The organism is Shewanella sp. BJSY2023SW005, from assembly GCF_047314585.1.
GTDB lineage: Bacteria > Pseudomonadota > Gammaproteobacteria > Enterobacterales > Shewanellaceae > Shewanella > Shewanella algae.
In genome coordinates this window covers 1-115,343 of record NZ_JBKORJ010000024.1, presented here as the reverse complement: position 1 = coordinate 115,343, position 115,343 = coordinate 1, and the positions used below count along the sequence as shown (strand labels likewise).

The 115,343-nt window shown below is 51.6% G+C and carries 97 protein-coding genes, 1 tRNA gene and 1 pseudogene (1 of these 99 running past the window's edge); 47 read left to right on the top strand and 52 right to left on the bottom strand.

Translation table 11 applies throughout. The features are described 5' to 3' along the window. From ACMHXI_RS07125 to ACMHXI_RS07070, 12 genes are all read left to right on the top strand, one after another. A protein-coding gene (locus ACMHXI_RS07125; protein ID WP_413734518.1) for a UvrD-helicase domain-containing protein crosses the window boundary here: on the top strand, positions 1 to 80 show its final stretch. Its footprint begins 1,726 nt before the window's first position; 80 of the gene's 1,806 nt are visible here — the last part of the coding sequence; the start codon falls outside the window, past its left edge; its stop codon occupies positions 78 to 80. 268 nt (positions 81 to 348) lie between these two features. Then, positions 349 to 1,134, top strand: coding sequence for a vWA domain-containing protein (locus tag ACMHXI_RS07120; RefSeq protein WP_413734516.1), 786 nt, complete (start codon positions 349 to 351; stop codon positions 1,132 to 1,134). Positions 1,135 to 1,143: 9 nt separating this feature from the next. Further along, complete coding sequence (locus ACMHXI_RS07115; RefSeq protein WP_413734514.1) at positions 1,144 to 2,715, top strand: hypothetical protein; 1,572 nt, start codon at positions 1,144 to 1,146, stop codon at positions 2,713 to 2,715. 2 nt (positions 2,716 to 2,717) lie between these two features. Continuing rightward, positions 2,718 to 4,859, top strand: a complete 2,142-nt coding sequence (locus tag ACMHXI_RS07110) for an AAA family ATPase (protein WP_413734512.1) — start codon at positions 2,718 to 2,720, stop codon at positions 4,857 to 4,859. Between the two features lies 1 nt (position 4,860). Further along, positions 4,861 to 6,591 (top strand): Card1-like endonuclease domain-containing protein, encoded by a 1,731-nt coding sequence (locus tag ACMHXI_RS07105; protein WP_413734510.1) that lies wholly within the window; start codon positions 4,861 to 4,863, stop codon positions 6,589 to 6,591. A gap of 1 nt (position 6,592) precedes the next feature. After that, positions 6,593 to 7,174 (top strand): hypothetical protein, encoded by a 582-nt coding sequence (locus tag ACMHXI_RS07100; RefSeq protein ID WP_413734508.1) that lies wholly within the window; start codon positions 6,593 to 6,595, stop codon positions 7,172 to 7,174. Next, positions 7,167 to 7,895, top strand: a complete 729-nt coding sequence (locus tag ACMHXI_RS07095) for a PP2C family serine/threonine-protein phosphatase (protein WP_413734506.1) — start codon at positions 7,167 to 7,169, stop codon at positions 7,893 to 7,895. The genes ACMHXI_RS07100 and ACMHXI_RS07095 overlap by 8 nt, the downstream gene beginning before the upstream one ends. Further along, the gene (locus tag ACMHXI_RS07090; RefSeq protein WP_413734504.1) at positions 7,892 to 9,388 is read left to right on the top strand and encodes a protein kinase domain-containing protein; all 1,497 of its coding nucleotides are present in this window, start codon (positions 7,892 to 7,894) and stop codon (positions 9,386 to 9,388) included. Before ACMHXI_RS07095 ends, ACMHXI_RS07090 begins: the two co-directional genes overlap by 4 nt. After that, a complete protein-coding gene (locus ACMHXI_RS07085; RefSeq protein WP_413734502.1) occupies positions 9,385 to 12,846 on the top strand; it encodes a DEAD/DEAH box helicase in 3,462 nt (1,153 codons plus the stop codon). Before ACMHXI_RS07090 ends, ACMHXI_RS07085 begins: the two co-directional genes overlap by 4 nt. Further along, complete coding sequence (locus ACMHXI_RS07080; RefSeq protein WP_413734500.1) at positions 12,843 to 14,987, top strand: hypothetical protein; 2,145 nt, start codon at positions 12,843 to 12,845, stop codon at positions 14,985 to 14,987. The genes ACMHXI_RS07085 and ACMHXI_RS07080 overlap by 4 nt, the downstream gene beginning before the upstream one ends. Next, positions 14,987 to 17,479: a chromosome partitioning protein ParA gene (locus ACMHXI_RS07075; protein WP_413734499.1), complete on the top strand. Its 2,493-nt coding sequence runs from the start codon at positions 14,987 to 14,989 to the stop codon at positions 17,477 to 17,479. Before ACMHXI_RS07080 ends, ACMHXI_RS07075 begins: the two co-directional genes overlap by 1 nt. Positions 17,480 to 17,482: 3 nt before the next feature. Next, the gene (locus tag ACMHXI_RS07070; RefSeq protein ID WP_413734497.1) at positions 17,483 to 21,622 is read left to right on the top strand and encodes a DUF2357 domain-containing protein; all 4,140 of its coding nucleotides are present in this window, start codon (positions 17,483 to 17,485) and stop codon (positions 21,620 to 21,622) included. A 166-nt stretch (positions 21,623 to 21,788) separates the two neighbouring features. Here ACMHXI_RS07070 and ACMHXI_RS07065 read toward each other — a convergent pair whose 3' ends face one another. After that, complete coding sequence (locus tag ACMHXI_RS07065; RefSeq protein WP_413734495.1) at positions 21,789 to 22,010, bottom strand: helix-turn-helix domain-containing protein; 222 nt, start codon at positions 22,008 to 22,010, stop codon at positions 21,789 to 21,791. Between the two features lie 145 nt (positions 22,011 to 22,155). On the opposite strand from ACMHXI_RS07065, the gene ACMHXI_RS07060 reads away from it, so the two are divergent. The 3 genes from ACMHXI_RS07060 to ACMHXI_RS07050 are packed head-to-tail and all read left to right on the top strand — an operon-like array spanning position 22,156 to position 24,422. After that, on the top strand, positions 22,156 to 22,368 hold the full coding sequence (locus ACMHXI_RS07060; RefSeq protein WP_413734493.1) for a hypothetical protein: 213 nt from the start codon (positions 22,156 to 22,158) through the stop codon (positions 22,366 to 22,368). Between the two features lie 9 nt (positions 22,369 to 22,377). Then, positions 22,378 to 23,556: an Arm DNA-binding domain-containing protein gene (locus ACMHXI_RS07055; RefSeq protein ID WP_413734491.1), complete on the top strand. Its 1,179-nt coding sequence runs from the start codon at positions 22,378 to 22,380 to the stop codon at positions 23,554 to 23,556. After that, a complete protein-coding gene (locus ACMHXI_RS07050) occupies positions 23,553 to 24,422 on the top strand; it encodes an HD domain-containing protein (RefSeq protein ID WP_413734489.1) in 870 nt (289 codons plus the stop codon). Before ACMHXI_RS07055 ends, ACMHXI_RS07050 begins: the two co-directional genes overlap by 4 nt. Here ACMHXI_RS07050 and ACMHXI_RS07045 read toward each other — a convergent pair. From ACMHXI_RS07045 to ACMHXI_RS07030, 4 genes are all read right to left on the bottom strand, one after another. After that, positions 24,368 to 27,508, bottom strand: coding sequence for a site-specific integrase (locus tag ACMHXI_RS07045; RefSeq protein ID WP_413734487.1), 3,141 nt, complete (start codon positions 27,506 to 27,508; stop codon positions 24,368 to 24,370). The genes ACMHXI_RS07050 and ACMHXI_RS07045 overlap by 55 nt on opposite strands. Then, a complete protein-coding gene (locus ACMHXI_RS07040; RefSeq protein ID WP_413734485.1) occupies positions 27,493 to 28,431 on the bottom strand; it encodes a hypothetical protein in 939 nt (312 codons plus the stop codon). Before ACMHXI_RS07040 ends, ACMHXI_RS07045 begins: the two co-directional genes overlap by 16 nt. 177 nt (positions 28,432 to 28,608) lie before the next feature. After that, positions 28,609 to 29,766 carry a hypothetical protein gene (locus tag ACMHXI_RS07035; RefSeq protein ID WP_413734483.1) on the bottom strand — a complete coding sequence of 386 codons (1,158 nt, stop codon included), beginning with the start codon at positions 29,764 to 29,766 and terminating at the stop codon, positions 28,609 to 28,611. Next, positions 29,763 to 30,380, bottom strand: coding sequence for a hypothetical protein (locus tag ACMHXI_RS07030; RefSeq protein WP_413734481.1), 618 nt, complete (start codon positions 30,378 to 30,380; stop codon positions 29,763 to 29,765). The genes ACMHXI_RS07035 and ACMHXI_RS07030 overlap by 4 nt, the downstream gene beginning before the upstream one ends. 522 nt (positions 30,381 to 30,902) lie before the next feature. Here ACMHXI_RS07030 and ACMHXI_RS07025 point away from each other — a divergent pair. After that, the gene (locus tag ACMHXI_RS07025; protein ID WP_025010846.1) at positions 30,903 to 31,157 is read left to right on the top strand and encodes a YkgJ family cysteine cluster protein; all 255 of its coding nucleotides are present in this window, start codon (positions 30,903 to 30,905) and stop codon (positions 31,155 to 31,157) included. Between the two features lie 9 nt (positions 31,158 to 31,166). Then, entirely contained in the window at positions 31,167 to 31,619 is a 453-nt protein-coding gene (locus ACMHXI_RS07020; RefSeq protein ID WP_025010845.1) for an Rrf2 family transcriptional regulator, read from the top strand. Here the strand turns inward: ACMHXI_RS07020 and ACMHXI_RS07015 are convergent, their stop codons facing one another. The 4 genes from ACMHXI_RS07015 to gpmM are packed head-to-tail and all read right to left on the bottom strand — an operon-like array spanning position 31,620 to position 36,310. Beyond that, entirely contained in the window at positions 31,620 to 32,369 is a 750-nt protein-coding gene (locus ACMHXI_RS07015) for a divergent polysaccharide deacetylase family protein (RefSeq protein WP_144225345.1), read from the bottom strand. It abuts the gene before it with no gap. Between the two features lie 14 nt (positions 32,370 to 32,383). Continuing rightward, positions 32,384 to 33,589 carry a S41 family peptidase gene (locus tag ACMHXI_RS07010; protein ID WP_062793566.1) on the bottom strand — a complete coding sequence of 402 codons (1,206 nt, stop codon included), beginning with the start codon at positions 33,587 to 33,589 and terminating at the stop codon, positions 32,384 to 32,386. 32 nt (positions 33,590 to 33,621) lie between these two features. Continuing rightward, positions 33,622 to 34,758 (bottom strand): murein hydrolase activator EnvC family protein, encoded by a 1,137-nt coding sequence (locus ACMHXI_RS07005; RefSeq protein ID WP_093981664.1) that lies wholly within the window; start codon positions 34,756 to 34,758, stop codon positions 33,622 to 33,624. Positions 34,759 to 34,768: 10 nt separating this feature from the next. After that, positions 34,769 to 36,310, bottom strand: a complete 1,542-nt coding sequence (gene gpmM, locus ACMHXI_RS07000; RefSeq protein WP_101058651.1) for a 2,3-bisphosphoglycerate-independent phosphoglycerate mutase — start codon at positions 36,308 to 36,310, stop codon at positions 34,769 to 34,771. Positions 36,311 to 36,538: 228 nt separating this feature from the next. Between gpmM and ACMHXI_RS06995 the strand changes: the two genes are divergently transcribed. From ACMHXI_RS06995 to ACMHXI_RS06980, 4 genes are all read left to right on the top strand, one after another. Next, positions 36,539 to 36,973, top strand: coding sequence for a rhodanese-like domain-containing protein (locus ACMHXI_RS06995; protein WP_025888165.1), 435 nt, complete (start codon positions 36,539 to 36,541; stop codon positions 36,971 to 36,973). Positions 36,974 to 37,179: 206 nt separating this feature from the next. Then, positions 37,180 to 37,665 (top strand): protein-export chaperone SecB, encoded by a 486-nt coding sequence (gene secB, locus ACMHXI_RS06990; RefSeq protein ID WP_025010842.1) that lies wholly within the window; start codon positions 37,180 to 37,182, stop codon positions 37,663 to 37,665. Between the two features lie 7 nt (positions 37,666 to 37,672). Continuing rightward, positions 37,673 to 38,689 carry an NAD(P)H-dependent glycerol-3-phosphate dehydrogenase gene (gene gpsA, locus ACMHXI_RS06985; RefSeq protein ID WP_071237641.1) on the top strand — a complete coding sequence of 339 codons (1,017 nt, stop codon included), beginning with the start codon at positions 37,673 to 37,675 and terminating at the stop codon, positions 38,687 to 38,689. Between the two features lie 78 nt (positions 38,690 to 38,767). After that, complete coding sequence (locus ACMHXI_RS06980; protein ID WP_144225347.1) at positions 38,768 to 39,958, top strand: NAD(P)/FAD-dependent oxidoreductase; 1,191 nt, start codon at positions 38,768 to 38,770, stop codon at positions 39,956 to 39,958. Positions 39,959 to 40,025: 67 nt separating this feature from the next. On the opposite strand, the gene ACMHXI_RS06975 is transcribed toward ACMHXI_RS06980, so the two are convergent. The 6 genes from ACMHXI_RS06975 to ACMHXI_RS06950 form a co-directional block, all read right to left on the bottom strand. Continuing rightward, complete coding sequence (locus ACMHXI_RS06975) at positions 40,026 to 43,169, bottom strand: efflux RND transporter permease subunit (protein WP_115389551.1); 3,144 nt, start codon at positions 43,167 to 43,169, stop codon at positions 40,026 to 40,028. 8 nt (positions 43,170 to 43,177) lie between these two features. Further along, positions 43,178 to 44,659 carry an efflux RND transporter periplasmic adaptor subunit gene (locus tag ACMHXI_RS06970; protein ID WP_413734541.1) on the bottom strand — a complete coding sequence of 494 codons (1,482 nt, stop codon included), beginning with the start codon at positions 44,657 to 44,659 and terminating at the stop codon, positions 43,178 to 43,180. 197 nt (positions 44,660 to 44,856) lie between these two features. Then, a complete protein-coding gene (locus tag ACMHXI_RS06965; RefSeq protein ID WP_208184334.1) occupies positions 44,857 to 45,177 on the bottom strand; it encodes a heavy metal-binding domain-containing protein in 321 nt (106 codons plus the stop codon). A 115-nt stretch (positions 45,178 to 45,292) separates the two neighbouring features. After that, positions 45,293 to 45,631 (bottom strand): hypothetical protein, encoded by a 339-nt coding sequence (locus ACMHXI_RS06960; RefSeq protein WP_234522240.1) that lies wholly within the window; start codon positions 45,629 to 45,631, stop codon positions 45,293 to 45,295. A gap of 248 nt (positions 45,632 to 45,879) precedes the next feature. Then, the gene (locus ACMHXI_RS06955) at positions 45,880 to 46,335 is read right to left on the bottom strand and encodes a DUF2057 family protein (protein WP_025010836.1); all 456 of its coding nucleotides are present in this window, start codon (positions 46,333 to 46,335) and stop codon (positions 45,880 to 45,882) included. Positions 46,336 to 46,403: 68 nt separating this feature from the next. Next, positions 46,404 to 46,772: a hypothetical protein gene (locus ACMHXI_RS06950; RefSeq protein ID WP_144225167.1), complete on the bottom strand. Its 369-nt coding sequence runs from the start codon at positions 46,770 to 46,772 to the stop codon at positions 46,404 to 46,406. A 384-nt stretch (positions 46,773 to 47,156) separates the two neighbouring features. Between ACMHXI_RS06950 and ACMHXI_RS06945 the strand changes: the two genes are divergently transcribed. Further along, positions 47,157 to 47,720 carry a NapC/NirT family cytochrome c gene (locus tag ACMHXI_RS06945; RefSeq protein WP_025010834.1) on the top strand — a complete coding sequence of 188 codons (564 nt, stop codon included), beginning with the start codon at positions 47,157 to 47,159 and terminating at the stop codon, positions 47,718 to 47,720. Between the two features lie 274 nt (positions 47,721 to 47,994). Here ACMHXI_RS06945 and ACMHXI_RS06940 read toward each other — a convergent pair whose 3' ends face one another. Further along, positions 47,995 to 50,145 carry a TonB-dependent receptor gene (locus ACMHXI_RS06940; RefSeq protein ID WP_208184335.1) on the bottom strand — a complete coding sequence of 717 codons (2,151 nt, stop codon included), beginning with the start codon at positions 50,143 to 50,145 and terminating at the stop codon, positions 47,995 to 47,997. 319 nt (positions 50,146 to 50,464) lie between these two features. On the opposite strand from ACMHXI_RS06940, the gene ACMHXI_RS06935 reads away from it, so the two are divergent. Next, complete coding sequence (locus tag ACMHXI_RS06935) at positions 50,465 to 52,807, top strand: Tex family protein (protein ID WP_115389555.1); 2,343 nt, start codon at positions 50,465 to 50,467, stop codon at positions 52,805 to 52,807. A gap of 336 nt (positions 52,808 to 53,143) precedes the next feature. After that, on the top strand, positions 53,144 to 55,144 hold the full coding sequence (locus ACMHXI_RS06930) for an LTA synthase family protein (RefSeq protein WP_096142395.1): 2,001 nt from the start codon (positions 53,144 to 53,146) through the stop codon (positions 55,142 to 55,144). Here ACMHXI_RS06930 and ACMHXI_RS06925 read toward each other — a convergent pair. Both ACMHXI_RS06925 and bioH read right to left on the bottom strand, forming a co-directional pair. Beyond that, the gene (locus tag ACMHXI_RS06925) at positions 55,096 to 55,599 is read right to left on the bottom strand and encodes a hypothetical protein (protein WP_044733444.1); all 504 of its coding nucleotides are present in this window, start codon (positions 55,597 to 55,599) and stop codon (positions 55,096 to 55,098) included. The genes ACMHXI_RS06930 and ACMHXI_RS06925 overlap by 49 nt on opposite strands. 38 nt (positions 55,600 to 55,637) lie before the next feature. Next, a complete protein-coding gene (gene bioH, locus ACMHXI_RS06920) occupies positions 55,638 to 56,417 on the bottom strand; it encodes a pimeloyl-ACP methyl ester esterase BioH (protein ID WP_186265203.1) in 780 nt (259 codons plus the stop codon). A gap of 226 nt (positions 56,418 to 56,643) precedes the next feature. Between bioH and ACMHXI_RS06915 the strand changes: the two genes are divergently transcribed. Continuing rightward, positions 56,644 to 57,180: a ComF family protein gene (locus ACMHXI_RS06915; protein WP_240539432.1), complete on the top strand. Its 537-nt coding sequence runs from the start codon at positions 56,644 to 56,646 to the stop codon at positions 57,178 to 57,180. A gap of 195 nt (positions 57,181 to 57,375) precedes the next feature. Further along, positions 57,376 to 57,954 (top strand): Fe-S biogenesis protein NfuA, encoded by a 579-nt coding sequence (gene nfuA, locus ACMHXI_RS06910; protein ID WP_028780834.1) that lies wholly within the window; start codon positions 57,376 to 57,378, stop codon positions 57,952 to 57,954. A gap of 56 nt (positions 57,955 to 58,010) precedes the next feature. Here nfuA and ACMHXI_RS06905 read toward each other — a convergent pair whose 3' ends face one another. Continuing rightward, positions 58,011 to 59,351, bottom strand: a complete 1,341-nt coding sequence (locus ACMHXI_RS06905) for an MATE family efflux transporter (RefSeq protein ID WP_186265207.1) — start codon at positions 59,349 to 59,351, stop codon at positions 58,011 to 58,013. Between the two features lie 19 nt (positions 59,352 to 59,370). Here ACMHXI_RS06905 and ACMHXI_RS06900 point away from each other — a divergent pair, with 19 nt between their 5' ends. Beyond that, positions 59,371 to 60,426, top strand: coding sequence for a polysaccharide deacetylase family protein (locus ACMHXI_RS06900; protein ID WP_144220688.1), 1,056 nt, complete (start codon positions 59,371 to 59,373; stop codon positions 60,424 to 60,426). Here ACMHXI_RS06900 and ACMHXI_RS06895 read toward each other — a convergent pair. The 12 genes from ACMHXI_RS06895 to ACMHXI_RS06840 form a co-directional block, all read right to left on the bottom strand. Then, a complete protein-coding gene (locus ACMHXI_RS06895) occupies positions 60,416 to 61,435 on the bottom strand; it encodes a protein-glutamate methylesterase/protein-glutamine glutaminase (RefSeq protein WP_096142400.1) in 1,020 nt (339 codons plus the stop codon). The genes ACMHXI_RS06900 and ACMHXI_RS06895 overlap by 11 nt on opposite strands. A 2-nt stretch (positions 61,436 to 61,437) precedes the next feature. Continuing rightward, positions 61,438 to 62,310: a CheR family methyltransferase gene (locus ACMHXI_RS06890; RefSeq protein WP_306440268.1), complete on the bottom strand. Its 873-nt coding sequence runs from the start codon at positions 62,308 to 62,310 to the stop codon at positions 61,438 to 61,440. 10 nt (positions 62,311 to 62,320) lie between these two features. Then, positions 62,321 to 64,906, bottom strand: coding sequence for a methyl-accepting chemotaxis protein (locus ACMHXI_RS06885; protein WP_186265209.1), 2,586 nt, complete (start codon positions 64,904 to 64,906; stop codon positions 62,321 to 62,323). An 18-nt stretch (positions 64,907 to 64,924) separates the two neighbouring features. Continuing rightward, positions 64,925 to 65,476, bottom strand: coding sequence for a chemotaxis protein CheW (locus ACMHXI_RS06880; protein ID WP_096142402.1), 552 nt, complete (start codon positions 65,474 to 65,476; stop codon positions 64,925 to 64,927). A gap of 12 nt (positions 65,477 to 65,488) precedes the next feature. Further along, a complete protein-coding gene (locus ACMHXI_RS06875) occupies positions 65,489 to 67,579 on the bottom strand; it encodes a chemotaxis protein CheA (RefSeq protein WP_096142403.1) in 2,091 nt (696 codons plus the stop codon). A 21-nt stretch (positions 67,580 to 67,600) separates the two neighbouring features. Continuing rightward, the gene (locus tag ACMHXI_RS06870) at positions 67,601 to 67,963 is read right to left on the bottom strand and encodes a response regulator (protein WP_025010825.1); all 363 of its coding nucleotides are present in this window, start codon (positions 67,961 to 67,963) and stop codon (positions 67,601 to 67,603) included. Further along, positions 67,941 to 68,258, bottom strand: a complete 318-nt coding sequence (locus tag ACMHXI_RS06865; protein WP_025010824.1) for an STAS domain-containing protein — start codon at positions 68,256 to 68,258, stop codon at positions 67,941 to 67,943. The genes ACMHXI_RS06870 and ACMHXI_RS06865 overlap by 23 nt, the downstream gene beginning before the upstream one ends. Positions 68,259 to 68,363: 105 nt before the next feature. After that, the gene (locus ACMHXI_RS06860; protein WP_144128657.1) at positions 68,364 to 69,011 is read right to left on the bottom strand and encodes an SCO family protein; all 648 of its coding nucleotides are present in this window, start codon (positions 69,009 to 69,011) and stop codon (positions 68,364 to 68,366) included. 3 nt (positions 69,012 to 69,014) lie between these two features. Next, the gene (cyoE, locus tag ACMHXI_RS06855; protein WP_144160201.1) at positions 69,015 to 69,920 is read right to left on the bottom strand and encodes a heme o synthase; all 906 of its coding nucleotides are present in this window, start codon (positions 69,918 to 69,920) and stop codon (positions 69,015 to 69,017) included. Positions 69,921 to 69,933: 13 nt separating this feature from the next. Continuing rightward, entirely contained in the window at positions 69,934 to 70,917 is a 984-nt protein-coding gene (locus ACMHXI_RS06850) for a COX15/CtaA family protein (RefSeq protein WP_413734469.1), read from the bottom strand. After that, entirely contained in the window at positions 70,917 to 71,459 is a 543-nt protein-coding gene (locus tag ACMHXI_RS06845) for a hypothetical protein (RefSeq protein ID WP_025010821.1), read from the bottom strand. The genes ACMHXI_RS06850 and ACMHXI_RS06845 overlap by 1 nt, the downstream gene beginning before the upstream one ends. A 60-nt stretch (positions 71,460 to 71,519) precedes the next feature. Further along, complete coding sequence (locus ACMHXI_RS06840; protein WP_208124026.1) at positions 71,520 to 72,266, bottom strand: SURF1 family protein; 747 nt, start codon at positions 72,264 to 72,266, stop codon at positions 71,520 to 71,522. On the opposite strand from ACMHXI_RS06840, the gene ACMHXI_RS06835 reads away from it, so the two are divergent. Beyond that, entirely contained in the window at positions 72,238 to 72,456 is a 219-nt protein-coding gene (locus ACMHXI_RS06835) for a DUF2909 family protein (protein WP_025010819.1), read from the top strand. The genes ACMHXI_RS06840 and ACMHXI_RS06835 overlap by 29 nt on opposite strands. Here the strand turns inward: ACMHXI_RS06835 and ACMHXI_RS06830 are convergent. The 6 genes and pseudogenes from ACMHXI_RS06830 to lexA all read right to left on the bottom strand — a co-directional run bounded on the left by ACMHXI_RS06830 (position 72,453) and on the right by lexA (position 78,204). Next, positions 72,453 to 73,328 (bottom strand): cytochrome c oxidase subunit 3, encoded by an 876-nt coding sequence (locus ACMHXI_RS06830; protein ID WP_025010818.1) that lies wholly within the window; start codon positions 73,326 to 73,328, stop codon positions 72,453 to 72,455. The two genes, ACMHXI_RS06835 and ACMHXI_RS06830, sit on opposite strands and share 4 nt — an antisense overlap. Next, positions 73,325 to 73,888, bottom strand: a complete 564-nt coding sequence (locus tag ACMHXI_RS06825; protein ID WP_025010817.1) for a cytochrome c oxidase assembly protein — start codon at positions 73,886 to 73,888, stop codon at positions 73,325 to 73,327. Before ACMHXI_RS06825 ends, ACMHXI_RS06830 begins: the two co-directional genes overlap by 4 nt. Before the next feature lies 1 nt (position 73,889). Beyond that, positions 73,890 to 75,500 (bottom strand): cytochrome c oxidase subunit I, encoded by a 1,611-nt coding sequence (gene ctaD, locus ACMHXI_RS06820; RefSeq protein ID WP_025010816.1) that lies wholly within the window; start codon positions 75,498 to 75,500, stop codon positions 73,890 to 73,892. Positions 75,501 to 75,518: 18 nt separating this feature from the next. Beyond that, positions 75,519 to 76,640, bottom strand: a pseudogene (gene coxB, locus ACMHXI_RS06815) (cytochrome c oxidase subunit II); the annotation flags it as partial. 455 nt (positions 76,641 to 77,095) lie between these two features. Next, positions 77,096 to 77,587 (bottom strand): cell division inhibitor SulA, encoded by a 492-nt coding sequence (locus tag ACMHXI_RS06810; protein ID WP_025888195.1) that lies wholly within the window; start codon positions 77,585 to 77,587, stop codon positions 77,096 to 77,098. Beyond that, positions 77,584 to 78,204: a transcriptional repressor LexA gene (lexA, locus tag ACMHXI_RS06805; RefSeq protein WP_025010814.1), complete on the bottom strand. Its 621-nt coding sequence runs from the start codon at positions 78,202 to 78,204 to the stop codon at positions 77,584 to 77,586. The genes ACMHXI_RS06810 and lexA overlap by 4 nt, the downstream gene beginning before the upstream one ends. 266 nt (positions 78,205 to 78,470) lie before the next feature. Here lexA and plsB point away from each other — a divergent pair, with 266 nt between their 5' ends. The 6 genes from plsB to ACMHXI_RS06775 all read left to right on the top strand — a co-directional run bounded on the left by plsB (position 78,471) and on the right by ACMHXI_RS06775 (position 86,836). Then, positions 78,471 to 80,897 carry a glycerol-3-phosphate 1-O-acyltransferase PlsB gene (gene plsB / locus ACMHXI_RS06800; RefSeq protein WP_413734465.1) on the top strand — a complete coding sequence of 809 codons (2,427 nt, stop codon included), beginning with the start codon at positions 78,471 to 78,473 and terminating at the stop codon, positions 80,895 to 80,897. Then, positions 80,897 to 82,144: a tryptophan permease gene (mtr, locus tag ACMHXI_RS06795; RefSeq protein WP_028780849.1), complete on the top strand. Its 1,248-nt coding sequence runs from the start codon at positions 80,897 to 80,899 to the stop codon at positions 82,142 to 82,144. Before plsB ends, mtr begins: the two co-directional genes overlap by 1 nt. A gap of 98 nt (positions 82,145 to 82,242) precedes the next feature. Beyond that, positions 82,243 to 82,316, top strand: a tRNA-Gly gene (locus tag ACMHXI_RS06790). 166 nt (positions 82,317 to 82,482) lie between these two features. Beyond that, positions 82,483 to 84,555, top strand: coding sequence for a TonB-dependent siderophore receptor (locus ACMHXI_RS06785; RefSeq protein WP_123115448.1), 2,073 nt, complete (start codon positions 82,483 to 82,485; stop codon positions 84,553 to 84,555). 15 nt (positions 84,556 to 84,570) lie between these two features. Further along, positions 84,571 to 85,647, top strand: coding sequence for a PepSY-associated TM helix domain-containing protein (locus ACMHXI_RS06780; RefSeq protein ID WP_208171807.1), 1,077 nt, complete (start codon positions 84,571 to 84,573; stop codon positions 85,645 to 85,647). Positions 85,648 to 86,038: 391 nt separating this feature from the next. Further along, positions 86,039 to 86,836, top strand: a complete 798-nt coding sequence (locus ACMHXI_RS06775) for a VOC family protein (RefSeq protein ID WP_208193838.1) — start codon at positions 86,039 to 86,041, stop codon at positions 86,834 to 86,836. Between the two features lie 4 nt (positions 86,837 to 86,840). On the opposite strand, the gene ACMHXI_RS06770 is transcribed toward ACMHXI_RS06775, so the two are convergent. Then, positions 86,841 to 87,815 carry a ribonuclease T2 family protein gene (locus ACMHXI_RS06770; protein ID WP_208193839.1) on the bottom strand — a complete coding sequence of 325 codons (975 nt, stop codon included), beginning with the start codon at positions 87,813 to 87,815 and terminating at the stop codon, positions 86,841 to 86,843. A 286-nt stretch (positions 87,816 to 88,101) separates the two neighbouring features. On the opposite strand from ACMHXI_RS06770, the gene ACMHXI_RS06765 reads away from it, so the two are divergent. Further along, complete coding sequence (locus tag ACMHXI_RS06765; RefSeq protein WP_028780853.1) at positions 88,102 to 88,341, top strand: hypothetical protein; 240 nt, start codon at positions 88,102 to 88,104, stop codon at positions 88,339 to 88,341. Positions 88,342 to 88,380: 39 nt separating this feature from the next. Here ACMHXI_RS06765 and ACMHXI_RS06760 read toward each other — a convergent pair whose 3' ends face one another. The 4 genes from ACMHXI_RS06760 to ACMHXI_RS06745 form a co-directional block, all read right to left on the bottom strand. Further along, the gene (locus ACMHXI_RS06760) at positions 88,381 to 88,611 is read right to left on the bottom strand and encodes a TM2 domain-containing protein (RefSeq protein ID WP_025010807.1); all 231 of its coding nucleotides are present in this window, start codon (positions 88,609 to 88,611) and stop codon (positions 88,381 to 88,383) included. Between the two features lie 9 nt (positions 88,612 to 88,620). Further along, the gene (locus tag ACMHXI_RS06755; protein WP_025888205.1) at positions 88,621 to 88,926 is read right to left on the bottom strand and encodes an NINE protein; all 306 of its coding nucleotides are present in this window, start codon (positions 88,924 to 88,926) and stop codon (positions 88,621 to 88,623) included. A gap of 129 nt (positions 88,927 to 89,055) precedes the next feature. Further along, positions 89,056 to 89,550 carry a transcription elongation factor GreB gene (gene greB, locus ACMHXI_RS06750; RefSeq protein WP_025888206.1) on the bottom strand — a complete coding sequence of 165 codons (495 nt, stop codon included), beginning with the start codon at positions 89,548 to 89,550 and terminating at the stop codon, positions 89,056 to 89,058. 126 nt (positions 89,551 to 89,676) lie between these two features. Next, positions 89,677 to 90,462 (bottom strand): TOBE domain-containing protein, encoded by a 786-nt coding sequence (locus ACMHXI_RS06745; protein WP_096142411.1) that lies wholly within the window; start codon positions 90,460 to 90,462, stop codon positions 89,677 to 89,679. 159 nt (positions 90,463 to 90,621) lie between these two features. Between ACMHXI_RS06745 and modA the strand changes: the two genes are divergently transcribed. The 6 genes from modA to ACMHXI_RS06715 all read left to right on the top strand — a co-directional run bounded on the left by modA (position 90,622) and on the right by ACMHXI_RS06715 (position 97,370). Next, positions 90,622 to 91,389: a molybdate ABC transporter substrate-binding protein gene (gene modA, locus ACMHXI_RS06740; RefSeq protein WP_044733426.1), complete on the top strand. Its 768-nt coding sequence runs from the start codon at positions 90,622 to 90,624 to the stop codon at positions 91,387 to 91,389. A gap of 16 nt (positions 91,390 to 91,405) precedes the next feature. Beyond that, positions 91,406 to 92,098: a molybdate ABC transporter permease subunit gene (gene modB, locus ACMHXI_RS06735; protein WP_044733466.1), complete on the top strand. Its 693-nt coding sequence runs from the start codon at positions 91,406 to 91,408 to the stop codon at positions 92,096 to 92,098. Continuing rightward, positions 92,092 to 93,180, top strand: coding sequence for a molybdenum ABC transporter ATP-binding protein ModC (gene modC / locus ACMHXI_RS06730; protein WP_025010804.1), 1,089 nt, complete (start codon positions 92,092 to 92,094; stop codon positions 93,178 to 93,180). Before modB ends, modC begins: the two co-directional genes overlap by 7 nt. Before the next feature lie 135 nt (positions 93,181 to 93,315). Then, entirely contained in the window at positions 93,316 to 94,041 is a 726-nt protein-coding gene (gene ompR / locus ACMHXI_RS06725; RefSeq protein ID WP_025010803.1) for a two-component system response regulator OmpR, read from the top strand. Continuing rightward, positions 94,038 to 95,354 carry a two-component system sensor histidine kinase EnvZ gene (gene envZ / locus ACMHXI_RS06720; RefSeq protein ID WP_044733425.1) on the top strand — a complete coding sequence of 439 codons (1,317 nt, stop codon included), beginning with the start codon at positions 94,038 to 94,040 and terminating at the stop codon, positions 95,352 to 95,354. Before ompR ends, envZ begins: the two co-directional genes overlap by 4 nt. 90 nt (positions 95,355 to 95,444) lie before the next feature. Then, positions 95,445 to 97,370: a methyl-accepting chemotaxis protein gene (locus ACMHXI_RS06715; RefSeq protein ID WP_109248095.1), complete on the top strand. Its 1,926-nt coding sequence runs from the start codon at positions 95,445 to 95,447 to the stop codon at positions 97,368 to 97,370. Positions 97,371 to 97,377: 7 nt separating this feature from the next. Here the strand turns inward: ACMHXI_RS06715 and ACMHXI_RS06710 are convergent, their stop codons facing one another. The 4 genes from ACMHXI_RS06710 to ACMHXI_RS06695 form a co-directional block, all read right to left on the bottom strand. Continuing rightward, the gene (locus ACMHXI_RS06710; protein WP_144128665.1) at positions 97,378 to 97,851 is read right to left on the bottom strand and encodes a peroxiredoxin; all 474 of its coding nucleotides are present in this window, start codon (positions 97,849 to 97,851) and stop codon (positions 97,378 to 97,380) included. A gap of 81 nt (positions 97,852 to 97,932) precedes the next feature. Continuing rightward, complete coding sequence (locus tag ACMHXI_RS06705) at positions 97,933 to 98,460, bottom strand: DUF2937 family protein (RefSeq protein ID WP_413734458.1); 528 nt, start codon at positions 98,458 to 98,460, stop codon at positions 97,933 to 97,935. 211 nt (positions 98,461 to 98,671) lie between these two features. Then, complete coding sequence (locus ACMHXI_RS06700) at positions 98,672 to 100,417, bottom strand: ankyrin repeat domain-containing protein (protein WP_413734456.1); 1,746 nt, start codon at positions 100,415 to 100,417, stop codon at positions 98,672 to 98,674. Positions 100,418 to 100,594: 177 nt separating this feature from the next. After that, positions 100,595 to 101,353, bottom strand: a complete 759-nt coding sequence (locus tag ACMHXI_RS06695; RefSeq protein ID WP_037437101.1) for a class I SAM-dependent methyltransferase — start codon at positions 101,351 to 101,353, stop codon at positions 100,595 to 100,597. A 131-nt stretch (positions 101,354 to 101,484) separates the two neighbouring features. Between ACMHXI_RS06695 and ACMHXI_RS06690 the strand changes: the two genes are divergently transcribed. Next, positions 101,485 to 102,342, top strand: a complete 858-nt coding sequence (locus tag ACMHXI_RS06690) for a 23S rRNA (adenine(2030)-N(6))-methyltransferase RlmJ (protein WP_025010798.1) — start codon at positions 101,485 to 101,487, stop codon at positions 102,340 to 102,342. A 147-nt stretch (positions 102,343 to 102,489) separates the two neighbouring features. Here the strand turns inward: ACMHXI_RS06690 and ACMHXI_RS06685 are convergent, their stop codons facing one another. From ACMHXI_RS06685 to ACMHXI_RS06670, 4 genes are all read right to left on the bottom strand, one after another. Further along, positions 102,490 to 102,921, bottom strand: a complete 432-nt coding sequence (locus tag ACMHXI_RS06685; RefSeq protein WP_144191615.1) for a hypothetical protein — start codon at positions 102,919 to 102,921, stop codon at positions 102,490 to 102,492. A gap of 25 nt (positions 102,922 to 102,946) precedes the next feature. Beyond that, positions 102,947 to 103,594 carry a lytic transglycosylase domain-containing protein gene (locus ACMHXI_RS06680; protein ID WP_081782944.1) on the bottom strand — a complete coding sequence of 216 codons (648 nt, stop codon included), beginning with the start codon at positions 103,592 to 103,594 and terminating at the stop codon, positions 102,947 to 102,949. 197 nt (positions 103,595 to 103,791) lie between these two features. Next, complete coding sequence (locus ACMHXI_RS06675) at positions 103,792 to 104,826, bottom strand: DUF3137 domain-containing protein (RefSeq protein WP_045283957.1); 1,035 nt, start codon at positions 104,824 to 104,826, stop codon at positions 103,792 to 103,794. A 21-nt stretch (positions 104,827 to 104,847) separates the two neighbouring features. Next, positions 104,848 to 105,417, bottom strand: a complete 570-nt coding sequence (locus ACMHXI_RS06670) for a LemA family protein (protein ID WP_071237277.1) — start codon at positions 105,415 to 105,417, stop codon at positions 104,848 to 104,850. A 629-nt stretch (positions 105,418 to 106,046) separates the two neighbouring features. Here ACMHXI_RS06670 and ACMHXI_RS06665 point away from each other — a divergent pair. Continuing rightward, positions 106,047 to 107,645 (top strand): AbgT family transporter, encoded by a 1,599-nt coding sequence (locus ACMHXI_RS06665; protein WP_037467409.1) that lies wholly within the window; start codon positions 106,047 to 106,049, stop codon positions 107,643 to 107,645. 109 nt (positions 107,646 to 107,754) lie between these two features. Here the strand turns inward: ACMHXI_RS06665 and ACMHXI_RS06660 are convergent, their stop codons facing one another. After that, the gene (locus ACMHXI_RS06660) at positions 107,755 to 108,726 is read right to left on the bottom strand and encodes a GlxA family transcriptional regulator (protein WP_071237278.1); all 972 of its coding nucleotides are present in this window, start codon (positions 108,724 to 108,726) and stop codon (positions 107,755 to 107,757) included. A 222-nt stretch (positions 108,727 to 108,948) separates the two neighbouring features. On the opposite strand from ACMHXI_RS06660, the gene ACMHXI_RS06655 reads away from it, so the two are divergent. From ACMHXI_RS06655 to ACMHXI_RS06645, 3 genes are all read left to right on the top strand, one after another. After that, the gene (locus ACMHXI_RS06655; RefSeq protein WP_071237279.1) at positions 108,949 to 109,812 is read left to right on the top strand and encodes a DJ-1/PfpI family protein; all 864 of its coding nucleotides are present in this window, start codon (positions 108,949 to 108,951) and stop codon (positions 109,810 to 109,812) included. Positions 109,813 to 109,952: 140 nt separating this feature from the next. Then, a complete protein-coding gene (locus tag ACMHXI_RS06650; protein WP_139190658.1) occupies positions 109,953 to 110,357 on the top strand; it encodes a hypothetical protein in 405 nt (134 codons plus the stop codon). A 41-nt stretch (positions 110,358 to 110,398) separates the two neighbouring features. Continuing rightward, positions 110,399 to 111,310: a cation diffusion facilitator family transporter gene (locus ACMHXI_RS06645; protein WP_025010789.1), complete on the top strand. Its 912-nt coding sequence runs from the start codon at positions 110,399 to 110,401 to the stop codon at positions 111,308 to 111,310. A 21-nt stretch (positions 111,311 to 111,331) separates the two neighbouring features. On the opposite strand, the gene hmpA is transcribed toward ACMHXI_RS06645, so the two are convergent. Next, positions 111,332 to 112,522, bottom strand: a complete 1,191-nt coding sequence (hmpA, locus tag ACMHXI_RS06640) for an NO-inducible flavohemoprotein (RefSeq protein ID WP_144438550.1) — start codon at positions 112,520 to 112,522, stop codon at positions 111,332 to 111,334. A 402-nt stretch (positions 112,523 to 112,924) separates the two neighbouring features. Between hmpA and ACMHXI_RS06635 the strand changes: the two genes are divergently transcribed. Further along, positions 112,925 to 115,111: an OsmC domain/YcaO domain-containing protein gene (locus tag ACMHXI_RS06635; protein ID WP_144438549.1), complete on the top strand. Its 2,187-nt coding sequence runs from the start codon at positions 112,925 to 112,927 to the stop codon at positions 115,109 to 115,111. Positions 115,112 to 115,343: the final 232 nt, after the last annotated feature.

The following is a 115,343-nucleotide window of genomic DNA, read 5'->3' as shown; positions in this document are numbered from 1 at the left end:
TGGTATCAAGTGCGCCGCAACTGAGAGACTTCGGCCAACGCTGGCCGGTATTCGAATCGCTCGAGAGCGTCATGGCATGAACCGCCTGATGGACGAGAAATGCAACGTTGCTGAAGGATTGTATGTAAATATAGTTACACATTAGTAAGTTAATTTACAGGAGCAATGTGATTCATTGACGTGACAAATCTTTAAGTCATTGAAGTCTATTGGATAAAACTTTGGCATTGCTTGTGCAATTCACTAGACAATTCGTTCTATTGTATTGCACTTGTATAAAGCAGTTACTAAAGAGCAAATCAGTTTTACTGAACTGAAGATTATTGGCTTAACACTTCAGGTATAAAGATGAGTGACAAAAGCCTTCACGCAATGGAATTGAAATTGAGAAACAATACAGGAGTATTACTGATGTTTGACCCCAAAAAATTCACCACCACAGCAGCCAAACCACTTCCAGTCGTCTTACTTCTGGATGTTAGCTCCAGTATGTCCGGAGATAAAATCGAGAACCTTAACAAGGCCGTCAAGGATATGCTGGACACCTTTGCGCAGGAAGAGAAGATGGAGACTGAGATACTTGTTTCTGTCATCACATTTGGTAATCAAGTAGAGCTGCATGTTCCCTACACCAAGGCTTCACAGGTGCAGTGGCAAGGTTTGCAGGCAAACGGTATGACCCCGATGGGAACCGCCCTCAAAATGGCCAAGGCCATGATTGAGGACAAAAGTACAACATTGGGAAAATTTCGTATTCCACAAGTCATTCTCATATCTGATGGACAACCAAACGATGAATGGGAAAGCCCGTTGGAAAATTTTATCAAGGAAGGACGTTCATCCAAGTGTTTTTGTTGGGGAATGGGAATTGGTAAAGATGCTGACATTTCAGTATTAGAGAAATTTATATCGCAAACACCTTACATAGCTAATGATACCAAAAATCGTGTTTTTAAGGCGAGTGAAGCAAGAGAGATTCATAAATTTTTCCGGCTATTAACTATGCAGGTTTTGAGCCGTTCACGATCGGAAAATCCGAATGTTATACCAGCTTCCATTGAGCTGGATAAAAATACGAAATCAAATATTGCAGCGTCGGCCACTGCTGAGAACGATGAACAAGGTTATTGGTAGGAGAGCAAAATGGATAGGAATCAGGATAATTTGGATTTACCAGCACTGATAGCGAATGGCGCATCTCATGGTGAAGCTCAGGCAGATGCTTTAGCTGAACAGATAAAGGTTACGCCGGAGGGTGCAAAAAAAGCTCGTGGAGTTATAAGTTCATTTGTTCGCTCCTACAGAGATAAATCTCCTGAACTATCCAATAAGGCTTGGCTTTGTCTTGAGTTCGCTAAATATCCAGATATTTGGCAGACGGAAGAAGAGATCGAACAAACCGCTGGCGAGATTGTTGAGGAGGTGGCGGTTTTCAAGTCTTCTCAGCGAGAGTTGACGGAACACCACAGTAAAGGATTAAGCACTAACAACTGGTTGGCTGGGAAAATTGAGCAAGGTGCAACTGCAGGTGGTGTTACTAACTTCGGAGCTTACGCTACGAAAATTGATACAGCCATTGAGACGGCAAACAAAGCAAACATTGATTTGCTTTACCGAAATGATGGCCAGTTGAATCAGCAGCTTAATCTGGATGGTTTTATTGCTGAACAACACCATGTTGATACCTTCAATCTCGATGCGGTAGCTAAAGGCAGTGAATACCGTGCCGAAGTATTACAACCCAAACCCGGCCAGACATATGGCAAAAATTCAGTTGATATTGTGATTAAGGATGGTGAAGGAAAAATTGTACGTCGCTATCAGGCTAAGTATGGGGCCGATGCGGATGCGACAGACACCTTGCTTAAAAAAGGCGATTACCGAGGGCAGCGCAAGTTAGTGCCTGAAGGGCAGTCTGAAGATATTTCTGGAAGCACTGAAACAATCGAAATTGATGGTGTCGAATCTAAGCCGCTTTCTAAACAGAAGGCCAAAGAGAGGCAACGCAGGGCCCAAGAAGAAGCTGAAGCCAAACAATATGATTGGAATGAGACAAGCCGGATAGAAATTGCAGAAAATATAGGGAGAAAAGCTGGTGCTGCGGCTCTTTTGTCTGTCGGATTTCAAGGAGCTCGCATTCTTGGCCGGAGGATCTGGAATGGAGTAACAGGGAAAGACAATAAAAGTGTTGAAGAAGACCTCCAGGAGTTTGTGCGGAGCTCCCTAAAATCGGCAGCAACCTCGGGAATAACCGTTGCTGTTACTGGTGCAGTTACCGTAGCAGTAAAAAGTGGCTGGTTGGGTAATGTCTTAAAAAACACACCCGCTGGAAGAATTGCCAATGCTGTTTGTATCGGTATCGAAAATACGAAGATTCTCTACAAATTCTCAACGGGAGAAATTACCGGTGCAGAAGCACTCGATCAGGCTGGCAGTGCCACATGCAGCCTTGTGGGAGGACTTGCTGGTGGAACCAAGGGAGCTAGCATAGGTGCTGCGCTGGGAACAGTTCTAGGACCAGTTGGTACAGCTATTGGTGGTGTTGTCGGTGGTGTAGTCGGTGGAATTGCAGGAAGTACCGTTGGTGAAGCTATATATGAAGGTGGAAAGAAGATTGTATCTACAGTCGTTAATTCCGTTAAATCGCTTTCTTCAGCAATAAGTAGTGGTGCTTCATCGTTCTGTAGTGGCGTAGCCTCTCTATTTGGATTTTAAATATGGATATTAAGGGAATTGTTGAGGCCATTCGTTCCGGTGTGTCAGGAATTCAGATATTGGGCCAGGACTTTAGTCGAATCGATGAAGAAATCGAAGCTGTTGCCACCCAACTGAACTTCAAAGTAAAGGAATGGAACCTAGGATATGGTTGGGTTGATTTCAAGACAAAAAGGGCTCTGAAACCGGAGCAAGAGGCATTACTGTATCAGGATCTTAAAGCAATCGCTGATGACGATCCGACGGGTAAGATTTATGTCATACAGAACGGCTATTCCGTATTGAAAGATGACATTAGAGCCATTGCTAGATTGCACCAGGAACTGTTAAGGATCAAGCGTCACTTTAAAGGGCAGGCTGCGATCTTTTTAGTGTCTAAAAATAGTATAGAATTTCCAGAGCTTGTGGATCTTTTGCTCCCTTTCTCTTGCTCTCCTCTTTCGTTAGAACAGGTTGATGAAATTCTTCACACTCTCTTGCACGAGTGTTCTATCTCTGTTAGTACCGCAGTGCGTAATTCTCTTAAATCCATATTTTCAGGTATGGAGCGCGAAATGGTGTTTCAAATATTCGAAACGCTAAAAAATAAATATGAGAGCTCATTTTCCCAGGAATCTGTGGGTGATGCTTTGGCCCTGAAAAAGAGAGAGTTATCTCGCTCAGGCTTATTGGAGCTGGTCGATAGTAAAATAGATATTGGCCACATAGGCGGGTTGGAGCGGCTCAAAAGTTGGTTACGTAACAAGAAACACATCATTGATGATTTAACGAAAGCCCAGAGCTTGGGTATCTCGCCCCCAAAAGGTGTGCTTTTAGCCGGTATGCCTGGATGTGGAAAATCTATGACTGCAAAAGCGGTTTCTTCATTATTCAATGTTCCTCTTTTTCGCTTAGACATCGGTTCTTTGATGGGTAAATTTGTGGGCGAGAGTGAAGCCAATATGAAGGCCGCCTTAAAGGTCGCAGAACAAGCGAGCCCTTGTGTTTTATGGATCGATGAACTTGAAAAAGCCTTTTCAGGAATTAATGGAACAGGGGGAAGCACCGAAATAACAACCCGTCTCTTTGGTTATTTTCTAACTTGGATGCAAGAGAAGCCTGGAGCTGTATTTGTTGTAGCAACAGCAAATGACATTTCCAATATCCCACCAGAGCTATTGAGACGAGGACGGTTTGATGAAATTTTTTATGTTGATTTACCTGGTGAACGTGAACGGAAGCAGATTTTCACCGTTAAAACAAATCAACTGACCAATCCCACTAAAGGACTCGACCTTGCAGAGTTGGCAATCCTGACTAAAGGCTTCTCAGGAGCAGATATTGAATGTGTGATCAATGATGCATTAGAGAGTATGTTCCGTAGTAATGAGTCTGTTCTAACTCAAGCGCTAATTAAGAAGCACATTGATCTAATTACACCAATAAGTATTGTTCTTAAAGAGAAAATCTCGATATACCAAGCTTTGTTTGAGAAATTTAGTCTCAAAGCCGCCTCCCTTGCAGACGAAGACCTTGATAGGATTGATGCACTAAGTGATAGCAGTGCTCTGTCGGATAGAGAAAATGCTGCATCAAATGAGTTTATCTCATCTGAAAAGCTCATAGAATTAGTTAAAGATCAAAGCCCATTAGTTCGTCAAGCAGCCTTAAAAAATCCTCAATGTCCATATGCAGCCTTGCAACAAGTGGTAAATCAATATAGAAAGTTTGATTTCAACAAACCCGGCTCATGGAGTGACAACGAAGTAACAAAAAAAGAGCTCGAGCTGGCATTGCTGCATCCCAATATGAGTGGAAAGCTCATTCTCGATCTCTATGCAAAGAAGTTGATGGATGTTCAAAAGATTTTATCACTGACTCATAAGCTTTCTTTTGAAGAACGAAAAACAATATTTGATACGGCAATAATAAAATTGCCCAGGTCTATTACCACAGGTACGGTGCAGAATATTTCATGCCGTACAGGCAATATCGTTAACTATAACGACATTATTATTGAAATAGATAATGAGGAAGGTAACACCCAAAAAGTCTGTGCCAATGTTGATGGTTTTGTTGCTAAGGTATGCGTCAAGATTGGTGAAACAATAAATGCAGGTGAACAGATAGCTCAAATGCTCGTACCAAAAGTCAAGGGAGTATAAATTGAAGAAATATTTAATGACATGGTACGGAATGACTGATTTCAGGGCCTCACTTGGACTGGAACAGACAACCGGCCCTGTTCTGGGTGCTTTGCTGGCGGAAGACTACACCGATGTGATCATTCTCGGTTTTACACGCCCGGATAGAACCGAAAACAAAGCTGATAAATTTCAGCAAAAAATTACAGGTGTCGAAGGCTCTGATCCGAATGCTGCAAGACAGTTTATCGATCTGTTTTCAAATACAGAGGATGCGCACCATCATTTCAATGAATGGCTAAAGAAACAGCTTAGGGGTGCCGGTAAAAAGGTCGATGTGCGTTTTCACCCTGTGGAACTGATGCATCTCAATGACACAGAAGGTATCTATGAGGCTGCGACCCAATCACTGAATGCGGTTGCCGCATCTGAAGGTGAAAAGCTCGTTACGCTCTACCTGAGTCCGGGGACTCCGGTTATGGCTTTCGTCTGGGCTTTTGTGGCCCTGAGGCACCCGACGCTAAAAAAACGCCTTATCGTATCTTCTCACCCAGGAAGGCCTCCAGAAAGAATCGTCTTGCCCAACGAGTGGCTGGAATGGCACGGAAGACAGGTTCGAACAACCAATACGGAATCTGATAAGTATGATGCCATTTTTCACCTGTTCGGCGAACAGCGGATGCCGAACCTGCTTGGCGTGATCCAGTTTTCAAGCCGGAAGCATATCTTTGTGAATTCCGCACAGTTCCCTGCCGATGTCATGAAACAGTTTCTTGGAGAAGCTGAATACGGTGAAATTGCGGTGGACCCGTATGACCCTGAAAATGTCCGATCCACGGTTTTGGAACTGATCGCGAAAATGCCTGCCGATGCGAAGATCGGCTTCAACTTAACGGGCGGAACCAAGTTGATGTATGCAGGGGCGCTTGCCGCCTGTCGTAAGGTAAATGCAACGCCATTTTATTTCGATTTTTCAAAGAAACAGGTTATCAATCTTAATAGTTTCACTAAAACTGAGATTGTTTCAGTAGATTCGGTTGAAACATTTCTGAAGTTGAACGGTGATGGATTAACAGTATCGAAGCCTGGTCTTACAGAACAAAAACTTTCTCGAGAAATTATCAATGCTTCTCAGATAATCTGGGAAAATCGTAACTTGATCGCGTCTAAGTATCGTGAGTTAAAAAGTTATATTTTTGATGAATCATTCAAGAGTTGGGGGGATGATTTCTACGCTGAACTGACAATTGATAAACAAGCAAAGCTAACAATTGGCGGTAAGTCATTTGTGTTTGATGAATTCCCTGATTTTCTTGAGTTTCTGCTTGGTAAGTGGCTAGAGGTGTATATTTTTAGTGTGTTACTTCCTTTAAAGGAATCTGCTGTTCTAAAAGATTTACGCCTTGGGTTAGAGGTGTCTGTTGTGGACGTCGACTCCAACGATAACTTTAAGTATTACCATGATGGGTTTAAAGAAAATATCGGTTATCAAGAGTTTGATGTTATTTGTACCGATGGATATCGCTTATTCATTATTGAATGTAAAAGTGGAAAGGTTGAAGCGAACCATGTTTTGAAGTTGAGTGAAACTGCCAAACATTTTGGTGGTGTGAAAGGGCAAGGAATAATGATTTCGTCTTTTCGCCCCCCGCATCCTGTGATAAAGCAAAAATCAGATGACCTTATAAATTTGGAATGGTTTTTTGGTTGTGGTGCCTCTGAGCATTTGCTAAATTTTTTCGGGAAAATTTGAGATGGAACTTTTTATTTTTGTAGATGTTTCCGGCAGTATGAATGAAATGGGCAAAATCCATCTTCAGCGGAATCTGTGCCGATATGCGGCTCAGTTAAGGCTCATAGATCAGGAAAAATACTCGGGCTTAGGCATCCGCTTTTATCAATGGGCGCAGAATGTTTCTGAGGTCGTTTTGCAAAGCGACGGGGATATCCCTGCCTTAAACGCTGAAGGCTCATCGAACCTATGTGTTATCTCCGATTTTCTTTCCCAGCATCTGAATAATACCGGAAGGTCGATGCTTCTTATTCTGTCTGACGGCAATTTCCCCAATTCAGACATCGTAAGCTTTCAGAACCAACTGGGCTCATTCACCGACCTGATCATCCGGACAGTTGCAGTCGGCGCTGATGCCGACCTGTTGAAGTTGAAGAAAATCTCCACAAACAACACAGTTTACCTTTCGGAGAATATCGCTTCAGCGATTGACAGCACAATCTTTGGTTCTGATGAGCTGTTGACCGCGCCAGCATCCACAGCCCAGATTCTGCAATCCGCAACGGCTGAAATAGAAGAGCCAGAGGAGGATTGGGATGCTTGATCAACTCTGGAACAGCTGGGGTGCCTCAGTAATCGGCCCCCTACATGTTAAAGCCGAGATTCCCAATCAGGATTCTTGGATGGCACGCCGGTATAAATGGGGAAATGTCGTTGTTGTATCGGACGGCCTGGGCAGCAAGGCACATTCAGATCACGGTTCAAAAGCTGCCTGTCTTGCTGTGTTTGAGGCAGCCAAGAGCTACCAGAATACCCCTGATGCCAATATTGTTGATATTTTAGGGCTAATTCATGCCAACTGGCTTGTGAAAATAGCCCCGCACTCTTCAACAGATTGTTCGGCCACATGCCTTTTCGGCATTCAGAACGAAGGGATTATCACTCTTGGCCGCCTTGGTGACGGAATGATTGCCGCCATTGGAGAAACTGGCGAAAACCACCTTATTCTCAGTGATAACAAACTGGATTCTTTCTCTAACTACACAAACTGCCTTCAGCAGGAGTTTAAGCCAGAACAGTGGGAAACCGCGACGATTGAAAGCGCGGCATGCAATGCAGTTGTGCTATGCACGGATGGCATATCCGATGACCTGTTACCTGAAAAACAGATGGTTTTTGCACAGGAGCTTTACTCCACCTATGCAGACCTGGAGTCGGAGGAAAGAAAGAGGGATCTTAAGCGTTGGCTCAATGAATGGCCGGTTCCGGGACATTCCGATGACAAGACGATTGCCTGTCTGTTTAAGAAAGGAGGTTCAAAATGAGCCAAAGGTTCAATGAGTATGTGGATGAATATCAGAATGTACACATTCAGGACAAGGTGCTCGGTCAAGGTGGCCAAGGGGTCGTTTTCCGTACCAAGGACCCTGATGTGGCGATTAAGCTTGTTATAGATGAAGGCGGAACTCCGGTCACCGATGAGGAGTCGGTGGAACGGTACTCAAAGCGCTTTAAGCGCGTCCGGCTCCTGCCTCTGCCAGAAAACCTGAATATATCTGTACCGGCAGCTCTGCTTCAAAACAAAGCAGGTTATGTGATGCAGCTTTTGAGTGAAATGGTTCCGTTCAGTCATTTCTGGCTCGATGGCAAGTCTGCAGAAAATATTGGCCCAGACGATATCCCTGCATGGCTTTCGGCAATGCCGGAGAACGAAGCTAAAAAGATTGTTCATTATTATAGAACCGGAGGGCTCAGACGCAGGCTTCATGCGCTCTACAAATGCGCATCATTGCTGGCACGTCTTCACGGTAACGGCATGGTCTATGGCGATATTTCCCCCAACAATATCTTTATTTCAGAAGGGCTTGATGATTCAGCAGTCTGGCTGATTGATGCCGATAACATCCGATTTGAAATCACCGTAGGAGGAAGTGTTGTTTACACGCCCAAATACGGTGCCCCTGAGCTGGTGCAGGGTAAAGACGGTGGAAGACCTTCAAGCGATTGTCATGCGTTCGCGGTCGTGGCTTTCTACCTTCTTTCCCTGATTCACCCTTTTGTAGGGAAAAAGGTGGATAGAACGGATGAAGGTGACTGGGCTGATGAGGAAAATGATGAAGAGGATGTTGAAGATAAAGCCTATGCAGGGCTGTTCCCTTGGGTTGATGACCAAGATGATGATTCAAACTCTTCCGACAGCGGTCTGCCCAGATCCCTTCTCCTTACAGAGAAACTGACCACTTTATTTGAGAGCACATTCGGCTCAGGCAGGACAACACCATATCTTCGGCCGACCATTTATCACTGGCCTGAAGTTCTCGCTCAGGCAGCAGATATGACCGTCACGTGCTCGTGCTGCTCGATGAACTATTACTATGATTTCATTCACCCGGAAACAGAGGATCACAATTGCCCTTACTGTAAAACGCAGAGGCCGCAGGTGCTCATTCTTGAGTCTTACCGATGGAATGGTGCAGATAAGTCCTTACAATCGCCATCCTGGAGGTATGTGCGAGAGATCTCGCAGGGGGAAGAACTCACAGTGCCGAGACGAGTCTTTGATGAGTTTACAATGCTTGATTCGGATACTGCAGAGGTGCTCATCTCTCCAAGCAATAAAGGAATTCTGATTAAAAAGTCAGATCATGGGAAAGCTGATTTGTCCGTTGCTGCTGACAGTCCCCCGCGAAGTGGTTTTCAGAAGCTCTATTCACAGATGAAAATAGACCGGGTAACGCCGGATGTTCAGTTCTGGATGTTCGCACATTTGAATAGCCCTCGGTTGGTTAAATGCATGATCAGCGGAGGTGGCAAATGAGACTGAAAGATATAAATGCCGAAATCACCTTTGAATTATGGTTGAAACCGGAGCTGACCGGAGAGACTCCAAACATTGGTATTGGATATATCGCACCCAACAATAACGGGCAGGCATACAGATTAAGAGTCGATGGCCAGCAGTGGAGCGTGCAGCTTCGTGATCCCTCGGCAGAAAAGGATCTGAATTTTCATCTGAAAAGAGGTTGTGCGCATCTAGCAGAGGTGATGCAGGTCGCCAAGGACGGCAGTGCGCTTGTTAAAATCATCTTTTTCAATGGTGAAATCGTTGAAATTGGCGATGTGGAGATCGGCATTGATGAACGCATAGAATCAACGGCTAAAAGAAATGGCATTCGCTTCAATGGAGCTGAAGAGCTGGGGAGTGTATTAAACGACAAATGCAAAATCAGCGTTGGCGATGAAGATTTCTTTCTGCTTATGAGCGGCCCATCCGCCAAGGCTGACTTTGAAGCGGATATTCCAGAGGATGAAGACTCGCCCGATTCCCAAGCCGTTGTGCAGGAGAAGTACCGGGAATTCTCTATCTATGGTGAGAGAGTTCGTATCCCGGTTGAAAGGCGTAATGTCGATAAGTCAAAGGACATCTATTTTGCGACTAAAGCGCTCTTTAAGGATCAGCAGAAGAGTGAAGGAGCATTGCGTCTGGCAAGGGGGGCGGTCCAGTTTTCTGACTACAGCAAAACAGGTCGCATTCGGGCTTTAGCCGCTGGAGCGATGAGTCAACTTACCAAAGAGACCGGGAGTTACTTAAAACAATGGGACGAATACGGTGCAATTGAAGGTGAAATGCTGCTGGCCCGGGCCAAAGTTGTTGGCAGAATCGACTATCATGGCACTGAGCAGACAACAAAAGGTGTTAAGTTCTTTGTGTCGTCTATTCCGGATCAACTTACCGAAAGCGATGAGATAGAGATCACCTCCGAGGAGCCTTTATACCTCAAGAATCCTGATCTTACATGGGAAGCCTACAGCAAGGCTCTGGAAGAAGAATATAAATCAAAGAATGTCGTTGGTAATAATAAAGTTGCTAAAGAAAAAAGTACTGCGTTAACGCCCGTAGAGCTTGACGTAGAAAGGGAAAATAGCCAACCAAGCGCGAATAATTCGAAAAATATAGAATCGATATTCGCAAAGATTATCAATCTCTCTAACAGAAGTATCGAATTAGACCTGCCATCGATTCCGGCTGGTCAGATGTTTTTGATTCTGTCTATCAATGGAAACAAGATTCAGATTGAAAGACGAATTCGGGCACGTTCAGCCATTCTGGAAGGACGCTGTGCTAACCCGCTTCTCGGCCTGCTGATTGAAGAAGGTGGAACGCTCCCGGACATACAGCGAGTCACCAAACTAAAGCCTTTAACGTCCTTTGTGAAAGAGAAAATTTTCAAGCATGATCCAACTCCTAAACAGATAGAGGCCATCGATGTCGCATTAAACACCCCGGACATCGCTCTTATTCAGGGGCCGCCTGGAACAGGAAAAACAACGGTTGTTACAGCAATTCTTGAACGGCTCAACGAGGAATATGACAAAACCAAGTCGATAAGAGGTCAGATACTTGTCACCGGTTTTCAGCATGATGCCGTTGAGAATATCGTTGCGAGGCTGAGTGTTAATGCCCTTCCGGCAGTTAAGTTCGGCAGAAGGTCCGGTGATTCGGAATTTACGGAAGATGCCGTCACTGGAAAAATTAACAAATGGTGCGCCAATGTCGCCGAGAATATTCGAGACAAGAATCCTCAAATTGCTCAGACTGAGGATCAGGTAAGACTGGCAGAGCTGTTTGTCGCATATTCATTGTGTCCCTCTAAGAACAACACAGTCAGTTTAATGAAGCGTATTCTGGATTTGCCCAGAGACGTGATTTCTGAGGATATCACCAGTGAGGCTGAAGAAATCATCAATTCCCTGCAAACGGAACTGAAGCCGAATGATCCTTCCACCTTGCGGCTCGTTAGAGCCCTGCGTGTCAGTGATACAGCCTTTGAAGACGACGGTGCCGCAAGAGCGGTCGATTTGCTGGATAAGATCGAAGACGAACCGGCTAATCCAGATTTAAGCGTTCTTGAAAAAGCGGCTCGTTGGCGCAGCGGTAAGTCGCTGAGTTTTCTTTCAGAGCTCAGAGAGCTGAAAGAATCGCTGCTCTATAAATATCTGCCTTCACCTGATTTCAGCATAGACAAGTGTCGAGCTGACGTTTTGAATTTGAAAACAAAGGTTGATGCTGCGCTTAACAAATCGTTGACTTCGAAAAATAGACGGGATGCAATACTGGCTGAGTTTTTACATGAGCTTCAAGACAATCCTGATGGCATTCGTGAGGCCATAGAGGATTACAACTTTGTTTTTGCAGCTACTACGGGGCATTCTGAAGGAAGAGCGATAAGGAAAGCCAAAAAGAAATTTAAGGACGATGAATTTGTTAGATATGACACTGTCATCATTGATGAAGCGGCACGAGTAAGCCCTAGAGATCTGTTAATACCCATGGCTCAGGCAGAAAAACGGATCATTCTGGTTGGTGACCATCGTCAACTTCCCCACATGATTGATGAAGAGGTCGCGAGAGCTTTGGAAGGTGACGATTCATCCGAACCGCCGGTTGATGTCGATTTTGTGAAGAAAAGTATGTTTGAGTATCTGTTCAACCGCCTGAAAAAACTGGAGGAGAAAGATGACATCAAACGAACAGTGACGCTGGATGCTCAGTACCGAACACATCCGCTGTTGGGAGATTTTGCCAGCAATAATTTCTATCAGAAATATAACGAGGGCTACCGGTCTCCATTATCTGAGAGCCACTTTGAGCAACGCCTTCAGGGGATTGAAAATAAAGCCGCGATCTGGATTGATGTTCCAAATAGTCAAGGGAAGGAGGCTGTCTTGCCCAGCCGAAGCAGGCAGAGAGTATCTGAAGCCAAGGTTATAGCAGAGCACGTGAACAAATGGATTGGCTCTGAAGAAGGTTCCGGGCTGAGCTTTGGAGTAATCAGTTTTTATAAGGCACAGGTATTTGCTGTTTGTGAAGCCCTGCAAAAATTCGGCATCACGGAACGGGGACAGGATGGTACATGGCAGATATGTCAGGAATACCGCTTTCTTGAAAATGGCGAAGAGCGGCTCCGCATCGGCACTGTTGATGCCTTTCAGGGCATGGAATTCGATATTGTGTTTCTTTCCATGGTGAGGTCTCAGGACATGAACGCCTTGCCGCCTCATATAAGTAACCAGAAGGATTACAAAAAGAAGCAGCAAAAACTATTCGGCCATCTCATGTCGGAAAACCGCCTATGTGTGAGCATGAGTCGCCAGAAGAAGGTCTTAGCCATTGTTGGAGACTGCGTCCTTGCAAACACCCAGATAGCTGTGGATGCAGTACCGGCTCTAAAAAACTTCTATGATTTGTGCCATGAAAAGGGGGTGATCCTATGAATGCACCTTCAAATAAAAAAACGGCAAAAGATCTTCGCCCTAAAGTCATCAGTTTCCACACGGCATTGTATGGGTTGAACATCGCAGCCAGACAGAGTGTGCTATGGCCATGTCATGCCTTCAACATCTCTATTCCGCAAAAGAAAAAGAGCGGCCTCAATGTGTTTGAAGAAACTGTCTTGAAAATAACCGAGATAGAATCCGGCGACACAGAAAAGATTGCGCTGCTCACTTGTCTGGAAAAGGAACTGGTAGCTTTCATTCAGAATCGCCTTAACCAACTCGGCCTTTTAAATGAGCGATATGAGTTGTCTGAGCACGGACAGGAGCTTCTAAACGAGTGGCAAAATAAATCAGACAGAAATCTGGAATACACCGTGGCCACAGTGTTTGTAGATCTGCTGACCGGGAAGCTTCTACCCTATGTCAGCACGGAGCAGCTGAGCTATAAAAAAATCTCAAGGATGGGTGACAACGGATTTATTGATTTTTTAATCAATCCAACCGATGAGAAGTCGAGGGTCAGTGCAAGACAGATACGCCTTGCAAAAGACTCCTTCTGGAAAGCAGTTCCTGACACTAACGATATTATCAGAGCCATCAGAGAGTTTAAGAAGAAATATAAACGGCATGCTCTGTTGAACCAAGGTGTCGATCAGTACCCGCCTCCTTTGCCAGAAGCTGAAGCTGTATCAGTTAACGAAATTCCAGAATTTGTATATATACATTGTCAAGCATTTATCCAAATAGGGAATCCTGACCTTCTGGTGACGGATGGATGCGGCTTTGGCTTCTCTGAGAGCTTTGCCAATTACCTTACTTCTCAGGACTGGAATTGGGTCATAGATTTGAAGAATAAAGGGGTTATCGACAGACTGAGCTCCGACCGAAGCAATAGAGAGGCCGAGAATGAATCTTCAGCGGCGGACGGGATGAAGAAATATCCACGGGTAGCCCGCCCGCTCCGACGCGCACAAGAGTATCTGTCAGACGCTGAAAAGTTCGAGGTTGATTCATCCAATGATGAGCAGGAATACGCCCGTTTGACCGGCTTGGCGGTAGTTGCATTATATGAAGCCATAGAATGGGCGCTACGATTTGTTGTATCTGATAACCCTGTGACTCACTGGGAGCGCTTTTTCTCGTCACTGTCCTACCGGGAAAACGACAAGATACTGCGCTCGTTTGCTACCAAGACCGGGTTTGATGTTTCGGACAGCGTGAAGACCCTGCTTCAAGTGAAACCCGGCAAGATCAGAGCTGTTGACCGTGGTGTCTCCGAGATGCAGCCGCTACTGGCTCTGGCAATAGCCGGGGCGATAAATGATCCCAACCATCCGCTGAATCATCTGGCCTTTGATGACTCTGGATGTCTCTCCTTTATAAATGCGCTGAAAGAAGTCAGGGACCCGGTATCTCATGGAAGTTCACCAGATGTTGAACTCTCACTGGAAACCCTCAAGGGCTTTCGCGATAGAACCACTCGGCTCATCAAGTCGCTAATACCTGATATAACCGAAGATGCCTATACTGCTAAAACAAAGCAGGAAAGAGATATTGATCAGGTTAGATTGAAGGCCAGGATCGAACTGGACAAGTCATTGGGGCTTGGATTTGTTCAAAATATTTCCCCGTCAATACGGGAAGAGCTGGTCAAAGCAACGATATTAAGCCAGAAGGCGACTCTGGATAACGAACAGCTTCAGCGCTATATAAATTTGTTGGCGTCCATTATACAGTTGTCGTTGTTGGAAGTAGCGAAGGACTGGAGAACATTAGTCAAAAATCGAAATAACCTGAGGGATGAGGCGATTGAAAAAATCGTTCAATCTGGTTTTTATCCAGCGCCTGATGCAATACCAGTGCAAATTAGTACTGTAAATGCGGATCGACTATATCGTGCTACTCAAGGCTCAAGCACAACTCTTGGGGCTCAACTTCTTGCACTCTGTTTAGTCGCATCAGAAGGTGAATTGCTAGTTCTAAAAAGGTGTTTTCCGAATTGCTTTGAGCTTATCGCCAAGTTGATAAAACTTCGTGGTCACGGCAATCAGCATGAACTCGACTTTTCAAGGGAAAACTTGGAGTCATTAAAAATAAATGTATTCAAACTCGTCAAAATAATTATGGAAGTATTTTAATGGACTCTAAAAGAAATATTAACGCTCTGATTGCTACAGATAATAAAAAAGAAGAACAGACCGATAAAACAATAAACGTCAAAGAGGTAGCCCTGCTGAATAAACAGCAGGAACTGAAAGAGTTAGAGGACTCTTTAACTCAAAAAGAAACGGTTATTGCCCAAAATGAACAGGCGATAAAGACCGCTAAAGAAGCGATAGCCAAAAAAGAAGCGGAGTTGAATGACAAACGCGTTCTTCTTGAAGAGATGGAGCTTCAAGCAAAAAACGGCTTTCCGCAACTCTTTGAGGAAAAGTTCGCATCATTCAAAAAACAATTGGAACAGCGGGAAGCTAAGTGCCTGGCCGAGCTGGAATCTCTTGAAGGCGAAAAGGAAAAATTGCGGCAGAGAGTGGTCGCAGTTCAAAAGGCTGAACTCCAAAGGGACAATGGGTATGCAGATGCCCGAGCAAAGCTTGATGACGAGCTTTTCAATCTTCGGAAAGAACAGGAAAAGGAGCTGGAGTCAAAACGGGAAAACGCTCTGACTGCCATTGAAAAAGAACTCTCGGAGGAGAGGACGTCCAGAATAGCAAATTTGGAGCAAGAGATAGCTGAAAGGCTGAAAGCTCATGAAACGGCTATTCAACAGGATAAGGATGAACTCGAACAAAAAAGAAAGGCGATCCTGAAGGATCAGGCTGAGCTTGATGAGCTCAAGGATGAGCTTGAGTATAAAAAGCAGCGACTTCAGTCCAGCAAAGACCGTCTTGAGGAACGAGAAGCCAATTTGAACCTTGAGGTGGATGCTAAAGTTGTTGAACGGAAGCAATCTTTCGAGATTGAGAAGTCTGAGCTTAATGATGAAATTGCCCGTTTGAGAGAATCTATCAAAACGAGTAGCGATCTGATTTCAAACTTTAAAGAGTTGAAGCATAAACTCGGTGATGAAGACCCTGCCGCTGTTTTACTGAAACTCAAAACCTATGAAGAGGAAATTAAAAAGCTACGCGAAGACCTCGCGACACGTCCAACACAGGAGATGCAGGAAGCCTTTGATCGTTTGAAATCAGAACAGAGCAAATTGCAACTGGCCTGTGAACGACTCTCTGAAGAAAATGAGGTTCTCAGAAGTTCAGCACGTGCGCAGTCGGATCTTGAAATGCAGGTGGCGGAACTGACCGATAAAAACAAATCCCTGCAGAGGCGATTTGAATCTGTGGATGCCGATAATAACCGATTAATAGAGGAACTTAAGCGTTTACAGTCCTCGTACGAACGAGAACAGGATCGAGAGGCAAGGATTCGGGACATTGAAACTCCATACATTCAAAAGAATCTGCCTCGTGCGCAGGAGCAAATCAGTGAAATTCAATGGCTCGACCGAATTAGTACATCTTGTGCAGATTATGGTTTGAGATTTCCACGGCGAATACTGTATGCGTTTCATACAGCTTTAAAAACTGCTGAGTGGTCGCCTATGACCGTTCTATCTGGGGTTAGTGGTACAGGCAAGTCTGAACTGCCCAGACTTTACTCCCATTTTGGAGGTATCAACTTCCTGAGCCTATCTGTACAGCCAAATTGGGACAGTCAGGAATCCATGCTTGGCTTTTTCAATTCCATCGATAATAAGTTTGATGCCCAGCCAGTTCTGCGTCTATTGGCACAAAGTCAAAAGACACAGGTCGGTGACTATCCAGGTTTAGAGGATGTAATGAGCCTCATATTGATGGATGAGATGAACCTCGCTCATGTTGAGCTCTATTTTGCTGAATTTTTGAGTAAGCTTGAGCTTCGACGAGGTCGCAAAGGCAACGAGGTGCCTTGTCTGGAAGTGAAGCTTGGCGCAGGTATTCAACAATATGACCTGCCTCTTGGAAGAAATGTGCTTTGGGCTGGAACTATGAATCAGGACGAGACAACTAAATCCCTCTCGGACAAGGTTCTCGATCGAGGAATAGTAATCAACTTTCCACGTCCAACCACTCTGGAGAGACGCCGTCAGCTGAAACCGTTGGGCGAGCAAGCACCTCTGGTATCTCGTAAACTGTGGGAGAGTTGGTGGTGCAGAGAAAGTAAATTCAACGATGATCAGATTTTGCCATTTAAGGGTTTTATTGAAGAAATGAATAATTCTCTTTCTAAGGTCGGAAGAGCACTTGGGCATAGAGTTTGGCAGTCGATTGAATACTATATGGCTAATTATCCAGAAGTATTGGAAGCTCAGAGAAACAACGATGCCGCAAGCTTGGTCAAAGCAATGAAAGTCGCCTTTGAAGACCAGCTCGTTCAGAAGGTAATGCCTAAGTTGCGTGGCATTGAAACCCGAGGTAAATCCAAATCTGACTGCCTTGATAAAATTCGAACTCAGCTGGTGAATGACGATTATACAATAATCGATGACTTTGATCTGGCTTGTGAGTTTGGTTATGGTCAGTTCATCTGGAACAGCGCCAATTACTTAAAAGATGATGGGGTTGTGAACGGTCAGAAAATTGCGGAGAACTGATAGATGGCGGAACCGCAGAAATATAAGCTAACAGCCAGACAGGAACGCATTTTTTCCGATTACCATCAACGTCAGCATACAACTGTCCAGACTGTTGAACCATCCATCGGTGCTATTGATTCTGTCGAGTCTGTTTACAAGGCATTAAACGGCCGGGATGAGATAAAGGCCAAGGCGCTTTTGATGCTGATGTTGCGCAACTGGCTGACGGAAGTCTCGAGCTTCGACCCTGTATCTGGGAATGCTCTGCATACCAGTATTGTCGATTTTTTGGGCGCCGTGGCGAAAGCGGTGCAGAATGAGTCATTAGAGAGGGAGATAAAGGACCGTATCTATCGAATTGTATCGCATACGAAGGAAGCCGTTCTGGCAATCATGGAGCATAGTCGGGATAAAATATTACGGGAACATGCCATGCTGCCAATACATGCGGCAAGAGAGATTGATAGCAACAGTGTTCAATGGCTTAGCCGTCAGCCCGGAAGAACACTCCGCGAGAAGCTTTCTGGGAAGCCTTACATGAAGGCTGTAAGGCGGAGGTCAAGTGTTGATACGGCAGAAAACCGACTTTTAAGAGCTTTTCTATTCCGGCTGGAACAAATTCTGATTGAAAGACAGAATGTTTTATCTGCAGGTACAGAAGAGACCTGTGAGGAACTGCTTGTTTTCCTTCATCGTTGGTTTAGAACTGAAGATGCGGCTGAAATCGGCGTATGGGGCAATCTTCCGCCTAACAACACGCTTCTTCAGGATAAGCGTTATCGAAAAGTTTGGGATGGTTGGCTCTGGCTCCAAACCATCGACGAGCAGATCACAGGGGACAGCAAAAGAGTAGATAAGGATGTACTCAGCGTTATTTATTGGAATACTCTTTCCTTGCTTAACGGTAGTGGTCGATTTCGGACAGTTCAGCAGCCGGTCGGTCTCGACTATGATAATTTTTCTATCTCGCCAAAATTTCCAGTACGAGGATATTTATTTCCTGTATGCGACTCAAAGATAAAGGGGAAGATCAAAACCATAAACTACGAAAAAAAGTTTGGTTTTGTAACACAAGAAAGCGGCGGTGATTTATTTTTTCATCAAAGCAATCTGTCAAGAAAACTAGCGTTAGATTCATTATCTACAGGAGTTGAAGTTTCTTTTGTTATCGGCAGAAACCGACAAGGCGACTGTGCTGATGACATAACCCTTCAAGCAGGAATTATCCCCGTAAATTTCAATTTGACGGGTGATAAATGGACGATACAAGTCGATGGGGATAAGTATTTATTACAGATTCTTTCCGAGCATCTTGTTATTGAGCAAGCCCAGGGCACAAAAAAGAAATTAAAAATAGAACCAGCAACTCTCAAAGAGATACCTAAGGCGATACTATCATTTATCGCGGGTGCCCCGTTTGAATACTCTGCGCCGACAAATAACCAAAGTGGTCCAATACGGATGGATAGCTCTGTTGTTGACCTGTGTTCAATCCGTCCGACCTTCACAAATAATACAGGCTCTCAGGCGCATCTGCCGTTCAGGTTGCTTCAGCAGTACTGGCCCTTAAATATTAATGGAGGGGTAGCGCTAGACTGCGGTTGCGCAAAATCAATCACCCTGCATTCCGATATCGAAACGGTCAGCATGAGAAGCCTCTTTTCACATAGCTCAATACTACCCGGTGCAACCAAAAGGAGTGCATCGATGTTTTTTACTAAAAAGTTGAGTGACTATATCAAGGCAGATAAGCTGACCTATCTTGTCCCTGATTGGGGCAATGACTTCGATCTGGACGCAATAAGAAAAAGCGTCAACTTTTATTTTGATGAATCGACACCGCTTCCCAAAAGCATAGCTGCTGTCTTTGCATGGCAATCATCGAAGAAATTTGTACAGGACAGAGTCCGAGAGAATGATTTTGTGCTGGTAGTGGATTCATTTGACGGAGGCATTTCAATAACCCCAGTTCAGGCAAGATACCAACAAGAACTGGCTGAAGCCTTGCCTGAGACACAAGGGATGAGCTGGGAAAGACATCCTACGGTTATTGTGCCAAACAGAGGCATTCATACTGTCATGACCCGAAATCTTGACTGTAATGGCTGCCAGACATCTGAAGAGCTCCTCCATCTGTTCGGATTCGATGGTTTAGCCAGTGAATCCGGGGAAGTGTCCTTTGTAAAAGATGATCATTGGTATCACTTACCGGGTTCTATTCGGGAGGCTATGACTCAGGATTTAGATCTCAACATATTATCAAACAACGTGATAAATGATTGTCTGGACTCTATAAACAAGGATTGTAAGAAAGTAAATGTGTATGTATTGCCTCTTGATGATACGATCAGGAAAGCTGATGGGCGAATGGATTACAAGTGGCTGGGCTCTGCATGGTCTCCAATTAAAGGCTGCCAGACTTTAAACAGATGGCAGGAAAGAGTTAATGGCATTGCTCTTTGGCGTGATCATCTGCCAGAACTGTCGATCAGAGTTGTGCGTGATGGACTATTTGAAAATTTTTATCTTGTAAAGGACGCAACGGTATCACCGAAACGTGGTAGCACCGTGCATATACCAGTTGAAGAGACATTTACTCTTCCAGCAGGACAAATACATTATAGTTTTCCTCTGCAGCAGGGAGAAGGCAATAAAGAGCTTAAGTTTGTTGCATATCTGAAATCGCCAGCATTCCCTTTGAAAAATGCAACGGAGTGTAAACTGGAAATGACCTTTACGTATGGAGCGGACGAACCATACGAGCTGAAATTTATTCCATTGGATTCAGCTGAGGCAGGTTTTAAATCTATTCGGGTTGAATGGCGTTCAGCGTCAGAGGATGAGGCAGCAGATCTTGAGAACTTACCAGTTCCCAATTTCCCAACCCGTAAAAGCTGGTCCGATTTTCAGAAGTTTCCTAAAGAAGATGGTAAAAGCTTCTCTGACCTTTTGGACTGGTGTTATTCTAAAATTGCAGGCTTGAATGATCTGATCTCGTTCGATTATGAACAGGAATTGCAATCTATCCTTAATGAAAGAAAAGTCGGCTATTTGGAATGGGGTACCACTGACCGTGCCGGGAAATACTATTGCCGAGTCAATGTTGATGGAGAGAGTGTGTTTTGCCACAGTTCTCAATTTATTGAGGCTGTTGATGAAAACTCCCTATATGAAGGATGCCCGGTTTATCTGGATGTTTTTACAAATGAAAAGGGTCCTTCCGGGTCAAATATATCATTTTCTGAGAGCTTACCCCCACAGCTCCTGGAGAAGGCACTGGTTACCATCAATCGAAAGCTTTCCAGAATCATGGAGTATGCTGAAAAAGGAATCTTCAGCCTTCGATTTCCAGCATTGACCATCTGGAATCATGGCCACTCCCTTTCAGAGCCTGATGTGCCTGACCATTTTAGAAACGCGATATTCGAAGGTACTCAAAAAATCATATCAATAATTGAGTCAGAAAAAATGCCGGACACCCTTAAAGAGGAGCTTTTCTTCTTTCTGTGTTGTCTACATAAGGATGCCCCCGGGATTGTTGGTTCCCGGCTCCTTGATGCTGTGAAGGATAAAAAACTTTTGCAGAGGTACTACAAGAATATTGCTTTCGCCATCGGTAATGCCGAACAACCATACCAACAAGAACTGTTGGAGAATGTCATCGACCCCATTGATAATGAGGGCCGGACCAGATCCATTACCATGGAGATTTTGTCGATAGCCCTTTGGCGTTCCAAAACACTGATCAACAAATTGACAATAGAGGAGCTCGGAGATTTATCCAGAAACTTATATGGCTGCCTTGAGTTCGACTTTCAGAAGGTTGTGAATGATGATAGGAAGGGATATCAGATTGCGACTCTCTGCAAGCATTTGGAGCTTCTTCTTGCACTCCTGAGAAGCCGAGGGATTGAGGGTGAAGAGTTCAAAATTATTTTCGCCCCAGATAATGATTTGACTAAAAAGTATGTGGCCCTGATAGATGATGTTTCCAAAATAGTGAACGATAGTGACGTCGAGCTGAAGTCCCGAATTAGCATTGATATTGAAAAACCGGCAATGTTTCGTAATATACCAGATCTTTTATATGCACTACGGATGTATTTGACTGGTGATTTAGGCGCAAATTCAATTTGCATTACATCAGTCTCTAACGATTAGATTATTATCTAAGAAAATGTCTCCTGTATGGTCGCGCTTTGGTTTTAGCTCGGAACGAAACGATCACAGTCTTACTAGATGGTGGTCATATGGTGACCACAAAGGGGCTATTGAATGGCCCCTTTGTCATTAAAGTAAACTTCTTAAACATCTAATTTCTATAGCTTTAATCTTCTACATAGACCAATAACTCTGCAGGCTGACATTCGAAATACTTGCACAGTGAGTTGATGGTATCAGTGTTGGTGACATTGCCAGGCACGTTGGCTATGCGTGTCAAAGTGGCACGGCTGATACCTGTCTTTTCACTCACTTCAGACAAGGTTATACGGCGCTTTTCCTTAAAGGCTTTTTCATCAAGCAACTTGATGAGAAGGATTCTTATCATGTTCGATCCATAAGTCATATCTCTCACATATCATATCAAATGAATCATACATGACGCAAAAAACGCTTGACCTTGTTCATTTGTGATTTATTATGTACTCATAGGCTGCAAATGAATCATGTATGAGTCAAATCTGGAGGCGGTTATGAGTACCTCTCTCACCACAGAAGAACTATCTGCACGGATTAAGTACGACGTTCGCACTATCCGGCAGTGTCTGAAGGACGCTGTTCTGTTTGAGGGTGTGCACTACATCCGACCCTTTGGCGGGCGCAAAATTCTGCACATCTGGGAGCGGGTCGAGGAGTCCATGCTGCTTGGCGCCGCCGCCCACGATCTGATCAATCAGATGAACTAGGAGGACATCATGGGAACAGTGAATAGCCGTGATGGCAAACTCTATTTGGACTTTCGATACAAGGGAGTGCGCTGCAGAGAGCAGACAAGCCTTATCGACAATCCAACTAACCGCCAGAAGCTCAATAGACTGATGGCACTGCTTGAACAGCAGATGAAAAGCGGTAGTTTTGATTATGGGCACCATTTTCCAAACAGCCCTAAGGCAGAACATTTCAGGCAGCTCGAAAAACTGAGCCAGCTTACGGCTGTCGGTGGGCGAATGCAGCTTGGTACTTTTGCCAACCTTTGGTTGGCGGAAAAGAAAGTGGAGTGGCGCGCCAGCCAGGTTGAGACAGTTGAAGGCATTCTCAGGTGCCATCTAATCCCAGCGTTAGGTGATTGCATGATGGCCGCGATCACTAAGACCGATATTCTTGGATTTCGCACACGGCTATGTGACGTCGATGCTGCCACTTCGAAATCATTATCGGCCTCGCGCATTAATCACATCATGACTTATCTACGCCTAATGTTGAGTGATGCTGCTGAGCGTTTTGGCTTTGACAACCCATGGCGGAATATTAAGGCCCTGCCTATGCCTCGAAGCGATATTCAACCATTCTCGCTTGATGAGGTCTGCCGCATGATAGAGGGGGTAAGAAGTGATTTTCGTCCCTACTATATCGTTCGATTTTTCACAGGTATGCGGACCGGTGAAATCGATGGCCTAACGTGGGAAAACGTTGATTTTGCCAGGCAATTAATACACATCCGTCAGTCACTGGTGCGGGGGACTCTTGGCCCTACAAAAACACCGGGTTCGTTCAGGGCAATTGCCATGAGTCAGCCAGTACATGAAGCGCTATTGGCGCAGCGGCAGCAAACTGGGGCCAAGAGTCAATTTGTCTTTTGCAATCGAAGTGGTGCAGCGTTGAATCATCAAAATGTCACCAAACGTATTTGGTACCCACTATTGGAACTCCTAAAGCTTGAAAAGCGAAATCCCTACCAGACACGGCATACCGCCGCGACCCTCTGGCTGGCTGCCGGTGAGAGCCCTGAATGGATTGCCAGGCAATTAGGGCACGCTAATACCAGTATGCTTTTCAGAGTCTATTCGCGTTATGTACCCAATTTACTTGGACAGGATGGTGCGGCGTTCGAGCGTTTGATCCGCAAGGGACAAATCGAAGGAGAGTCAAAATGAATATCAGGTCCAGAGGTACTTCTGATGACTTGGCCTGGGTACACAGGGTCGCACAGAGTGAGTCGTCACAATTATGGCAATTCCGCTGCCTGCGCGAGTCCTTATCACTTGAAGTGCCCTGCGATGTCATGACGGGGGTACGGCCTGAAGGCCAATTGGTATTGGTGCATTGGACTGCAGACGATGAGCGACACATTAAAAAGATCTTAATTGTCCCAGAGGTGACTGATGAGGTCGCCGTTTATCGCCATTTTTCATTAGTGCCAGCAGGGTGTGAACCCATCATCGTCGATATCTGGGGGATCTTAGGACTTATTCAGAATGCCGCACTGCGACATTTCTATTTGGCGGTATTACTTAATCAGGAGTTGATGAGCCAGTTCTTTATTGCCCGGGCAAGTCGAAGTCATCATCATAATCATGAGACAGGATTGCTGGAGCATAGTCATGAAGTGGCTGTGACAGCCGCGATGCTTTGTTGGCGTTACAATGTAGGTCCCTTGAGTGTTGGTGTAGCGTTTATTGGTGGGCTATTGCATGACATTGGCAAAATTCACCTCTTTTATAACGCCGACACACGGGATGGCATTGCGGGCGCTCATGAGTCCTACAATTTCATGGTATTGGCCGAGCCGTTAGAAGTGCTGCACCGTAGTTTCCCAAAAATATTTGAAGCGTTAAGCAGTTGTTTATCGTTAAAAGTAGGGCGCCGGCATGAGTCTTACCTTCCTGCCTCTATGGTTAGACTGTGCGATAACCTGTCGATGGAGGTTTGTTATTGGCGCACGGCTTTTACAGACGTGCCCCCCCATCATTGGTACGCACATTCCGCCATGAATGACCAATGGTATAAACGACTAGGATGAGCTTTGGCGGGACTTATTTGTTCCGCATTGAACAGGATGATTGCCAGTCGGTGGAATAGGGTTTGTAGCGCGGGTGAACAATATTGGCTTATTTTCGCACCGCCTCTGCTTTTTATGTACTGCTGTTCATTTGCATGACGTAAAAACAACAATCCAACTCCATCTGGATATTCACCGGCTTTTGTCAATGTGTAGTGGGTAATCTTAAGATGTTGGTGAGGCCGCCAGCGTGTTGTTGGTTGGCCATATTGGGAGCGAAGCCTCAGATGCCAGCGTTGCCATGGAAAAAGTTGGCTTATCAATCTCATGAACCGCTGAAATTCATCCGCGTTGTCAAAGTAGATCCACGTATGACTACTGGTGGAATGTGTCAGGCAATATTGAATGGCCCATCGAAGTTCGATTTTTCCTTCTCTACTGCCCTTTATCTTGCTGCAGGTGTTCAGCGCGGATTGAATATCTTTACGGTCATAGATACTTGTTGGCTCGGCTGGCAGCAGAGCACCTGCGCGTCTGGTTGAAAAGAGTCGGCCGATTCCCCGCGGTGTTTTCAACGACCTTAGGGCAAGCGCCGCATCGCGCCAGCGCTCTGTCAGTTCAGATGGAAGTCGATAATGTACCGCGACCTCTTGATAGTCGTGATCTCGCTCAATTCGGCTAAGTACTGCCAGTGCCTGAATGTAGTGACTGTTTTTTTCAACCACATTGTTTTGGGTGGCTGTACTCTGACGAATGCTGTTGACTGGGTTTATAAAAGGCACGAGCCGTTTTCTCAAGAATGGCAGCAGCCGCAACGGGGTTATGGGGCCTGACTTTCGCATCTTTTTATAACGGTAAGGGCTAACTCCAAGTACCATTTTCGCGGTTTCGGCAGGAATTTCTTGTGAATTTGCCCCCAAATGTATGCCCAGAAGCAAATCGGTAAAATGTAAGTAGCTCCTCAAAGTTGTATCTGGCGTGCTATGGCCAGCAAACACTGCCAGGGCAAAATACCTGTCGCGAAGTCGTCCTTCACCAAATATCAGTTTCGTTATGACTTTTCGTTGGGATGGAGTATATGGCAGCAAAGCTTGGATTACTTCAGGCAAGGCGATCAGGTCATCATGGGCAAGCAGCTGCATTCTGGATAGTGCTGTATGACGTAAATGATACAATCGATAATAAATACCGCCGGATAATTGAGACAAGATCTCTTTTACCATCCATGAGATTTGACGGGTGTTTACCACTTCAAAGGGATTTCCTTCTGTGTGAATAAGAAGCTCTGCATATCGGTTATGGCAGGTTAATAAACGTTCGCGAAGGTGGCCTTCCACCAAAGCCTTTTCGTGGTCCGTCAGTAATGGGAAGAGAGGTACTTTTCGAAGGGCGGACTCTGTTTTGTTATGCCCGTGGCGGCTTTCTCGCACAAATAACCAGCCAACAGAGGATGGTTCGATGTCTTTTAGACGGAGTTTGGCTACTTCTCCGGGTCTGAGTCCTGTTCGATAAGCAATGATGAGAAAGCATTTCAACATACGTTTGGCAGTGAAGTTTATGTCTTCCAAATAATCGATTTGGCGCAACAGGGCCAGAAACAGTGGCTCATCAACTATGGCTGCACTCACATGGGGATTAATATCACTCCCTTCGCTTAGCGGTTGGTACAATGGCGGGAGATCAAAATTTTGATGAGCGAATGTGTGTAGGTCCTGAAATCGGCATGCTTTATAGTGCTGTGTTTGCTGACTGTTGGTGCGATTTAAAATTTCTTGATAAAGTTCAAAAAAATCTTCACAGCTCAAACTATAAAGGTCGACGTCAGCGGTAGCGGCCAACCAGGTGCCACCAATTTCCGCAAAATACCTATCAGCGGTTGATACTTCGTTTTCCAAGCAAGTCAGGTGGTGAAGTAACCACTGAATTAATATCTCCTCATTTTGGCGAAGATTTGCGTTTGCAAGCGCCTTCAACTTTCTAACAACGTGGCTCTTCACCTGGTTTTTTGCAGTATCTCTCTTAAGTATTTCTCTTATTTGATTCAATAGGTATCGGTTACCTTGCCTCGGGCTGCTTGGTGCAAGTACTGTAGATGTATCGTTTAGCTTCTGACCATACCAATGTTTGAATTTGGCAAAGCTATTTATATCGCAGGAGCCTGTTGTACTTTTGAATAACCTCAACCAGTATGCGTTTGGGAGTGATGCGCTTTTTTGCCGCCTCAGAGCAAACTCAACCAAGACTTGCGGTAGTTCGAGATTGTGTTGCATCTCTGCGAAACAAATACCTCCTTGCCGAAGTTGTGAGAGAGGAATTTCGATTTTGAGTTCAGACTTAATTATCTCAACACATGTCTTGATAGATTTTGGGTAACGCCAACTATTTGAACGGCAGTTTAGGAATTGTTTAATTACGCCAAAACTTATGGGGTCCGGGAAAAACTGAACTTCTACCTGCGCTTTATTGGGCCCCAGACCACCATGATCAGTGTAGAGATTACTGGGAAAATCCTTCGCTGGCTTTGGCCTCAACGTAAGCCAGCATAGATCCTTGTTACCACCTAACGGCTTCTCTTCGGTTAATGCTTTTGCCAGCGCAGGCCAAAGAGCGGGTTTGTTTAGACCACCATAGCAGATACAACTCATCAGTAACCTGGCAAAGCATTGCTGGGGATCAGACGTTTGCTCGAGAGTATCCAGCCAGCCAAAAGCTTTTGACGCAAAACGGGATGTTCTGAGTTGCCAGGCTAAACTTCTGAGTGGTCGAGCTCTGCGCAAAGTGAGGTAGTCTGCCGGTGGATTAATCCGCCAAAGTCCCTGTCGGTTACCCGTTTCTAATTGTTGGCAGATAAAAGAATACCCTCGTCGGTAGGACGTTTCCGATTTGAGAACCTGTCGCAGAGCCGAGTCCACCTGTGGCCAAATTTCCGCAAATCGGTCACATTTCGGTTCCGCTTCAAACAGTTCCGGCAGGTAACTTTCGAGTACAGCCAGAGCTTGTTTTATCGTTTGGGTATAGTTTTTTTGGCGAATAGCGGTTCTGGACTGATGCCCCAACAGACGTACTAATGATTTCTGCTCCATCGGCAGAATTAGTGGGTTTTCCATGCGTCAACCACCGTAATTTTGTGAGTGTTCAACACCACTTCGATTTGCTGGGCGATGCGCTTGAGGTATTGAATTGACAGAGCGCTGTGGCGGCCCATTGATTCTTCACCTACTTCTTCATGCCCCATCCAACCGTCGATTTCTGCAGGAGCAACACCGATACACTTTAATTCGCTACGCAGGTGATGCCGTCCCCAATTGGCCGGCCAAGGTAATTTATCGCCAAGAAATTCCTTTACTCTCGCTGGCGTGAGTTCTTGAGTAATGGTCGGAACTGTGTTCTGTTCATGATGCTTTATAAAAAACAGGAGATTGCCTTTTCCTGTAATTGCGGCGTGGGTTCGGGAAAAGATGTCTTCTGCAATGAGCTGACTGTGCTTTTTCAACTCGTGAAGATGCTTTAGATATTGTTCAAGTTGTTTTACCGCGGTTGCCGGGAGAATCAATGTTCGCGCGGCCAGTCCATGGCGGTTTTCCTTATCGCTTATCCACCAGGAATTGTTGTAGCTGTTGAAATCAGTGTACTGTCCCATTGGTGCGTTAACGTCTCGATGACCAGTTGAGAATGTCAATAGTGCCCACACGTAGCAAACATAGTGATTGTGGAGTGGCGCGAGCTCTTCAAGGGAATGCCTGATTGGGCTGGGGATTTGATGTCTCAAAATGCGGAAAAAATTGTGCAAAGTGTTTGAGGGAAGATGTAATGCACTGCCGATTTTCTTATTGGTGGGCTTTGCATTGGGGAGTTGTGGATCAATTTCAGCCATGTTGAACATGGCCAACACGTACGCGCGGTAGTTTTCAATCAGTTTATCTGCATCAAAATTGGTGTAGCTTAGCGCTGGTTGGTTTCGGGGGGCTCGCCCTTTTATTAGCCCGACTTCTGCACGGTCCAACCCGTTGTTGAGATACCAGTGCTCCATATAACGGGCAACTCTTCCAAGGCTTAAACGGCACCGATAGCGCTCATTGATGTTTTGGATTATTGATGCCAGGGATTCCTTGTCATTATCTGGAGTAAGCCGACCCTGTAGTATTTTGGGCAACGGCAGAATCAAATGATCGTTTGTCTTTCTGACGCATTTCTCCAGTCGGTCATCCTATGTGCTTGCTGGGACTGAATGGCCCAAATATAGACAAGGGTGGCTTTTATAGTGCTCTAAACGAAATGTTGTCGAAGGATGTTTGAGTGAGGTGGGATCACGTCCGCAAAGAAGGCTTAATAGTAGTGTTGAGCAACTGTCGGGTTGTACACCTTTTTTAATCCCATTGCTCGAGTAACTAATCAGTTGGCGTACATCCCAGTCTGTAAGTTGATTGTAACTGCAGCCTAATGACAGTTGCATAATGCTCAGTTTTTCTGTCAGACATTGATGCTGTATCGCGCGAACTGCTCTCGATGACGGCGAGCGATTGGCCGCAAAATTTGGTGTTTCTGCGTTTTCCTGTATACGGATTGTTCTTCCCGACTTTACCGACAGACATTCATCCCGTTCTTGGGACGTTGTCGGTTTATGGGGGAAAACACATAGTTCTTCGACCTTGGTTTTTGCATCGTCAAAAATATCGATTGGCTCAACTTCGACTATCGTGTCTGTGTCAGACTGGGGCGGGATCCGGATCTTTCGTCGGCGTCTTTTTGTCCATGACAGTGCATCTCTGATAACGAGTTCGAGATAGCCAAGGCCGTAATCGACGAGGGCCGAGTGATTTTCCCTTCTCAGTTCTTTTAGTTTTGAAACCAGCAGGTGAATGGATGGCGTTTCACCTAAATCTGGCAAGACATCCAATAGCTTTCGATGCATTGGGTTCATGGCAACCAGACGAAGTTCTCTGAGTGCATTTTCATTTCCTGAAAACGAGTTTCGAGGGTCGTAGGTATGACGCATGAAACAGACGACGAGGACAATCGCTTGGTAACCATTAAACTTGGATAACCACTGTGGAGTAGCATTTTGGGGCGCTACGGCTCCAATCGCAGCGGCAAATGCGTATGACGTGAGCCACTTATTTTTCTTCAGATACCCGATTATTTCAGTATCTATTTCACAAGATGGAATAGTGTTCGACTGAATGACCGCCACTAATCGATGAAGCTGTTCAAACTGTGTCCAGTATGCCGTAGGAAAAGCTTGAATGATGTATGAAAGTCGCATTAACAGAGCTTGCTTCTGCTCAGAACCGAACTCCTCAGGCACAAGCAACGTCCCCAAGAATTCCTTTAATTTTTTGCTGATGTTGCGTTCGTGTATGGTCATTTTTCAGGCTCCCAATGCGTCGCCATTTCAGCAATCCAATCGATCGCTTCAGGTGTTGTACCCGATGAAGAAAGACGCTGCCGTTGCTGAACTAAAGCCCCCCTGGACATCGAAAGCAGGTCACAAAAATACTGGTCAGGAAGAGAATCTTTACCGAAATATTCTCGCGAAAAATGCTCAGGCACACCTTGTCGCCAGGCATCAATGAATGCCACTGCATGCTTGGATTGGAGCGATAAACTGAGTAGTTGAAATAGTGATAACCGCGCCTTGGCTTCAACCTCTTCAGAGGATAGTTGCTCCTCAAAGTCTGCTTCGTAAACGATTAAAGTGTCTTTGGGAGGGTGGCCATCAACCCAGTACTTTGGCGCCCAAACAGGACTGTAGAAGAAGAATTTTCTGGGCCTATGCTTTGCTTGAGTTCCCTTGGGCTTGCAATGCATTTCCGGTACACAGTGTATTGTTTGGAACGCCCATGCGATCCTGATCTTTTCAGGTATAACGTCATCGTTACACAGCCCTGAAAGCGTCTGCATTATCTCAAATGGTCGCCGCGCTGCCGGGTGCAGGGTGAACTCGTGTTTGAGTTGATATTTGAGTATCTCGTGTGCCATCAGAAGTCCATTTCGTGTGAATGCCTACAGCATCTAATCTAGAAAAATACCTCTGGCTTCCCAAGTGGTGATCAATAATTGATCAGTGAAAAGGTGGTTTTTGTGACCGTGACCACCAATTTGTCTCTAATTGTCGTTAATGGATCGTCCGAGGGACTTAGACTTTATACAAATAAAATTAGTTATTTACAGTTGGGGTAAAATAAGTAACGTGCTATTATTCATATCATCACGGCCTGTCACGCCGGGGGTCGCGGGTTCGAGTCCCGTCCGCTCCGCCAACTTAAAGAGAAAGCCTCATCGAAAGATGAGGCTTTTTTCGTTTGATTCTTTTCTGCAAATTTACTGGGAATCATCCCTGCGACCTGGAAAACCCAGGTCCTTAAGGTTGACTATAGAGAATGCATAAGCGCTATTGTTATATTCGCTTTGGCTGTAGGATTCGCTTGAGTCTGTGACTTGAGTACTTACCCGAAAATTTTTTGTCGTTATAATAGTCATATTCTATTACAGGTGATGATTGTGGATTGTCGTATCGGTTGCGGGGCCTGTTGCATTGCACCCTCCATCAGTAGTGCCATACCCGGGATGCCGGGAGGTAAACCCGCAGGGGTTCGCTGTGTGCAACTGGATGACAACAATCTATGTCGCCTCTTTGGTTCCTCTGAACGTCCCGATGTGTGCAGCGAATTCTCGGCATCGGTCGATGTATGTGGTAACAGCAACGAAGAGGCGCTCTGGCTGATAGGCTCTTTAGAGGTGGAAACCTCTTCCTGAAGGTGAAAGATGCAGTTAACGCGTTATACAGATTTTGGAATAAGAACTCTTATGTACCTGGCGATTCAACCGGAGCGTGAGACTTTGTTTCGAATCGCAGAGATCACAGAGGTTTTTGATCTTTCACCTAATCATGTCTCCAAGATAGTACATCACCTGGGTAAGCTGGGTTATCTGCAAACTATACGTGGAAAGAGTGGTGGTTTTCGTTTGGGGATGGCTCCAGAGAAGATCAATGTCGGCGAACTGGTGAGGGCACTGGAAAACTCACTGGCGCCTATTGATTGCAGCAAGCCTTATTGTCGATTGACTCCTGCTTGTCAGCTGAAAGGGGTTCTGGCTCAAGCTGTGAATGCCTATCTGGCTGTGCTCGACCGTTATACGCTGGCAGATATTGTCAGTAACCAACAGGAGTTGCGAGCCTTGCTGCCGGATCTGGATATCCCTGTACTGCAACTCTAGTCAGAGTTTTTCACCGCTTGTATTCTGCTTCTTGGCCCATGAGATTGGCAGTAAGTTGGAAGCCGGCACCAGAGTGACCCCTATCTTTGCCAGCTCTGGCAGTCTCTTCTTGAGGAATTGCATACTCTCTGGGTAAGGGTGAGCTATCATCAAGGCTTCACCTTCGCTTTGGGCCTTGGCTATTGCCAAGTCCAATTGTCTTTCGAAAGCCTGCTCGGTTAGCTGATTATCCAGAAACACCTGACGTCTCAGCAGCGGAACGCCGAGGGCATCGGCCTTATCTCCCGCCTTGGTGTAGCGTGTGGTAACGCTGTCGATAAAGAAGTGCTCTTCCTGATGCAATACTTCCATTAACCAGACCATAGGTTGCTCAAGTTGAGTCAACAAACTCCCCATATGGTTGTTACTTCCCCTGGCAAAGGGCACGCTCTGCAAAGCTCTCTTGAGGGTTGCTTTGAACTCGGTTTCTGACATCTGGTTGTTGAGCCCACCAGGCCCCATGGCCTTGCCGTTAAGCGCCTGCATGGGGAGGTGCACCATGATTTCGTGGCCTTTGCTGTGAGCCTGGCGAGCCAGTTGTTGCCCGAGAGGGGTATGTGGCAATACAGACAAGGTCACAGCTGAAGGCAAGGACAGGGCGGCCTCATCTGTATGGCGGTAACCTATATCATCGATAACGATTGCCAGTCTGGCTCCCCACGCGGGAGAGCAACTTACGACCAGCAGTAGTAAGTAGAAACAATAGCGCACGTTTTATATTAATTTTATTTATTTGATTGTATCCATGCCACCGCCGAGTTGATGGCTCTATCGCTGGCAGTATCTGCATGGGGAGATATGAGGTCGATTATAGGCACAGTTTTGTTATCGGAAACAGTATTGGGTGCGATTTTTATATCGGGTTCCACCCCTTTGGCGTTGATATCCTGACCCTTGGGGGTGGTATAGCGGGCTATGGTCAGCTTGATGGCATTACCATCGACAAGTGTTGGGATCAGGCTTTGTACTGTACCTTTACCGAAGCTGGTTTCACCTATCACCTTGGCACGGTTGTTCTCCTGCAGCGCCGCCGCCAGCACTTCGGATGCTGAAGCTGAACCGCGATTGATCAGCACTAATATGGGCACGCCGGCCAGCATGGTTTGCGGAGATGCATAGTAATCTGAGTTGGCATCGAAGAAGCGCCCTTCGGTGGCGACTATACGGCCCTTATCCAGAAACAGATCGGCAATTCGAATCGCTTGATCCAGCAAGCCTCCGGGATTGTTGCGCAAATCCAGAATCAAACCATTTAGTGGCTGCTGTTGCCACTCGCTCAACAGATGGACTATGTCGCGGGTCGAATCTTCCTGAAAACTTGCCAGGCGAATATAGCCAATGTCGTTGGTCAGCATTTTCCCAAGCACAGAGTGGACGCTGATAGTGGCCGGTTTAAGGCTGACTTCAAAGCTGACATCCGAGTGAGCATGATGGAGCTGCAGCGATAACTCACGGTTGCTGCTGCTGAAGTGCTTTATTTGGCTAAGCACTTCTTCCAGAGACTGCTTGGCAATACTCTCTCCATTGACGGCAGTAACAATATCGCCGGCCATGATCCCGGCTTGTTCGGCCGGAGAGCCGGGGAAGGGCGCGATAATTCTGAGTTTTTCCCCTTCGGTGGACACTTCAAAGCCGTAGCCGAAGTATTCCCCTCGGTTGCTGTCCCTGAGGCTGTTCATCTGCTCGGGTTTCAGAAAACTGGAATAAGGGTCGAGACGTTGAAATATGCCTTCAATGGCGGCGTCGACAAGTTCCCTGCGGCTGATGTCCCTGACGTAGTAGGTTTCCACTGTATCCATCACATCCAGCAGCAATGAAAGCTCGTGAGTGTGGTTGGGTTTGGGAAAGTTTTCGTGGCTAGCCAGGCTGAGAGAGATTCCCATGACTATACCAAGACCGATATACAGCAGGTTGCGAATAGAGTTGCCCATGTTGCCCCCTTTGAAGTGCAGGGGGCTGATGATTAACGCCGACAGTAATTTGCCGGATCGACAGCTTGCCCCTTATGCCTTATTTCAAAGTATAGGCCAGGCTCGGTTTGTCCTCCGGAACGTCCTACCAGTGCTACAGCTTCGCCGGCCTTGACCGTATCTCCTGCATCTTTCAGCAATGCCTGGGCGTGGCCATAAAGGCTCATAAAGCCTTTGCCATGGTCGACAACCAACACCATACCAAAACCGCGCAGCCAGTCGGCATAGATCACCTTGCCGGCGGCTACGGCGCTGATAGACTGGCCCTCCGGGGCCGATAACATGACACCTTTCCAGCGCACATTGCCGGAGCGCTGACTGCCAAAGCTGTTTTTGATCCTGCCCTTGGTGGGCCAATTGAGTGAGCCGCGGGACTTGGCCAATCCATCCATGCTTGGGCTATCACGCATGGCAGCCAGAGCTTGCTCTACAACCCGTTTCAGCGAGGCTTCTTCTATCTGCAGTTGCTCCAGTTCTGAGGCCTTACTGCTGATGGTGCGTTGCAGTTCTTTCAATGTCTGTTGTCGCTGATCCTGTTCTTGATTGAGGCGCTTGGATTGAGCCTTTTGATCCAGTACCAGCTTGTTGAGTCGATTGCGTTCCTGCTGCTCGCTCTGCTGTACCGCCGACAATTCCTGGCGGGTTTGTTTCAGTTGTTCTATGGCCTGCATTCTGGCCTTGTTGAGAAAGTCATAGTAGGCCAGCATCCGTTCTATGGTGGCCGGGTCTTGCTGGTTGAGCAGCATCTTACTGTAATCATGATTCCCGGCGAGATAAGCACTGGTTAGCTGTTTGGCCAGGGTTTGCTGTTGGCTTTCTTTGAGCTTGTCCAGCTGTGCGGCTCTTTGCTTCAGCTCGGAGAGACGCTTTTCGGCGTCGCTGAGAGCATTTTCAGTTTGATTGACCTTACGGGCGGCATCTGCGATAGCCTGCTCGTCTTTTTTCAGCAGTTGCAGCAGTTTTTCCCGCTGTTTGCCTGTGTCTCTCAGAGCGTTTTGCTGGGCGGTGATCTGGGATTGCAGTGCCTTTAACTCGGACTGACGCCGCTCCAGATCGGATGCCTGCAGCTGAGAGGAAAACACGAGAAAGCCAGCAAGTATGCTGGCTTTGGCTAAAATACGCTTCTGCACCGGGTCAGTGTTACTCTTTTGTATGGATTAACGGACGCCCTGTCATTTCGTCAGGAATGCTCTGTCCCATCAGTGTCAGCATGGTTGGTGCGATATCACTCAGGCGGCCACCTTCATCGATTGTGGCCTTGCGACCGACATAGATAAAGGGCACCAGCTCACTGGTGTGGGCGGTATGAGCCTGGCCTGTGGTTTCGTCCACCATCTGCTCGGCGTTGCCGTGGTCGGCAGTGATAATGCACTCACCATCTACCTTGGCCAGTGCGTCCACTACTCGGCCTATGCAGGCATCTACAGCTTCGCAAGCCTTGACCGCAGCATCAAACTTGCCGGTATGACCTACCATGTCACCGTTGGGGTAGTTACAGATAATGACATCATATTTAGTTGATTCAATAGCTTCAACCAACTTATCTGTCAGCTCTGTCGAACTCATCTCAGGTTGCAAGTCATAGGTAGCTACTTTGGGTGAATTGATCAGAATACGGTCTTCACCCTCGAATGGTTGTTCTTTACCGCCATTGAAGAAGAAGGTTACGTGGGCGTATTTCTCGGTTTCTGAAATACGCAGCTGGGTCAGGCCGCGATTCTGCAGTACTTCGCCCAGAGTGTTGACCAGGTCTTCCGATGGGAAGGCTACCGGGGCTTTGATATCGGCGGCATACTCGGTGAGCATGACAAAGTTAACCTTGGGCGTCACTGCGCGTTCAAAACCATCGAAATCCGGATTGACGAAGGCGCGGGTGATCTGTCTGGCGCGGTCGGCACGGAAGTTCATGAAAATCAGCGCATCGCCATCGTGCAGTGTTGTGGCCTTACCTTGATCCAGAATCGCAGTTGCGGCAACAAACTCATCGTTTTCATCGCGGTCATAGGCAGCTTCCAGCGCGGCTACGGCAGAGTCGGCACTGTATTTCCCCTGACCTTGAGTGATCAGATCGTAGGCTTGGGAGACTCGGTCCCAACGGTTGTCCCTGTCCATGGCGTAGTAGCGGCCAACGATCGAGGCTATGCGACCTCGGCCCAATTCGGCAAACAGCTTGTCGAAGCGTTCCAGGCTGGCTTTGGCGCTGCGTGGTGGGGTGTCACGCCCATCGAGGAAGGCGTGCAGGTAAACCTGCTTGGCACCCCGCTTGACGGCCATGCGGCACATGGCTTCAAGATGATCTTCATGGCTGTGAACACCGCCGGGTGACAGCAGTCCCATGATGTGTACTGCGCCGTCTGCCTTGATGGCAGCGTCGACCGCCTCGATAAGTGCTTGGGTTTGCTCAAATTCGCCATCTTCAATGGCCTTGCTGATGCGGGTCAGTTCCTGATAAACGATACGGCCGGAACCAATATTGATATGGCCCACTTCAGAGTTGCCCATCTGCCCGTCAGGCAAACCTACATCTTTACCTGAGCCGGAAATCAAACTGTGGGCGTATTCGGCGTTGAGTCTGTCGAGAACTGGAGTATTGGCATGATGGACGGCATTCATATGCGTGCCCTCACGATAACCCCAGCCGTCCAGAATAAGCAGTGCCAAAGGACGTTTGCTTGTCTTCATGTTGATACCTGTAAAGTTGAAAGAATCGGTCAAATCTGAAATTGGTTAAATATTACTACGTCTGTCCTGAGGGCAAAAGCCATTTGCCCCGATTGTGATAATAGGGCGGACCGCGCCTTAACGCCGACTCAAGGGGCAAAACTGCTGTGAAACAGCTGCAATCTGCCTGGCCTCTGGGTATACTCTGCGCTTGTCCTAAATGGCCCAATAGATAACAGGCAGTTAAAAATGCAGGAATATGTAGAGTTTCTTAAAGCCCACCCCATGCTGAGCCTGGCCTGGGTAGGTTTGTTTATAGCCGTGGTGGTAACCCTGTTCAAATCCGGCTTCTCCAAGGTTAAAACCGTTGATCATCAGCAGGCGATTTTCCTGATGAATAAAGAAGATGCCAAGGTGATAGATGTGCGTGCCAATGCCGACTTCCGTAAGGCGCATATTATCAATGCCCAGAATGTACCTATGGCCGACATCAAAAATAATCAAATCGCTAACCTTGAAAAGTACAAAACCACACCCATTATACTGGTATGCAACGCTGGCATGACCTCATCTCAAGCGGCTCAGATTTTGGTTAAGCAAGGCTTTGAAAAAGTCTTTAACCTCAAAGGTGGTATGGGTGATTGGCAGGCAGCAAATATGCCTGTGTCCAAAAGCAAAAGATAATGAGTGTCGGCGGTTGTCATTGCATCCTGCGCCCTTCTATTAGTAGAGTGGGCCATGCTGAAGTGGCAACCGGCATCCTGAGTTCTGTTCCGGCGCTGAACAGATGAATAGCAGGGATGATGACTGGGAGTCGCAACCGACCCGAGTAACATACGCCCCAAACACCGGCTCATTGCAAGCCGAGACTAAATGGATAGGTAGGAATTATGGCTGAAGTAGCAAACAACGAACAACAAGCCCCACAGTTCAACATTCAACGTGTGTATATCAAGGACGTTTCTTTCGAAACACCTAACAGCCCAGCGGTATTCCAGAAAGAGTGGAATCCTGAAGTTAAGCTGGATCTGGATACCCGCAGCGCCAAGTTGGCCGATGATGTATTTGAAGTGGTACTGTCACTGACTGTGACTGCCAAAAACGGTGAAGAAACTGCGTTCCTGTGTGAAGTACAACAAGCCGGTATCTTCTCTATCTCAGGTCTGAGTGATCCTCAACTGGCTCATTCTCTGGGTGCTTACTGCCCTAACATCCTGTTCCCTTATGCCCGTGAAACTGTGGCAAGCCTAGTATCCCGTGGTACTTTCCCACAGCTGAACCTGGCTCCTGTGAACTTCGACGCCCTGTTCGCTCAGTATGTGCAGCAGCGTCAAGCCGCCGCAGAGCAAGCTCCGGCCGAAGAAGCGAACGCGTAATCAGCCGATGAAAGACACTGCCGAAATAACGGTATTGGGGGCGGGCTCTTATGGCACCGCCCTTGCCATTTCTTTGGCCAGCAATGGACACAGCACCCTGTTGTGGGGGCATGAGCCCGAGCATGTGGCCAAACTCGCTGCCGAGCGCAGCAACCAAGCCTTTCTTCCCGGGATAGCCTTTCCCGACTCCCTGGTGATGGAAGCCGATCTGGCCAAAGCATTGGCGGCGTCGCGGAATATTCTGGTGGTGGTACCAAGTCACGTTTTTGCTGATGTGCTGGCTCAGGCCAAGCCTCTGCTGCGTGATGATGCCCGCATCATTTGGGCCACCAAGGGGCTGGAGCCGGAAAGTGGTCGCCTGTTGCAGGATGTTGCCCGCGATGTGCTGGGGGAGAAGTATCCGCTGGCGGTATTGTCCGGACCGACTTTTGCCAAAGAGCTGGCGGCAGGTTTACCAACCGCCATCTCAGTGGCTGGTACCGATGCCGAGTTTACCCAGGATCTGGTGGAGCTGTTGCACAGCCCCAAACGTCTGAGAGTCTATGCCAATGACGATTTTATCGGCCTGCAACTCGGTGGCGCGGTCAAGAATGTCATCGCCATAGGCGCCGGCATGTCCGATGGTATTGGCTTTGGTGCCAATGCCCGTACTGCCCTGATCACCCGAGGTTTGGTGGAGTTGAGCCGTCTGGGGGAAGCCCTGGGCGCCCATGCTTCTACCTTTATGGGAATGGCGGGTCTTGGGGACCTGGTGCTGACCTGTACCGATAACCAATCGCGAAACCGTCGCTTTGGTTTGGCATTGGGTAAGGGTTGTGATGTCGATACTGCCCAGGCTGAAATCGGTCAGGTGGTTGAAGGGTACCGCAACACCAAAGAGGTCTACACCCTGGCCAAGCGCTTGGGGGTTGAGATGCCGATCACCGAGCAGATCTATCAGGTGTTGTATCAGGGCAAATCGCCTATTGATGCGGCCAAAGAACTGCTGGCCAGAGAGAAGAAGTCGGAAACCTCGGCAGACTGAGCCATCTCCAATCCCGGAAAAGGATGCTAGAATAGCGTCCTTTTTTATTGCCCCTTGTTGGGCCCGAGAGTGAGCGTTATGTCAGTTAAACAGCATCAGGTGATCATTATCGGCGCTGGCGCCGCAGGGTTAATGTGTGCCCTCACTGCCGGATATCGGGGCCGGGATGTCCTCTTGCTGGATAACGCCAAACAACTGGGGCGCAAAATTCTGATCAGTGGCGGCGGTCGCTGCAACTTCACCAATCAGAACATTGAACCGGGCGCCTATCTCTGCAGTAACCCACACTTCGTCAAATCGGCGCTGGCTCGTTTCAGCCAGTGGGACTTTATCGCCATGGTCGAGCGGCACGGCATCGATTATCACGAGAAGACTCTCGGACAGCTGTTTTGTGATGACTCGGCTAAAGACATTGTTGATATGCTGACCACAGAGTGCGATTGGGCCGGAGTCAAAATTCAGCTGCGTACCGAAATTCTGTCTGTGGCAGCCACAGATGACGGTTACAGCCTACAAACCAGTGAAGGGGAATACCGTTGTGAATCACTGGTGATAGCCACTGGTGGCTTGTCCATGCCCAAGCTCGGGGCTACGCCGTTTGGATTCCGCATCGCCGAGCAGTTTGCCATCAAGGTGCTGCCGACCACTGCCGGGCTGGTTCCCTTTACCTTGCAACCTGAAGACAAGGCCAGGTTTGAAGGCCTGTCCGGTATCAGCTTGCCGGTTATCGCCAAAGCCGAGTGCGGCAGGCAGTTTAGAGAAGCCATGTTATTCACCCACAGAGGTTTGTCCGGGCCGGCTGTGCTGCAGATCTCCTCCTACTGGCAGCCAGGCCAGAGTGTGCTTTTTGATTTACTACCGGACCTGGATTTTGTCGATTGGTGCAAAACAATTACTGCTGAATCACCAAAATTGTCGCTTAAAAATGGACTATCTCGGCTGCTACCTAAGCGCTTGGTTGAGAGGCTGCTGGAGCTGGGCGAATTACCCAACAAGAACCTTAACCAGCTGTCCAAGGCTGATATAGCTGCGCTGGACAGTTATTTCCACTGCTGGCAGATCCAACCCGGCGGCACCGAGGGTTATCGCACCGCCGAGGTGACTCTGGGCGGAGTGGACACCGATGAGTTATCCTCCAAGACCATGGAGGCCAAGTGTCATCCAGGGCTCTATTTTATCGGTGAAGTGGTGGATGTCAGTGGCTGGCTCGGCGGCTATAACTTCCAGTGGGCCTGGAGTTCCGGCTACGCCGCTGGTGAAGTGGTGTAACTGAGCTCAATCCAATAAAAAACGGCTGCATTGGCAGCCGTTTTTGCTCTTGCAATCATCTACAGGCTTATTCGGCCTTAGTCTTGCTTAAATGACGACGGTAGATCAGCAGATAGAGCGCCGGAAGAACAAAGAGCGACAGCACTGGGGCGGTAACCATACCACCGACCATGGGCGCGGCAATTTTCTGCATCACATCGTTGCCCGAACCTGCGCCCCACATAATAGGGAGCAGACCGAAGAAGATGGTCGCCACTGTCATCGCCTTGGGGCGGATCCGCATCACTGCACCTTCAATCAGAGCGTCCTTGAGGTCTTCCACTCTGTGGTATTCGCCTCTGTCCTGCTTGTGCTTGATGGCATTGTTGAGATACACCAGCATGACCACACCAAACTCGGCCGCGACCCCGGCGAGGGCTATCATGCCCACCGCGACAGCGACCGACATGTTGTAGTCCAGCAGATACAGCAACCAGGTACTGCCCACCAAGGCAAACGGCAGCGACAGCATAATGATGCTGGCCTGCATGGATGAGCCGAAGGTCATCATCAGCAGTATGAAGATCACCGCCAGTGCCATGGGGATCACTTGCTGCAGTTTGGCATCGACCCGCTGCATATACTCATACTGGCCGGCAAAGCTGTAGCTGTACCTGGCCGGCAGCTTGAGCTCCTGCTCCAATACCGGCTTGACGGCTTCGATATACTCACCGATGGACGTGCCGCCGATATCGACAAATACCCAGGAGATCAAACGACCATTCTCACTCTTGAGCATAGGCGCGCCATCCGTGATTTCGATGTCGGCCAGATTGCGCAGCGGCAGATAGTGGCCACTCTTGGTGATCACCGGCAGCTCTCTGAGCTTTTCGATATTGTCACGCAAGTCTCTTGGATAGCGCAGGTTGATGGGATAGCGCTCGGCACCTTGAACCGACTCACCGATATTCATGCCGCCTATGGCGTAACGTACTACGTCCTGAATATCGCTCAGGGTCATGCCATATCTGGAGGTCACCTCGAGTTTCGGCGTGATGTCTATGTAGCGGCCGCCACCTACCCGCTCGGCATAGGCCGACTTGGTATGAGGCTGCGCCGATAGAATCGCTTCTATCTGGGCACCTATCTCCTGCAGTTGATTGACATCGGCGCCGGTGATCTTAATCCCCACCGGTGTCTTAATACCGGTAGACAGCATGTCGATACGGGTCTTGATCGGCTGTACCCAGGCGTTGGTGAGACCGGGCACTTTTACCGTACTTTGCAGCTGAGCAATAATGCCGTCGAGATCCATGCCTTCGCGCCACTGCTCTTTGGGTTTGAGCATTATGGTGGTTTCCAGCATGGTCAATGGCGCAGGATCCGTGGCGGTTTCGGCGCGGCCAACCTTGCCAAACACCCGCGCCACTTCCGGAACGGTTTTGATCAGCCGGTCGGTTTGTTGCAGCACTTCGGCAGCCTTGCTGGCGCTGATGCCAGGCAAAGCTGTTGGCATGTACAGGAGATCCCCTTCCTCTAGCTCGGGCATAAACTCGCTGCCCATATGACTCACCGGATACCAGGCACTGGCCAGCGCCACCAGAGCCGCCAGCAGGGTCAACTTGGGGAAGCGCAGCACGGCATTGAGCATAGGCTTGTAGATGGCTATCAACACCCGGCTCAGTGGGTTGCTGCTTTCCGAGGGGATCTTGCCACGGATAAAGAAGCCCATCAGGATAGGCACCAGGGTGATCGACAGCACAGCTGCGGCGGCCATGGCAAAGGTTTTGGTATAAGCCAGAGGGCTGAACAGCCTGCCTTCCTGAGCTTCGAGGGCAAATACAGGCACAAAGCTCAGGGTAATGATCAGCAAGGAGAAGAAGAGTGCCGGGCCCACCTCAATGGAGGCTTCGGCGACAATTTTCCAATGCTCTTTGGCGTCGGGTTGGCGCTGGTGGTCCTGTTTGAAATGCTCGAGGTGCTTGTGCATATTCTCGATCATCACAATGGCACCATCTACCACGGCCCCGATGGCGATAGCGATACCGCCAAGACTCATGATATTGGCGTTAACCCCCATCTTGTTCATCACAATAAAGGCGATCAGTATCGACAGTGGCAGGGTAATGACGGCCACCAGGGTCGAGCGGGCGTGCAGCAGAAACAGCAAGCAAACAATGCTCACCACTACCATCTCTTCCAGCACCTTGTGCAGCAAGTTGTCGACTGAATTTTCAATCAGTTGCGATCTGTCGTAGGTGGGAACTATCTCCACGCCTTCGGGGAGACCCGCCTTGAGTTCTTCCAGCTTGGTTTTAACCGCCTCGATAGTCGCCAGGGCATTTTCCCCGTAGCGCATGACTATGATGCCACCGACGACTTCACCCTCACCATCGAGCTCGGCTATGCCACGGCGGGATGCCGGGCCCTTGCGTACGGTGGCAACGTCTTTCAGCAGCAGTGGTGTGCCTGAGGGGCTGGTGATCCCAAGTGGGATTTCACGAAAGTCCGCCAGTGTTTGACGATAGCCCTTGGCGCGTACCATATACTCGGCTTCGGCCATCTCCACCACAGAGCCGCCGGCCTCGTTGTTGGCCTTGGTAATAGCCTGCTTGACTGAGGCGATATCCAGCTTGTAAATCGCCAGCTTGTCCGGCTCCAGCACTATCTGATAGGTCTGTTCCATGCCTCCGACTGTGGCGACTTCCGATACCCCGGCAACACTCTGCAATTCCAGCTTCAAATACCAGTCCTGCAAACTCTTGAGTTGCGAAAGGTCCAGATTACCGCTGCGGTCTACCAGGGCATATTCATAGATCCAACCGACCCCGGAGGCATCGGGCCCCAGTGAGGGTTGCACCCCTTCGGGTAGACGGCTGCTTATCTGGCTCAGGTATTCCAATACCCGGGAGCGGGCCCAATAGATGTCTGTACCATCTTCAAAGATCACATAGACATAGGAGTCACCGAACATGGAATAGCCGCGCACCGTCTTGGCCCCGGGCACGGCCAGCATGGCGGTGGACAAGGGATAGGTCACCTGTTCCTCTACCAGCTTAGGCGCCTGTCCCGGATAGGCGGTTTTGATGATGACCTGCACATCGGACAGATCCGGCAGGGCGTCGAGCGGCGTGGTACGCAGCGCCTGAATCCCCCAAACCGTCACCATCAGGGTGACAATCAGCACCATCACCCTTTGTTTGATGGAGGCTTCAATGATTTTTTTCAGCATGTTGCCTCCTAGTGCTGGTGGCCTGAGCTCAGGCGCATCAGGCTGCCCTTGAGACTGGCCTCTGAATCCAGCAGGAATTGTCCGGAAATCACCACGTTTTCGCCTTCATGCAGGCCTTCGAGGATCTCTGCCTTACCCTGACTCAGCATGCCGACAGTGACCTTTCTGGCGCTGAAACTGGCATCATCCTGTTTGACTATGACCCGGTTCTCCTTGCCTGTTTGGATCAAAGCTTCCTGGGGGATCACCAAAGTATCGCGTTTGGGGCCACCATAGAGGGAAACCTTGGCCAAGGTCTTGGGCCTTAGCTCCATCGCTTGATCATTGTTGAGTACCACTCTGACCCTCAGGCTACGGGTGATGGGATCCAGCTCGGGATAGATATAGTCAATCTTGCCTTCTATGCCCTTGAGTCCCATGGCGGGGATATTGACCTCGGCGGCCTGACCCACTTCCAGCCAGCTTTGCTCGTTTTCAAACACGTCGGCGATGACCCAGACCTTGGAGAGGTCGACCAGTGACATGACCTCGGTCTGAGGTTGTATATACATGCCGTCACGCACCGCGAGCTGTTTGACTATGCCGCTTTCGCGGGCGTAGAAAGGAACCCGGTATTGGGTCTTGCCAGTCTTGGCCAGCTGTTTGATCTGCTCTTGGTTCATGCCAAGCAGTTCAAGACGTAGCCCAGCTTTACGTAATAGTTCTTGGTAGTTGGCACTGTTGCCTGAGCGTTTCAGGGTATCTTGGGCCAACAGATAGTCATCCTGGGCATTAACCAGATCCGGTGAATAGATCTCGTACAACAGCTGGCCTTTCTCGACCCTGTCACCGACAGACTCTACTTTAAGCTTTTCAATCCAGCCATTGACCCTGGCATGGATATGGCTGATCTGGCTCTCGTCATAGTCTATCTGGCCGACTGTTTTGACGAACTTCCACAGCGTGTCCCTTTCCACCTTGGCCACCTTGAGGGCCAAGGCTTGTTGCATCTGGCCTGAGACATCTATTTCAACGGTTTCCGAGTGACCGCCCATCTCGACTTTTTCCAGATTCATGCCGCAGATGGGGCAGGTGCCCGGCACATCGCTGATGATATGAGAATGCATGGGGCAGACATATTTGATGTTCTTGCCCTGATCCAGAGGTGCAGGTTTAATCTCCAACGCGGGCTTTGTCTGCTGCATGGCGTGCTGGCTATGAGCATCAGCCTTGTTTTCCGTGGCTTTGGTTTTTGTAACCTGGGTTTCTATAGTCTGGGCGTGACCGGCATGGGAACCGGGCTCCTCTTCTTCCTCTTCAACCAGGAACATGTTGCATTTGGGGCAGCGTCCCGGCTCGTGACTGGTCACTTCCGGATGCATGGGGCAAACATAGGTTTTTTGCAGGGCCTGTGTTGGTTCTGCCAAGGCTTCAGTAGTCTCATCTTTGACCAAAAACATGTTGCACTTGGGGCAACGTCCCGGCTCATGGCTGGTGACTTCCGGATGCATGGGGCAGTAATACTCCTGAGTTGCCGTCCCATGTTGATGATCTTTGTGTTGTTCCTGTCCTTGGGTCTGATTGCCCAAGGCCATTGCCTGCATACTCCATTGCGGGCCGACAGCCAACACCAGACTAAGCGCGCAGGCCAGTCGTTGGCGTTTACGGTTTGAATCGCTCATATGCCTCATCTCCAGCTACAGCTTGATTAGTGGTGGTGGTGTTTCTGGCCTGCTACAGGCTCAAGATTCATACCACATTTGGGGCAGGAGTCACCTTTCTTGCCTGTCACTTCAGGATGCATGGGACAGTGGTAGCCGGCTTGTTGCTGTTTTTCCAGGAACATACCGCACTTGGGGCAGGAATCCCCTTTGTTACCCGTCACTTCAGGGTGCATGGGGCAAGCATATTCCGCAGTTACGGCGGCTTGTTGCTGGCCGTGATGATGTTCGCGTTCGTTTGCGAAGCAGGCACGGGCCAGGGTGACAGACAGTAAGGCAATAATCAGGACACTGATAAAGGTTTTCATTGATTCACTCCGTTTGGGATACGGCTTTGACCAGGCGCCGGCTGGCATTCCTAGGGCTTATCCCATAAAAAATTGTATTTATTGGCAGATTTTGGGCACAAGTGTGCCGTGGGCATCAAACTATGGGTGGTTTGATAGTCTGGCCGACAGAAACAGAGTGGAAATGAGGCATAGGCGTGGCCACGGCGGCTTCGGGCAGAGACATCACCGGCCAGGAACCGACGGCGATGAGGGTACCCGCTACGGATATCACCAGACAATGGTTACAGTCACTCTTGCAGAATCCTTTGCCTTCACAGCAATGACTCACAGTGTCGGGAAGCACTGTATCAACTTGCGGGTCATCGCAGCAGTGACTGCTCTGTGTCTGTTGAGGGTGACAATCCATGGTGGCAGCCATTGGGTGTGCCGTGGAGTGCATTTCCCCGGAATGCGCTTCAGCTGTGGGTACCATCCAGTGTCCATTGGTTAGCATACCCTGCCCGAGCAATGCGAGCATGGTAAACAGAACCAGGATGTGGCGGCGAACCGATAGCATCTTGAGCTTGAACTCCAGAGAGAATGAACCCCATTAGTCTACCATGCTTTAAAATGCTTGCCTTGATGTGATTCACATCTGAAGAAGTGCGAAAATATCTTCAGCTATTCTCGGGCAATCATTGGTTTACAGGCTGACCTTCTGCCTCACTCCACTCTGAAAACTCAGCGGCGCAGCTGTGCCAACCAGTCGGCCATCAGGCCCCCATGGGTCATTACCTCGGCAGGAACAGCCTGGCCGGCTTCATCCACTACTTGCAACTGTGGGCTGCGAATAAAGGCGTTGGCTTCGGCCTCGGTATCCAGAGTCGGTAACTGCAGTTGTAGGCTTTGTTGTCCAGCCACTGTCAGTGTCAGGTAAAGAGGGCCGGATTTGACCCAAGCGCCCGAGTCATCGGCATTGACGGCAAAAATATCCCGGTACTGGAGCTCAACAACATGTTCACCGGCAGCCAGTTTGTGGCTGTCAAAGTTGGATACTGCCTGGCCATCGATAGCCTTGATCGCCAGATTATCCGGCAAGTTTAATTCAGCAGCGAAACTGCCAGGAGCCATAAACAGGGCGGTAAGCACTAACAGGGCGGCGCTAAAACGAGATGCAGAAATTTTGTATGCAGACATAGTGGGAACTCCCAAAAATATTCAGATGTAAAAACATTAACTAAAGCTGTGCGGCCTGATGGCCAGAGTTACATCTGTACTGAGTTGGGAGGGGGTGTTTGCTGTGAGAGTATGGCGGTTTGCAGGCTCCAGCTTGGCAGGGTAATCTGCTGGCTTCCAGTCATCACCAAAGGGTGGCTGGTAGTAAGCAGGCTTACACCTGGTGTGCAGTGGCTGGCACAGTTGCCCATGGTGCCGCAATCCATGCCCAGATCGCAGTCGGGGCAATGCTGCTGGCCTTGGCAGCAATCCATATCCATGGTCATGCTAGCGGATGCAGATGGGTTCATGGTCGCCATCGGCTGATGCTCAGACACGGCTATAGACGCAGCAGCAGGCATCATGGCCTGTCCCAGCGTCATTATCAGTGTCAGTATCAGCAGCAAGCTTCTCATCATTATCCTTTGGGTCTGGCAAAGCACGCGATAGGTGCTTGCCTCAATAGACAGACATATTAGTTAAATAGTTTCCTCTTGTCCAAAATAAATTGTGCATTACCTCTTAGGTGTCGCTTGGATCACATTTATTGTTTCGAGAATTGGCTGCATGTTAATTATTCGATTGACTATGCTTGATTAAGCCTGTGCCATGCATTAGGTTTAGGAAAAGTGCATATATGGCATTAACTTAAAATTCAGTCGTCAATAGGCCTTGAGAGTTAGAGCTAAGTCTCATTTTGCACTTTTCAGGTCAGATTAATGAAAGAAAACTGGTTTATAATCAAATTTCAGAACAACGAATAGCTCAATATAGATATAAGAATTTTATTTTGGAGAAGAGTGATGAACTGGCGTGCAATCTTTAAACCCAGCGCAAAGTATTCCATCCTGTCGCTGCTGGTTGTCGGCATAGTGATAGGTGTTGTGGGTTACTTCGCTACCCAGCAGACGCTGCATGCAACCAGTACAGATGCGTTCTGTATGACCTGCCACAGCAACCACTCACTGAAAGATGAAGTGCTGGCTTCTGCCCACGGCGGCGGTCGTGCCGGTGTAACTGTTCAGTGTCAAGACTGTCACTTGCCTCACGGCCCGGTTGACTATCTGGTGAAAAAGATCATCGTTTCCAAGGATCTTTACGGCTTCCTGACTATCGATGGCTTCAACACTCAGGAATGGTTGGATGCCAACCGTAAAGAGCAGGCTGACAAAGCACTGCACTACTTCCGTGACAATGACTCAGCCAACTGTCAGCATTGTCATACTCGCATCTATGAAAACCAGCCTGAAACCATGAAGAAGATGGCTGTTAGAATGCACAGCATGAACTTCAAGAAAGATCCTGAAAGCAGAAAGACCTGTGTGGATTGCCACAAGGGTGTAGCGCATCCTTATCCCAAGGGGTAATCTTCTTTGAGCTGGAAAAACCGCTGCTTGCAGCGGTTTTTTTATGCCCTGATTTCAAAAAACATTGCAGCTTGTAAAAGTGCTAGTTGCCAATTACTGTGTCAGCCACTCTCTACACAAGAGAGTGCTATTAGCACCTTCCTTAGGCTCTGTCGCCCTATCGAGCCGATGCCGCCGCTGACTGGGCTCGCGGATAAAGTCGCTTGCAATTATGCCTCGTGTAATAAAAAGGGCCGCCGATTGGCGACCCTCAATTTGTCATTAACAGGCTGGATTAGAAAGGCAAGCTGAAGCCTATGCTGACAGTACGGCCCATGCCCTTGAAGTAACGATTGTCGTTAGCCATAGTCTGTGAGTAGTAACTGTAGTAGTCCTTATTCAGCAGATTCTGTAGCCCCAATGTCAAAGTGCCTTGGTAAAGCGGCATAGAGAAGGAGACATCAACTGTGACATAGCCGTCAAACTCGGCGTACTCTTCACCATTGGCCTTCTTGAAGCTACGGTCCATATAGTAGTTGGCCTGAATGCGCCCACTCATCTCGGCATTGAACCTGTGTTCCCAGAACAGGTTGAGACGATTGGGTGCTATGTTGGCGCCGTCGAGATCTGTGTCTGTGCTGCCATCTTTATTGGAGTCATACTCCCCTTGCTGCAGCGCCAGGTTCAGCCCCAGATCGTCGTCATTACCCAGGTAAGCCGTGACATTGGCTTCCAGCCCCTGGATCACGCTCTTTTCCCGTTTCACATTGTAGAAGCCGTCTTCATTCAGGGCCAAGCGGGCACCCAGTTTGGCCTCGGAGCGATACAGTGCCAGCTTGGCTGCCAACAACTCGCCTTGATAGTCCAAGCCCAGTTCATAGTTATCTGTGACCACGGGCTCCAGCGTCAAGGAACCTTCCACGCTGGGGTTCTGGTCCGGGAAGCTGTTGCCGTCACGCAGAATTCGCCCTATGTCGGCCATACCAAAACCTTGGCTGTAACTGGTATAGAGGCGCAGCGCTGAGGTGAAGTTATAGCTGGCACCTATATTGAACAGGGTTTCATTGAAATCCGGTTCGCCACCGGCAACCAGTTTGTGGCCAGAGGCCCACAGAGTTTGGAAGTCATCGACCTTGAGTTTGGCATATTCATAACGAACGCCGCCGGAAAGGGTCAGCGCATCCACAGGTGAGAAGCTCAACTGGGCATAGGGGGCGATATTGTCGTAACGGGTCTCGGGTACCCAGGAGCGTCCGGTCTGCACCAGATCCTGCTCTGTGGTATCGCTGAAAAGGTCTACACCATAGGCCAGATCCACGCCGCTGTCAGCCAGATTCTTGGCGATCATCGACGCCTTGAGGCCCCACTTGTTGGACTTGTTGCGTGACTGGTCATAGAAGTACTGCTCGCCATTGGCGCCGGTATCACAGGTTGTCAGATTCGCTGCACCTTCGAAGGCCGGATCATAGAAGCTGCCGAAACAGCCACCGCCATAGACACCCTTGAAGTTCTGGTTGAACAGTTGCAGCTCCAACTGCTGCCCGGCGATGTTGCGATGCTTATAGGTGAGGCTGCTGGTGGTGACCTTGTTGTTGGCAGCCTGCCAGGGTTGTTGCTGTTTTACCGCCGACGTTGGAGTATCTGTGGCGACATTGCCTTTGATCGGCATCCAATCACCATTGTTGTCCATATCGTAGTGGTTGACCATCAGCTCCAGTCGCGACTCGCTGAACTCATAGCCCAACTTGAGGAAGAAGTCCTTGCTCTGGCTGTCCATCGACTCGCCTTGGGTGGTGTCGACACCTATGACATCGTCGTTGGCATCATAGTAAACACCATTGCTGTGGTATCCCACTGAACCCAGCATATCCAGGTTGCCGCTTTGGCCGGAGAAGGCATAGTTGGCACCAAAACTCAGGCTATCGGACTCGAAGCTGGTGGGGGAGGACAGATCAAAACTTACCCGGCTTTCGTTGTCGCCGCTGGGTTTCTTGGTGATGTAGTTGATTATGCCCCCCTGAGCGCCAAGGCCGTGCATGGCATTGGCGCCATGGATGATTTCAATTCGTTCTATCATCATGGGATCTATGGTTTGACCCGAGCGACCACCACTGCGCAGAGGGTTTGACTGAGGCACGCCATCTATCATGATGAGGGGAGCTCGGCCGCGCAGGGTTTCACCGGTATTGGTCATTTTCTGGCGGCTGGGGGAGAAACTGGGGGCCAGGTTGCCCAAAATGGTCGATAAGTCCCGGGTGGTGGCCAACTGTTGTTTGAGTTGTTCCTGGTCTATGACTGTCACAGTATTGGGGATGGCACTGAGTGGTTTTTCCATCCGACTGGAAGTGATGACCATGGTTTCCATTTGGGGATCTTTGGCGTAGGCCGCCTGGGCTGCCAGTCCGGAAAGTACTGACAGAGCGACGAGGGAGCGAGTGAATTTCATCATTATTCCTATGTTTGCCACCTTGGAAGACGGCTTATTGGTTTGCGATTTCCGGCGCTCCCTGCCAACTTTGTAAATACAAATAATTGTCATTTATATAACGATTGTGAAGTATAAGTAGGCAGGTTTTCCCTGTCCATAGCTGTGATGAATTTTTGTAAAGAGTGTCAAGGTGCTAAATCTGAGCGAGTCAAACGCTTAATCGGGAATGCGATTAGCCGACTAATGGCTGGAATCTCACTCTCCGGCTATGAAACTTTCAGGCAGCCTGTGGTATGGTTGGCGCAACTGAATTTTGTCAATCCAACAGATCCTTACTATGCATAATATTGCTCAGATTATTGCCCAGGAGCTGAACGTTCGTGAGCAGCAGGTTGCTGCAACTATCAGCTTGCTGGATGAAGGCGCTACAGTGCCTTTTGTGGCCCGTTACCGTAAAGAGGTGACGGGGGGGCTGGATGATACCCAGCTGCGTAACCTGCACACTCGTCTCGGTTATCTGCGGGAGCTCAACGATCGGCGTCAGGTGATCCTCTCCTCGATTGAAGCTCAGGGAAAACTGACCGCCGAGCTGAAGCACGCCATCAACGAAGCCGACAGCAAGACCCGGCTCGAAGATCTGTATCTGCCCTATAAACCCAAACGCCGGACCAAGGGCCAAATTGCCATTGAAGCCGGTATCGAGCCCTTGGCCGATGCCCTCTATGCCGCGGCCGGCAACGCCTCCATGGATCCTGAACAGGCCGCTGAGGCCTATCTCAATCCGGCAGCCGGTTTTGCCGACGCCAAGGCGGTGTTGGATGGTGCCCGTTATATCCTAATGGAACGGATCGCCGAAGATGCCGAGCTGCTGGCCAAGGTGCGTAACCACCTGCAACAGTCGGCTGTCATTGAAAGCCGCTTGATTGCAGGAAAGGAGAAGGAAGGCGCCAAGTTCCGCGACTATTTTGAGCACACTGAAAAACTCAGCTCAGTGCCTTCTCACCGGGCGTTGGCTATGCTGCGCGGCCGTAATGAAGGCGTGTTGAGCCTATCTATGAATGCCGACCCTGAGGCAGAAGCCAAAGCCGGTAGCTATTGTGAGGTGCTCATCGCCGAGCACTTGCGTCTCAAGCTGAGTGACAGCGCTTTGGATAACTGGCTGAAGACGGTTATCACAGCCACTTGGCGGATCAAAATCGCCCTGCAGATGGAAACCGAGTTTATCGCCAGAATGCGTGAAGCGGCGGAAACCGAGGCGATTAAAGTTTTTGCCCGTAACCTGGGCGACTTGCTGATGGCACCTCCTGCCGGAGCCAAGGCCACTATGGGACTGGATCCCGGGCTGCGTACCGGGGTTAAGGTGGCTGTGGTCAACGACACAGGCAAGCTGGTGGGCCATACCACTATCTTCCCTCATGCGCCGCAAAACCAGTGGGACAAGTCGATACGCACCCTGGCCAATCTGGTCAATATGCACAAGGTGGAGCTGATCGCCATAGGTAACGGCACGGCTTCCCGTGAAACCGACAAGCTGGCAGCAGAAGTGATTGCCATGGTCAAAGACAGCAATCCCGGTATCACCAAGGTGATGGTCAGTGAAGCTGGAGCCTCTGTTTATTCGGCCTCTGAGCTGGCGGCCAATGAGTTTCCTGATCTCGATGTTTCACTGCGCGGCGCCGTATCCATCGCCAGACGTTTGCAGGATCCGCTGGCGGAGCTGGTTAAGATTGAACCTAAGTCTATCGGTGTGGGCCAATATCAACACGATGTCAGCCAGAGCCAGCTGTCGGCTTCTTTGGAAGCCGTCGTTGAAGACTGTGTAAACGGCGTCGGTGTTGACGTGAACATGGCTTCCATGCCACTGCTGAGTCAGGTGGCCGGTCTTAACCGCACCTTGGCCAAAAATCTGGTGGAATACCGCGATGAGCATGGCCGCTTTAACGACCGTAAAGAGCTGCTCAAAGTACCACGCCTGGGACCCAAGGCCTTCGAACAGGCCGCCGGCTTCCTGCGGATCCGTGAAGGCAGCAACCCGCTGGATGCATCAGCCGTTCACCCCGAGGCCTATTCACTGGTGGAAAATATTGCCAAGCTCAAGGGCCAACCGGTTGCCGAGCTGATAGGTAACAGTGAACTGTTGAGCAGTATCAATCCGGCCGAGTTCACCACGGATGAATTCGGCCTGCCGACAGTGACAGATATCCTCAAGGAGTTGGATAAGCCGGGTCGGGATCCAAGGGGTGAGTTCAAGACAGCCAAATTCAAAGATGGAGTTGAGGCGCTCAAGGACCTCAAGCCTGAGATGATCCTCGAAGGTGTGGTGACCAATGTCACCAACTTTGGCGCCTTTGTCGATATCGGCGTGCATCAGGATGGCCTGGTGCATATCTCTTCTCTGACCGACAAGTTTGTCAGCGATCCTCATACCGTGGTCAAGGCCGGTGATGTGGTCAAGGTGAAGGTCATGGAGGTGGATGTTGAGCGTAAGCGTATTGGGTTGTCGATGCGCCTGGACGAAAAGATTGAGCCCGGTAAGCCACAACAAAGAACCGGCAAGCCGCAGACCAAGGGCAATAAGCCTGGTCAGGGCAAACAACGTCCGGCCGCTAAGCCGCAGCCAGTGAATGCTGCCATGGGCAATGCCTTTGCCGATGCCTTTGCCAAGCTGAAGAAAAACTGATCGACAAGTTGTTGAATATCTATTAACGGTCCGACAGTAGATGAATCCCTCGATAATTATCGGGGGATTTTTTTACACTCCATTTTCTGCAACCAACACTCGAGCCAATGCTGCTCTTTTCTACGAATCTTGAGCTCTGCCGCTTTTCCCGGTCTTTTGCGAACTGTTTCACCCTCTGGCGTTATCGGCAATTACAAACAAATGTTAATGAAACTTTATCGTAGCCTTTCTGTCATAATGACGCGGCAAATCGGCTCGGGCAAAGAGTTGGCGTGCGGTTAAACCTCAATTTTTATATCAACCACCGAGATACAAGAGTGGCAAGGATTTTAGGGCATGAAGTTTTCCCATCTTAAGTTTACGGGGCCGTTTCGCGGTGTGCTGACTTTCAGTTTATTGGCTCTGTTATGCCTGATGTTGAGCCGAATTGGGCTGGGGCTTTGGCAATATGAACGGGTAACCGCCGTTGGTGGTTGGAGCCATATGTTGTTGCAGGGGCTGCGGGTCGATGTGGCCATGCTTTGTTGGCTCTGGGGCGTTGTGGCACTGGGTACTGCCTTGTTTGGCGGCGATCATTGGCTTGGGCGTTGCTGGTCTTGGATACAACGTCTATGGCTGACTCTCGGGCTTTGGTATTTGCTGTTTTTGGAGCTGTCCACACCCTCCTTTATTGAAGAGTACGGTGTCAGGCCTAACCGTCTTTACGTCGAATATCTTATCTACCCCAAAGAAGTGCTCTCCATGCTCTGGAGCGGCCGCAAACTGGAGCTGATCCTCTCTGTGGTCTTGTCCGGAGTCATCCTCTGGGGCGGCTGGAAACTCTCAGGTTACCTCGGTCGCAATTGTCGTTTCCCCAAGTGGTATTGGCGCCCTGTGCTCGGTGTGCTGATCATTGTCTTGTCACTGGCGGGGGCCAGATCCAGTCTCGGTCACAGGCCGTTGAACCCAGCCATGGTGGCCTTCGCCGATGATCCGCTCGTCAACTCGTTGGTGGTCAATTCCGGTTACTCTCTGGCCTTTGCCATCAGCCAAATGAATAATGAGGCCGACGCATCGCGGATCTATGGCGATATGGACAGAAAGGAGATCTATCAGATAATCCGCCAGGAGAGTGGCCGTGCGCCCGCTGACTTCATATCAGACAAATATCCCAGCCTGAGCCAAAACCAGGCCAGTTATCGCGGTAAACCCAAGAATATAGTCATCATATTGCAGGAGAGTCTGGGAGCTCGTTTCGTTGGCAGCCTGGGAGGCTTACCACTGACACCCAATCTGGATGCCCTGGCCGATGAGGGCTGGTATTTCGAGAGCCTGTATGCCACGGGTACACGTTCGGTCCGCGGCATAGAGGCGGTGACCACAGGCTTTACCCCCACGCCGGCGCGCTCTGTGGTGAAACTCGGCAAGAGCCAGAGCGGCTTCTTCAGCCTGGCGGAATTACTGCAGGCTAAAGGGTATTCCACCTCTTTTATCTACGGTGGTGAAAGCCACTTTGACAATATGCGCAGCTTCTTCCTCGGTAATGGTTTCAGCACTATCGTCGACCAGAAAGATTATCGTAAACCTGCCTTTGTCGGCTCCTGGGGCGCTTCGGATGAAGATTTAATGCGCAAGGCCGATTCAGAGTTCAAGCGGCTCCATGCCGAGGGCAAGCCTTTCTTTAGCCTGGTGTTCAGCTCCAGCAATCATGATCCCTTTGAATTCCCTGATGGCCGTATCGAGCTGTATGAACAACCGAAACAGACCCGCAACAATGCTGCCAAATATGCCGATTACGCCATAGGTGAATTTTTCCGCCTGGCCAAAGAGGCTGACTATTGGCGTGATACCCTGTTCCTGGTGGTGGCCGATCATGACAGCCGGGTTTCCGGGGCCTCCTTGGTGCCTGTGCCCAGATTCAGGATCCCGGGCTTGTTGCTGGGTGATGGAATAACGGCCAAACGGGACTTGCGGGTAGTGAGCCAGATAGATCTGCCGCCAACTCTGTTGTCTTTAGCCGGCATAGATGCCACTTACCCCATGTTGGGGCGGGACCTGTCAAAGGTGGCCGATAGCTGGCCGGGCAGGGCCTTGATGCAGTACGACAAGAACTTTGCCTATATGCAGGGCAATAAGGTCACCATATTGCAGCCGGAGAAGGCGCCTGCGACCTTTGATTACGACCCTGTTAAGGAACAACTGCATACAGCACCGCTCGCAGAACCTATGGCTCGCAAGGCTCTTGGGTTAGCGCTTTGGGGTAGCATGGCGTATCAGGAAGGTTTATATAAGCTGCCGCCAAAGACGGATCAAACCAATGCTGAAATGCCGGCATCGGGCAGGGGCTCAGTACGCTGATGGTAGAAGGTGTCGATTCTCTGTCCCAGCTCACGATAAAACTGCGGTGCTTCATTCGGCATGGGATGGCGCTCGGTACTTGATTCGATGGCGGGCTTGGGAAAAGCCGCGGCTTCTAGCTGACGGTTACGGATATCGCGGCGATCCAGGGCCGGCTTGCTGACCAGATTCAGCTGCAGTGGCTTACTGCCTTGGCGCTGCTGTTGTTCCTGTTGCTGCTGTTGTTGACCGGATTGCTGTTGGCGCTCCTGGACTCTATCGGCCAGTCTGGCCTGTTGCTGCGCCGAGTCTGCAGTGCGTTCGTGCTGCGGGTTGAAGGCCCTTTCTTCATGGCCTTTACTGGGTTGCTGCGGCGGAATGACAGGCGGTCTTTGCTGACTCTCTACCCGAGCGGCATCGGTCGCGGGATTACTGGTCGCGATCGGTACCTGTGGATAGTGTGAGACAAGCTGCATAGGGTCATTCCTTACATTGCTGTCCAAATAATAGTCAATCAGGGCAAGGAATTAAAGTCTTTCTCTGTTAGCCAGCTATTTAGCCCCTGAATAAACTCCTGAGGATGGGAAATAAAGGGGGCGTGTGATGCCTTGGCCAGCAGTAAATCTGTGGTTGATGCGTTACCCGGCAATAGGTTAGCGACTCTTCTGGGCACCAGCCCATCCAGCCTGCCCCAAACCCTGAGCCAGGGAAGGGCGAGCCGTTCCAGTCCGGGGCGCAGATCCACTTTGGCCAACATCTCCAAACCCTGCGCAAGAGCCTGTTCATTGGCTAGCGGCCGCGCCAGAACCAGCTCGCGAATGGTGCGAATATCGTCGCGGGCACTATCACTGCCCATGGCTTGGATTGCCAGAAACCTTTCTATGGTTCGCTGCAGATCCTGTTGCAGTTGCTCGGCAAACTGAGTCAGCACATTAGGTGCTATTCCAGGCCATTGGTTATCGCTCCTGGCCATAAAGCAAGGAGAGGAGGCGACAGTGATAAGCCCGGCAACTCGTTCTGGAAAGCGCTGAGCTACTCGGGTGGCAACCAGGCCACCAAGCGACCAACCCAACCATACTGCCTGCTCTGGCAGAGCTGCCACCAGAGCCTCCACCCAGTCGTCAAGTTCCCCGTCAATGGCCTGGCTAAAACCAAATCCCGGCAGGTCGACACTGTGGACTCTATACTGAGACAAGCCAGGCAGCAGGGGATGAAAAACGGCACTGTTGACGCCCCAACCGTGGAGCAAGATCAGATCTCGTCCCTGTCCCTGGCTTTCGATATGCAGACTCACTGAAACACCTCATGGAAGACTTGTTATGTGGAGCCCTCTATCGGCAGGATGCCGGGCCCTATTGGCCGCCAGTTTACCCAACCGTTGCCTGCTGTGTCACCAGCAGATCCCGTCAGCCAGTCAGGGTTTGTGTGCCTGCTGTCTTGCGGCCACCTGCTACCGACAACCTATTTGCCTCGGCTGTGGCCGGGAGTTGACCGTCATTGCACGCTTTTGTGGTTCCTGTATGAAACACAGTCCTATCCCTGTGGTGGCCCCGGCCAGCTATCACTCGGCATTGGGGCCGCTTGTCGGCCGAGTCAAATACCAGCAGGATTTCGCCCCTCTACCCGCACTGGTTAAGGCCTTGTCTTGCAGGGTAAAGGCATTGACGGCAGCCGGACTTATCTGTTGGCCACAGGCCTTGGTGCCTGTTCCTTTGCATCCGGCGAGGCTGCAACAGCGGGGCTTTAATCAGGCCTGGGTGATTGCATCTATGCTGAGCCAAGAGTTGGGGCTGCCGCTGGAGGATTCTTTGTTGTTGCGGATAGCGGATACTGCGCCACAGGCCGGTCTCAGTGGCAAGGCCCGCAGGCGTAATCTGGCCAAGGCGTTTGCCGTGAGCGGGGCACCAAAGTGGCAACGATTGGTGTTGGTGGATGACGTGGTGACGACAGGCACCACTATCCGGGAAGCCGCCAAGGCTTTGGCTCCCTGGTCGCCGGATGTTCAGGTTTGGTGTTTGGCCAGAGCCGAAGCGCCCGGATTGAACTATAGCTCCTGAGCGGTTAAAGGCGGTAAGTATGGTGCCAACTAAAGATCAAGATCCGGCTTGGAATTGTGGAAGATAAAATCGAGATCCCGACAACAAAAAACTCAGCTCTATCGCTTTCGGGACTACAAAGCGCATGACAGTCGGAGTATGATAGCTCTAATTCTTACTAATTTACTCAGGTTTACCCTGACGGAGCAGGTTGTCATGATTACCATTTCCGAAGCAGCTCAGGCGCACTTTGTTAAACTCCTGGATGGTCAGCCGGAAGGCACTCATATTCGGGTCTTTGTTATCAGCCCTGGGACTCCTCAGGCTGAATGTGGCGTTTCATATTGCCCACCGGATGCGGTTGAAGCCGACGATATCGAGCTGGAATTTAATGGCTTTAAGGCCATGGTCGATGAAAAGAGCGCTCCTTTCCTGGAAGAAGCCAGCATTGATCTGGTGGCCGATCAGTTAGGTTCACAACTGACTCTGAAAGCGCCCAATGCCAAGATGCGTAAAGTGTCTGACGATGCTCCGCTGACCGAACGCTTGGAGTATATGATCCAGGCCGAGATCAACCCCCAGCTGGCTAGCCACGGCGGTCACATCATGCTGGTGGAGATCACAGATGACGGCGTGGCGGTACTGCAGTTTGGCGGTGGTTGTAACGGTTGCTCCATGGTCGATGTGACCCTGAAAGACGGCATCGAGACTCAGTTGCTGGAGCGTTTCCCCGGCGAATTGACCGGTGTTCGTGATGTAACAGATCACCAGCATGGCGACCATTCTTACCAGTAATACTGGTACAGGTTCCAAAGAAAAGGACAGTTCAACACTGTCCTTTTTTATTGCCATCAGGCAGGAATAAATTGCCGCCGACGCCAGAGGAAGTGCAGCCCCAGGCTCAGGCTACGCGCCAGCATAAAGGCGCTCATGGCGGCCCATAGAGCATGGTTACCCAAGGGTTGCAACATGAACCAGACCGGGAAAAATACTGCCAAACTGGCGAAAATCATGCTGTTACGCATCACTTTACCCTTGGTGGCACCAATATAGACACCGTCAAATAGATAGGAAGCAAATGCCAGCAGCGGCAGGGCGATAAGCCATGGCAGGTAGATCAAGGCGACCTGACGCACCTCGGGAATATTGGTCAGCATGCCGATGAGCTGCTCACCGAAAATCCAGAAGCAGCCGCTGAACCCCAGCGCTATGATGGCCGACCAACTAAAGGCCAGTGAAACCGCCTGTTTGAGCGCGTCCAGGTGTTTTTGACCCGTGGTGCGGCCCACTTCGGCCTCGGCATAGTAGGCGATGCCATCCAGGGCGTAGGAGATCAGCAGCAACATATTCAATAACACGGCATTGGCCGCGACAGTTTCATCGCCGAGCCCGGCACCCTTGAAGGTCATAAAGGCGAAGGTGGCCTGCAAACACAAGCTGCGGATAAAGATATCCAGGTTCAGACTCAAGAGGCGACCAAAGTCACGGGGATGTAACTGCCCGAGCAGCTCAGCAATAGGCGGCACATTGAACTGTTTTAACTGGCGCAACACCATGGTGCAGGCTACGGCGCAAGCGGTCATGTCGGCGATGACGGATGCCAGGGCCGCGCCTTCTACGCCCCAACCCAAACCTATAACAAACAGCAGATCCAGAGCTATATTGGCACAGTTGGCGATGATCAACTGCCACATGGCGGCCTTGGGTTGCTGACGGCCCAGCAACCAGCCAAGTAGAGCCAGGTTCAGCAATGCAAACGGGGCTGACCAGATACGAATGGAAAAGTAGCTCGCGGCGTAGCGGCTGACCTGCTCACTGGCATCGGATAAACTGGCAGCCAGGCTGAGTATCGGCCCTTGCAACAGCAGAGCCATCAAGCCGAGGAAAAGTGCCAGCGAGCCGGCCTGCATCAACAGCTGCAATTGCCGAGGCTTGTCATCGGCGCCATAGGCTTGGGCAACCATGCCCGTGGTGGCCATACGCAGAAACCCCAGCAACCAGAACAGCAGTGTTATAATGGTCGAACCAACGGCGACGCCACCGAGATAATAGGCGTCACTCAAGTGCCCTATGACAGCCGTATCCACCAGACCCAGTAGCGGCACAGTTATGTTGGACAGTATCATTGGAAGCGCCAGCGCAAACAGCTGGCGGTTTTTTTGCCTGTCGAACAGGCCAATGCTGGTGGTCATAATTTCTCAGAGGTTAATGATGTTGAAAAAGCTGTGCTTTTTGCTCTGCAGTTGTCTTGGGCTAATAAGTTCACCCGTCCTGGCGGCAGTTATTCTACAGTATCACCATGTTTCTGACAGCTCGCCGGCCAGTACCAGTGTGACCCCTGCCCAGTTTCGGGAGCAGATGCAGTATCTGGCGGATCATGATTTCAATGTGGTGCCGCTGACCCAAGTAATAGAGACGATCCGTCAGTCCAAAACGTTGGCACCGAGAACGGTTGCCATCACCTTCGATGACGGTTACCTCAGCATTGCCGAGGCCGCTCACCCAATACTGAAAGAGTTTGGCTTTCCCTACACACTGTTTGTGGCGATAGAACCGATAGAAAAGGGTTACCGTGAGATGATGAGCTGGGAGCAGCTCAGAACACTGGCGGCAGAAGGCGCTGAGATTGCCAACCACAGTTGGGGGCATGAGCATCTGATCCGCCGCAATGCCACCGAAACCGAGGAGCAGTGGCTGGCGCGAATCGAAGCCAACCTGCTTGAGACCGAGGCCCGAATTGCCAAAGAAACCGGCGACAATCTGAAGATACTCGCTTATCCCTACGGCGAATATAACAGCCAGTTGGAGGCCTTGTTGCAGCGTCTTGGATTTGTTGGCTTGGGGCAGCAGTCCGGTGCGGCAGGCCCTCACTCTGCTTTGACCTCTTTGCCGCGTTTTCCCGTGGCTGGCGCCTATGCCGATATGAATGCTCTAAAGGTGAAACTGTATAGCCTGAATATGCCGGTGCAGGCCATCTCCCCCAGTAACCCTGAGTTACCCATGGGTCAGTGGCGGCCCGAACTTGAGGTGACTCTGGACATGAGCGATATCAATCAGTCGCAGCTCATGTGTTATGTACAGGGGCAGGGCGCCAAGAAACCTCAATGGTTGTCGGCGAATCGTTTCCGTATTCAGGCTGAACTGGACTTGCCTCCGGGGCGATCCAGATACAACTGTACTGCCCCCAGCAAACGTCACGGCAGCTATTATTGGTTTTCCCAGGCATGGGTTAGGCCAAAGGATGACGGCAGCTGGGTCAAGGAGTAGTCAGTAATTTCAACAGCCTGGCCGGGATATTCGCCAGTGGCAACTGCTCGTTGCAGGCATTGAGTGCCACTGCCGAGCCAGGCATACCCCAAACCACAGAACTGGCCTCATCCTGGGCTATGGTGTGGGCTCCCGCCTGATGCATTTTCAGCAGGCCGGCCGCACCGTCTTTACCCATGCCCGTGAGTATCACCCCTATCGCCGACTTAGCGGCAATCTCGGCAATGCTGTTGAACAGCACATCCACCGAGGGCTTATGGCGGTTGACGGTTTCCGTGTCCAGCAGTCTGGTGTAGATATGGGCCCCACGGCGCTCGAGTACCAAGTGGGCATGGCCCGGTGCCAGATAGGCAACGCCCTGAGTCAATCTTTCCCCGCCCTGAGCCTCTATCACTTCCATTCTGGCGTGTTGGTTGAGGCGGCGGGCAAATGAAGCGCTGAAGGCCGCGGGAATATGCTGGGCTATGACTATGGGGGGGGTATTGGCCGGCAGCGGTGCCACTACCCGTTGAATGGCCTCAGTACCGCCGGTGGAAGCGCCTATGGCTATAATACGGTTCTTGAGTTTGGCATCACCGCTCAGTGGTGCAGTGCTGCCTTGTTGAGGGGTGACATGGCTGGCGGCAGCCAGATGCACCTTATCGATCAGCTCTTGCTGATAGTCCAGAAGCCTATTGGTCAAGTCCTGTTTAGGCTTGGCGATAAAGTCGACCGCCCCGAGGGATAAGGCCTCCAGGGTCACGTCGGCGCCGCGTTCTGTCAAAGACGATACCATGACTACAGGCATGGGCCTTAGGCGCATCAAGTTGCGCAGAAAGGCCAGGCCATCCATCTTGGGCATTTCCACATCCAGGGTCAGTACATCCGGCTGCAGCGCTTTAATCATCTCTCTGGCTTCGTAGGGGTCCTCGGCGCAGCCGACGACATCTATATCTTGGTCCTGGCTGAGCATATGACTCAGCAACTGGCGTACCAGTGCCGAGTCGTCAACAATCAGAACTTTTACCATGATCAGTATGGCTCCTTGCTTCCTGAGACATGGGACAGTCGCGGCAGAGTCGAATCCTGATGCCGCAGGCGATAAGTGGTTTGAGCGACGGTTTCAAACTCACGGGAGATATTGGTCAGGCTTTCTGAGTGACCGATAAACAACACACCATCATCGGCCAGGAGTTTTCTGAAACCGGCCACTATCTTCTGCTTGGTGCTCTGGTCGAAATAGATCAGCACATTACGGCAGAAGATGGCATCGAATGGGCCCTGCATCGGCCAGGGCTCCAGTAAGTTGAGCTGCTTGAAGAAGAGTAATTTTTTGATCTGGTTGCTAATACTAAACTCTTCCGCTGCGCCTTGCAGATAGTGGTGCCACCGTTCAGGGATGGCCTCCATTCCGGCCAGGGGATAAACTCCGGCTTCGGCTCTGGCCAACACATTGGTATCGAGATCGGTTGCCAATATTTTCAGGTCCCAACCCGAGGCGGCGGGAAAGTGCTCTGCCAAGGTCATGGCTATGCTGTAGGGCTCTTCACCGCTGGAGCAGGCTGCCGACCAAACTCTCAGCCTGCGTTGCTTGCGCTGCTGCCAATAGGGCACCAGCTCGGTTTCCAGAAAGTTGAAGTGGTGCCGCTCACGGAAAAAGGAGGTCAGATTGGTGGTCAACGCGTTGATAAATGGCGCCAGTTCCAGAGGGTCGCTTTGCAGCTTGAGGCAGTATTCCCCGAAGTTGGCCAGCCGCAACAATCGCAGCCGGCGGCTGAGCCTGGAATACACCATATGGCGCTTGCGCTCGGGTAACACTATCCCTGTGTGTTGGTAGGCCAGCTCGCGGATAATGCCGAAATCCGCGGCTGTCATCGGGAATGCCTTCTCTTCATCGAAGCTCAATCAGTATCTCCTAGAACTCGCTCCACTCTTCTGAACTGACACGGATCTTGGGGGACTTATCCCCGGCGATCAGGGTCAGGGGCTTACCGGCGCCCTTTTCCAGATTGGCGGTATTGAAGAAGCCCAATTGACGCTTCATGCTTCTGGCCTGTTCGGCCATGGCATCTCCTGCTGCCGAGACCTGTTCCACCAAAGCGGCGTTTTGCTGAGTCATTTCATCCATCTGCGATACAGCCTTATTGACCTCCTGGATCCCAACCGACTGCTGCTCTGCGGCTATGCTGATCTGGTTGATCATGCCGGCTACCTTGGACACGGCTTGCACTATCTCCTGCAGGGTTTCACCGGATTGATTGACCAACTGGGTGCCATCTGTGACCTTGTTGACGCTGTCGCGGATCAACTCCTTGATCTCTTTGGCGGCACCGGCGCTGCGCTGTGCCAGGTTACGTACCTCTCCGGCCACTACGGCAAAACCACGGCCCTGTTCTCCGGCTCTGGCAGCCTCGACCGCAGCATTCAGCGCCAGCAGGTTGGTCTGAAAGGCGATTTCATCTATCACGCTGATGATGTCGGCAATGCGTTTGCTCGAGGTGTTGATCTCCTCCATGGCGCTGACAGCCTGTTTGACTACCTTGCCACCTTCGCCTGCCTTCTCGCTGGCCTCCTGGGCTAAGTTGTTGGCCAGAGTGGCATTTTCGGCGCTTTGCTTCACAGTAGCTGTCATCTCCTCCATGCTGGAGGCGGTTTGCTCCAGGGAGGCGGCCTGCTCTTCGGTACGCTGGCTAAGGTCGGCGTTGCCTTGAGCTATCTCTTCGGCTCCTGAGGTGACGGTATTGGCCGAGTCATTGATGCCCCCAATCACTTCGGTCAACTTACTGATGGTGGCATTGGCATCTTGCTGCAGCTTGGCAAACTGACCCTGATATTCGCCGCCAAGTTTTCGATCCAGTTGCCCCTTGGCCAGGCCATCGAAGATATCAGCGATTTTGGAGATGACATTGTCAGCGATGCCGACCAAGCGGTTGAGGCCGTTGGAGAGATTAAGGAAGAAGCCTTCCTTGTTGTGAATATCCAGACGGCGGCTCAGGTCGCCGTCGTTGGCCGCCGTGATAATGGCGTCAATCTCCTGCTCTATGGCCACTTCATTGGTACGGTCGGCCCATTCAACCACAGTGCCAATTCGTCCCTGTTCCGGGTCCAGTATCGGGTTGGCAATGATTCTGAAGGTACGGCCGCCAACTTGCAGCTGGCTGTCGTAGGTCTCGGTCAATCCGGCGAGAATATTGCGCTGGTGGCTGGGGACCTTGTGGAAACCATCGATATTTTGTCCCAGCAGTTTGCTGGCATTGAACTTGGGCAGGTCGCGGAGAATATCTTTCTCGGCTGCCTGAAACATCTGCTGTACAGCTTGGTTGAGGTAGATGATATTGCCGTCGTTATCCGCCACCATGGTATTTGAACTGACATTATCCAATGCCTGACGAATGCGGGCATTTTCGGCCGCCAGCTGTTTTTCCTGCTGCTCTCTGGCCAGGCTGGCGGTGATATCCTGCCACTCCACAACTGTGCCGGTACGCTTGCCCTGTTCAAATACCGGGGTGGCAATCAGGTTGAATGTCAGCCCGGCCACCTTGATGCGTGTGTTATAGCTGTCGGTGAGCTGGTCCAGCAATTGTCGCTGATGCTCAGGATGGCGATGGAAGATATCGATATTGCTGCCAATCAGCTTGCTCATGTTGAAGGCCTGCAACTCCTGTTGCAGCTTTTGCTCATTGCCGGCCAGCATTTCATTCAGTGAGTCGTTCAGGTAGATGATGTTGTAGTCGGTATCGGCGACCATCACATTGGCCTGGCAGACATTGAGAGCCTGCTTGATGCGGGTGTTCTCTGTAGCGCTTTGCAGCTCCAATTGTTGTTTGCTAAGGGCTTCGGTGAGATCTTGCCATTCGACCACAGTGGCAATACGCTGCTTGTTTTCGTCGAATACCGGCGAAGCTATCAGGCTGAAGGCACGACGACCTACCTTGATCTGAGTCGAGTAAACCTGCTCCAAGCCGGCGATCAATTTCCTTTGATGCTCAGGGTTGCGGTGGAAAACATCCATATTAGCGCCCTGCAGCTTGTCGGCCTGGAATTTAGGCAATACCTCTTGAATGTCGGCCTCGGCGTCCTGCATGGTTTGTTGCAGCGAGTGGTTGAAGTAGAGAATGTCACCGGCCGGATTGGCCACCATCACATTGGCCTGGCAGATATCCAGAGCCTTGAGAATGGCTTGCTGCTGTTGCTGGCTCTGACGCCAACGACTGAGCTCGTCCAGCAGAGGCTTCCAGCCCGGCAGATCAAGCTCGACAAACTGCTGCGTGCCGTCTTTCAGCAACCGCTGCAGTTGGTTGATGGCGCTATCCAGGGTGCCTTTGTGCTTGAGTGAGTGCAATAGCCCAAGCAGTATGCAAACCAGAGTGGCGCCCTGCAGAATAATAATGATATTGGGATCCTGGCCTAGCAGCATGAGCGCCATCACGGCGATGCCCGTGATTAAGCCAAGCAGATTCCAGGGATTGCTGTTGATTAGGTTGGCATTGGCGGCATCCATTCTTCTTTCCTCGATGTCTTAAAGGTTGGCAGCCTGAGGCTGTTCCAAGTCCAGTTGCTGCAGCAAACTGGAAAGTTGTGATGCATCCGGCAGCACTTCATTACCGAGTAACATATTGATATTCAATAGTATGACCATCTTATCGGCCACACAGGTGAGTCCATGGATGAAACGCATGTCCGTGTCCTGGCCAAAATCGGGCGCACTGCGGATCTCGCTCTGGGTGATACTGAAAACATCGGAAACGGCATCCACCACTATGCCCATCACCTTGTGCTGTTTATCCAGGCGCACTTTCAGCACTATCACTACTGTGGTTGGGCCATATGCCAGGGTCTTGATACCGAACCTTTGACGCAGATCTATGATGGGGACTATGGTGCCGCGCAGATTGATGACCCCTTTGACATGGGGCGGCGCATTGGGAATAACCGTGGTTGCTTCCCAGCCACGGATCTCCTGCACCGAGAGAATATCGACACCATATTCCTCATCGGCCATCATAAAGGTGAGGTATTGCTGTGATTGATCTTTTGCAGCTGCCGATGTTGCAGGGTTGGATTCTGTCATTGCGCTTCCCTTCTAGGCTGCATGTTCCTGAGTTTGATTGAGGCCAGACATGGTCACGAGTCCGGGAATATCCACTATCAGCGCCACCCGGCCGTCACCGAGAATAGTGGCACCGGACACCCCGGGCACTTTGGCGTAGTTGTCTTCCAGACTCTTGATCACCACTTGTTGCTGCGCCAGCAACTCATCGACCAGCAGGCCGACTTTTTGGTTGTTGTTGTCCACCACCATCACCAGCCCCTCTTTGACCTCTTTGGCCTGAGCCTGGTGATTGAACTCCTGATAAACGCGGATGACCGGCAGGTACTCGTCTCGTAGGCGGATCACTTCGTGCTCTTCAGACAGCTTGTTGACCTTACTGCTTTCCACTTGCAACGACTCATAGATGGAGACCAGCGGCACCACATAAGTATGCTCGCCGACCCTCACCAACTGGCCGTCGAGAATGGCCAGGGTCAAAGGCAAGCGAATGGTAAAACGGCTACCCTTGCCGGGCGTCGAGGCCAGCTCCACACTGCCGCTGAGTGCTTGAATGTTGCGTCTGACCACATCCATACCCACGCCCCGGCCTGAGAGGTCGGAGACGCTGTCGGCGGTAGAAAAGCCGGGTTTAAAGATGAGTTGCTGAATCGCCTCTGTGCTGAGTTCCTCTTCAGCGCCGACCAAGCCTTTATCTCTGGCCTTGGCGAGAATTCTGCCGGTATCCAATCCGGCGCCGTCGTCGGTTATTTCTATGACGATATTGCCGCCTTGATGGAAGGCGTTGAGGGTGATCCTGCCGGTTTCCGGTTTACCCTTGGCGCTGCGCACGGCAGGGGATTCAATGCCGTGATCCAAAGAGTTACGTACCAGATGCACCATGGGGTCGACAATTTTCTCCATCACTGTCTTGTCCAGCTCTGTCTCCTCACCTTTGAGGATCAGCTCGACCTTCTTGCCCAACTGCTGACCTATGTCGCGTACCAAGCGGGGGAAACGGTTGAAGGCGAAGCTGATAGGCAGCATGCGGATCTGCATCACGCTTTCCTGCAGATCCCGAGTGTGATTGGCCAATTGCTCCAGCCCCTGCTGCAGTGACAGCAGAGCGTTATCGTCAATGCGTTCCTGTTGGCCTATCTGCCCCAGCATAGCCTGGGTGATCACCAGCTCACCCACCATATTGATCAGCATGTCTATCTTGTCGGTGCTGACCCGGATAGAACTGGTTTCCGCCGTTTTGGCAACAGCCTTGCCGGACTCCACTTTGGCTGTGGTGGCTGCGACCTGTGTCTCTTGGGAGGATGGGGCAGAAGTCGAGATAGGGGCTTGTTCCTGCGGAGAAACACCTTCGACAAGCTGTGCCTTGGCGGGTAACTGCTGATAATGGATTTCACAGTCGTCCTCGACCCACTCAAACACCTCTTTTATCCGCTCAAGTTGCGCCTCTGTGTCGAGTTGCAGCTGCCAATACAGACGGCAGGATTCGGGGTCCAGGTCTTCAAACTCAGGCAGTTCCTGCTCTGGCAGGCTGACCTTTAGCTCACCCAGCTCGGCGAGTTCGTTGAACATCAAAATGGGGTCGTTGCCGCATCTGAGAATGTCGGCGCCGGCATGGAAATCTATCTGCCAGCTGAGCCCAATATCTTTGGTTTCAGACTCTTTGGTTTCTGATGCTTTGGTTGCTGACTTTTCATTATTTTGGCTGGCGTTATCCGGCGCATCTTCGACCCCGGCAACTTCGGACAGCTCCTGATTGAAGCGGTTTTCCAACTCTTGTTGCTGGGGCGATTCAAAGCTTTGACCTGCCATCAAGGCCTGCAGCATGTTGCGCAGCAGATCCACCGACAAGAGCAACATATCCTGATGATTGGCGGTCATTTCCCGGCGGCCATCACGGATTTCATCCAACAGGGTTTCCAGCAAGTGGGTGAATCCGGCGACCTGGTTGAAACCAAAAGTGGCGCTGCCTCCCTTAATCGAATGGGCGGCTCGAAAAATGGTATTTATGGTTTCCGGATCCGGTTGCTGCACGTTCAGTTTCAGCAGCTCAGATTCCATGACCTCCAGGCCTTCGAGGCTTTCTTCAAAGAACACCTGGGTGAATTGGCTCAGATCTATGTCCATATATCCGCTCCTTGCCGGAGGCTAACCCAATACTTTGCGAACCGTGGCCAACAGCTGATCCGGGTTGAAGGGTTTGACTATCCAACCTGTGGCTCCGGCGGCTCGTCCCTGTTGCTTCTTGTCTGTGGTCGACTCTGTGGTCAGCATTAACATGGGCACAAACTTGTAATTGGGCAGCTCGCGCAAGTTACGTATCAGCTCGATACCATCCATAATTGGCATGTTGACGTCCGATATCACCAGGTCAAACTCTCTGCCTTGGGCTACTTTCAACGCTTCCTCGCCATTGTTGGCTTCGGTCACGTCGAAACCTGCTGTCTTGAGAGTAAAGCTCACCATTTGCCGCATGGAGGCTGAATCATCAACTGCGAGGATTGTCTTCATTGAGCGTTTCCTTTTCAAAATCCGAATCGAGTGTCGGGATCCTGATACCCAGGCGCGTCAATTGAGCGATAAAGGCGGGTTGAGCCTGTTGCCATGACAGTTTCAACCCTCGCTTGTCGCAACTCAGAGCAAACAGGTACAGCAACTGGGCGCCGGCAGTATCCACCTTGTGCAACTCACCGGCATCCAGGATCAATTCATCGACCCGATGCAAGAGCTCCAATAGTTTTTGGTAGAGTGGCTGAATATTGCGAATGCTTATTTCTGAACCCAGTGCCAGTGTGTCGATGGACATAGTGCTTCCCTGTTTTCCCAACACACAAAAGATAGTCGGCAAATTTCACTTCTGCCTCTTTTCAAAAGAAAAAATGGTATATGAATGACTAGGCTCTTTAGGGGGTTAGTGAGGCCCTTGATACTGAGTAACCAGAGTGCGAAAGTCGGCCAGCAGTTCATCGTTGCGGATTTGCGGCAGTTGTCCGGGTGTCTGTGAACGGGGCTTGATGGTGGCGTAGCGGCGGCCGTCGGGCGAGATCAGGATCAAAGAGGCGCTGTGATCCACTTGGTAGTCAGGGCCATCGCCGACCAGTGAATACACCAGGCCCAGATCGCGGCTGAAGGGCAGTAATGCCGGGTGCTCGGCCCGTAAACCTATGAACTCGGGATTAAAGAAGGCCAGGTAGTCTTTGAGTTTGCTTTGGCTGTCACGCTCAGGGTCGACACTGAGCAGTATCACCTGTATTGGTGCCAATTGTGCCAGTTTCGGGTAGACGGCGCTGAGTTTGCCAAGGGTGGTGGGACATACGTCCGGGCAGGAGGTGTAACCGGCGAAAATCAGACTCCATTTCTGTTTTAGCTTGTCATTATCGAATTGATGACCGTTTTGGTCCTGCAACTCAAAAGGTTGCAGTGGCCTTGGGGTTTCATATTGAAAGCTGGTTTGCAGTGCCTGCTGCGGCTGAGACGAAGGTCGGTGAAACAGCTGCACACTGGCCAAACCGCCAAGACCTATGAGCAAAATACCTGCCACCAAGATGCGTTTCTTCATGATTCAACTCCAGAGGTAATGATCCACAAGCAGGGCAATAAACAGCAGCATCAGCTGATAGATAGAGAAACGGAACACGGCCATCGCCAGCCCGGGGCGGTCGGCAAACTTGAGTTGCCAGGCCTTGTAGATAAACAGGCAACTGAGAATGGTGGAAGCCAGCAGATAGACGGGGCCACTCAAGCCAACCAAAACCGGCAATAAGCAGGCGATGGCCAGCAGTAGGGTGTAGAGCAGAATACAGGTCTTGGTAAATTCCACCCCGTGAGTCACAGGCAGCATGGGGATATCCACCTTGGCATACTCTTTTTGACGGTGAATGGCCAAGGCCCAGAAATGAGGTGGAGTCCAGGTGAAAATAATGATCACCAACAGCCAGGCGTGGCCGTGAAAGTCATTGGTTACCGCCGTCCAACCCAGCAGTGGCGGCATGGCACCGGCAAGGCCACCTATCACGATATTTTGAGGGGTTGCCCGCTTTAAATAGGCGGTATAGATAAGGGCGTAGCCAATCAGGCTGGCACAGGTTAACCAGGCGGTGAGTGGATTCACCAGCCAATAGAGTAAGGTAAAGCCCGCCAATCCAAGCAAGACGGCAAAGCTCAAGGCTCGACTCACGCTCACTCGTCCCTTGGGTAAGGGGCGGTTATAAGTGCGGGCCATCAGGCCATCAATGCGTCGATCGATAAGGTGATTCAAGGCGGCCGCCGAGCCAGCCATCATGGCGATTCCCATTAGCCCGGCAAGCAAGGGCTGTAGGGGGATGGCACCGGGCAACGCCAGGCACATGCCCACCAGGACGGTGAGCAGCATCAGCGCCACCACCTTGGGCTTGGTCATTTCCAGGTAATCGCGCCAGGAGATCTCTGTGCGGGTCGCGTCCTGGGCTATGGAGAGTAGTTTGGCCATAAACAGTCCCTCTTCAGGCTTTACGCCAAAGCGCATAGTTGATGAATACCAAAGTCAGCAGCAGCAGGGCTGCACCGCCGTTATGGGCAACCGCCACCGGCAGCGGCAGATGCAGCAAGACGTTGGCCAGGCCCAATGACAGCTGTAATCCCAGCACTAAGGTGAGTACCAGAGCCGAGCGTTTCAGGATGCTCGAGTCGGCTCTGCGCCAGAGCATGAATGCCAGGGTGAGTACTAGTATCGCGGTCAGCAGGGCACCTATTCGGTGGGCAATATGTATGGTCATCCGGGTGTGATAATCCAATACGCCGAACTCAAAGCTTGGATGCTGCCCCTGAAAAGGAGAGAAGGCATCTGCCAGACGTAGGTTGTTGCTCCAGTCACCTTCGCAGATAGGCAACTCTGTGCAGGCCAGGGCGGCGTAGTTGGAGGAGGTCCAGCCGCCAAGCATAATTTGCAGTACCACAATGGCCAGCGCCACCATGGCCAAAGGCGCCAAGGTGCGGGCTTTGGGATCGCCATCCGGGATTTGCAGCGGCCGGAGCCTGAGATACAGCAGCAACAACAGCGAAAACAGGGTGAATCCCCCGAGCAGGTGAGACATGACCACGACGGGCATCAGTTTCATGGTCACAGTCCACATTCCCAGCAGCGCTTGAAATACGATCAGTGCGGCGATCAGTCCCGGCAGCGTCTTCGGGGCTGCGCTGCCACGCCAACTCTGGATCAAAATAAGTAATACCAGAATCCCCAGCGAGCCGGCCACGTATCTGTGGATCATCTCCAGCCAGGCTTTCTTGGGTTCTATTTCTTGTCCCGGAAAGTGGCGTTCGACATGAGCCAATTCATGGGCCTGAGAAGGCACCTTGATATGGCCATAGCAACCGGGCCAGTCGGGGCAGCCAAGGCCGGCATCCGACAGCCGGGTGTAGGCGCCCAACAGGATTACCGTCAGAGTGCAGATGAGGGTCATCTTCAGTAGCAAGTTCAGTTTCATCAGCCCACCCTCGAGAGTTTCAACAGCTTGCGCAGGTCGCTGACCAAGGCCTTGCCCTGCAGGAGTTGGCCCTGGTGATCCACTACCCCCGGATAGGCCAACACCCAAGCGCCCAGAGGGTCGACTATCACCAACATCTGCTGCTGTAATGGATTCTCGGCGGTCAGAGGTTTATCCAGAGTGACTCGATGAAAGTCGTTGTTTAGCGGAGCACCCGTGTCGCTTTCCCGGTTGATGAAAATCAGGGTGTCGACCCTGTCCATCTCGGCGCCCAGCGCCGTATGGCTCTGCTGCAATATGTAGAGCCGTTCCTGGCATAGTTCATCGCAGTTGGCCGGTATCAGGTATAGGACTTGCCAACGGCCGGGAAGCGGGTTGTCTAGCCCAAGTTGCTGATAACCCAGATTAACCGGCAGCAACTGGCCCTTGTTGGTGGCTCCACCTTGATATAGCTCGAAGCTCAGTACCAGTTTTGCCAGTATCACCGGCAGGGCAAAGGCCAGCAGTAGTATCAAGAGTGGTCTTTGGGTTCGGGAGTTCATCCTGGCTCCTCTTGCTGTAATTGGGCGTTCTGAATTCAGCTCGCCCTATGGTTAGTGTGGTTAGTGTCGATTCAGTTTCCAGCGCCACCAGACAAGCAGTAACAACAGGGCGGCAGCCATGGAAAACCACTGCAGGGCATAACCCAGGTGTTTTTCAGCCGGCATGGGCAATGGCTGCCAGGGTCTTGGCAAGTCCACACCTTCCAGCTGAACCGGCTGCAACACGGCCGGAATCAGTTTGTGCCCAAGCAAGTGTTCGAGCTGCGACCAGTTGAGATTCTGTATTCGCTTGGGCCAACCGGCTTCGGCCAAGAGCTCCTGGCTCAGTGGGTTACTGCCCTTTTGCCACAATCGGCCTTCGAGGGTGAGGCGTGGCGGTAATGGCAATATCTCTGGCAGTTCACTGCGTTTTTCTGGAGCTGGGATAAACCCCAGCTCCAGCAATAGCCAGGGTTGCTCCGGCTCAACTTGCAGAGGTTGCAGCAACAGGTAGCCCACTCGTCCTTGGTACACCTGGTTGTCCAGCAGCAATTGCTTGCCGCTCAATACATTGGCACTCAGCTGCAGTTTCTGCCCTGTGAGCCGGCTGCCAGGGTCTTGCCTCAGCAGAGCTGAAAAACTGCTTGGCCCCGTATCTGCTTTGGCAGCAATCTCCTGAGCCAATAGTTGCTTTTCTTCAGCGCGCTGCAGTTGCCAGAATCCCAGCTTGACCATGAGTAGAAACAGCCCCAAAGTAAATAACAGTGCAAGGTAACGCCCCCAAGGGATGGGAGAGTGAATGTCAGTCAGTTTTTTCTTTAAAGTCATATTGGTACTGCTACTGCTGTTCATCATTTTCAACCTTGGTCGCGCCCTGTGGATCATGGTGCGCGGCGATTCATCTGTTCCCATGAGCCGTTTTCTTGGCCGCCGGGTGTTGTTTTCGGCGCTGGTGGTTCTTTTGTTGCTGCTGGCATTGGCGCTGGGGATTATTTCCCCTAATCCCCGGCCTTACTAAAGCACATACACAAAAACAAACAGGCATAGCCAAACCACATCGACAAAGTGCCAATACCAGCTGCCAGCCTGAAAGGCAAAGTGACGCTCAGCGCTGAAGTGCCCCTTTAAAACCCTGAAAAACAGCACCAACAGGAATAGTGTGCCCAGAGTCACATGCATACCGTGGAAACCTGTCAACAGGAAGAAGGTGTTGCCATAGACACCGGACTGCAGCGTCAGCCCCAGCTCAGTGTAGGCATGGACATATTCCTCTCCCTGCAAGATTAGAAAGGCCAGTCCCAGCAAGATGGTGAGTCCAAGCCAGAGGGTTAAGGCGGTGCGTTTGCCTTTCTCTAACCCCAGGTGGGCAAAGTGCAGGGTAATAGAGGAGGTGAGCAGAATAATGGTGTTGAAAAGAGGTAAACCATTCCAACCCATGGCTTGGGTTTCAGTGCCGTTCGGGGTTTTCAGTAAGGGCCAGCCTGCGCTGAATCCAGGCCAGAGCACTTCGTTGGTCATGGCATTGTTGGATGCGCCACCCAACCAAGGAACGGCCACCATACGGGCATAGAAGAGGGCGCCGAAAAAGGCCGCAAAGAACATCACCTCAGAGAAGATGAACCAACTCATTCCCTGACGAAATGACCTGTCCATCTGTGGCGAATAGAGACCACTCATGGATTCATGGATCACGTTTCTGAACCAGCCAATCAGCATGAACAGAATGACGGCAATTCCTGCCAGCAGTACGTAACTGCCGTGGCCACCGTCAGACTTGAGCTGGGATACATAAGTACCGGCACCATAGGCGATAAGGAAAAGCCCCAATGCGCCGACAATCGGCCAGGCGCTTTGAGCCGGAACATAATAGTGTTCATGTTTACTGGTCATTTCGCTGCTCCTTGCTCCAGGGCATCGGATATCTGTCTATCCGTGATGTCATAGAGGGTGTAAGAGAGGGTCAGAGTGCTGATGGAGTCCGGCAGGTCCGGATCCACGTAAAACACCAGCGGCAGCTCGGCACTGGCATCGGCAGCCAGCGGCTGCTGATTGAAACAGAAGCACTCGGTTTTATTGAAGTAGGCGGCGCCTTGTCCCGGTGAAACGGAAGGGATTGCCTGACCTATCTTGTATTGGTGTGACAGGTTGCGGGCCAGAAAGCGGGTATGGGTCAACTGGCCGGGATGCACCTTGATACGGGTCACTTCCGGCTTGAACTCCCACGGCATTCCCTTGGCCACCTGAGAGATAAACTCCACAGTGACCAAGCGGCTGTTATCCACTTGGGCACTATAAGTGGCGGCGCTGGTGTTGGTCTTGCCATTGATCCCCAACTGCTGACAAAGCACGTCATAGAGCGGCACCAGGGCAAAGCCGAAGCCGAACATGGCTACGGCGCCAAGCAGCAGCAGGCGTACCAGTTTACGGTTGTCGGGGCGGGAGTCTGTCATATCACTTAATCTCCGGCGGAGTGCTGAAGGTGTGATAAGGCGCCGGACTTGGGAGTGTCCACTCAAGCCCCTGGGCTCCTTCCCAAGGTTTGGCCGGAGCCTGGGCGCCACCACGAATACACTTGATCACCAGTACCAGAAATATCAGCTGTGACAGGCCAAAGGCAAAACCGCCAATGGAGACAATCTGATTGACATCGGCAAACTGCACCGAGTAGTCGGGGATGCGTCTGGGCATACCGGCCAGCCCGAGGAAATGCATCGGGAAGAACAACACATTGACCGAAATGACCGAGCACCAGAAATGCCACTTGGCCAAGGTCTCGCTGTACATATGCCCGGTCCACTTGGGTAGCCAGTAATAGGCGGCGGCCATGATGGAGAAGATGGCGCCGGTGACCAGCACATAATGGAAATGGGCAACCACAAAGTAAGTGTCATGGTATTGGAAGTCGGCTGGGGTGATTGCCAACATCAGGCCGGAGAAGCCGCCTATGGTGAAGAGAATAATAAAGGCACAGGCGAACATCATAGGGGCTTCAAAGCTGATGGATCCCCGCCACATGGTGGCAACCCAGTTGAATACCTTGACCCCGGTTGGCACGGCAATCAGCATGGTGCAGTACATAAAGAAGAGTTCGGCAAAGACAGGCATACCTGTGGTGAACATGTGGTGTGCCCACACCAGGAAGGAGAGGATTGCGATGCTGGCGGTGGCGTAGACCATTGAGGCGTAGCCAAACAAAGGTTTGCGACTGAATGCCGGAATGATGGCCGAGATGATGCCGAATGACGGCAAGATCATTATGTACACCTCGGGGTGGCCGAAGAACCAGAAAATATGCTGGAACATCACAGGATCTCCGCCGCCGGCGGCATCGAAGAAGCTGGTGCCGAAGAATTTGTCTGTGAGTACCATGGTCACGGCACCAGCCAATACCGGCATAACGGCTATCAGAAGGAAGGCGGTGATAAGCCAGGTCCAGACGAACAGGGGCAGCTTCATCCAGTTCATGCCAGGTGCGCGCAGATTCACTATGGTGACTATCACGTTGATCGCTCCCATGATTGAGCTTATCCCCATGATATGTATTGAAAAAACAAACAAGGCTGTGCTGTCGGCACTATAAGTGGTCGACAATGGGGCATAGAAGGTCCAGCCAAAATTGGGGCCGCCACCTTCCATAAACAATGAGCTAAGCAGGATTAAGAAGGCGAAGGGCAAAATCCAGAAGCTCCAGTTGTTCATCCTCGGCAGCGCCATATCCGGCGCACCTATCATCATGGGGATCAACCAGTTGGCCAGACCGGTAAAGGCCGGCATCACGGCGCCAAAAACCATGATAAGGCCATGAACTGTGGTCATTTGGTTAAAGAAGTTGGGCTCGACCAGTTGCAATCCGGGCTGGAATAATTCAGCACGGATCACCATGGCCATGGCGCCCCCTATCAGGAACATGATGAAGCTGAACCAGAGATAGAGTGTGCCTATGTCTTTATGGTTGGTGGTCAGCAACCAGCGCATGATCCCCTTGGGGGCGTGATGATGCTGGTGTTCCTGTTCAGCGATTTCCTGAACGCCGGCTTCGGCATCTTGACTGAATGAGTTCATCTTCTCCCCCTACTGCCCGTGGTTATTGACGTCGGCGGCTTGCACTGTGTCGCCTGTATTATTGCCCCAGGCATTACGCTCATAGGTCACCACAGCAGCCAGTTCCTTGGCGGTTATCTGTTTGCCGAAGGCCTGCATGGCGGTGCCTGTCTTGCCATGGATCACTATGTCCAGATGGGCAGCCATTGGGCCTATGGCAATAGCACTGCCCTTGAGCGCCGGGAACACCCCTTGAAGTCCGGCGCCGTTGGGCTGATGACAGGCGGCGCAACGCGCCATATAGATCTGTTCGCCAAGCGCCATGGCCTCATCATGGCTCATGGTCTCACTGAGGGCCGCCTGAGCTTCTTCGGCGGCCGTAGCCGCGGCTTGTTTCTGCTCCGCCATCCAGGCGTCAAACTCATCTTCTGCCAGTACCTTCACCACAATCGGCATAAAGCCGTGGTCTTTACCGCAAAGCTCGGCACATTGGCCGCGGTAGATCCCCGGTTTGTCCACCCGGGTCCAGGCTTCGTTAATAAAACCGGGATTGGCGTCTTTTTTGACGGCAAAGGCGGGCACCCACCAGGAGTGGATCACATCATCTGAGGTCATCAGGAATCGGACTTTGCGATTGATGGGCAATACCAAAGGCTTGTCGACTTCAAGTAAGTAGTGCTCGCCCTTGGCTTCCTGGCCTTCTATCTGGGATCTCGGCGTTGCCAATATGCTGAAGAAGTCGATGTCTTCGCCGAAATAGCTGTAGTGCCATTTCCATTGCGAGCCGGTGATCTTGACCGTCAGGTCGGCATCACTGGGATCTTCCATGGCAATCAGCGTTTGGGTTGCGGGGATTGCCATCAGGATCAGGATTAAAAAGGGGATAAGCGTCCAGGCAATTTCTACCTTGGTACTTTCATGGAATTGGGACGCGACTGCCCCTTTGGACTTCCTATGGTTGATCATGGCGTAGATCATCACGCCGAATACGACCAAACCTATGGCGCAACAGATATAAAGAATGATCATGTGCAGGTGATACACCTTGCCACTGATCTCAGTTACCCCTTGAGTCATATTCAAGGGCATATCTGCCTGAGCGCCTGGAGACAACAAGCTGACGCACAACAAGGTCAGCAAAACACACAGCCATTGCTTCACAAGACATCTCCTCTGTCAATTGCATTCGCAACTACAAAGAAGAGTCACACAGTAAGTCTTTGCTCTATGCAAACTCTTCAGTTCCCAAAAAAGCAACGATGACTTCAAAGTGCGGCGGCGGTTTCACTTAGCTCTAGGTATACAGGTGGTGACCACTGTTGCACTTACCGCTGAATATACTCAGCATTTCCGGCGACGGCACCACTCGCTATGAATCGAAATGGGGCGGTCAACCTACGACGAATTGCATGGAGATAACACAATCGTTGTTCTTACATTACTTGTAGATTAAATATTGATCAAGATCACGATGTTTTCTAACTATATGAAAAAAAAGCGTCTGTTAATCCAGAGGTGAATTCTGTGTGAGTAGCAGAGCTGCGCGGTTTGCCGCCGATTGACAGGGGAAGGCATTGCACCAAAAAGGCCATCCCAGGGATGGCCTTTAAACACAATCAATGGATGGAGTGGGTAAGTTCGTTGAGGTGGTTATCCACCTCTTTCGCCTGCTGTCCCGTTTCCAACACTATGCCCATGGCTCTGGCGTTACGGGCGACCAGCTGCAATCGGCGGTTATCACGGGCATCCAGGCTGTCTATCCAACTGATCACTGCACTGGAGGTGCCGTTGGTCAGGGCTCTTTCCGTTGCCCACAAGGCTTCTACTTCATCCTTGGTGCGCACCAAGAGTACTCTATCCATTCTGACACCGGCCCTTGCTAAGGTTTCTTTGTAACCTATGCTGGCCGGGGCGTTAATCAAGACTATCCAGCGTCCCTGTTGACTCAATTGCGCCAATTGAGGGCAGAGGCGCAATAATTCCTGACGTCCCTGGCTATGGCTGGCCAAGCTGGAGATGCCGGTATGTTGCCAAGGCTGATTGCCGGCAATACTGGTGTCTGTCCACAGGCCTGGGTGTCTTGGGGCGTTGCCAGTCATTATGCTCATAGCCAGTCTCCATTGCGTATTATCCCTACCGCCAGTCCTTCAATGGTCAATGGCTGGAAAGTCAGGTCGACTTTGATTGGGGAGTAAGCCTCGTTCTCGGCATGTAGATAAACCACATTACCTTTCTTTTCAAAGCGTTTCACAGTTACATCGTCTTCAACCCTGGCCACCACGACTTGACCGTTACGGGCTTCCTGTACCTTGTGAACCGCCAGGAGATCACCTTCGAGAATACCTATGTTCTTCATGCTGTCGCCGCGTACCCGCAGCAGAAAGTCGGCATTGGGGTGGAACATGCCAGGGTCGACCTGGTAATACTGCTCAACGTGTTCCTGTGCCAGTATGGGTTCACCAGCGGCAACCTGACCAATCAAGGGCAAGCCTGTTTCTGACTCCGCTTGTTCATCATGAGGCAGGCGAATACCACGAGAGGTGCCTGGCATGATCTCAATACAGCCTTTCTTGGCCAATGCCTTAAGGTGTTCCTCGGCGGCATTGGCGCTCTTGAAGCCCAGCCGGGTAGCAATTTCGGCCCGGGTTGGCGGCATGCCGGTGTCGGCTATATTGCGTTTAATCAGTTCCAGAATCTGTGCCTGGCGCGGTGTCAGTGGTCTCATGGTGATTCCTGTTTTTTCATACAGTACCTGTCAGTATATACAGTATTTTTATCAGTGCAAGTATTAACCAAAACTGAAACTTTTAGGGAGTGGCTAAGTAAGCCATTCGGTGCTTTGGTTTTAACGGCTTGGCCCATGCAGCATGGGGAGTTCAAGGCATTGGCCAGAGGAACTGCCGGGGCCGGTTCGCACCTTCCCTAGCTAAGGTTCAGGAAATTCTGGTATTCTATTGGGCTATTGATTGTGGCTCAGACACTGAAAAAAACATGTCCAAACAAGATTCATTCTGGTTTAAATCTCTTCGCTGGCTCCAAAGCAAGCTGGTGCATACCACTGTGGTGCCTCAGGATCCTTTCGCCGATTTGAACCTGGATCCGGCCAAGCCGATGGCCTATGTAATGAAGACGGAATCTGTCAGTGATATTACGGCATTGGCGGAAGTCACCCGTAAGTTTGGTTTGCCTTGTCCTTATGAGGCACTCAAGGTTGATGATATTACCGTTCCCCGAGTCGTCTGCCTGGAAGGAGCCAAGCCCCTATTCGGCAAGCGCAAGAGCAACAAGCCATTTCTCAGCTGTTTCACTTCTCTGCTGAACCTGCATCAGGCCAATCCACAACTGGATATTCAATTGGTGCCAGTGAGCCTCTATTGGGGCCGCACTCCGGGTAAGGAAGATGACAGCATGCGTGCCGCCGTATTTGAGCGGGAAAATCCCACTTGGCTGCGCAAGTTTCTGATGATCCTGTTCCTGGGGCGCGACAACTTTGTGCAGTTTTCCAATGCCGTGTCGTTGCGGCTGATGGCCGATGAACATGGGACCGACAAGGCTATTGCCCATAAGTTGTCACGGGTGGCCAGGGTACATTTCCGCCGGCAACGCAAGGTGATGACTGGGCCCGTGCTGCCCAACCGTCAGGCTCTGTTCAATGAGTTGCTGCGCTCGGAAACGCTGAAAAAGGCGATTAAAGAAGAGGCCGCAGCCAAGAAGATCCCCGAGGCCAGAGCCAGGGAGATGGCGGAAGAGTATCTCGATGAGATTGCCGCCCACTATTCCGACAGCCTGGTGCGTATTGCCGAGCGGATCCTCACCTGGTTGTGGAACAAGCTCTACAAGGGGATCAACATCAAGGGCGCCGAGCAGATACGCCAGCTGCACCACGATGGGCATGAGATAGTTTATGTGCCTTGCCACCGCAGTCATATGGATTACCTGCTGCTCTCCTATATTCTCTATTTTCAGGGTATGGTTCCGCCCCATATAGCCGCCGGTATCAACTTGAACTTCTGGCCCGCCGGGCCCATGTTCCGCCGCGGTGGTGCTTTCTTCATCCGCCGCAGCTTCAACGGTAACAAGCTTTATACCGCTGTGTTCCGCGAGTATCTGGATCAGCTGTTTGCCAAAGGCTATTCGGTCGAATACTTCACCGAAGGTGGCCGCTCTCGTACCGGGCGGCTGTTGTCACCCAAGACAGGGATGCTGGCGATGACAGTCAACTCTGTGCTGCGGGGCATTGAACGGCCGGTGACTCTGGTGCCCGTGTACCTGGGCTACGACCATGTCATGGAAGTGGCCACTTACCACAAAGAACTCAGCGGCAAGAAAAAGCAGAAAGAATCTGTTTGGCAGGTGGTTGGCGCCTTGCGTAAGCTGGGCAATTTCGGTCAGGGGTATGTGAACTTTGGTGAGCCTGTGACGCTGCAGAATTTCCTCAGTGAAGCGGCGCCCAACTGGCGCGAAGAAGTGGCGGCCGATCCCGAGCAGAAACCCAGCTGGCTGACTCCGGCGGTTAATACTCTGGCCAATAGGGTGATGACTCATATCAACGATGCCGCCGCAGCCAGCGCCGTGACTCTTACCAGCCTGGTACTCTTGTCATCAGAACAGAATGCGCTGGAGCGAAGCCAGTTGGAACGTCAGTTGGACTTGTATCTGGATCTGCTCAAGGAAGTGCCATATACCCAGTATACTTCTGTCGCTGAGGGCGACGGTAAGCAGTTGCTGCAACAAGGTCTGGAGCTGAATAAGTTCACGGTTCAGGAAGATGAACTGGGCGATATCATCTCAATCGACGAGTCGATCGCGGTAACCATGACTTACTATCGCAACAACATCATTCACCTGTTTATGGTGCCTTCTTTGCTGGCCAGCTGCCTGGTGCGCCTGGAGCAGTGCAGCCGAGCTCAGATGCAGGCGGTGCTTGAGGATTTCTACCCTCTGCTGCAGGCCGAGCTGTTTATGGGTAAGGCCGATGTCAGAGCCTATGCCGATCAGCTGCTGGATCGTTTCATTGCCAAAGGTTTGGTCGCCGAAGAAGCCAATGGTTTCCGGGTGCTGGAAGCCGGCATAAATCCGCTGGCGCTGCTGGCTGAAACTATGAGCGAAACCCTGCAGCGCTACGCCATCATCCTTAATTTGCTGGCCGCTCACCCAGGTATTGAGCGTGGCGATTTGGAGCGCGAAAGCCATAAATTGGCCAGTCGTTTGGGCGCGCTGCATGGGATTACGGCCCCCGAGTTTTACGACAAGAAACTCTACGGCATCTTGAGTATCAAGCTCAAAGAGCTGGGGTATCTCACCAAGGAAGATACCCGCCATGATATAGAACGAACCCGGGATTATGCCAACCAGCTGCTGCGTCCACAGGTCAAGCAAACCATAGTCGACAGCGTCGCCGCCGAACAGGAGGCCTGATGGCCAATCATATGAATGCGGCGCCTGCCAAGGCGTCTTTGCTGGGCGGCGCCATGATCATCGCCGGGACCACAGTCGGTGCTGGCATGTTTTCCCTGCCGGTAGAAGGCGCCGGCATGTGGTTTGGCTACTCTGTGCTTATGCTGCTGGGGGTGTGGTTTTGCATGTTCATGTCCGGGCTGCTGCTGCTGGAAACCAACCTGCATTTTGAACCCGGTGCCAGCTTTGACACCCTCACCAAGGAGACCCTGGGGCAGTTTTGGCGGGTGCTTAACGGCGCTTCGATAACCTTCGTGCTCTATATTCTCACTTATGCCTATATCAGTGGCGGCGGCTCCATAGTCAATCATAGCCTGGAAGGTATGGATATCAGCCTGCCGCAGAGTTTTGCCGCCTTGGTGTTTGCACTGGTGCTGGCGCTGGTTGTGCTTATCAGCACCAAGGCCGTGGATCGGATCACTACCATAATGTTGGGAGGGATGATCATCAGCTTCTTTCTGGCGATAGGCAATCTGTTGATCGGCGTTGATACCAGTAAGCTACTGCTACCTAATGGTGAGAGCAGCTATGGCTCATATCTGTGGGCGGCCATTCCTTTCGGCCTGGCCAGTTTTGGTTATCACGGCAATGTGCCGTCTCTGGTGAAATACTACGGCAAACAGCCGGGCACCATAATCAAGGCGATTTTTGTTGGTACCTTTATCGCCTTGGCTATCTACCTGTGTTGGCTGGTGGCAACCATGGGTAATATTTCCCGCGGTGAATTCGGCGCCATTATTGCCCAGGGCGGCAATATGGGGGTGTTGGTTGGCGCCTTGTCCAAGGTGATGGATAACTCGCTGCTCAACACCATGCTCACCCTGTTTGCCAATCTGGCCGTGGCGTCTTCATTCCTTGGGGTAACCTTGGGCTTGTTTGACTATCTGGCAGATCTGTTTGGTTTTGACGACAGTCGCAGCGGCAGGGTCAAGACCGCCCTGGTGACTTTCCTGCCTCCGACTCTGCTAGGTATGCTGTTTCCAGATGGCTTCCTGGTTGCCATCGGCTTCGCTGCCTTGGCGGCCACGGTTTGGGCTGTAATAGTGCCGGCCTTGATGGCTTGGCGCTCGAGGCAACAGTTTGCCGATAACCCGGGTTTTCGCGTACCGGGTGGTACGCCTTTGATAGCCATAGTGGTGCTGTTTGGGGTGCTGACGGCCGCCTGTCATCTGTTGGCCATGGCCGGCATGTTACCCAAGTATTCCTGAAGTGAGGAGCGGCTCTCTTTTTCAAGGGAATGAGAGAGCCCCACCTTGACAAGACTATAAAAGTCAGTAATTTATACCATCCACGCCGAGTATTTCGTGCGGGTGTAGTTCAATGGTAGAACGGCAGCTTCCCAAGCTGCATACGTGGGTTCGATTCCCATCACCCGCTCCAAAATCGCCCATCCTTCTTGTGATTACCTTTGTTACTTTTTGTATCTTTGTGAGCCTTTTGGCGACTTTACACTTAACTGACGTTTGTCTCATTAAAGTTAACGCAAATCGTTATCATTGGTGTTAGTATCGTGCGCTGATTCATTCAACCAAGGAAATCTCAATCCATGTCCAGATCCAGCTTACCGATAATCTCGGGGCTGACTGTGGCACTGATGTCGGCAAGTGCAGTGAGTGCAGAGGAAGCCGCCGATACCAGTATCGAAAGGATTATCGTGACCACAAAGGCCACCTCCCCATCCACTACCAAGGGTGATTTCAATCTGCTCAAGGCACCGCAGAATATTCAGATATTGTCGAAGAATTTCCTCGACGAGCAGGGCGCCGTGTTACTGCAGGATTCGCTTAAGAACGTTGCCGGGGTGCAACCTGGTGGTTATTACAAGGGATATGACTATTTCCGGATCCGCGGTTTCGATGCTTCGAAAGAGATCTATCTGGATGGTCTCAGGCTGAATGATAACGGCTTGGGGGCCAACGTCGAGCAATCCAACCTGGAAACCCTGGAAGTGATGAAGGGCCCGTCGTCCACCCTCTATGGTTCGGGAGCCATAGCCGGTATGGTGAACCTGGTCACCAAGAGGCCAACCGGTAGCGACTTTGGCAATCTGGATTTACGCCTTGGCAGCAACGACTATCGGGAAGTGAATGCCGATCTCAACCAAGTGTTGAATGAAGAAGGCAATATCTATGGCCGTTTGGGGCTGACCTACCGGGAAGGTGCCAATGAGACGGATTATGTCGATGGCCAGGATAGAGTCTTTATTGCACCATCCGTCACTTTCGAGCTGAGTGACAAAGCCATGTTGACCCTGTTGACCAGCTACACCAAGGACAGCAATCAACCCGGAATGCCACTACCTGCCCAGGGGACAGTGTTGCCATCCGAGCTTGGGCAACTGCCTTCAGAACTCTTCTACGGTAATATCAAAGATCCCGGCACCATAGAGGATGAAACCTACCGAATAGGCTATGAGTTTCGCTATCAACTGACGGATAACATCAGTTTTCGTCAGAACTTCAGGTATCAGGATGCCTCCAGCGACTGGAATAACCTCTATTATCCCAGCAGCTATGATGCAATCAGCGGTGACATGACACTGTACAAGTTCAGCTATCAAACCCAGTGGCAGACATGGGCGATAGACAGTGGCTTTAATGGCAGTTTCTATCTCGGGGATACAGAGCATACCTTTACCACAGGGTTGGATATTTTCCTGTCGGATCTCAAGACCCGCAGCGCCCTCGGCAGCCAGTACCCGGTGATCAATCTCTATAATCCGGATTACAGCGTATTCCCGGAGCAGGAACTCAATAACTTTGGCCCTGAATCAGAAGTGGAAAACCGTATCTTCGGCCTCTATTTCCAGGATCAAATCGACTGGGGTGACCACTGGAGCATGACGCTGGGGGCCAGGCTCGACAGATATAAGCAAGCATCTGTGGATGAATATGAGAATAAGCTCAGTCCACGAGCTGGGCTGAGTTACGCCTTCAACGACGATTGGGTTGCCTTCGCCAGCTACTCGGAAGCCTTCACGCCTCAGTCCTATGTCGATGCCAATGGCAAAGTGCTGGATCCGGAAGAGGGCAGTCAGTGGGAAGTTGGCCTCAAGGCCAAGGCGCTCGATGGCGATCTCAATGCTACCTTGTCACTCTATGATCTGACCAAGAAGAATATCGCCATCGCCAATGTGGACACTGGTGGTAACTTTACCTATCTAGCTTCCGGAGAACTCAACAGTAAAGGGGCTGAACTGGACATGCAGTGGTTGGTCAGCGACTCGCTGCAGTTTATCGGTCATGCGGCTTATACCCATGCGGTGGACGCCGAATACGACAACTGGGTTGCCAATGTGCCCCGTTATGCCTTGGGCGGCTGGCTCAAATACAACATAGATGAGGGTATGCTTTCCGGCATGAGTATGGCGGCCGGGGTGAATCACTACGGTAAGCAGCAGGGCAACGCCCAGTCGGTATTGAACAGTGGCGATGATTTCTTCCTGCCGGCTTACACTCTGGTGGATCTCAATCTGGGCTACAGCTGGGATGATTATGATCTCAAGTTCATCGTCACCAATCTGCTGGATGAAGATTACTATTCCGGCTCTGACAGCTTATTGCGGGTTATGCCTGGCGAGGGGCGTCAGTTCAAGCTCAGTCTGAGTGTTCACTGGTAAGGAAGTCCTGCTGTTATGCGTAGATTCCTGTGGAAATGGCATGGGCTGCTGGGGCTGATTGTCGCTGTGCCGCTGTTTATCATAGCGCTCAGTGGCAGCCTATTGGTGTTCAAGGCCGAATTGGATGCCTGGCTTAGCCCTGAACAGGTGCTGGCCAGCGCCGATTCCCGGCTGGGCTTCGGACAACTGCTGAAGCATGCGGATCAGGCTCTGCCTGAGCATGAAATACTCGGTTGGGAGTTTGCCGCCAATGGGGAAGCCGATAGTCTCTATGTTGCCAAGATGGGCAGCTATGAGTGGCAAAAGCTGTGGTTGGATCCCGCCACGGGGCAACTGCTCAGCCCGCCCATGTCCATGACACATATGCTGACCGACTGGCTGCTTGAACTGCACTATACCTTGCTGCTGGATCATGCGGGATTACTCTTGTCGGCATTGGTGTCAGTGCTGCTGATCCTGCTTGGGCTCAGCGGCATAGTTCTGCATCGTCATTTTTGGCGTACTCTGTTTACCCTGAGGTTTGGCCGCGGCTTACGTCTGCTGCTCAGTGATGGCCACAAAATGTTGGGAATTCTCGGTGTGCCGGTTTTCCTTATTCTGGGGTTTACCGGAGCCTGGTGGAACATAGATCACTTCATTGATGAAGAGTTCGGTGGTCACGACGACAGCCAGTTTGTGCTGACCAAGCGCTACTACAATGCAGAGCTGGATTTCGATGCCATGCTGGCCGCCACCCAAGAAGCGTTGCCCGGGTTTGTCACTACCTATGTACGCTTACCCGACCCCAGTTATCCGGGAGTGCACTTCTTTGGTCATCAAGATAACAAGGGGCCACTGCGCAGCCGTTTTGGTTCCATCATCAGTTTCGACGATCAGACCGCCAAGCTCAGCAGCAGTTTCGATGTCCGTACTGCCGGGACGCTATACCAGTTTGTCGATAGTTTCAGACCATTGCACTACGGCACTTTTGGTGGCCTGACAACCCGAATTCTTTGGTGTCTGTTGGGTTTCTTGCCCTGCTTGATGGCGCTGTCCGGTTTTTGGATGTGGCGCAGCCGGGTGCGGGGCCGTAAGCGAACAGCCCGCCGATAAGGCGTGACACCAAAAAGTATCCCTTCATTGGGAATAAATCCAAGCCCCCTTGGGATTTGTCTGATAGGCACCCAAGGGGGCTTTCTTTAGTATCGAGTCTGCAAAGTGGGCTTGGTCCATTACCCTTTTGCATCCTTTTTACGCACGAGATATCGAGTCTCATTGTTCCGCCGTAGTCTGTTAGTTGGCACACTGCGTCGCTCAGGGAGGAGTGACAGGGAGAAGCTTATGCCAACTAACAGACTACGGCTTTTTTTACATCTTTACGGCTTAACCCTTTCCTCTCGCCGAACACTTTCTATACAGCTTGGTATAATTTCTGTTAGCGTTTACCTTAAACGGAACCGACCTTGGTCAGCCTCCACAGCTTCACATTGAAAGGGAATCGGTAATGAAGATTACAGCATACAGACATGGTGAACCCTGCTGGGTCGAGTTGGGGACGCAGGACTGGAATAGTGCCAAGCACTTTTATTGTCGACTCTTTGGTTGGCAGGCCGAAGATATCCCCATGCCGGAAGGCGCCTATACCATGTTGCAGCAGGCCCATGAGGATATAGGTGCCATGTATCAATTGCCCGCCGAATTGCAGCAGCAGGGTGTTCCCAGCCACTGGGCGGTTTATTTCGCGGTGGAGGATATTAATGCGTGTATCGAAGCTGTCAGCTCCGCCGGAGGCCAGCTTCTGATGGGCCCTCATGAAGTTGGCAGCGCAGGTAAAATGGCCCTGTTTACTGACCCGGAAGGGGCCCATTTTTCGGTTTGGCAAGGTGTCGAACATCCTGGTGCCGGACGTAAATGGGAAGCCAATACTCTGTGCTGGGTAGAGCTCGCCTGTCGGCAATCCGAACTGGCCAAAACTTTTTATCCCAAGGTGTTCAACTGGCAGATGCGCCGCAGTGAGAACGCTGCCGACTTTGAATACACAGAATGGTTACTCAATGGCGAGAGTGGTGATGAAGGCATTGGCGGCATGCTGGAAATGACAGAGCAGTGGGGCGATGTGCCGCCCCACTGGATGATCTATTTCAGTGTTGATGATTGTGATGTGATGGCCAGTCGGGCGGCCGAACTGGGCGGCAAGGTTTGTGTGCCGCCAACAGATATTCCCAATGTGGGGCGCTTTGCGGTGATCAACGACCCACAGGGAGCTGTATTCAACATTATTCGCCTGACAATGGCACTCTAATCTCTCAGTTGGCGGCATCGATGAGCATATAGTTGCCGCAGTTGCCTGGGGCAACTCTGGGCGCCTGCTCCAGCAGCGCCTTTAGATTGCTGTTATCTATCTTGGCTGGAAGGCTGAGTTGAATTTCGGTCAGCATGCCCTGGTGGCATTTAAGACTCAGCTTGTGGCCGCTCTCTGGGCCGAAGCTCTGCTGAAACGCTTGTCTCAAAGAAGCGGTCGCTATTTTTGTGCCGATATTTTGCTGCAGCAGATTAAGCAAGGGCGTTGCCTGATTCACCTCTGCCGTTAGCCTGAGTGCCAATGAAAAATAAGCTTCGGCACTTTCATCCCGGCAGCTGCCGTGTTTCCACCATTCGTGCCGCTCCAGGCAGCTGCCATAGGCGTGACTGGGCATCACGCGCCCCAGGCGTTGGGATAAGGCTTCACTCAACTCAATGGCGGGATAAGCGCAGAAGTTATCGGGCTTGTGTTTGACCTTGCCGCAATAGCCATAGCTGATACCGCAGGAACGCTTATTGGGCCATAAGCCGTGCAAGCTGAAATGATTGGCATCGAAGCGATCGGCGCTCTGGCTGCGACATTCGGCCTTACTTGAACCTCTTGACTCGCAAAAGGCGTTTTGCCACGACAGAGCCAGCAGATGGCTATCGTATTTGTCGGCCAGGTTGCAGGCGTTTTTGGTTTGAGGTTCAGTTGGCATTGCGCCTGCTTGCAGTTGGCCACAATCAGCGGCAATCCAGCGCAGTGGTGATTGCACCGCCGAGGTCTTGACCCTGAACCAAGAGGGAGAGTCTTGGCCGAGGCGCTCAACTATCACCAGTCTCTGCCCTGGGCTGCTGTAAAGCTGCCCGGGATTAGTGCCCTTGTTCTTCGATTGAAACAGCGGACAAGCCTTGTCTATCAGCAACTCACCGGAAAATGGTGCAGCCATTATGCCTACAGGCAACAGCCACAGCAGTAGTATCAGTAAGCGGGTCATAAGATTCCTCTTGGGTGAAACTGTCATCATGCGGATTTTAGTTTTGCCATGTGACACTTTGTATCCATGCCGGTTTGGCGCGCAACTTATGTTAAAAAACGGATCTTTGGTTTTGGGGCCAAGATTCAGATAAAACGCGCTATAGCCGAAATAGTCGATGCTTTGGCAACGAATAAGCCGCACCAATTTGTATCTTTGTCATTGTTGGTTAAATGAAACGTAATTGTTGCTTGTCGATTAATTGTGTAGTTTGGCAATGACAGCAGAATTTTACAGGAAAAAGTTAATGAAAGGATGTATTCCCGCGGCGGTTATGGTGCTTTGTCTGGGTGCTTGCAGCAGTACTGATGAAACGCAGCAGGCGCAAACAGATGTGGAGCGCAGTGATGGTTACCGCTGTGAAAAAGTCACAGTGACAGGTTCAAGAATGCCGATCAGAAGATGTACCACCCAGGCACAAAGGGAGCAAGAACGCCAGGAAGCGGAAGAGATGCTAAGTAAGGGAAGAGTGCTTTCGCAGGAGTGAGTATGGATGCCAGTGGCTTGCACCACTGGCATTCAGGGATCAGGCTGACTTGATCAGTCGGCCTTCGGAGTCACGGAAACTACCGATGGCGATACGAACGAAGTCGATCAGAGTCCAGATACCCAGGCCACCCAGAGTCACCAACATCAGCAGACCAGTGCCGATTTTGCCGGTGTAAAAACGGTGTACGCCGAAGCCACCCAGGAAGAAGCACAGCAGCAGAGTAGGAACGAAACCCTTGTCGCTCAGTTGCTCATTTTCGATTGTCATTGTTTGTCCTTAAGTTAACTTTTGTCCCGGGTAAGTGATCAGCTTACCCTGCCCATCTTTGTAGCTTCCCACCAGTAACATAAAAGTGACTATCACAGTGTGGATAATATCGACTGCAAGCACCGCTATTCCAGTGAATACCAACGTAGGTTCGTCGGTTGAAATGAGCGTAATACCTACTATTGCCAGACCGAGATCGAACAGGCCATGGAGTATACGGCCACAGTAAAAGTGATGTATGCCCAAGATGCCGAAAATGCCTGAAAGACACACGGCTACGCCATAACTCTTATCGGATTTGCTGAGAGTCTGCACTTCCTTGTTCCTTTGTTGAAAGCTGAATAATCTGGCCCGGCAGGCATCTCCCTGCACATCTTCGAGCCAAACAGGTGGAGTCTACCCTTTTCAAGGGATTTTTATCAATAACAAAATGTTAAATTGAGATTATTCTGGCGTTTCTGTTTCAAACGCTTGGTATTGGATCACATTGATGTACCACTCTTTGACCCCTGATGGCGTTTGCACCTGAACTTCATCGTCAACCTGTTTACCTATGAGGGCCCTGGCCATAGGGGAATCTATAGTGATATAGCCTTTCTTGGTGTCTATCTCGTCCTTGCCGACAATCCGGTAGCGCACCACTGTGCCCTGGTCATTTTCCAGTTCGACCCAAGCGCCGAAGAACACCTTTCCTTCCTGCTGCGGTGAGTAGTCAACAATCTTCAACTCTTCCAGGCGTTTAACCAGATAGCGGATTCGGCGATCTATCTGCCGCAACAAGCGTTTGTTGTAGGTGTAATCTGCGTTTTCGGAGCGATCGCCCTGGGCCGCTGCCTCTTGCACTTTTAGGGTGATCTCGGGGCGGTATTCCTTCCACAGGTATTTGAGTTCTTTATCCAGGGCTTCCCAGCCCTTACGGGTAATCAAATGGGCTTTCATCGATTTTTTCGGTCAACTGCTGATGGCGCCAGGCGCCGATGCCAATAATGCAGAAGATTTACAGAACTCAGGCGTGCTTGCAAGTGCGCCTTCTTGCCAATGGGATAAACAGGATGCCTTTGTTTGTCATTTAACACAGGCGATGAGTGTCTGCCCCGGCTCGAAGCAGGCTTGTAGATGATCGCCCAGAGCCAATGGCAAGCCCTCAATGCTGTCGTTACATACCGAAGCGTAGAGGCGGTCGTTGCCGCCGATATCCAGGGTAATTTCGCTGCGCTGGGTATCGCGTTTGATTTGCAACAACTGGCCTTTGAGGCGGTTGCCACTGCTGAGGGGCTGCTGCAGCGAGTGGATACTGACAGCGGGAGCCTTGAACAGCAGCAATACCTTCTTGCCGATATGCAGCCCCAGTTTGTCAGTGCTGGCATGGGTGATGGCGGCATCTATCTCCTGCCCGCCGGCCAATTTGACCCTGACATTGTCATTGAGAGAATCATCCTTGAGCGCAATAACTTCACCGGCCAGTTGATTGCGGGCGCTGGTCTTGAGCGAGAAGTGTGCCATCAGATCCAGCAGGTTATCCATGGGGACGGCTGCGTCCAACAGCGCTTTGAGCACCATGTCCTGCATCTGATCCATCAGTTCGTAGAGCTTCAGCAGACGCTCGCCAAACTCGGTCAACTTGGCGCCGCCACCTCCCTTGCCACCCTTTTCACTGCTGATCACTGGCTGAGGGGCCTGCAGATTCATGTCGTTGACCGCATCCCAGGCCGCCTTGTAACTGATGCCTGCCTGTTTGGCTCCCTGGCTGATGGAGCCGGTAATGCGTATCTGTTTCAACAGCGCAATGCGCTTGGGATTGGCAAACAGTTTATCGGCATTGTTGAGAGTCAACAGGGCTTTGAGATCCATGGCGTATTCCTTATCAGTGTCGGGGTTATTCTCCCTTATTGCGTTGATAAAGACCACAGGGATCACTCACTGACGATCACAGGCTTGCTTATCGTTATATAACTATGTATATAACGTTGGCAGTGTCAAATAGTGCATATATCTCATCAAGGAGTCGTTATGAAGTCCCTATTCCGTCCTGCCCTGAGCCTGGCTTTGGGGCTGTTGTTGGCCTTTAACGTCAGTGCCAAGGAAAAAGTCACCGTCTTTGCCGCCGCCTCACTCACCAATGCCATGAATGAACTGGGCGCCGAATATGACCGCAAGCATGACACTGAAACTGTGTTCTCTTTTGCGTCCTCTTCGACGCTGGCTCGCCAGATTGCCCAAGGTGCGCCCGCTGAGCTGTTTCTGTCGGCTAACCAGAAATGGATGGACTATCTCGATGAAAACAAGGCCATCGACGCCGGCAGCCGGGTCACTCTGCTGCGTAACACGCTGGTGCTGATCGCGCCGAAAAGCAGTGCGCTGAACCAGGTTGAAATCTCGGCTTCCTGGGATCTCAAGCAAGCTCTGGGTAACAGTCGGATGGCGGTTGGCGATCCTGATCATGTGCCGGCCGGTCGCTATGCCAAGCAGGCGCTGGAAAATTTAGCTTTGTGGCAACAGGCCGAACCTCTGCTGGCTAGAGCCAATAGTGTTCGCGGCGCCTTGGCGTTGGTCGAACGCGGCGAGTCATCTCTGGGGATTGTCTATTCCACAGATGCCAAGGTTGCCAAAGGGGTAAAACAGCTGGCGGTATTCCCGGAAAAGACTCACAAGCCAATCAGTTATCCCATGGCGTTGGTGGGTAAAGAGCACAGCAAAGGCGCCGAAGGTTTCTATCAATTCCTGCAGTCTGACGCTGCCAAGGCGGTATTTGCCAAATACGGCTTCGGCGTAAACTGAGAACTTGTCCTTGAGCATATTGACCGACTATGAAGTGGCCGCCTTGCTGCTCAGTCTCAAGGTGTCCACTGTGGCCGTGCTCTGCAGCCTGCCGCTTGGCATTTTGTGTGCCTGGGTGCTGGCGCGGCTGGAGTTTCCCGGCAAGTCTGTGCTCGATAGCCTGATCCACCTGCCACTGGTGCTGCCACCTGTGGTCATAGGGTATTTGTTGCTGGTCTCCATGGGCCGCAGCGGTTTTCTCGGTGGCTGGCTCTATGACACTTTTGGCTTCAGCTTTAGTTTCAGCTGGCGCGGCGCCGCACTGGCAGCTGCGGTGGTGTCATTCCCGTTAATGGTTCGTGCCATTCGTCAGGCGCTCGAAGGGGTGGATGTGCGTCTGGAGCAGGCGGCGCGCACCTTGGGCGCCGGCCGGCTCAAGGTCTTCTTCACCATCAGCTTGCCTCTGACCGCGCCCGGCATAGTCTCGGGCATGGTGCTGGCCTTTGCCCGCAGCCTCGGGGAGTTCGGCTCCACCATTACCTTTGTTTCCAACATACCCGGTGAAACCCGCACCATTCCCTTGGCCATGTACTCTTTTATCGAGACCCCGGGCGCCGAAGCCCAGGCCGCCAGGCTGTGTGTGATTGCGATATTGATTTCACTGGCCTCGCTGATCGCCTCCCAATGGCTCAGCAAGCGGGCGCAACAGAGGACGCTGGGACAATGCTGAAAATCGCTATCAGGCAACAGCTAGGGCAAACCCTGCTGGATGTTGACACAGAATTACCCCTCTCCGGGGTCAGCGCCGTCTTTGGCCGTTCGGGCGCCGGCAAGACCTCGCTGGTCAATATTCTCGGTGGCCTGGCAACGCCGGATGCCGGTGAGATCCGCTTGGGAGAGCGCTGGTTGTTTCATAAAGAGAAGAAGATCAACTTGCCACCTGAGCGGCGTAACGCCGGCTTTGTGTTTCAGGATGCCAGGTTGTTTCCCCACTATCGGGTGCGCGGCAATCTCAATTATGGCCGCAAGGATAAAGACAGTCGCGAGTTTGATACCGTGGTACAACTCTTGGGGCTGGAGAAACTGCTCGACCGTTTTCCCTTCACTCTCTCCGGCGGGGAAAAGCAGCGGGTCGCCATAGGCCGGGCCTTGCTGACCCGCCCAGAGATCCTCTTGATGGATGAACCGCTGGCATCGCTCGACTTGCCGCGCAAGCGCGAGCTGTTGCCCTACTTACAGAGGCTCACCGCCGAACTTAAGCTGCCGATTATCTATGTCAGCCACAGTCTGGATGAAATTCTGCAACTGGCGGATCAGATGCTGGTGCTGGACAAGGGCCGCTGCGTCCTCAGCGGCCCGCTGGAACAGGTGTGGGACAGTGACGAGCTGAGACCCTGGCTCAGTGCTCAGGAACAAAGCTCCTTGCTGCATGCCACTGTGGCCGAGAGTCATCCCGAATATGCCATGACACGTTTGCAGCTTGCTGACGGCAACAGCTTGTGGGTCAATGAACTGTTGCCCAAACAGGATAAGCCGATACGGGTGCGGGTTCACAGCAACCAGGTCTCTGTGTGCCTGCAGGTGCCGAGCGGCAGCAGTATTCGCAATATCCTGCCGGTAACCCTGGAAGAGGTGAGCCGGGTCGACAGCCGCGACTATGTGCAGCTCAGGCTGAGGCTGGCGGGTATGCCGCTGTGGGCCAATATTACCCGCTGGGCCCTCGAGGAGCTGGCGTTGCAGCCCGGTATGTCGCTCTTCGCCCAGATCAAAGGGGTCAGCCTCACGGCCGCCGACTTGGCCCGTTCTCACTGAGGTGCAACAGAAGATCAACTACTGTTACAAAGTCTCGGGTGATTTTTGGTATCAAAATGGCTAAATTTAAGATATTTGGCCACTTTTTCAGATACTATTGTGCAAGTTTCAGGCTTGGCACTCGAGGAATAGCCCATGGGACAAGAAACCTCCAAGATTCTGGTTGTCGATGATGATATGAGGCTGCGGGCCTTGCTGGAGCGCTATCTGATGGAACAAGGCTATCAGGTACGCAGCGCCGCCAATGCCGAGCAGATGGATCGCTTGCTGGAGCGGGAGAACTTTCACCTGCTGGTGCTCGACCTTATGTTGCCGGGAGAAGATGGCCTGTCCATCTGCCGCCGCCTGCGACAACAGGGCAACCCACTGCCGATAGTGATGCTGACCGCCAAGGGCGATGAAGTCGACCGCATCATAGGCCTGGAACTCGGCGCCGATGACTATCTGCCAAAACCCTTCAACCCCAGAGAATTGCTGGCACGGATCAAGGCGGTAATGCGCCGTCAGGTGCAGGAGATCCCCGGCGCGCCTTCGCAGCAGGAAGAGATGGTCAGTTTCGGCGAGTTCAGTCTCAACCTGGCTACCCGCGAGATGTACCACAATGAAGAGTCCATCGCCCTCACCAGTGGTGAATTTGCCGTGCTCAAGGTGTTGGTGACCCACCCCAGGGAGCCTTTGTCCCGCGACAAGCTGATGAATCTGGCCCGTGGCCGTGACTATTCGGCGTTGGAGCGTTCCATCGACGTTCAGGTTTCCCGGCTTAGGCGGCTGATTGAAAAGGATCCCGCCAACCCGCGCTATATCCAAACGGTTTGGGGCCTGGGGTACGTGTTTGTGCCAGATGGTGCCGCCCGTAAATGAAGCTGCGCTGGTGGCAACGCCTGTTGCCCAGGAGTGCCTTCAGCCAAACGGTCATGCTGATAGGCTGTCTGCTGCTGATCAATCAGCTGGTCTCCTATTTGACTGTGACGGTTTATTTCATTAAGCCCAGTTACCAGCAGATCAACCAGCTTATCGCCCGCCAGATCAATCTGTTGTTTGTCGATGGGGTCGAGGTGGGCCGTGAACACCTCACCATAGTGGATGCACTCAATGCCAAGGTGCGCGACGATGGCATGCATGTCTATAACCAGAAACAGGCCAGGGAAGCCGGTATCGAGCGGGCGACCTACTATGGTTTCCTCTCAGCCCAGATGTCGGAATATCTCGGTGGCCCGGCCGAAGTGCGTATTGCACAGAGCAATCTGCTGCAGATCTGGATCCGCCCGCCTCAGGCTCCCTCCATCTGGATCAAGGTTCCCCTCAATGGCTGGAACGAAAATGCCCTGTCGCCCCTTAACCTCTATCTGTTGGTGATAGGCGCCTTGAGTGTCGCCGGTGGCTGGTGGTTTGCCCGGCAACAGAACCGGCCGCTGAGGCGGCTGCAAAAGGCGGCTATCTCAGTTTCCAGAGGCAATTTCCCTGACCCGCTGCCGTTGACCGGCTCCAGTGAGCTCGTCGAAGTGACCAATGCCTTTAACCGTATGTCCCAGAGTATGAAACAGCTGGAGCAGGACAGGGCGCTGCTGATGGCGGGCATCTCCCATGACCTGCGAACGCCCCTGACCCGAATTCGTCTGGCTTCCGAGATGATGGTGGACGACGATGCCTACCTGCAGGAGGGCATAGTCAAAGACATTGAAGACATGGATGCCATCATCAATCAGTTTATCGCCTATATCCGCCAGGATCAGGAGAGCATTCGCGAGCCGGAACAGATCAACCGTTTAATCCGCGAAGTGGCCCAGGCCGAGAGCAACAGAGTCGGTGAAATAGAGCTGGTACTGGCCGAGTGCCCCGAAGTGCCGATGCAGAGCCTGGCCATCAAGCGGGTGATCGGCAATCTGGTGGAAAACGCCTTCCGCTATGGCCGCGGCTGGATCCGTATCGCTTCCCAAGTGGAAAAACACCGCATAGGTTTTAGTGTGGAAGACAATGGCCCGGGTATTGCCGAGAGCCAGATCCCCAAGCTGTTCCAGCCCTTTACCCAAGGTGACAGTGCCCGCGGCAGCGTCGGCTCAGGGTTGGGACTGGCGATCATCAAACGCATCATAGACAGGCATCAGGGCAAGGTCATTCTCAGCAATCGCCCTCAGGGTGGGCTGCACGCTCAGGTGTGGTTGCCAAGAGATTAACACGCCATACGCTTTATGGCCGATTGTCATTCAACTGTCATGCTCCAGTCATAAACTGCTCTCAGTTCAATCAATTGGGCGCAGTTTGCCATGAAGATTTCCACCCTTTCTCTCGGCGCTTCGGCGTTGTTGCTCTTGTTGGCGGCCTTGCTCGCCTCACTGGTGCTCTGGAGCAGTGAACAGAGACAAGAGGCAGAACTGCAGAGCCAGACGCTGCAAGGCTTGCAGCAAGAATTTTTGGTGGATATCCGTGCCAATCTGGATAAGTATCTCGCCAGTGGCGATGCCGGGCGATTGGAGCAGGCCAGAGCCCAGCTCAATGATATTCATGACCGTTTGCCGGTAGATTCACAGCTGGCACAGGAGCTGGCGCAATTGGTGACGGCTCTGGATGGCAAATACCGCGCCGCCGGCAAGTTGGCCGGAAATCCCAGGCAGCTGTTGGCCCATGCCGAAACCGAAATGTTGGACAACAACAAGCGCCTGGCGGATTACGGCGATCAAGGGCTGGCAACGGCGCCGCAAGTGGCGCATGAATACCTGCAGCTCAGTCGGGAGCTTCCGCCGCTGGTTTACCAGTTGTCACAGCTGACCCAGGATTACTTGCTCGGACGGGAGCAAAGACTCAAGCCTTACCTCGACAGCACCATAACCCAGTTGGCCGACTGGCATGACAGACTCAGCGCCTTGCCACTACTTGGTCTCTATCGCACAGTAGAGGCCGATGAATTTGCCCTGGGTGACGATGAACCCGAGCGCGAGGAGATAGGCGAGAGCTACCGCGCCGAACTTCTGAGTCTCAGCAGTCGCTACGCCAAGGAAGTGACCAATACCGAGCAGCAACTGTTGGATAACCGTCAGATGCAGGATGCGCTGCGCGCCGATATGCACAAGTTGCAGCAGAACTTGCTGACCATGGCCGCTGAGCAGCAACGGCGTACCGACAAGCTCAAACACGAGCTGCAGCTTTGGCTCTATCTGGCTTTGGGGGTGCTGGCCTTATTTGCCGTGGCTTATTTGATTTTGCAGCAGCTCAGGGTGGTGAAGCCGTTGCAGCTGCTCAACACCGCCTTCAGTCAGCTGAGTGAGTCCAATACCCGCGAGCGCCTCAATATCAGTCGTCGCTGTGAAACCGGCCAGATAGCCGCCCATTTTAATGCTCTGCTGAATCGTTTCGAGTCAGAGGATGAACAGCAGCGGCAGCAATTGGCGCGTATCTCCCAAAGCCTATCGGCCCTGGTGCAAAAAATCAGTGAAATGGCCGGTAGTACCCGTGAGACCCAACAAGTGGTGGATCAGGCTCGGCAGCAAACGCTGGAGCTCAGTGAATTGGCCGGACTGGTGAGTGACAGCTCAGCTTCGCTGGCCACCCGTGCCGGCAATACCGCCGAACAGATGCACCAGAGTGAACTCGAAGCGCAGCAGATGCTGGAGGCCACAGATTCAACCCGCACCGCCGTTGCCGAGTGTCATCAAGCGCTTGCCAGTCTGGATGATTCAGTGGCGGCTGTGGCGGGAATCATCGACGTGATAGGCAATATCGCCGGGCAGACTAATCTGTTGGCGCTCAATGCCGCCATAGAAGCCGCCCGTGCCGGTGAGCAGGGCCGAGGCTTTGCCGTGGTGGCCGATGAGGTGCGCAGCCTTTCCAGTCGCACCCAGAGCTCGCTCGATGAGATAGGTGCCATTCTCAATCGGCTTACCAATGCCAACAAGAGTCTGGGGCAGAGTATGGATGGCATAGCCGAGGCGACCGACAGGCAGAGACAGAGAGCCGAGAGCCTGAAACAGCTGGCGCAGGAGGTGAGACAGCAGGCTTTTGCCATGGCGAGTGGGACTCAGCAGGGTACTGAGTATGCCCAGTCACAGCTGGCGCATCTGCAATCCTTCTCCAGCGCCATGGAACAGCTGCGCAGCCAGGCGATCACCGCCTCAGAGCAGGGGCAGGCAATCGCCTCTCAGGTGGCTGCAGGTGTCGCCGAGATAGAACAGAATCTCGGCATTAAAGCCGCCTGAGTCGCTATTAGAGGCTCGCCAGTATGGTTTCGGCCTTGCTGACTTCGAAAGTCTTGGGCGCTTCCACATTCAACAAAGAAACCACGCCATCGTCTATCACCATGGCATAGCGCTGCGAGCGTAAGCCTCCGAAGGCGCCAGTGTCCATTTCCAGCCCCAGCGCCTTGGTGAAGGCACCATCGCCATCGGCCAACATCATGATCTCACCGGCGTTTTGGGTTTCACCCCAGGCTTTCATCACAAAGGCATCGTTGACCGACACACAGGCAATGATATCGACGCCCTTGGCCTTGAGTTCATCGGCCAGCACCACATAACCCGGCAGGTGAGCCTCGGAGCAGGTGGGGGTAAAGGCACCGGGAACAGCAAATAGCACGGCCTTCTTGCCGGCAAACAGTTCCTTAACCTTGTGGTTGATCATGCCCTCTTTACCTAGTTGGCTCAGAGTGGCATCCGGCAGAGTTTGACCTTGTGCAATCATGGTATTTGTCCTTTCAGTTGGAATTACAAACCATCATAGCCGTTAATGGAGTGGACAAACACAGACATTCTACAGGGGCAATCAGGCGGCAGCCGGCCGGCGCCGAAACAGCGTTCGCAACGCCAGCCAGCATAAGCTGAGCAGCAGTTCGGCCGAGGCTGCGAGCAGCAAGCCACTGAGTAGGCCAATGGCAATGGCATCGCCCTTGAGCAGAATATTGTGGCTGTAGTTGTCCCACACTTCGCGGCGGATACCCGCCTGTGGCGCAAACGCCAGTTGCAGGTAGGGGCTGTAGAGACTCTCGCGGAAGTCGGCCAAGGCCTGCTGCAACTCGGAGCGGCGTTCTACCATGGCGTTGAGCTTGTCGCCGCCGGAGGTAAATACCGGATCTTTGTTGGTCACATAGTGGGCGATAAGTTTATCCAGATCGCCACCGAAGAAACGGTCGGCATCGCGCTGAAACCCGGCCAATTGGGTTTGGATCTCGCTCAGGTGGGCCTGCAGGCTCTTGCCATATTGATCGACAAAGCCGGGGAGCTGGATCCCCGCCAGCACCCCCACAAAGAACAGCAGTAGTCTGAGATAGTCGCGTATGGTTCTAAGCATCATGCCTCCCTGAGTTCCGGCCAAACCAGATTGCCGCAGCCGCCCTGTATCTTAACTGACCGGTTCTGGCTTTGTTGCCGCTCTATCTGTGTCGCCTATAGCACACAGGGCTGCAACCAAAATGGATGCTGACTCAAGCGGGCGGTTTTGACAAGTGCCTACCGCTGAACATAGGCCTGGCATAGCAGAGCCTCCTCAAGCGCAATGATGTGGGTTATTTTTCCACCGGAGGCTTGATCCCATATTGGGACAGGGAATCAATAAATTCCTGCTTTTGGTAGCTGATAGCACGCTTAAGTGCCTTATGGCCTTGCGGAAGTATGTCAGCACCGAGCTTGCTCAAAACATAGTTAAAGTCCTGGATATCACTGGTTCTCACCATCTGCTCCAGCATGGTTTCCCCCGAGTGGCTGACCAGGGTCAAGTCAGCCTTTGACTCAACCAAGGCCTTTACCACCTCAAGATTGCTTTTTTCACCTGCTCCTTGAATCGGATTGGCGGCGTACATCAACGCAGGGCGGCCGTCACTATCTCTGGCATTCACATCGACATTGATGCCGATAAGGTATTTGACCGTGTCCAGGTGTCGGTACATTGATGCCGCCATTAAAGCGGTTTCCTGGCGACTCCCAGAATGCCCGTTAATGTCGGCGCCTCTTTCAACCAGGAGTTTGACCATCTCTACGCTCTCTTTCCCCGCAGCCGAGTACAATAACTCAACCAAGGTTTCAGCCGTGAGAAGGCCTGGCGGCGCGTTGTCGAGTAATTGTCTGGTTATTTCCAGTTGGCTACTCATAACGGCTCTCTCAATATCTTGTTTGGTGATATTGGCGCCGTGGCGTACCAGAGTAGTGACATAATCCAGCCGGCCAAACCAAGCTGCGTAATACAAGGGGCTGTTGCCAGAGCCGTTGGTTTGATTAATGTCGGCACCACTCTCCACCAGATAATTAAAGACTTTGGCATCATCTGTGCCCACGAGTTGATGCATCAGGGTTTCTTTATAGCTACCCTTGACGTTTAAATTGGCGCCCTTGGCCACCAAATAGCGCACAACCTCTAGGTTGTCATCACGCACGGAGTAAGCGAGAGCGGTCACTCCGTCTGTGTCCTGGGTATCGAGTTTCGCCCCCTTATTCAAAAGATACTTCACTATATCCAGGTCGCCCCGATTCGCAGATATCATCAGCGGTGTACTACTGCGCTCGGCATTTATTACCAGTAGGGCATTGATGTCGGCGCCCTTGGATACCAGGTACTTAATCGAAGCCAGGCTGCCGGCCGATACGGCCGTCTTGAGCATCTGCTCCTTGTTGCCAAGGGCGACTCTTTGCTGTTTTACCAGGTAATCCAAAATCTCTGTGGCACCGTTTTTGAGCGCAATGATGGAAATCTCTTCGGCATATTCCTTGGAGAGCACCTGGCCGGTTTTATTCAATAATGACTTGAAGATATCCAGATGATTATTGTGGGCCGCTATCTCCGGTAACCCCCAGCCGCCGTTATTCTTTTGTTCGAGATTGGCGCCGTTCTCCAGCAGCAAAGAGATCGCCTGCTGATGGCCAAACTCGACGGCCACCATCAGAGCCGTCCAGCCATATTGGTTTGAGGCGTTAATATCGATATTTTTCTCAAGCAGAAAAGAGATCAGGGCCAGATCCCCCAACTTGGTGGCAACCAGCAGAGAGTTGAAACCATTTTGACTACTGGCGTGAATATCGGCGCCTTGCTCAATCAGCAGCTTTGCCATCTCAGGAGTGGGTGACATCAACAGCGCATTCCAGCCGGCAGGGTTCTCAAGGTTGATGTCAGCGCCCTGAGCAATCAGCTGCTTTACCGAGTCCAGTTGGCCATCCAATACAGCTCGCATCAGTGGCGACAGACCCTCCTCATCCAAACTGTTCAGCTTGTGCGCCGCAGTTGTGGCTGCAGCTGTGTCGGGCTTAGCGCTTGCGGCCATAGCTGGTTTGCCAAAGAGAAAGATTCCCATCAAAACACATACAAACATCATCCTGAACTGCATTGTGATATTTCCTGAACTCTGTTTATGGGGCTGATCCGATAAGTCTTGCCCAAAAGTGCGGAGCAAAATATGCGGCGAGCCACAAAATGGCGCGGCTCTATGTTCCTTGTCGACTCAGTTCATCGCCGCTTTGACATAGACATCGAAGCGGTTTTTCTTGGTGGCGATAACAGTGCTGGGTTTAACCCCGGCCAGGTCTTCGGCGTAGTCCGGCCGTTTGACCACTACCCGCTTGCTCGCCAGTGCCAACGCCGGGGCCAGCAAGCCGTCGGCATCGGTATCGGCGCCGACCAGGGTCTGAAATACCCGCATCTCTTTTTTTACCAATGCCGACTTGTCTCTGTGGGGATACATGGGGTCCAGATAGACCACATCCGGTTGCGGACTTATCTGGCTCAACGCCTCCAGACTGGAGTCGTGCAGCAGCGTCATTCTTTGCTGCATCCAGGGGCCGATTTCGCTGTCCTGATAACCGCGGCTGAGACCGTCTTCCAGTAGCGCCGCCACCAAGGGGTTACGTTCAATCAGAGTCATTTGGCAGCCAAGGCTTGCCAGCACAAAGGCGTCACGGCCAAGACCGGCCGTGGCATCTACCACTGAGGGGCAGGCGCCTTGCTTGAGACCGACCGCCTTGGCTATGGCCTGGCCACGGCCGCCGCCGAACTTACGTCTGTGGGCCACGGCACCGCTGACAAAATCGACACAGATACCGCCAAGCTTGGGTTCGTCACGTTTGAACAGGGTCAGCATCTCCTGCTCAAACCCCAAGGCAAACACAGAGTCTTCTGAATGCTTCAGGCCCCAGCGCTCGGCAATAGCGCACAGGCGTGGCTCCCGGGTATCAAAATAAATGCTATGGCTTGGCTGCTTCACTGTGTTTGAGTCCTTGGCTGAATTGGCGCCATTATGCCAAATGCCAACCTGACTGAATACGTTCGGCTGCAACTCGCAGGCAGAGCAGCTATAATGCCGCGGTCATTTACCCGTCAGTCATTGGGGAACCCATGCTCAGCTACCGTCACGGTTTTCATGCCGGCAACTATGCCGATGTGCTCAAACATTCCATCTTGTTGCAGGCGCTGAGCTTGTTGCAGAAGAAAGATAAACCTTTGGTTTATATCGATACCCATGCCGGTGCCGGTGGCTATGCGCTGGAAGATGATTTCGCCCAAAAGACAGGGGAATATCTGGAAGGTATAGGCAAGCTCTGGCAGGAAACGAGTGTGCCGCAGGCGATGACAGCCTATCTGGAGGCGGTGCGCCATTTCAACGAAGGCAACGAGGAGCAAGCCACAGATGAGCTGGCCTGGTATCCCGGATCTCCGGCGATAGTGGATATGCACCTTAGAGAGCAGGACAGAATGCTGCTGCACGAGCTGCATAATACCGATGTCGAATTGCTGCAGGAGTATTTTGAAGGTGCCCGTCAGGTGAAGCTGGTTCACGGCGACGGTCTGCAGGGCCTGTTGGCCGCCGTGCCGCCATTGGAGCGTCGGGCACTGGTGCTGGTGGATCCCAGCTATGAGCTCAAGAGTGACTATCAGGATGTGGCTGATACCCTGATCAAGGCCCATCGCAAGTTTGCTACCGGGGTGTATCTGCTCTGGTATCCGGTCGTCAATCGGGCCCAGACTGAAGCCATGCTGACGAAGCTGAAAGACAGCGGTATTCGGCGCCAGTTACGGATAGAGCAGAGTATCAAGCCTGACTCGGATGAATTCGGTATGACGGCGGCGGGTCTGTGGGTCATCAACCCGCCATGGCAGTTGGATACCCAGGCCGAAGAGCTGCTGGCCTGGCTTCACCCCAGGCTCAATCAGGGTGGCGGCAGCGTCACTGTCTCCTGGGAAGTGGGCGAGTAAGCTTGGTTCCATCATAAAAACAGTTGGCCGGGTCACTGGGTATTAATTGGGTACTAAGTCGGATACCGAGCTGTGTACTAACGGCCCGGCCTGTTAACAGTGGCCTTTACGGCGCCTAAGCGACTGTGTGATAGCGACTGTGGTGAGTTATTCCGACAGTGCTTTCAGCTCGGCCAGCGTCGCCTCATCTATGAGCCCTAGCGCCAGCGCCTGTTGCGGATTGGTCTCTATCAAATAGGCACTGATACTCATCATATTGCGCAGCGCCATGCCGTTGGGGCCATCGTAAGCCGGCTGCTCGTTCCACTGATCCTGAGCCCAGGCGGCCCAAGTGGCCTTGAGGCTGTAGCCCGCCTCACAGAAGATGGTGCGGGTCAGTTGGCTGCCCTTATCCAGCATCTCCTCGTCGTTCATGCTGTTGTCTAGCTCGCCCTTGTGGCTTTGCATGACTTGCTTAACTGCCGCTATCGCTTCGGCGGTTGCGGGAACCGGCCCAAGTTGGCTGTCATCACAGGCTATTACGCTGGAAAAGGGCATCAGCAGACAGGCACAAAGGCCGAGGGACTTGAGGTTAAACATCTTCACTTCCTTGTTGTTGCGCCTCTCAGGCGCGGCTCAAATTGCGGTAGCGCTCCAGCAAAATTTTCACCCGTTTCACATAGGCGCGGGTTTCCGGGTAGGGTGGCACGCCGCGATATTGGGTCACTGTGGTAGGGCCGGCATTGTAGGCCGCCAGCGCCCGAGTCATATCGCCATCGAAACGGGCCAGCATCTGCGCCAGATAGCGGCTACCGGCATCGATATTCTGTGATACCACAAAGGCGTTGCTGACACCAAGCTCTTTGGCGGTATCCGGCATCAACTGCATCAGCCCCATAGCGCCGGTACGAGACAGGGCCTTGGCGTTGAAGGCCGACTCGGCGTGGATCACCGCCCGGATCAGCGCAGGATCCAGATTGTAAGTTTGGGCGGCGAGGGCGATTTCGGCGGCATAGTCACTGTCAAACAGAGGGATTGCCTGCCAGTTTACCTTGGAGTCCGGTCGGCAGGCGAAACAATCATAGAGAATGATCTGATATTCCTGGCTGCCGGGGGGCTTGTCGCTGAACGCCATCACACCGTTGGCCTGGCGGTACTGATAGACTTTACGCTTCGGCAGACTGCTGTCACTGATGCCGTGTTCGGAGTAACGCGCCACTATACGGGGTTTGGTCGAAGGCTCTTTAGTCAAAGCTGAAATTTTTTCACCCATGACTGAAGGCTCTTTACTTATAGCTGAAGGCTTTTTTCCTACGGCTGAATGCTCTTTATCCATAGCTGAGGGCTCTTCACCCATGGAGGCCTTTTCCGAAGGCATAGGTATCTCGGTGCCGGCAAGCGCAGCAAAGGGCAGCGCCGAGCTCAGCAGCCAGAGTAGCAAAGAGATGAGTCCTTGGCCGGAAGTGTGCTTCACGCCTGATAACCCGCCCGTGTTTCCAGTTTCAATATGTCAATGATAGCAAAGAGTTGCTGCATTTCACTGTGGATCTGGCTGAACTCCTTTTCGAAGGTGGCTCCCTCAAAGATGGAGGCGGTCTCGAATCTATCCTTGTTACTGGGAAACAGGATCAACAGCTGCCTGCCGTGGAAGGCGCAGCGCAGATCCCGGCCGAACTTCTTGCTCAAGTCCAGCAAACGCTCCATAAACAAGGGGTTCATCAACACCCGGCCATTGATCTGATTGTCGGCAAAGACATCGAACTCTTTTTCAAACACGGGATCTTCCAGCTTCATCTGCTTCAGCCCCGAATAGCTGGAAGAGAGTTTCCCCAGCAGGCCGCGGTCGCGGATCAATACCGCATGGCAGCCGAAGTTTTGTGGCACGGTAAAGGTCATGGCCAGTCCCTTGAATACCTCGCTGGTACGCTTCTTATTCTTGCTATCCCGATATTCTGACTTCAGCACTAATTCACTGATCCCCAGTTCGACCTGTTTATAGCTACCGGTAATAAAATCACTGGAATGTGCTATGTCGTGCTTGGGCAAAATGCCGGCATCACGAAATGGTCGCAGTGGCAAACCATCGTTGGGACTAAAGGTAAAGTCGTCGCCGAAATAGCGGAAGATCAGCGGGAACAGATCTTTTTTAACCTGTGTTTGAAACGCCTTGATGGGTTTCTTACACCAGAAAAACATCAGCAAAACCGGGGTAAGGGCGAGGGCAAACGAAGCTTCCGGGCCAAGGGAACTGTAGTACATAAGGTCGTACCAATAGTGCCAAACCAGCAGCAGAGTCACCACAAGTGTCAGTACAAACAGGGCTACCCGAGTTCGGCACTGCTTGAGGCTCTTGATCCTCAGTCTTTCATACTTACTGGCCTTGGGCTGTATATGCTGGCGATAGTATTGCTGCAGCTTGGGCAGATCTTCGCTGGGGGCCTGTAAGCCTTTTCCCGGGCGTACCGGGGAAATCTTGGCCCCCATCAGGAAGGTGATAATATTCACGGGTCAATCTTTTACTCTGTCTCAGTTCAAATAGTCGCCGGCATTGACCGGACTTTTGGCGCTTTCATCCGCCTCATAGAAGGGCAGAGCCTGTACCTTGGCCATGGAAGCTATGATTGAACCCGGGAAAATTTCCACCGCATTGTTGAGTTCAGTGACTGCCGAGTTGTAGAAACGCCGCGCCGCAGAAATATGGGCCTCCACTTCGTTATAGGTCTGCATCGCCTGCAACATGGTGTTGTCTGACTTGAGTTCAGGGTAGTTTTCTACCGACACCATCAACTGGCTGACACGGCTGTTGAGCTGGTTGGCCAAATCCAGATGTTGTTTTACTGCATCTTTGTCGGCCGGATTGTAGCTTTGGGTCAGTTGCGTGCGTAATTCGGTGATCTCGGTCAACAGCTGTTTTTCATGATCCATGAAGCGCTTGGCTATGGTGAGAATATTGGGCAGCAGATTAGCCCTTTTCTTGAGCTGGACATCTATGCCGGAGAGGGCTTCACGGGCCGTGTTGCGTTTTTTTATCAGGCTGACATACCAGAGATAAATCAGTATCACGGCGATCGCCAGTATCAACAAAAATCCATCCATATTTGCTAAAGTTCCATGCAGTTTTTTCTGAACTGCGCCAGCTAACCATAAAATGGCCGCAAATGCATCTTTGTTGTGATTTTGAACCTATGCTGGCCCCTTGACGGCGAGTCTTGCCAAGTCAATGAAAACCATCACTTATATGGCTTTAAAGATAGATTTAAGCAAAAGCCTGTAAATCAAAGGTTTGGGCTGTACGTTTTTAGTACATTGAAACATTATCTAAATGATTCATTTGAAATATTTATCTATTTTTGAGTGGTAAAAAAACAGCAACTTTTGACTCAAGTCTGTCGGAAGCCGCTATAGGCCATGGGAAAACTGTTTACCGTGCGTCAAAGCGAAGAAATGGAATCATACTATTTACAAACAGCTTTTATTATGTTCAGGCAAGGTTCAGACAGCGTATTGTAAATTGTAATGACACAACGTTGGGGCAAAGCGAATTAGTTCAGCGAATTTGCCTTTATGGACCCGCCCTGGGTCCTTTTTTTTGCCTCTAATTTCCCGCCATTCTTCCAGGTTAAGTTTCAGTTAAAAGTGTCACGGCAAAATGGCCGGCCGCTTGTCGTAGATGTTACGACCATGAAAATAGAACCGGCAGCCGAGCCGGCAGACAGGGAAATCAGATGCAGTCCAATCATTCTCAGCAACCGCTCGAAACCGCCAAAAGTGGCTGGTTTATCCGCTTCCTCAATGTGGTGGAGCGCCTTGGCAACCTTTTGCCACATCCCATCACACTATTTGCGTTGTTTTGCGCAGCCGTCATCCTGATCTCCGGCATTGCCGGTTATTTTGAAGTCACTGTGGTAGATCCTCGTCCCGAAGGCGCCAGTGGCCGCAGCGCCGATGGCCTGATCCATGTGGTCAGCCTGATGAATGCCGAAGGGCTGCGGATGATAGTCTCCAACCTGGTGACCAACTTTACCGGTTTTACGCCGCTGGGCACTGTATTGGTGGCCTTGCTCGGGGTAGGGATTGCCGAACGCTCAGGACTCTTGTCCGCCGGCATGCGGGCGCTGGTGATGGGGGCCTCCAAGCGCCTGGTTACCCTGACTATTGTCTTTGCCGGAATCGTCTCCAATACCGCCGCCGAGCTGGGTTATGTCGTGCTGATCCCCATGGCGGCGATGATCTTCCATTCTCTTGGCAGGCATCCCTTGGCGGGGTTGGCGGCGGCCTTTGCCGGGGTATCCGGTGGCTACAGTGCCAACCTCCTGCTGGGAACCGTGGATCCCCTGTTATCCGGGATCACCGAAGCGGCGGCGCAGATGATAGACCCTGACTACACTGTGGGCCCCGAGGTCAACTGGTACTTCATGTTTGTCTCCACCTTTGTGATCTCTTTCCTCGGCGCCTTGGTGACAGAGAAAATCGTTGAACCCAAGCTCGGTAGCTATGATGTCTCTGAAGCCAGTGTCGATTTGGAAGAGCAGCGGATGGAAACCGTCACCGAACTGGAGAAAAAAGGGCTGAAAATGGCTGGTTTGGCGGCGCTGCTGCTCGGCGCAGTCTTGGCCTTGACCGTGGTACCCGAGTGGGGCCCACTGCGTCACCCCGAGACGGGGGAAGTGGCCGGCTCGCCGTTTCTCAAGGGAATCGTGGTGTTTATCTTTGTCTGCTTTGCCATTCCCGGGCTGGTATACGGCAAGGTGGTGGGCACCATGAAAAAAGATACCGATGTGATCAACGCCATGTCCCACAGTATGAGCACCATGGGCATGTATATCGTATTGGTGTTTTTCGCCTCGCAGTTTGTGGCCTTCTTCAAGTGGACCAATCTGGGCGCCGTGTTGGCGGTGACCGGCGCCGATGCCCTTAGTGCCCTGGGGCTGACCGGGCCGATAGTCTTCCTGCTGTTTATCATGATGTGTGGCTTTATCAACTTGATGCTCGGCAGTGCCTCGGCCCAGTGGGCGGTGACGGCGCCGATATTTGTGCCCATGTTGATGTTGGTGGGTTATGCGCCGGAAACCATTCAGGCGGCCTATCGAATAGGTGACTCAGTGACTAACCTGATCACGCCCATGATGAGTTACTTTGGTCTTATCCTGGCGGTCGCCGCGCGCTACAAGAAGGACCTGGGGATAGGTACTCTGGTGGCTACCATGTTGCCATACACGCTGGTGTTTTTCGTCGGTTGGACCCTGTTCTTCTTCCTCTGGGTATTCGGCCTGGGGCTGCCGGTTGGCCCAGGTGCGGCTACCTACTATTCACCGGCGGGCTGATGGTCTGTAACAGTGAATGACTGAGGATGTTAGTGGGAAGGGGCTTAGGTGATATACGCTAGCCCCTTTTTTAATCTTTTGGCTTTATTCGGCAATTCGGCGCCGCGGCTTAAGGACGGCTAAAGCCAGAGTAAGTCTTGCGCCAGTTGCTGGGGCTCACCCCCAGGGCGCGTTTGAAGGCGTCTCGCAGACCGGCGGCACTGGCAAAACCGCAGCTGGAGGCAATCAGTTCCACCGACATATGGCTCGACTCGAGCAAGGATTGCGCCCGGCGGATCCGCGCCTGTCCCAGCCACGCCATAGGCGCCAGTCCGGTTTGCTCCCGGAACTTACGGTTCAGGCTACGCTGGCTTAAACAGGCTCTTTCTGCCAGTTGTGCCAAGGTCAAATGCAGGTGCAGATTGTCCATCAACCAGAGTTGCAAATTGGCCAGCTGTTGCTGCTGCGGCAGCCATTGGCGATGAATTCTTTGCGACTGACAACCCTGACGCTCGAGCGGCATCACAAAGAAGTCGGCCGTGGTCTCGGCGGCCTGGGCGCCAAAGTCACTGGCTATCATATGCAGACACAGATCCTGGCCCGCGGCCAATCCCGCCGAGGTCAATAGCTGGCCGTTGTCGACAAACAGCATGTCCTCTTCCACCTCTATATTGGGATAACGCTTGGCCAGTTCGGGCGTCAGTTGCCAGTGGGTAGTTGCCCTGAGGTTATCCAACAGGCCTGCGGCGGCCAATACGCAGGCGCCGGTGCAGATAGATGCCAGTCGTACTCTGGCCCTCGCGGCTTGTTGCAGCGCCTGAAGGACTTCGGGCTCGTTGAATGCCAGGGGATTGCGGATGCCGGGGATTATCACAGTATCCACTTGACTCAGCAGCTCAAGCGGGGCGATATCCGAGATGCTCAATGCGCCACTGCAGATGGATTGCTCCGGGCCGCAAAAGCTTACCTGGTAAGGTTTGTGGCCGCCGCTCAGGGAAACCAGAGGAAACATCTGGTAAGGAATGGCGAGATCGAAGGCGACAAAATCTCTCAGTACCAGAATCGCAATCCTGTGCTGAGGTTGAGAAAGAGCTGAAGACATGTTTCCTGCCCGGCGCCATTCCGGCGGCCCAATAGCGTATGTGTGCAAGGCAATCTAGTTCAAGCTCAAAACCCTGTACAGCGGCTTGTGGCCAAAGTGACCGCCTGGATCACAGCCTGCCCAAGTTGGCCAGACTCTTGCGGCAATTGGCCGGTAACCGGCTGTTGCAGCCTGCAATAGGTTACTAATCTCAACGGGACTTTCTGACTCAAAGGAGCGTTTATGAACCGTCGAGACTTTACCTTATCCTGCCTGGGAACGCTGGCCGCAGCCTCTCTGGGCGGTGTGGCACCTCAAGCGTTGGCCGCGGGCGCCTCAGGCCAACGGCCGGCAGCAAACTCTTTACCCGCCGGCACCAAAGCCAGCACGAGCGGCAAGCCACATATCGCCTTTGTACTGTATGAGGGCATGACAGCCCTGGATCTCATAGGGCCGGCTGAAGTGCTCGCCGGTGAACAGTTTGATGTGGACTTTGTCTGGTACGACAAGGAAGTGGTCTATGCTGAGAGCCGCGCCAATAAGCGTTTGGGGTTAATGCCAACCGCAACCTTTGCCGAGATTGAGCAGACAAACATTCTCTGCGTTCCGGGAACCAGTAATCCATACAAACAGCTGGAGCGCACCGAAATGATTGACTGGGTGGCTCGGGTCGGCGCCAAGGCCGACTGGGTCACCAGCGTCTGTACCGGCTCATTTATTCTCGGGGCCGCCGGTTTGCTCAAGGGGTATAAGGCCACCTCTCATTGGGGCGTGTTGCAGGACTTGCGCTACTTTGGCGCCGAGCCTGTAGTCGATAGAGTGGTTCACGACCGCAATCGAGTCACAGGCGCCGGGGTCACTTCAGGGATCGATTTTGGCTTGCTGCTGTTGTCGCTGCTGACAGATGAGCAGACAGCCCGCGGCAAACAGCTGGTGCTTGAATATGATCCCCAGCCCCCTTTTAACAGTGGTTCGCCCAAGCTTGCTTCTCCTGCCTTGTTGGAAGCGGTGCGCGGTGGTTATATGGATTATCTGCAAGCGGTTGCCTCCAACTCCCGCAGCCAACTGCAGGCCCTGGCAAGCAATTTGGGGATCAAGCATCCCTGAGACAGGCCTTTAAGGTTTAGCTTCAAGGCGTTGTAAATGAGGACGAAAATGGTTCCGTTTTTGTTCTAACTATAAGCTATTGTTGAACTTTTTCTATTGTCATACACTATCGGGCCCTTTGGTTTGTTGGTTGGGCCCGCATGCGTTTTTCATCTGCACGTTTGTTGCTGCTAATGGCTTGGTTGGCCACGAGTTTTACCCTGGCCGCCGAGATAGGCGACACGGCCGTGGTCGGTAAACTCTATTTCAGCGGCGCCGAACTGCCCGGGCAATTGACTCCAGAGGGGGCCGGTGGGTGGCCGGAGCCTATTTGGTTGCTGTGGCTCATGGGCCTTGGCAGCTTCTTTTGCCGTTTTCGTTGTTTTGCGCTCTGGCTGCTTGCTTTGCTGGCGTTGCAACTCAAGTTTGTTATTCGGGTCGACGACAGCCTGCTGTGGAGCAGTTGGCTAGTGTTGCTATTGCCGACACAAGTTTTGTTTGGCCTGATTTTGCTGTTGATTGACCGGGGCGAGGGCGCACGAGCCCAGGTAATCACCCTTGACTGACGATAGTCCAAGTCCCAAGCCGTATTAAGGGAGAACAATAGATGTCCAGAAAAGCCAGAGCCGCCATGGTCTCGGTCTGCTCCAATATTTCGCTGATCATCATGAAGGTGGCGGCGGGTATTGTCAGTGGCTCGGTCAGTATCATTTCAGAAGCGATTCACTCCGCCATGGATTTGGTGGCGGCCTTGATCGCCCTGTTTGCCGTGCGCCGCGCCGATGTGCCGCCTGACTGGGATCATCCCTACGGCCACGACAAGATAGAGAATGTTTCCGGGGTTATTGAGGCGCTGTTGATTTTGGCGGCGGCCGGCTGGATTATTTTCGAGGCTGTCGGCAAGTTGCTCAGCCCCTCAGAGGTGGAAGGCCTGGGCTGGGGGGTATTGGTGATGCTGTTGTCGGCGCTGGTTAACACAGGCGTCAGTGCCTATCTCTACCGGGTGGCCAGGGAAGAGCAATCGGTGGCGCTTGAGGCCGATGCCCTGCACCTTAAGGCCGATGTGCTCACCTCGCTCGGGGTAGCCGTGGGGCTGCTGCTCATCTGGGTGGGTGGTTATTTTGGCCATAATCTGGCGCTGCTGGATCCCATAGTGGCCATAGGGGTGGCACTGTTTATTCTCAAAGAAGCGATAAGCATGTTGGATCAGGCCTTCAAGCCGCTGCTGGATCACAGCATCAGCGAAGAGGAGCTTAACCAGGCCGCCGAGATAATCGCGCACCACTGTCCCAATGAAGGCGGCTTTCACGACTTGCGTGGCCGTCAGGCGGGCAGACGGCGTCATATCGACTTCCACCTGACCTTGCCCAAGGAGATGAGTGTTGGCCATTCCCATGCCATTTGTGACCGTATCGAGCAGGCCTTGATGGCTGCCATCCCCCATGCGGCGGTGTTTATCCATGTGGAGCCGCTGGAAGAGCAGCCCGAAGAAGAAGGCTTACTGCAACAGGGCGCCTGAAGCGGCGCCCGTGTGGCTGCATCAGAGCCCTTGATGGGGGCCGAACACTTCATAGTGGATCTGCGTTTCCCCAATACCCAGGGCCAGCAACTGCGCCTTGATGCTCTGCATAAAGCCTATGGGGCCACAGCAGTAGAATTGGCCCTCGGATGGCAGCATGGCCGCTATCGGTTCCAGCACCATGGTGCCATTCAGGTCATAATCCTGTCCCTGAATATCAGTCTCAAGCGGCTGGCGATACCAGGTCAGCGCCTTGAGATTTGTCTGCTCGGCCTGTTTGCGGCGTATATCTTCGGCAAAAGCGTGCTGGGCGCCATTTTCACAGGCATGCAGCCATAGTGTCTCGGCGCAGTCTTGCTGCAGGCGGCTGTTTAACATGCTCAGCATAGGCGTCAGGCCAACTCCGGCAGATAGCAGTACAACCCGGGTGTCAGGCTCAGTATTCAGGAAAAAATCCCCCGCCGGCGGGATCAGCTCAAGCTCGCTGCCAATATCGAATTCATTATGCAGCAGGTTGGAAACCAATCCTTCGTTTTCACGTTTAATGCTGATGCGATAGTTGCGGCCGTTGGGGGCATCCGACAATGAGTATTGGCGGATCTCGGTATGGGCCAGCGCCGGATGGCTGAGTTTGAGGTTCAGGTATTGCCCTGGCTTAAAATCGGCCACAGGGCCGCCATCCTTGGGCGTGAGTTCGAAGGAGGTAATGGCGGCAGACTCGCGGCGTTTGTTGCTGACAACAAAGGTGCGGGTGCCGCTCCAACCTCCTTGTTTGCCTGCGGCATCGGCATAAATCTGTGCTTCGCGGCCAATAAAGATATTGGCCAACACCCTATAAGCCTTCTCCCAGGCGCCCAGTACCTCTGGCGTGACGGCATCGCCACCGAGTTCTTCCAGAGTGGCTAGCAGATGCTTGCCGACTATGGCGTATTGCTCGGGTTTGATCAGAAAGCCTGTGTGTTTCTGGGCAATTCTTTCCACGGCTTCACCGAGAACAGCCAGATTGTCGATATGTTGGGCATAGGCGGCGACGGCATTGAACAAGGCTACAGGCTGATCGCCCTTATGCTGATGAGCCAGGTTGAACACATCTTTCAATTCAGGATTGTGGTGGAACATGCGCTGATAGAAGTGTTTGGTCAGCTCTGGGCCGGCGGCAACCAGCAGGGGAATGGTACTCTTGACCACTTGGATAGTGTGTTGATCCAACATAAAGACAACCTCAAAGATTCATTTAAGTTATATGTTCCGCGATAAAATAAACATGCATTTGATTTGGATCAATAAAAATCCTGACTGGATCTGTCAGGCATTCAGTATGGTTCGCAAAAACACTCGTGTGCGTGATGTATATCTATGTTTTATCGTATCTGGATCCTGATTCTGGCTTGTTCGCATCTCTGGTTTGCTTCTTTGGTTCGCTTTTCTGGTGCCGGAGCCGAGTCGCCTTCAGTGGCCAACAGTCTTGGCCAACAATGACTTTTGCCGCTAAAAAGCGGATAATTCCCCCAATTTTGCTCAATTTGACCCAGATCACAGCCGGTCGCCGGTTTTACCGCTGCGGCGAGTGTCATCGGGCGAGCGGGAAACCCCGCCGTAACTCGGAACTATCCAATGGAAATCAAAGTAAATTTTCTCGACAACCTCAGACTCGAAGCCAAGTTTGATGACTTCAGTGTCATTGCCGACCAGCCAATCCGTTACAAGGGCGATGGCTCGGCGCCGAGCCCGTTCGACTACTTTCTGGCTTCATCAGCGCTGTGCGCCGCCTATTTTGTGAAGGTGTACTGTGTCGCCCGCGATATTCCTACCGAAGGCATTCGCCTGTCGCAAAACAACATAGTCGACCCGGAAAACCGTTATAACCAGATCTTCAAGATTCAGGTGGAACTGCCGGACACCATCTCTGACAAAGACCGTGAAGGCATACTGCGTTCCATCGACCGCTGCACTGTGAAGAAAGTGGTTCAGACCGGCCCCGAGTTCCAGCTGGAAACCGTGGATAACCTGGATCAGGACGCCCAGGCGATGCTGATGCTTAAGCCGGATGACAGCCACAGCACCTTTATTCTGGGTAAGGATCTGCCGTTGGAGCAGACCATAGCCAACATGACCAACACCTTGGCCGAATTGGGGATGAAGATAGAGATCTCCTCCTGGCGTAACCTGGTGCCCAACGTCTGGTCGCTGCATATCCGTGACGCCGCTTCGCCCAAGTGTTTTACCAACGGCAAGGGCGCAACCAAAGAGAGCGCGCTCTGCTCGGCCCTGGGCGAGTTTATCGAGCGTCTCAGCTGCAACTTCTTCTACAACGACCAGTATTTCGGCCCCGAGATCGCCAACGCCGAATTTGTTCACTATCCCAATGAGAAGTGGTTCCAACCCGGCCCCAACGATGAGCTGCCGCCCGGGATCCTCGATGACTATTGTCTGGAAATCTACAACCCGGATGGTGAGCTCTGCGGCTCCAACCTTATCGACACCAACTCGGGCAATGTCGAGCGCGGCATCTGCGCCATTCCCTATGTGCGTCAGTCCGATGGCGAGACTGTGTATTTCCCCTCCAACCTGATTGAAAACCTGTATCTCAGCAACGGCATGAGCGCAGGTAACAATCTGGATGAGGCCAAGGTGCAGTGTCTGTCCGAGATTTTCGAGCGGGCGGTGAAGCGCCGCATCATAGAAGAGGAGCTGGTTCTGCCTGAGGTGCCGAAAGCCGTGCTGGCCAAGTATCCTTCGATAGTGGCCGGCATAGAGGCGCTGGAAGCCCAGGGCTTTCCGCTGGTGATCAAGGATGCCTCCCTCGGTGGCCAGTTCCCCGTCATGTGTGTGACTCTGATGAACCCCCGCACCGGCGGCGTATTTGCCTCCTTCGGCGCCCACCCCAGTTTTGAGGTGGCGCTGGAGCGCAGCCTCACTGAACTGCTGCAGGGCCGCAGTTTCGAGGGCCTCAACGATGTGCAAAAGCCTACTTTCAACAGCATGGCGGTGCAGGAGCCGGAGAACTTTGTTGAACACTTTATCGACTCCAGCGGGGTGATCTCCTGGCGCTTCTTCAGTAGCAAGCCGGACTATGAGTTTGTCGAATGGGACTTCTCCGGCAGCAACGCCGAAGAGAGCCAGAGCCTGTTCGGGATTCTTGAAGATATGGGCAAAGAGGTCTACATCGCCGAGTTTACCGAGATAGGCAACGCCTGCCGGATCCTGGTGCCAGACTTCTCCGAGGTGTATCCGGTATCGGATCTGATTTGGGACAACACCAACAAGGCGCTGGACTACCGAGAAGATATTCTTAACCTGCATCGCCTCAGCGACAGCCAACTGCAAAGCCTGTCCGAGCGCCTCGAAGACAGCCAATTGGATATCTACACGGATATCATCACCCTGATAGGCATAGAGTTTGATGAAAACACCGTCTGGGGCCAACTGACGATACTCGAACTTAGACTGCTGATCTGTCTGGCCATAGGTGAGCTGGAAGAAGCGCTGGAGCTGACCGAAACCTTCCTGCAGTACAACAACAATACCGTCGCTCGTGGCCTCTTCTATCAATGCCTGCAGGCGGTGTTGGAGCTCAGTCTGGACGATGAACTCGAGCTGGATGACTACCGGTACAACTTAGGACGTATGTTCGGCCAGGAAACCCTGGATGCCACCATAGGTTCGGTCAATGGCACAGTGCGCTTCTACGGCCTGACCCCAACCAATATGCAGCTCGAAGGCCTGGAAAAACACCAGCGGCTGATCGAAAGCTACAAGAAGCTGCATGCCGCAAGGGCTAAGCTGGCCGCCAAGAAGTAGTTTAAGTTCAAGGGGCGTGTGTGCCCCTTGATAATCCTTATTTGCAACAACGGCTTTCGACGACACCGAGGGGGAGTCGGTGCAATTCCTCACCCCAAAGTGTCGTATTCAGCTGCAGATATACGCCTAATTCCAGGCACAGGCGGGACTGTGACCTTCCGAGCCAGGGATGGCGAGGCAGAGCTTACAAGGATGTACTCGCAGCGTGTCACAGGATCGCCTGTGCGAGAGC

What these genes read in the sequence shown, in the direction of transcription:
- ACMHXI_RS07055 (WP_413734491.1), top strand. Translation starts at nt 22,378, where the DNA reads ATGGGAACAGTGAATAGCCGTGATGGCAAACTCTATTTGGACTTTCGA.
- ACMHXI_RS07035 (WP_413734483.1), bottom strand. Translation starts at nt 29,766, where the DNA reads ATGACCATACACGAACGCAACATCAGCAAAAAATTAAAGGAATTCTTG.
- ACMHXI_RS07075 (WP_413734499.1), top strand. Translation starts at nt 14,987, where the DNA reads ATGGACTCTAAAAGAAATATTAACGCTCTGATTGCTACAGATAATAAA.
- ACMHXI_RS06980 (WP_144225347.1), top strand. Translation starts at nt 38,768, where the DNA reads ATGTCAGTTAAACAGCATCAGGTGATCATTATCGGCGCTGGCGCCGCA.
- ACMHXI_RS07080 (WP_413734500.1), top strand. Translation starts at nt 12,843, where the DNA reads ATGAATGCACCTTCAAATAAAAAAACGGCAAAAGATCTTCGCCCTAAA.
- ACMHXI_RS06925 (WP_044733444.1), bottom strand. Translation starts at nt 55,599, where the DNA reads ATGCAGCTTGTCTCACACTATCCACAGGTACCGATCGCGACCAGTAAT.
- ACMHXI_RS06825 (WP_025010817.1), bottom strand. Translation starts at nt 73,888, where the DNA reads ATGACAGACTCCCGCCCCGACAACCGTAAACTGGTACGCCTGCTGCTG.
- ACMHXI_RS06690 (WP_025010798.1), top strand. Translation starts at nt 101,485, where the DNA reads ATGCTCAGCTACCGTCACGGTTTTCATGCCGGCAACTATGCCGATGTG.
- ACMHXI_RS07115 (WP_413734514.1), top strand. Translation starts at nt 1,144, where the DNA reads ATGGATAGGAATCAGGATAATTTGGATTTACCAGCACTGATAGCGAAT.
- ACMHXI_RS07050 (WP_413734489.1), top strand. Translation starts at nt 23,553, where the DNA reads ATGAATATCAGGTCCAGAGGTACTTCTGATGACTTGGCCTGGGTACAC.
- ompR (WP_025010803.1), top strand. Translation starts at nt 93,316, where the DNA reads ATGGGACAAGAAACCTCCAAGATTCTGGTTGTCGATGATGATATGAGG.
- ACMHXI_RS06860 (WP_144128657.1), bottom strand. Translation starts at nt 69,011, where the DNA reads ATGAAGAAACGCATCTTGGTGGCAGGTATTTTGCTCATAGGTCTTGGC.
- ACMHXI_RS06975 (WP_115389551.1), bottom strand. Translation starts at nt 43,169, where the DNA reads ATGCTGAAAAAAATCATTGAAGCCTCCATCAAACAAAGGGTGATGGTG.
- ACMHXI_RS06765 (WP_028780853.1), top strand. Translation starts at nt 88,102, where the DNA reads ATGAAAGGATGTATTCCCGCGGCGGTTATGGTGCTTTGTCTGGGTGCT.
- ACMHXI_RS06655 (WP_071237279.1), top strand. Translation starts at nt 108,949, where the DNA reads ATGAACCGTCGAGACTTTACCTTATCCTGCCTGGGAACGCTGGCCGCA.
- ACMHXI_RS06965 (WP_208184334.1), bottom strand. Translation starts at nt 45,177, where the DNA reads ATGAAAACCTTTATCAGTGTCCTGATTATTGCCTTACTGTCTGTCACC.
- ACMHXI_RS06840 (WP_208124026.1), bottom strand. Translation starts at nt 72,266, where the DNA reads ATGACTTTAAAGAAAAAACTGACTGACATTCACTCTCCCATCCCTTGG.
- ACMHXI_RS07100 (WP_413734508.1), top strand. Translation starts at nt 6,593, where the DNA reads ATGGAACTTTTTATTTTTGTAGATGTTTCCGGCAGTATGAATGAAATG.
- ACMHXI_RS07040 (WP_413734485.1), bottom strand. Translation starts at nt 28,431, where the DNA reads ATGGAGCACTGGTATCTCAACAACGGGTTGGACCGTGCAGAAGTCGGG.
- hmpA (WP_144438550.1), bottom strand. Translation starts at nt 112,522, where the DNA reads ATGTTGGATCAACACACTATCCAAGTGGTCAAGAGTACCATTCCCCTG.
- ACMHXI_RS06870 (WP_025010825.1), bottom strand. Translation starts at nt 67,963, where the DNA reads ATGAAGACAATCCTCGCAGTTGATGATTCAGCCTCCATGCGGCAAATG.
- ACMHXI_RS06780 (WP_208171807.1), top strand. Translation starts at nt 84,571, where the DNA reads ATGCGTAGATTCCTGTGGAAATGGCATGGGCTGCTGGGGCTGATTGTC.
- gpmM (WP_101058651.1), bottom strand. Translation starts at nt 36,310, where the DNA reads ATGAAGACAAGCAAACGTCCTTTGGCACTGCTTATTCTGGACGGCTGG.
- ACMHXI_RS06710 (WP_144128665.1), bottom strand. Translation starts at nt 97,851, where the DNA reads ATGATTGCACAAGGTCAAACTCTGCCGGATGCCACTCTGAGCCAACTA.
- ACMHXI_RS06900 (WP_144220688.1), top strand. Translation starts at nt 59,371, where the DNA reads ATGTTGAAAAAGCTGTGCTTTTTGCTCTGCAGTTGTCTTGGGCTAATA.
- ACMHXI_RS06940 (WP_208184335.1), bottom strand. Translation starts at nt 50,145, where the DNA reads ATGAAATTCACTCGCTCCCTCGTCGCTCTGTCAGTACTTTCCGGACTG.
- ACMHXI_RS06715 (WP_109248095.1), top strand. Translation starts at nt 95,445, where the DNA reads ATGAAGATTTCCACCCTTTCTCTCGGCGCTTCGGCGTTGTTGCTCTTG.
- ACMHXI_RS06670 (WP_071237277.1), bottom strand. Translation starts at nt 105,417, where the DNA reads ATGGATGGATTTTTGTTGATACTGGCGATCGCCGTGATACTGATTTAT.
- ACMHXI_RS06830 (WP_025010818.1), bottom strand. Translation starts at nt 73,328, where the DNA reads ATGACCAGTAAACATGAACACTATTATGTTCCGGCTCAAAGCGCCTGG.
- ACMHXI_RS06995 (WP_025888165.1), top strand. Translation starts at nt 36,539, where the DNA reads ATGCAGGAATATGTAGAGTTTCTTAAAGCCCACCCCATGCTGAGCCTG.
- ACMHXI_RS06685 (WP_144191615.1), bottom strand. Translation starts at nt 102,921, where the DNA reads ATGTTTAACCTCAAGTCCCTCGGCCTTTGTGCCTGTCTGCTGATGCCC.
- ACMHXI_RS07010 (WP_062793566.1), bottom strand. Translation starts at nt 33,589, where the DNA reads ATGGGCAACTCTATTCGCAACCTGCTGTATATCGGTCTTGGTATAGTC.
- lexA (WP_025010814.1), bottom strand. Translation starts at nt 78,204, where the DNA reads ATGAGACCACTGACACCGCGCCAGGCACAGATTCTGGAACTGATTAAA.
- ACMHXI_RS06665 (WP_037467409.1), top strand. Translation starts at nt 106,047, where the DNA reads ATGCAGTCCAATCATTCTCAGCAACCGCTCGAAACCGCCAAAAGTGGC.
- ACMHXI_RS06895 (WP_096142400.1), bottom strand. Translation starts at nt 61,435, where the DNA reads ATGGTAAAAGTTCTGATTGTTGACGACTCGGCACTGGTACGCCAGTTG.
- ACMHXI_RS06970 (WP_413734541.1), bottom strand. Translation starts at nt 44,659, where the DNA reads ATGCATCCGGAAGTCACCAGCCATGAGCCGGGACGTTGCCCCAAGTGC.
- ACMHXI_RS06915 (WP_240539432.1), top strand. Translation starts at nt 56,644, where the DNA reads ATGAAACACAGTCCTATCCCTGTGGTGGCCCCGGCCAGCTATCACTCG.
- ACMHXI_RS07020 (WP_025010845.1), top strand. Translation starts at nt 31,167, where the DNA reads ATGCAGTTAACGCGTTATACAGATTTTGGAATAAGAACTCTTATGTAC.
- ACMHXI_RS06935 (WP_115389555.1), top strand. Translation starts at nt 50,465, where the DNA reads ATGCATAATATTGCTCAGATTATTGCCCAGGAGCTGAACGTTCGTGAG.
- ACMHXI_RS06850 (WP_413734469.1), bottom strand. Translation starts at nt 70,917, where the DNA reads ATGAAACTGAACTTGCTACTGAAGATGACCCTCATCTGCACTCTGACG.
- ACMHXI_RS06960 (WP_234522240.1), bottom strand. Translation starts at nt 45,631, where the DNA reads ATGGTACCCACAGCTGAAGCGCATTCCGGGGAAATGCACTCCACGGCA.
- ACMHXI_RS07070 (WP_413734497.1), top strand. Translation starts at nt 17,483, where the DNA reads ATGGCGGAACCGCAGAAATATAAGCTAACAGCCAGACAGGAACGCATT.
- ACMHXI_RS06875 (WP_096142403.1), bottom strand. Translation starts at nt 67,579, where the DNA reads ATGGACATAGATCTGAGCCAATTCACCCAGGTGTTCTTTGAAGAAAGC.
- ACMHXI_RS07090 (WP_413734504.1), top strand. Translation starts at nt 7,892, where the DNA reads ATGAGCCAAAGGTTCAATGAGTATGTGGATGAATATCAGAATGTACAC.
- plsB (WP_413734465.1), top strand. Translation starts at nt 78,471, where the DNA reads ATGTCCAAACAAGATTCATTCTGGTTTAAATCTCTTCGCTGGCTCCAA.
- ACMHXI_RS06650 (WP_139190658.1), top strand. Translation starts at nt 109,953, where the DNA reads ATGCGTTTTTCATCTGCACGTTTGTTGCTGCTAATGGCTTGGTTGGCC.
- ACMHXI_RS06945 (WP_025010834.1), top strand. Translation starts at nt 47,157, where the DNA reads ATGAACTGGCGTGCAATCTTTAAACCCAGCGCAAAGTATTCCATCCTG.
- ACMHXI_RS07110 (WP_413734512.1), top strand. Translation starts at nt 2,718, where the DNA reads ATGGATATTAAGGGAATTGTTGAGGCCATTCGTTCCGGTGTGTCAGGA.
- ACMHXI_RS07095 (WP_413734506.1), top strand. Translation starts at nt 7,167, where the DNA reads ATGCTTGATCAACTCTGGAACAGCTGGGGTGCCTCAGTAATCGGCCCC.
- ACMHXI_RS06845 (WP_025010821.1), bottom strand. Translation starts at nt 71,459, where the DNA reads ATGAACTCCCGAACCCAAAGACCACTCTTGATACTACTGCTGGCCTTT.
- ACMHXI_RS06930 (WP_096142395.1), top strand. Translation starts at nt 53,144, where the DNA reads ATGAAGTTTTCCCATCTTAAGTTTACGGGGCCGTTTCGCGGTGTGCTG.
- ACMHXI_RS06955 (WP_025010836.1), bottom strand. Translation starts at nt 46,335, where the DNA reads ATGTCTGCATACAAAATTTCTGCATCTCGTTTTAGCGCCGCCCTGTTA.
- ACMHXI_RS06785 (WP_123115448.1), top strand. Translation starts at nt 82,483, where the DNA reads ATGTCCAGATCCAGCTTACCGATAATCTCGGGGCTGACTGTGGCACTG.
- ACMHXI_RS06905 (WP_186265207.1), bottom strand. Translation starts at nt 59,351, where the DNA reads ATGACCACCAGCATTGGCCTGTTCGACAGGCAAAAAAACCGCCAGCTG.
- mtr (WP_028780849.1), top strand. Translation starts at nt 80,897, where the DNA reads ATGGCCAATCATATGAATGCGGCGCCTGCCAAGGCGTCTTTGCTGGGC.
- ACMHXI_RS06660 (WP_071237278.1), bottom strand. Translation starts at nt 108,726, where the DNA reads ATGTCTTCAGCTCTTTCTCAACCTCAGCACAGGATTGCGATTCTGGTA.
- ACMHXI_RS06700 (WP_413734456.1), bottom strand. Translation starts at nt 100,417, where the DNA reads ATGGCCGCAAGCGCTAAGCCCGACACAGCTGCAGCCACAACTGCGGCG.
- nfuA (WP_028780834.1), top strand. Translation starts at nt 57,376, where the DNA reads ATGATTACCATTTCCGAAGCAGCTCAGGCGCACTTTGTTAAACTCCTG.
- ACMHXI_RS07060 (WP_413734493.1), top strand. Translation starts at nt 22,156, where the DNA reads ATGAGTACCTCTCTCACCACAGAAGAACTATCTGCACGGATTAAGTAC.
- ACMHXI_RS06865 (WP_025010824.1), bottom strand. Translation starts at nt 68,258, where the DNA reads ATGTCCATCGACACACTGGCACTGGGTTCAGAAATAAGCATTCGCAAT.
- ACMHXI_RS06810 (WP_025888195.1), bottom strand. Translation starts at nt 77,587, where the DNA reads ATGAGCATAATGACTGGCAACGCCCCAAGACACCCAGGCCTGTGGACA.
- ACMHXI_RS07030 (WP_413734481.1), bottom strand. Translation starts at nt 30,380, where the DNA reads ATGGCACACGAGATACTCAAATATCAACTCAAACACGAGTTCACCCTG.
- ACMHXI_RS06885 (WP_186265209.1), bottom strand. Translation starts at nt 64,906, where the DNA reads ATGGATGCCGCCAATGCCAACCTAATCAACAGCAATCCCTGGAATCTG.
- secB (WP_025010842.1), top strand. Translation starts at nt 37,180, where the DNA reads ATGGCTGAAGTAGCAAACAACGAACAACAAGCCCCACAGTTCAACATT.
- ACMHXI_RS06835 (WP_025010819.1), top strand. Translation starts at nt 72,238, where the DNA reads ATGTCAGTCAGTTTTTTCTTTAAAGTCATATTGGTACTGCTACTGCTG.
- ACMHXI_RS06950 (WP_144225167.1), bottom strand. Translation starts at nt 46,772, where the DNA reads ATGATGAGAAGCTTGCTGCTGATACTGACACTGATAATGACGCTGGGA.
- ACMHXI_RS07045 (WP_413734487.1), bottom strand. Translation starts at nt 27,508, where the DNA reads ATGGAAAACCCACTAATTCTGCCGATGGAGCAGAAATCATTAGTACGT.
- greB (WP_025888206.1), bottom strand. Translation starts at nt 89,550, where the DNA reads ATGAAAGCCCATTTGATTACCCGTAAGGGCTGGGAAGCCCTGGATAAA.
- ACMHXI_RS06745 (WP_096142411.1), bottom strand. Translation starts at nt 90,462, where the DNA reads ATGGATCTCAAAGCCCTGTTGACTCTCAACAATGCCGATAAACTGTTT.
- ACMHXI_RS06880 (WP_096142402.1), bottom strand. Translation starts at nt 65,476, where the DNA reads ATGACAGAATCCAACCCTGCAACATCGGCAGCTGCAAAAGATCAATCA.
- ACMHXI_RS06635 (WP_144438549.1), top strand. Translation starts at nt 112,925, where the DNA reads ATGGAAATCAAAGTAAATTTTCTCGACAACCTCAGACTCGAAGCCAAG.
- ACMHXI_RS06770 (WP_208193839.1), bottom strand. Translation starts at nt 87,815, where the DNA reads ATGACCCGCTTACTGATACTACTGCTGTGGCTGTTGCCTGTAGGCATA.
- ACMHXI_RS06760 (WP_025010807.1), bottom strand. Translation starts at nt 88,611, where the DNA reads ATGACAATCGAAAATGAGCAACTGAGCGACAAGGGTTTCGTTCCTACT.
- modC (WP_025010804.1), top strand. Translation starts at nt 92,092, where the DNA reads ATGCTGAAAATCGCTATCAGGCAACAGCTAGGGCAAACCCTGCTGGAT.
- ACMHXI_RS06680 (WP_081782944.1), bottom strand. Translation starts at nt 103,594, where the DNA reads ATGGGTGAAAAAATTTCAGCTTTGACTAAAGAGCCTTCGACCAAACCC.
- ACMHXI_RS07065 (WP_413734495.1), bottom strand. Translation starts at nt 22,010, where the DNA reads ATGATAAGAATCCTTCTCATCAAGTTGCTTGATGAAAAAGCCTTTAAG.
- ctaD (WP_025010816.1), bottom strand. Translation starts at nt 75,500, where the DNA reads ATGAACTCATTCAGTCAAGATGCCGAAGCCGGCGTTCAGGAAATCGCT.
- ACMHXI_RS06705 (WP_413734458.1), bottom strand. Translation starts at nt 98,460, where the DNA reads ATGATGCTTAGAACCATACGCGACTATCTCAGACTACTGCTGTTCTTT.
- ACMHXI_RS07120 (WP_413734516.1), top strand. Translation starts at nt 349, where the DNA reads ATGAGTGACAAAAGCCTTCACGCAATGGAATTGAAATTGAGAAACAAT.
- envZ (WP_044733425.1), top strand. Translation starts at nt 94,038, where the DNA reads ATGAAGCTGCGCTGGTGGCAACGCCTGTTGCCCAGGAGTGCCTTCAGC.
- ACMHXI_RS06645 (WP_025010789.1), top strand. Translation starts at nt 110,399, where the DNA reads ATGTCCAGAAAAGCCAGAGCCGCCATGGTCTCGGTCTGCTCCAATATT.
- modA (WP_044733426.1), top strand. Translation starts at nt 90,622, where the DNA reads ATGAAGTCCCTATTCCGTCCTGCCCTGAGCCTGGCTTTGGGGCTGTTG.
- gpsA (WP_071237641.1), top strand. Translation starts at nt 37,673, where the DNA reads ATGAAAGACACTGCCGAAATAACGGTATTGGGGGCGGGCTCTTATGGC.
- ACMHXI_RS07085 (WP_413734502.1), top strand. Translation starts at nt 9,385, where the DNA reads ATGAGACTGAAAGATATAAATGCCGAAATCACCTTTGAATTATGGTTG.
- cyoE (WP_144160201.1), bottom strand. Translation starts at nt 69,920, where the DNA reads ATGGCCAAACTACTCTCCATAGCCCAGGACGCGACCCGCACAGAGATC.
- ACMHXI_RS06775 (WP_208193838.1), top strand. Translation starts at nt 86,039, where the DNA reads ATGAAGATTACAGCATACAGACATGGTGAACCCTGCTGGGTCGAGTTG.